General features: G+C 61.2%; 113 protein-coding genes (1 of these 113 cut by a window edge). 63 read left to right on the forward strand and 50 right to left on the reverse strand.

What is annotated here, in order from left to right:
- Window positions 1-152 precede the first annotated feature (152 nt).
- From ACR0NT_RS14040 to ACR0NT_RS14075, 8 genes are all read right to left on the reverse strand, one after another.
- Complete coding sequence (locus ACR0NT_RS14040; RefSeq protein WP_170673001.1) at window positions 153-2,783, reverse strand: nitrate reductase; 2,631 nt, start codon at window positions 2,781-2,783, stop codon at window positions 153-155.
- A complete protein-coding gene (nirD, locus tag ACR0NT_RS14045; protein WP_170447202.1) occupies window positions 2,780-3,112 on the reverse strand; it encodes a nitrite reductase small subunit NirD in 333 nt (110 codons plus the stop codon). The genes ACR0NT_RS14040 and nirD overlap by 4 nt, the downstream gene beginning before the upstream one ends.
- Window positions 3,109-5,541, reverse strand: a complete 2,433-nt coding sequence (nirB, locus tag ACR0NT_RS14050) for a nitrite reductase large subunit NirB (protein WP_170673004.1) — start codon at window positions 5,539-5,541, stop codon at window positions 3,109-3,111. The genes nirD and nirB overlap by 4 nt, the downstream gene beginning before the upstream one ends.
- Window positions 5,542-5,546: 5 nt before the next feature.
- Complete coding sequence (locus ACR0NT_RS14055) at window positions 5,547-7,232, reverse strand: nitrate ABC transporter ATP-binding protein (protein WP_170447198.1); 1,686 nt, start codon at window positions 7,230-7,232, stop codon at window positions 5,547-5,549.
- Between the two features lie 5 nt (window positions 7,233-7,237).
- A complete protein-coding gene (locus ACR0NT_RS14060; protein WP_170447196.1) occupies window positions 7,238-8,323 on the reverse strand; it encodes an ABC transporter permease in 1,086 nt (361 codons plus the stop codon).
- Window positions 8,324-8,411: 88 nt separating this feature from the next.
- Entirely contained in the window at window positions 8,412-9,779 is a 1,368-nt protein-coding gene (locus ACR0NT_RS14065) for a CmpA/NrtA family ABC transporter substrate-binding protein (protein ID WP_170673005.1), read from the reverse strand.
- Between the two features lie 271 nt (window positions 9,780-10,050).
- Window positions 10,051-11,217, reverse strand: coding sequence for an ABC transporter substrate-binding protein (locus ACR0NT_RS14070; protein WP_170673008.1), 1,167 nt, complete (start codon window positions 11,215-11,217; stop codon window positions 10,051-10,053).
- Entirely contained in the window at window positions 11,214-11,798 is a 585-nt protein-coding gene (locus ACR0NT_RS14075) for an ANTAR domain-containing protein (protein ID WP_170673011.1), read from the reverse strand. Before ACR0NT_RS14075 ends, ACR0NT_RS14070 begins: the two co-directional genes overlap by 4 nt.
- 285 nt (window positions 11,799-12,083) lie before the next feature.
- Between ACR0NT_RS14075 and ACR0NT_RS14080 the strand changes: the two genes are divergently transcribed.
- From ACR0NT_RS14080 to ACR0NT_RS14090, 3 genes are all read left to right on the forward strand, one after another.
- The gene (locus tag ACR0NT_RS14080) at window positions 12,084-13,238 is read left to right on the forward strand and encodes a phosphoserine transaminase (RefSeq protein ID WP_170673013.1); all 1,155 of its coding nucleotides are present in this window, start codon (window positions 12,084-12,086) and stop codon (window positions 13,236-13,238) included.
- A 57-nt stretch (window positions 13,239-13,295) separates the two neighbouring features.
- The gene (gene serA, locus ACR0NT_RS14085) at window positions 13,296-14,891 is read left to right on the forward strand and encodes a phosphoglycerate dehydrogenase (protein ID WP_170447188.1); all 1,596 of its coding nucleotides are present in this window, start codon (window positions 13,296-13,298) and stop codon (window positions 14,889-14,891) included.
- A gap of 116 nt (window positions 14,892-15,007) precedes the next feature.
- Window positions 15,008-15,745 (forward strand): metallophosphoesterase family protein, encoded by a 738-nt coding sequence (locus ACR0NT_RS14090; protein WP_170673015.1) that lies wholly within the window; start codon window positions 15,008-15,010, stop codon window positions 15,743-15,745.
- Here ACR0NT_RS14090 and ACR0NT_RS14095 read toward each other — a convergent pair.
- Window positions 15,732-17,249, reverse strand: coding sequence for a malonate--CoA ligase (locus ACR0NT_RS14095; RefSeq protein WP_170673017.1), 1,518 nt, complete (start codon window positions 17,247-17,249; stop codon window positions 15,732-15,734). The genes ACR0NT_RS14090 and ACR0NT_RS14095 overlap by 14 nt on opposite strands.
- Window positions 17,250-17,562: 313 nt before the next feature.
- Between ACR0NT_RS14095 and serB the strand changes: the two genes are divergently transcribed.
- Window positions 17,563-18,444 carry a phosphoserine phosphatase SerB gene (gene serB / locus ACR0NT_RS14100; protein ID WP_170673019.1) on the forward strand — a complete coding sequence of 294 codons (882 nt, stop codon included), beginning with the start codon at window positions 17,563-17,565 and terminating at the stop codon, window positions 18,442-18,444.
- A 42-nt stretch (window positions 18,445-18,486) separates the two neighbouring features.
- Here the strand turns inward: serB and ACR0NT_RS14105 are convergent, their stop codons facing one another.
- Window positions 18,487-19,314 carry a hypothetical protein gene (locus ACR0NT_RS14105; RefSeq protein WP_170673021.1) on the reverse strand — a complete coding sequence of 276 codons (828 nt, stop codon included), beginning with the start codon at window positions 19,312-19,314 and terminating at the stop codon, window positions 18,487-18,489.
- A 190-nt stretch (window positions 19,315-19,504) separates the two neighbouring features.
- On the opposite strand from ACR0NT_RS14105, the gene ACR0NT_RS14110 reads away from it, so the two are divergent.
- Genes ACR0NT_RS14110 through ACR0NT_RS14120 form a run of 3 tightly spaced genes read left to right on the forward strand, consistent with a single transcriptional unit; the run spans window position 19,505 to window position 20,592 of the window.
- Window positions 19,505-19,834 carry a metalloregulator ArsR/SmtB family transcription factor gene (locus ACR0NT_RS14110; protein WP_170673022.1) on the forward strand — a complete coding sequence of 110 codons (330 nt, stop codon included), beginning with the start codon at window positions 19,505-19,507 and terminating at the stop codon, window positions 19,832-19,834.
- On the forward strand, window positions 19,822-20,247 hold the full coding sequence (locus ACR0NT_RS14115) for an SRPBCC family protein (protein ID WP_170673023.1): 426 nt from the start codon (window positions 19,822-19,824) through the stop codon (window positions 20,245-20,247). The genes ACR0NT_RS14110 and ACR0NT_RS14115 overlap by 13 nt, the downstream gene beginning before the upstream one ends.
- A 24-nt stretch (window positions 20,248-20,271) precedes the next feature.
- On the forward strand, window positions 20,272-20,592 hold the full coding sequence (locus ACR0NT_RS14120; RefSeq protein ID WP_170447175.1) for a YciI family protein: 321 nt from the start codon (window positions 20,272-20,274) through the stop codon (window positions 20,590-20,592).
- 3 nt (window positions 20,593-20,595) lie between these two features.
- Here ACR0NT_RS14120 and ACR0NT_RS14125 read toward each other — a convergent pair whose 3' ends face one another.
- The gene (locus ACR0NT_RS14125) at window positions 20,596-21,594 is read right to left on the reverse strand and encodes an asparaginase (protein WP_170447173.1); all 999 of its coding nucleotides are present in this window, start codon (window positions 21,592-21,594) and stop codon (window positions 20,596-20,598) included.
- Window positions 21,595-21,771: 177 nt separating this feature from the next.
- Here ACR0NT_RS14125 and ACR0NT_RS14130 point away from each other — a divergent pair, with 177 nt between their 5' ends.
- The 5 genes from ACR0NT_RS14130 (at window position 21,772) to ACR0NT_RS14150 (ending at window position 25,261) form a co-directional block, all read left to right on the forward strand.
- Window positions 21,772-22,305: an invasion associated locus B family protein gene (locus ACR0NT_RS14130; RefSeq protein WP_170447171.1), complete on the forward strand. Its 534-nt coding sequence runs from the start codon at window positions 21,772-21,774 to the stop codon at window positions 22,303-22,305.
- A 161-nt stretch (window positions 22,306-22,466) separates the two neighbouring features.
- A complete protein-coding gene (locus ACR0NT_RS14135) occupies window positions 22,467-22,634 on the forward strand; it encodes a hypothetical protein (RefSeq protein WP_170447168.1) in 168 nt (55 codons plus the stop codon).
- Window positions 22,635-22,755: 121 nt separating this feature from the next.
- The gene (locus ACR0NT_RS14140; RefSeq protein ID WP_170673024.1) at window positions 22,756-23,133 is read left to right on the forward strand and encodes a lysozyme inhibitor LprI family protein; all 378 of its coding nucleotides are present in this window, start codon (window positions 22,756-22,758) and stop codon (window positions 23,131-23,133) included.
- A gap of 79 nt (window positions 23,134-23,212) precedes the next feature.
- Complete coding sequence (gene rlmN, locus ACR0NT_RS14145; RefSeq protein WP_170673026.1) at window positions 23,213-24,400, forward strand: dual-specificity RNA methyltransferase RlmN; 1,188 nt, start codon at window positions 23,213-23,215, stop codon at window positions 24,398-24,400.
- Window positions 24,401-24,655: 255 nt separating this feature from the next.
- A complete protein-coding gene (locus ACR0NT_RS14150; protein WP_170447162.1) occupies window positions 24,656-25,261 on the forward strand; it encodes a cytochrome P460 family protein in 606 nt (201 codons plus the stop codon).
- 3 nt (window positions 25,262-25,264) lie between these two features.
- Here ACR0NT_RS14150 and ACR0NT_RS14155 read toward each other — a convergent pair whose 3' ends face one another.
- From ACR0NT_RS14155 to ACR0NT_RS14165, 3 genes are all read right to left on the reverse strand, one after another.
- On the reverse strand, window positions 25,265-26,923 hold the full coding sequence (locus ACR0NT_RS14155) for a U32 family peptidase (RefSeq protein ID WP_170447160.1): 1,659 nt from the start codon (window positions 26,921-26,923) through the stop codon (window positions 25,265-25,267).
- A gap of 63 nt (window positions 26,924-26,986) precedes the next feature.
- Window positions 26,987-27,325, reverse strand: a complete 339-nt coding sequence (locus ACR0NT_RS14160) for a chaperone modulator CbpM (protein WP_170447158.1) — start codon at window positions 27,323-27,325, stop codon at window positions 26,987-26,989.
- Window positions 27,322-28,242, reverse strand: coding sequence for a J domain-containing protein (locus ACR0NT_RS14165; protein ID WP_170673029.1), 921 nt, complete (start codon window positions 28,240-28,242; stop codon window positions 27,322-27,324). Before ACR0NT_RS14165 ends, ACR0NT_RS14160 begins: the two co-directional genes overlap by 4 nt.
- A 143-nt stretch (window positions 28,243-28,385) precedes the next feature.
- Between ACR0NT_RS14165 and ACR0NT_RS14170 the strand changes: the two genes are divergently transcribed.
- Complete coding sequence (locus ACR0NT_RS14170; RefSeq protein ID WP_170447154.1) at window positions 28,386-28,769, forward strand: hypothetical protein; 384 nt, start codon at window positions 28,386-28,388, stop codon at window positions 28,767-28,769.
- Here ACR0NT_RS14170 and ACR0NT_RS14175 read toward each other — a convergent pair whose 3' ends face one another.
- Together ACR0NT_RS14175 and ACR0NT_RS14180 are read right to left on the reverse strand one after the other, a co-directional pair.
- A complete protein-coding gene (locus ACR0NT_RS14175) occupies window positions 28,770-29,864 on the reverse strand; it encodes a cystathionine gamma-lyase (protein ID WP_170673032.1) in 1,095 nt (364 codons plus the stop codon).
- A 3-nt stretch (window positions 29,865-29,867) separates the two neighbouring features.
- On the reverse strand, window positions 29,868-30,710 hold the full coding sequence (locus tag ACR0NT_RS14180) for an LOG family protein (protein WP_170447149.1): 843 nt from the start codon (window positions 30,708-30,710) through the stop codon (window positions 29,868-29,870).
- Window positions 30,711-30,789: 79 nt separating this feature from the next.
- Here ACR0NT_RS14180 and ACR0NT_RS14185 point away from each other — a divergent pair, with 79 nt between their 5' ends.
- Window positions 30,790-31,707, forward strand: coding sequence for a threonine/serine dehydratase (locus ACR0NT_RS14185; RefSeq protein ID WP_170447147.1), 918 nt, complete (start codon window positions 30,790-30,792; stop codon window positions 31,705-31,707).
- A gap of 107 nt (window positions 31,708-31,814) precedes the next feature.
- Window positions 31,815-32,642: a 2,3,4,5-tetrahydropyridine-2,6-dicarboxylate N-succinyltransferase gene (dapD, locus tag ACR0NT_RS14190; RefSeq protein ID WP_170447145.1), complete on the forward strand. Its 828-nt coding sequence runs from the start codon at window positions 31,815-31,817 to the stop codon at window positions 32,640-32,642.
- 52 nt (window positions 32,643-32,694) lie between these two features.
- Here dapD and ACR0NT_RS14195 read toward each other — a convergent pair whose 3' ends face one another.
- Window positions 32,695-33,030, reverse strand: coding sequence for a cupin domain-containing protein (locus ACR0NT_RS14195; protein WP_170673035.1), 336 nt, complete (start codon window positions 33,028-33,030; stop codon window positions 32,695-32,697).
- A gap of 94 nt (window positions 33,031-33,124) precedes the next feature.
- Between ACR0NT_RS14195 and ACR0NT_RS14200 the strand changes: the two genes are divergently transcribed.
- On the forward strand, window positions 33,125-33,481 hold the full coding sequence (locus ACR0NT_RS14200) for a hypothetical protein (RefSeq protein WP_480443267.1): 357 nt from the start codon (window positions 33,125-33,127) through the stop codon (window positions 33,479-33,481).
- Window positions 33,482-33,576: 95 nt separating this feature from the next.
- Here ACR0NT_RS14200 and ACR0NT_RS14205 read toward each other — a convergent pair whose 3' ends face one another.
- The gene (locus ACR0NT_RS14205; RefSeq protein WP_170673037.1) at window positions 33,577-34,635 is read right to left on the reverse strand and encodes a transporter substrate-binding domain-containing protein; all 1,059 of its coding nucleotides are present in this window, start codon (window positions 34,633-34,635) and stop codon (window positions 33,577-33,579) included.
- 199 nt (window positions 34,636-34,834) lie between these two features.
- Here ACR0NT_RS14205 and dapE point away from each other — a divergent pair, with 199 nt between their 5' ends.
- The 3 genes from dapE to rnr are packed head-to-tail and all read left to right on the forward strand — an operon-like array spanning window position 34,835 to window position 38,859.
- Window positions 34,835-35,974 carry a succinyl-diaminopimelate desuccinylase gene (gene dapE, locus ACR0NT_RS14210; RefSeq protein ID WP_170447137.1) on the forward strand — a complete coding sequence of 380 codons (1,140 nt, stop codon included), beginning with the start codon at window positions 34,835-34,837 and terminating at the stop codon, window positions 35,972-35,974.
- Between the two features lie 3 nt (window positions 35,975-35,977).
- A complete protein-coding gene (locus ACR0NT_RS14215) occupies window positions 35,978-36,553 on the forward strand; it encodes a TIGR04282 family arsenosugar biosynthesis glycosyltransferase (protein WP_170673040.1) in 576 nt (191 codons plus the stop codon).
- 47 nt (window positions 36,554-36,600) lie between these two features.
- Window positions 36,601-38,859 (forward strand): ribonuclease R, encoded by a 2,259-nt coding sequence (gene rnr, locus ACR0NT_RS14220; protein WP_170673043.1) that lies wholly within the window; start codon window positions 36,601-36,603, stop codon window positions 38,857-38,859.
- On the opposite strand, the gene ACR0NT_RS14225 is transcribed toward rnr, so the two are convergent.
- Window positions 38,850-39,236, reverse strand: coding sequence for a DUF1801 domain-containing protein (locus ACR0NT_RS14225; protein WP_170673046.1), 387 nt, complete (start codon window positions 39,234-39,236; stop codon window positions 38,850-38,852). The two genes, rnr and ACR0NT_RS14225, sit on opposite strands and share 10 nt — an antisense overlap.
- A gap of 111 nt (window positions 39,237-39,347) precedes the next feature.
- Here ACR0NT_RS14225 and ACR0NT_RS14230 point away from each other — a divergent pair, with 111 nt between their 5' ends.
- Window positions 39,348-40,646 carry a lytic murein transglycosylase gene (locus ACR0NT_RS14230; protein ID WP_170673049.1) on the forward strand — a complete coding sequence of 433 codons (1,299 nt, stop codon included), beginning with the start codon at window positions 39,348-39,350 and terminating at the stop codon, window positions 40,644-40,646.
- Window positions 40,647-40,703: 57 nt separating this feature from the next.
- Here the strand turns inward: ACR0NT_RS14230 and ACR0NT_RS14235 are convergent, their stop codons facing one another.
- The 3 genes from ACR0NT_RS14235 to ACR0NT_RS14245 form a co-directional block, all read right to left on the reverse strand.
- Window positions 40,704-41,276 (reverse strand): hypothetical protein, encoded by a 573-nt coding sequence (locus tag ACR0NT_RS14235; protein ID WP_170673052.1) that lies wholly within the window; start codon window positions 41,274-41,276, stop codon window positions 40,704-40,706.
- Between the two features lie 177 nt (window positions 41,277-41,453).
- A complete protein-coding gene (locus ACR0NT_RS14240) occupies window positions 41,454-42,851 on the reverse strand; it encodes an aspartate aminotransferase family protein (protein WP_170673055.1) in 1,398 nt (465 codons plus the stop codon).
- Window positions 42,852-42,926: 75 nt separating this feature from the next.
- Window positions 42,927-43,610 carry a GntR family transcriptional regulator gene (locus tag ACR0NT_RS14245; protein ID WP_170673057.1) on the reverse strand — a complete coding sequence of 228 codons (684 nt, stop codon included), beginning with the start codon at window positions 43,608-43,610 and terminating at the stop codon, window positions 42,927-42,929.
- 140 nt (window positions 43,611-43,750) lie between these two features.
- On the opposite strand from ACR0NT_RS14245, the gene ACR0NT_RS14250 reads away from it, so the two are divergent.
- From ACR0NT_RS14250 to ACR0NT_RS14270, 5 genes are all read left to right on the forward strand, one after another.
- Window positions 43,751-44,836, forward strand: a complete 1,086-nt coding sequence (locus tag ACR0NT_RS14250) for a polyamine ABC transporter substrate-binding protein (RefSeq protein WP_170673060.1) — start codon at window positions 43,751-43,753, stop codon at window positions 44,834-44,836.
- A gap of 68 nt (window positions 44,837-44,904) precedes the next feature.
- On the forward strand, window positions 44,905-46,032 hold the full coding sequence (locus ACR0NT_RS14255) for an ABC transporter ATP-binding protein (RefSeq protein WP_170673063.1): 1,128 nt from the start codon (window positions 44,905-44,907) through the stop codon (window positions 46,030-46,032).
- On the forward strand, window positions 46,032-46,922 hold the full coding sequence (locus ACR0NT_RS14260; RefSeq protein ID WP_170447223.1) for an ABC transporter permease subunit: 891 nt from the start codon (window positions 46,032-46,034) through the stop codon (window positions 46,920-46,922). Before ACR0NT_RS14255 ends, ACR0NT_RS14260 begins: the two co-directional genes overlap by 1 nt.
- Window positions 46,919-47,737, forward strand: a complete 819-nt coding sequence (locus ACR0NT_RS14265; protein WP_170673066.1) for an ABC transporter permease — start codon at window positions 46,919-46,921, stop codon at window positions 47,735-47,737. Before ACR0NT_RS14260 ends, ACR0NT_RS14265 begins: the two co-directional genes overlap by 4 nt.
- Entirely contained in the window at window positions 47,734-49,035 is a 1,302-nt protein-coding gene (locus ACR0NT_RS14270; protein ID WP_170673068.1) for an NAD(P)/FAD-dependent oxidoreductase, read from the forward strand. The genes ACR0NT_RS14265 and ACR0NT_RS14270 overlap by 4 nt, the downstream gene beginning before the upstream one ends.
- Before the next feature lie 3 nt (window positions 49,036-49,038).
- Here ACR0NT_RS14270 and ACR0NT_RS14275 read toward each other — a convergent pair whose 3' ends face one another.
- The 3 genes from ACR0NT_RS14275 to ACR0NT_RS14285 are packed head-to-tail and all read right to left on the reverse strand — an operon-like array spanning window position 49,039 to window position 51,859.
- The gene (locus tag ACR0NT_RS14275; protein ID WP_480443271.1) at window positions 49,039-49,905 is read right to left on the reverse strand and encodes a phosphotransferase family protein; all 867 of its coding nucleotides are present in this window, start codon (window positions 49,903-49,905) and stop codon (window positions 49,039-49,041) included.
- Window positions 49,906-49,958: 53 nt separating this feature from the next.
- Window positions 49,959-50,624, reverse strand: a complete 666-nt coding sequence (locus ACR0NT_RS14280; RefSeq protein ID WP_170673071.1) for a flagellar hook capping FlgD N-terminal domain-containing protein — start codon at window positions 50,622-50,624, stop codon at window positions 49,959-49,961.
- A 2-nt stretch (window positions 50,625-50,626) separates the two neighbouring features.
- Window positions 50,627-51,859: a flagellar hook-length control protein FliK gene (locus ACR0NT_RS14285; RefSeq protein ID WP_170673073.1), complete on the reverse strand. Its 1,233-nt coding sequence runs from the start codon at window positions 51,857-51,859 to the stop codon at window positions 50,627-50,629.
- Between the two features lie 111 nt (window positions 51,860-51,970).
- Between ACR0NT_RS14285 and ACR0NT_RS14290 the strand changes: the two genes are divergently transcribed.
- From ACR0NT_RS14290 to ACR0NT_RS14315, 6 genes are all read left to right on the forward strand, one after another.
- Window positions 51,971-52,252 carry a rod-binding protein gene (locus ACR0NT_RS14290; RefSeq protein WP_170673076.1) on the forward strand — a complete coding sequence of 94 codons (282 nt, stop codon included), beginning with the start codon at window positions 51,971-51,973 and terminating at the stop codon, window positions 52,250-52,252.
- On the forward strand, window positions 52,236-52,595 hold the full coding sequence (locus ACR0NT_RS14295) for a flagellar export chaperone FlgN (RefSeq protein ID WP_170673078.1): 360 nt from the start codon (window positions 52,236-52,238) through the stop codon (window positions 52,593-52,595). The genes ACR0NT_RS14290 and ACR0NT_RS14295 overlap by 17 nt, the downstream gene beginning before the upstream one ends.
- A 210-nt stretch (window positions 52,596-52,805) precedes the next feature.
- Window positions 52,806-54,017, forward strand: a complete 1,212-nt coding sequence (locus ACR0NT_RS14300; protein WP_170447107.1) for a flagellin N-terminal helical domain-containing protein — start codon at window positions 52,806-52,808, stop codon at window positions 54,015-54,017.
- 77 nt (window positions 54,018-54,094) lie between these two features.
- On the forward strand, window positions 54,095-54,469 hold the full coding sequence (gene flaF / locus ACR0NT_RS14305) for a flagellar biosynthesis regulator FlaF (RefSeq protein ID WP_170447105.1): 375 nt from the start codon (window positions 54,095-54,097) through the stop codon (window positions 54,467-54,469).
- A complete protein-coding gene (flbT, locus tag ACR0NT_RS14310; RefSeq protein WP_170447103.1) occupies window positions 54,469-54,870 on the forward strand; it encodes a flagellar biosynthesis repressor FlbT in 402 nt (133 codons plus the stop codon). Before flaF ends, flbT begins: the two co-directional genes overlap by 1 nt.
- Window positions 54,867-55,658 (forward strand): DUF1217 domain-containing protein, encoded by a 792-nt coding sequence (locus ACR0NT_RS14315; protein WP_170447101.1) that lies wholly within the window; start codon window positions 54,867-54,869, stop codon window positions 55,656-55,658. Before flbT ends, ACR0NT_RS14315 begins: the two co-directional genes overlap by 4 nt.
- Window positions 55,659-55,701: 43 nt before the next feature.
- Here ACR0NT_RS14315 and ACR0NT_RS14320 read toward each other — a convergent pair whose 3' ends face one another.
- The 3 genes from ACR0NT_RS14320 to ACR0NT_RS14330 all read right to left on the reverse strand — a co-directional run bounded on the left by ACR0NT_RS14320 (window position 55,702) and on the right by ACR0NT_RS14330 (window position 58,340).
- The gene (locus ACR0NT_RS14320; RefSeq protein ID WP_170447100.1) at window positions 55,702-57,273 is read right to left on the reverse strand and encodes a DUF427 domain-containing protein; all 1,572 of its coding nucleotides are present in this window, start codon (window positions 57,271-57,273) and stop codon (window positions 55,702-55,704) included.
- A gap of 106 nt (window positions 57,274-57,379) precedes the next feature.
- Window positions 57,380-58,081 carry a helix-turn-helix domain-containing protein gene (locus ACR0NT_RS14325; RefSeq protein ID WP_170447098.1) on the reverse strand — a complete coding sequence of 234 codons (702 nt, stop codon included), beginning with the start codon at window positions 58,079-58,081 and terminating at the stop codon, window positions 57,380-57,382.
- Window positions 58,053-58,340 (reverse strand): hypothetical protein, encoded by a 288-nt coding sequence (locus tag ACR0NT_RS14330; RefSeq protein WP_170673081.1) that lies wholly within the window; start codon window positions 58,338-58,340, stop codon window positions 58,053-58,055. The genes ACR0NT_RS14325 and ACR0NT_RS14330 overlap by 29 nt, the downstream gene beginning before the upstream one ends.
- A 176-nt stretch (window positions 58,341-58,516) precedes the next feature.
- Between ACR0NT_RS14330 and ACR0NT_RS14335 the strand changes: the two genes are divergently transcribed.
- The 4 genes from ACR0NT_RS14335 (at window position 58,517) to ACR0NT_RS14350 (ending at window position 62,474) form a co-directional block, all read left to right on the forward strand.
- The gene (locus tag ACR0NT_RS14335) at window positions 58,517-59,005 is read left to right on the forward strand and encodes a hypothetical protein (protein WP_170673084.1); all 489 of its coding nucleotides are present in this window, start codon (window positions 58,517-58,519) and stop codon (window positions 59,003-59,005) included.
- Between the two features lie 110 nt (window positions 59,006-59,115).
- Window positions 59,116-59,733, forward strand: coding sequence for a ribonuclease HII (locus ACR0NT_RS14340; RefSeq protein WP_170673087.1), 618 nt, complete (start codon window positions 59,116-59,118; stop codon window positions 59,731-59,733).
- Between the two features lie 107 nt (window positions 59,734-59,840).
- Window positions 59,841-60,941, forward strand: coding sequence for a site-specific DNA-methyltransferase (locus ACR0NT_RS14345; RefSeq protein WP_170447090.1), 1,101 nt, complete (start codon window positions 59,841-59,843; stop codon window positions 60,939-60,941).
- 144 nt (window positions 60,942-61,085) lie between these two features.
- On the forward strand, window positions 61,086-62,474 hold the full coding sequence (locus ACR0NT_RS14350) for an adenylate/guanylate cyclase domain-containing protein (RefSeq protein ID WP_170673090.1): 1,389 nt from the start codon (window positions 61,086-61,088) through the stop codon (window positions 62,472-62,474).
- Window positions 62,475-62,552: 78 nt separating this feature from the next.
- Here the strand turns inward: ACR0NT_RS14350 and ACR0NT_RS14355 are convergent, their stop codons facing one another.
- Both ACR0NT_RS14355 and mutY read right to left on the reverse strand, forming a co-directional pair.
- Entirely contained in the window at window positions 62,553-63,689 is a 1,137-nt protein-coding gene (locus tag ACR0NT_RS14355; protein ID WP_170673093.1) for an alkane 1-monooxygenase, read from the reverse strand.
- A gap of 59 nt (window positions 63,690-63,748) precedes the next feature.
- A complete protein-coding gene (mutY, locus tag ACR0NT_RS14360; protein WP_480443272.1) occupies window positions 63,749-64,804 on the reverse strand; it encodes an A/G-specific adenine glycosylase in 1,056 nt (351 codons plus the stop codon).
- A gap of 81 nt (window positions 64,805-64,885) precedes the next feature.
- On the opposite strand from mutY, the gene ACR0NT_RS14365 reads away from it, so the two are divergent.
- Both ACR0NT_RS14365 and ACR0NT_RS14370 read left to right on the forward strand, forming a co-directional pair.
- Window positions 64,886-65,392 carry a DciA family protein gene (locus ACR0NT_RS14365; RefSeq protein ID WP_170673096.1) on the forward strand — a complete coding sequence of 169 codons (507 nt, stop codon included), beginning with the start codon at window positions 64,886-64,888 and terminating at the stop codon, window positions 65,390-65,392.
- A gap of 14 nt (window positions 65,393-65,406) precedes the next feature.
- Window positions 65,407-66,069, forward strand: coding sequence for a DsbA family protein (locus tag ACR0NT_RS14370; RefSeq protein ID WP_170673099.1), 663 nt, complete (start codon window positions 65,407-65,409; stop codon window positions 66,067-66,069).
- Between the two features lie 39 nt (window positions 66,070-66,108).
- Here the strand turns inward: ACR0NT_RS14370 and lpxK are convergent, their stop codons facing one another.
- The 4 genes from lpxK to ACR0NT_RS14390 are packed head-to-tail and all read right to left on the reverse strand — an operon-like array spanning window position 66,109 to window position 70,459.
- Entirely contained in the window at window positions 66,109-67,107 is a 999-nt protein-coding gene (gene lpxK, locus ACR0NT_RS14375; protein WP_170673327.1) for a tetraacyldisaccharide 4'-kinase, read from the reverse strand.
- Window positions 67,094-68,329: a glycosyltransferase N-terminal domain-containing protein gene (locus ACR0NT_RS14380; RefSeq protein ID WP_170673102.1), complete on the reverse strand. Its 1,236-nt coding sequence runs from the start codon at window positions 68,327-68,329 to the stop codon at window positions 67,094-67,096. The genes lpxK and ACR0NT_RS14380 overlap by 14 nt, the downstream gene beginning before the upstream one ends.
- Window positions 68,326-69,126, reverse strand: a complete 801-nt coding sequence (locus ACR0NT_RS14385; RefSeq protein ID WP_170447077.1) for a 3'(2'),5'-bisphosphate nucleotidase CysQ — start codon at window positions 69,124-69,126, stop codon at window positions 68,326-68,328. Before ACR0NT_RS14385 ends, ACR0NT_RS14380 begins: the two co-directional genes overlap by 4 nt.
- Entirely contained in the window at window positions 69,113-70,459 is a 1,347-nt protein-coding gene (locus ACR0NT_RS14390; RefSeq protein ID WP_170673105.1) for a TldD/PmbA family protein, read from the reverse strand. Before ACR0NT_RS14390 ends, ACR0NT_RS14385 begins: the two co-directional genes overlap by 14 nt.
- Window positions 70,460-70,672: 213 nt before the next feature.
- Between ACR0NT_RS14390 and ACR0NT_RS14395 the strand changes: the two genes are divergently transcribed.
- Window positions 70,673-71,353 (forward strand): FkbM family methyltransferase, encoded by a 681-nt coding sequence (locus ACR0NT_RS14395; protein ID WP_170673108.1) that lies wholly within the window; start codon window positions 70,673-70,675, stop codon window positions 71,351-71,353.
- A 44-nt stretch (window positions 71,354-71,397) separates the two neighbouring features.
- Here the strand turns inward: ACR0NT_RS14395 and ACR0NT_RS14400 are convergent, their stop codons facing one another.
- Window positions 71,398-72,921 (reverse strand): DUF2125 domain-containing protein, encoded by a 1,524-nt coding sequence (locus ACR0NT_RS14400; protein ID WP_170673111.1) that lies wholly within the window; start codon window positions 72,919-72,921, stop codon window positions 71,398-71,400.
- Between the two features lie 139 nt (window positions 72,922-73,060).
- On the opposite strand from ACR0NT_RS14400, the gene ACR0NT_RS14405 reads away from it, so the two are divergent.
- The 3 genes from ACR0NT_RS14405 to ACR0NT_RS14415 are packed head-to-tail and all read left to right on the forward strand — an operon-like array spanning window position 73,061 to window position 75,143.
- Window positions 73,061-73,804 (forward strand): SDR family oxidoreductase, encoded by a 744-nt coding sequence (locus ACR0NT_RS14405; protein ID WP_170673114.1) that lies wholly within the window; start codon window positions 73,061-73,063, stop codon window positions 73,802-73,804.
- A complete protein-coding gene (locus ACR0NT_RS14410; protein WP_170673117.1) occupies window positions 73,801-74,409 on the forward strand; it encodes an enoyl-CoA hydratase/isomerase family protein in 609 nt (202 codons plus the stop codon). The genes ACR0NT_RS14405 and ACR0NT_RS14410 overlap by 4 nt, the downstream gene beginning before the upstream one ends.
- The gene (locus tag ACR0NT_RS14415) at window positions 74,406-75,143 is read left to right on the forward strand and encodes a VOC family protein (protein WP_170673120.1); all 738 of its coding nucleotides are present in this window, start codon (window positions 74,406-74,408) and stop codon (window positions 75,141-75,143) included. The genes ACR0NT_RS14410 and ACR0NT_RS14415 overlap by 4 nt, the downstream gene beginning before the upstream one ends.
- Here ACR0NT_RS14415 and ACR0NT_RS14420 read toward each other — a convergent pair whose 3' ends face one another.
- Window positions 75,144-75,440: an HNH endonuclease gene (locus ACR0NT_RS14420; RefSeq protein ID WP_170673123.1), complete on the reverse strand. Its 297-nt coding sequence runs from the start codon at window positions 75,438-75,440 to the stop codon at window positions 75,144-75,146.
- 48 nt (window positions 75,441-75,488) lie between these two features.
- Between ACR0NT_RS14420 and ACR0NT_RS14425 the strand changes: the two genes are divergently transcribed.
- Window positions 75,489-76,673 carry a TIGR03862 family flavoprotein gene (locus ACR0NT_RS14425; protein WP_170673125.1) on the forward strand — a complete coding sequence of 395 codons (1,185 nt, stop codon included), beginning with the start codon at window positions 75,489-75,491 and terminating at the stop codon, window positions 76,671-76,673.
- Here ACR0NT_RS14425 and holA read toward each other — a convergent pair.
- The 4 genes from holA to ACR0NT_RS14445 form a co-directional block, all read right to left on the reverse strand.
- On the reverse strand, window positions 76,665-77,693 hold the full coding sequence (holA, locus tag ACR0NT_RS14430; RefSeq protein WP_170673128.1) for a DNA polymerase III subunit delta: 1,029 nt from the start codon (window positions 77,691-77,693) through the stop codon (window positions 76,665-76,667). The two genes, ACR0NT_RS14425 and holA, sit on opposite strands and share 9 nt — an antisense overlap.
- On the reverse strand, window positions 77,690-78,181 hold the full coding sequence (gene lptE, locus ACR0NT_RS14435; RefSeq protein WP_170673130.1) for an LPS assembly lipoprotein LptE: 492 nt from the start codon (window positions 78,179-78,181) through the stop codon (window positions 77,690-77,692). The genes holA and lptE overlap by 4 nt, the downstream gene beginning before the upstream one ends.
- Window positions 78,168-80,705 carry a leucine--tRNA ligase gene (gene leuS / locus ACR0NT_RS14440; RefSeq protein ID WP_170673132.1) on the reverse strand — a complete coding sequence of 846 codons (2,538 nt, stop codon included), beginning with the start codon at window positions 80,703-80,705 and terminating at the stop codon, window positions 78,168-78,170. Before leuS ends, lptE begins: the two co-directional genes overlap by 14 nt.
- A 72-nt stretch (window positions 80,706-80,777) precedes the next feature.
- Window positions 80,778-81,263, reverse strand: coding sequence for a DUF3576 domain-containing protein (locus ACR0NT_RS14445; protein WP_170447052.1), 486 nt, complete (start codon window positions 81,261-81,263; stop codon window positions 80,778-80,780).
- A 284-nt stretch (window positions 81,264-81,547) separates the two neighbouring features.
- Here ACR0NT_RS14445 and ACR0NT_RS14450 point away from each other — a divergent pair, with 284 nt between their 5' ends.
- Window positions 81,548-82,588, forward strand: a complete 1,041-nt coding sequence (locus ACR0NT_RS14450; RefSeq protein ID WP_170447050.1) for a porin — start codon at window positions 81,548-81,550, stop codon at window positions 82,586-82,588.
- Window positions 82,589-82,691: 103 nt separating this feature from the next.
- Window positions 82,692-83,351: a YggS family pyridoxal phosphate-dependent enzyme gene (locus tag ACR0NT_RS14455; protein ID WP_170673134.1), complete on the forward strand. Its 660-nt coding sequence runs from the start codon at window positions 82,692-82,694 to the stop codon at window positions 83,349-83,351.
- On the opposite strand, the gene ACR0NT_RS14460 is transcribed toward ACR0NT_RS14455, so the two are convergent.
- Window positions 83,335-83,835: a L,D-transpeptidase family protein gene (locus ACR0NT_RS14460; RefSeq protein ID WP_170673137.1), complete on the reverse strand. Its 501-nt coding sequence runs from the start codon at window positions 83,833-83,835 to the stop codon at window positions 83,335-83,337. The two genes, ACR0NT_RS14455 and ACR0NT_RS14460, sit on opposite strands and share 17 nt — an antisense overlap.
- Window positions 83,832-84,926, reverse strand: a complete 1,095-nt coding sequence (gene ribA / locus ACR0NT_RS14465) for a GTP cyclohydrolase II (RefSeq protein WP_170673140.1) — start codon at window positions 84,924-84,926, stop codon at window positions 83,832-83,834. The genes ACR0NT_RS14460 and ribA overlap by 4 nt, the downstream gene beginning before the upstream one ends.
- A 161-nt stretch (window positions 84,927-85,087) precedes the next feature.
- On the opposite strand from ribA, the gene ACR0NT_RS14470 reads away from it, so the two are divergent.
- Entirely contained in the window at window positions 85,088-85,774 is a 687-nt protein-coding gene (locus tag ACR0NT_RS14470; RefSeq protein WP_170447042.1) for a response regulator transcription factor, read from the forward strand.
- A gap of 176 nt (window positions 85,775-85,950) precedes the next feature.
- On the opposite strand, the gene ACR0NT_RS14475 is transcribed toward ACR0NT_RS14470, so the two are convergent.
- Window positions 85,951-86,406 carry a hypothetical protein gene (locus ACR0NT_RS14475; protein WP_170673143.1) on the reverse strand — a complete coding sequence of 152 codons (456 nt, stop codon included), beginning with the start codon at window positions 86,404-86,406 and terminating at the stop codon, window positions 85,951-85,953.
- Window positions 86,407-86,617: 211 nt separating this feature from the next.
- Between ACR0NT_RS14475 and ACR0NT_RS14480 the strand changes: the two genes are divergently transcribed.
- The 4 genes from ACR0NT_RS14480 to ACR0NT_RS14495 all read left to right on the forward strand — a co-directional run bounded on the left by ACR0NT_RS14480 (window position 86,618) and on the right by ACR0NT_RS14495 (window position 89,251).
- The gene (locus ACR0NT_RS14480) at window positions 86,618-87,406 is read left to right on the forward strand and encodes an exodeoxyribonuclease III (protein WP_170447038.1); all 789 of its coding nucleotides are present in this window, start codon (window positions 86,618-86,620) and stop codon (window positions 87,404-87,406) included.
- 76 nt (window positions 87,407-87,482) lie between these two features.
- Window positions 87,483-88,400, forward strand: coding sequence for a thioredoxin family protein (locus tag ACR0NT_RS14485; protein WP_170673146.1), 918 nt, complete (start codon window positions 87,483-87,485; stop codon window positions 88,398-88,400).
- A gap of 27 nt (window positions 88,401-88,427) precedes the next feature.
- Entirely contained in the window at window positions 88,428-89,069 is a 642-nt protein-coding gene (locus ACR0NT_RS14490; RefSeq protein ID WP_170447034.1) for an LON peptidase substrate-binding domain-containing protein, read from the forward strand.
- Window positions 89,066-89,251 carry a Trm112 family protein gene (locus ACR0NT_RS14495; RefSeq protein WP_170673149.1) on the forward strand — a complete coding sequence of 62 codons (186 nt, stop codon included), beginning with the start codon at window positions 89,066-89,068 and terminating at the stop codon, window positions 89,249-89,251. Before ACR0NT_RS14490 ends, ACR0NT_RS14495 begins: the two co-directional genes overlap by 4 nt.
- A gap of 7 nt (window positions 89,252-89,258) precedes the next feature.
- Here ACR0NT_RS14495 and ACR0NT_RS14500 read toward each other — a convergent pair whose 3' ends face one another.
- Together ACR0NT_RS14500 and ACR0NT_RS14505 are read right to left on the reverse strand one after the other, a co-directional pair.
- Window positions 89,259-89,615, reverse strand: a complete 357-nt coding sequence (locus ACR0NT_RS14500; RefSeq protein WP_480443277.1) for a DUF6678 family protein — start codon at window positions 89,613-89,615, stop codon at window positions 89,259-89,261.
- Window positions 89,612-90,874, reverse strand: a complete 1,263-nt coding sequence (locus ACR0NT_RS14505; protein ID WP_480443279.1) for an FAD-dependent monooxygenase — start codon at window positions 90,872-90,874, stop codon at window positions 89,612-89,614. The genes ACR0NT_RS14500 and ACR0NT_RS14505 overlap by 4 nt, the downstream gene beginning before the upstream one ends.
- 52 nt (window positions 90,875-90,926) lie before the next feature.
- Between ACR0NT_RS14505 and ACR0NT_RS14510 the strand changes: the two genes are divergently transcribed.
- The 4 genes from ACR0NT_RS14510 to ACR0NT_RS14525 all read left to right on the forward strand — a co-directional run bounded on the left by ACR0NT_RS14510 (window position 90,927) and on the right by ACR0NT_RS14525 (window position 97,085).
- Window positions 90,927-92,255: an amidase family protein gene (locus ACR0NT_RS14510; protein WP_170673153.1), complete on the forward strand. Its 1,329-nt coding sequence runs from the start codon at window positions 90,927-90,929 to the stop codon at window positions 92,253-92,255.
- Between the two features lie 109 nt (window positions 92,256-92,364).
- A complete protein-coding gene (locus ACR0NT_RS14515; RefSeq protein WP_170673156.1) occupies window positions 92,365-93,546 on the forward strand; it encodes an aminotransferase class I/II-fold pyridoxal phosphate-dependent enzyme in 1,182 nt (393 codons plus the stop codon).
- 14 nt (window positions 93,547-93,560) lie between these two features.
- The gene (locus ACR0NT_RS14520) at window positions 93,561-96,449 is read left to right on the forward strand and encodes a DNA translocase FtsK (protein WP_170673167.1); all 2,889 of its coding nucleotides are present in this window, start codon (window positions 93,561-93,563) and stop codon (window positions 96,447-96,449) included.
- Between the two features lie 39 nt (window positions 96,450-96,488).
- Window positions 96,489-97,085, forward strand: coding sequence for an outer membrane lipoprotein carrier protein LolA (locus tag ACR0NT_RS14525; RefSeq protein WP_170447024.1), 597 nt, complete (start codon window positions 96,489-96,491; stop codon window positions 97,083-97,085).
- Between the two features lie 12 nt (window positions 97,086-97,097).
- Here ACR0NT_RS14525 and ACR0NT_RS14530 read toward each other — a convergent pair whose 3' ends face one another.
- Window positions 97,098-97,679, reverse strand: coding sequence for a transglycosylase SLT domain-containing protein (locus tag ACR0NT_RS14530; protein ID WP_170447022.1), 582 nt, complete (start codon window positions 97,677-97,679; stop codon window positions 97,098-97,100).
- 264 nt (window positions 97,680-97,943) lie between these two features.
- On the opposite strand from ACR0NT_RS14530, the gene hspQ reads away from it, so the two are divergent.
- Window positions 97,944-98,270 carry a heat shock protein HspQ gene (gene hspQ / locus ACR0NT_RS14535; protein ID WP_170328114.1) on the forward strand — a complete coding sequence of 109 codons (327 nt, stop codon included), beginning with the start codon at window positions 97,944-97,946 and terminating at the stop codon, window positions 98,268-98,270.
- Between the two features lie 25 nt (window positions 98,271-98,295).
- Here the strand turns inward: hspQ and ACR0NT_RS14540 are convergent, their stop codons facing one another.
- From ACR0NT_RS14540 to ACR0NT_RS14550, 3 genes are all read right to left on the reverse strand, one after another.
- A complete protein-coding gene (locus ACR0NT_RS14540) occupies window positions 98,296-99,873 on the reverse strand; it encodes a gamma-glutamyltransferase family protein (RefSeq protein WP_170447020.1) in 1,578 nt (525 codons plus the stop codon).
- Window positions 99,874-100,084: 211 nt separating this feature from the next.
- On the reverse strand, window positions 100,085-100,525 hold the full coding sequence (locus ACR0NT_RS14545) for an ATP-binding protein (RefSeq protein ID WP_480443282.1): 441 nt from the start codon (window positions 100,523-100,525) through the stop codon (window positions 100,085-100,087).
- A 32-nt stretch (window positions 100,526-100,557) separates the two neighbouring features.
- A complete protein-coding gene (locus ACR0NT_RS14550) occupies window positions 100,558-100,896 on the reverse strand; it encodes an STAS domain-containing protein (RefSeq protein WP_170447016.1) in 339 nt (112 codons plus the stop codon).
- 102 nt (window positions 100,897-100,998) lie between these two features.
- Here ACR0NT_RS14550 and ACR0NT_RS14555 point away from each other — a divergent pair, with 102 nt between their 5' ends.
- Entirely contained in the window at window positions 100,999-102,171 is a 1,173-nt protein-coding gene (locus ACR0NT_RS14555; RefSeq protein WP_170673171.1) for an acetyl-CoA C-acyltransferase, read from the forward strand.
- Window positions 102,172-102,263: 92 nt separating this feature from the next.
- Window positions 102,264-102,713, forward strand: a complete 450-nt coding sequence (locus tag ACR0NT_RS14560) for a GAF domain-containing protein (protein ID WP_170447012.1) — start codon at window positions 102,264-102,266, stop codon at window positions 102,711-102,713.
- A gap of 16 nt (window positions 102,714-102,729) precedes the next feature.
- Here the strand turns inward: ACR0NT_RS14560 and ACR0NT_RS14565 are convergent, their stop codons facing one another.
- Window positions 102,730-103,005 (reverse strand): DUF1294 domain-containing protein, encoded by a 276-nt coding sequence (locus tag ACR0NT_RS14565; protein WP_170673173.1) that lies wholly within the window; start codon window positions 103,003-103,005, stop codon window positions 102,730-102,732.
- 117 nt (window positions 103,006-103,122) lie between these two features.
- On the opposite strand from ACR0NT_RS14565, the gene ACR0NT_RS14570 reads away from it, so the two are divergent.
- From ACR0NT_RS14570 to ACR0NT_RS14600, 7 genes are all read left to right on the forward strand, one after another.
- A complete protein-coding gene (locus tag ACR0NT_RS14570; protein ID WP_170447008.1) occupies window positions 103,123-103,692 on the forward strand; it encodes an XRE family transcriptional regulator in 570 nt (189 codons plus the stop codon).
- Between the two features lie 77 nt (window positions 103,693-103,769).
- Window positions 103,770-104,150 (forward strand): GFA family protein, encoded by a 381-nt coding sequence (locus ACR0NT_RS14575; RefSeq protein WP_170673175.1) that lies wholly within the window; start codon window positions 103,770-103,772, stop codon window positions 104,148-104,150.
- Window positions 104,151-104,166: 16 nt separating this feature from the next.
- A complete protein-coding gene (locus ACR0NT_RS14580; protein WP_170673177.1) occupies window positions 104,167-106,614 on the forward strand; it encodes a GcvT family protein in 2,448 nt (815 codons plus the stop codon).
- A 17-nt stretch (window positions 106,615-106,631) separates the two neighbouring features.
- Window positions 106,632-107,108 carry a cupin domain-containing protein gene (locus tag ACR0NT_RS14585; RefSeq protein ID WP_170673179.1) on the forward strand — a complete coding sequence of 159 codons (477 nt, stop codon included), beginning with the start codon at window positions 106,632-106,634 and terminating at the stop codon, window positions 107,106-107,108.
- Window positions 107,109-107,120: 12 nt separating this feature from the next.
- Window positions 107,121-108,173: a zinc-binding dehydrogenase gene (locus ACR0NT_RS14590; protein WP_170673181.1), complete on the forward strand. Its 1,053-nt coding sequence runs from the start codon at window positions 107,121-107,123 to the stop codon at window positions 108,171-108,173.
- A gap of 13 nt (window positions 108,174-108,186) precedes the next feature.
- On the forward strand, window positions 108,187-109,080 hold the full coding sequence (locus ACR0NT_RS14595; protein ID WP_170673183.1) for a homocysteine S-methyltransferase family protein: 894 nt from the start codon (window positions 108,187-108,189) through the stop codon (window positions 109,078-109,080).
- A gap of 10 nt (window positions 109,081-109,090) precedes the next feature.
- Window positions 109,091-109,837, forward strand: partial view of a helix-turn-helix domain-containing protein gene (locus tag ACR0NT_RS14600; RefSeq protein ID WP_170446998.1) — the 5' portion only. It continues 219 nt past the right edge of the window; only the first 747 of its 966 coding nucleotides appear in the window; its start codon is at window positions 109,091-109,093; its stop codon lies off the right edge, out of view.

A 109,837-nucleotide genomic window follows, 5' to 3' on the forward strand; every position in this document is an offset into this window, starting at 1 on the left:
CAAATACTGGTCCCCCGTCAACCGCGTCGACAACGCATACGGAGACCGAAACCTCGTCTGCACATGCCCTCCAATGGACGCATACAAAGACGCAGCAGAGTAAGCTCAGTACAAGAACAGACGAAACCCCCGCTCAAAAGGCGGGGGTTTTTCTATTTGGCGGCTTCTTTCTGTTGAGCTGTGGCCAGCAGCGCAGCCAGTTCCGGGCGGCAGGATCCGCAATTGGTTCCGGCTTGCAGCGCTTCACCTATGGCTTCGACCGAGATCAACCCTCGGGTCTCGATTGCTGTCAGGATCGTGTTCACGCCGACATCAAAGCAGGAACACAGAATTGGCCCGGGGTCCGGCATGTCTGCCGGGGCGCGGCCGGACAGCAGGCTCAGATTGGGCGCTTGCGGTAACGTCGCCAGGTAATCGCGCATCACCGCAACTGGTTGGGCTGAGACAAAGAGGGCGGCAACCAGTCGCCCGTTTTGGTGGCAGGCCAGACGGGTCACGCCTCGGGCCGGGTCCTCGACCGCGGTGATTTCAGCGTCGGGCAACCCGAACAGATCGCGGGCTGCGGCGTGCCAGTCTTCAACGGGATTCAGCCCGGCCAGTTCGGCGCGATAGCCGGATTTCGTTGGGCTTTGGGCCCAGTAGTCGCAGCTTGGGTTCATCTCACGGTCAGAAACCGCGAACCCGTACCATGCAGCGTTGAACCGGGTGACATTCACAGCCGACGCCTTGCTTTCGGGCTGGCCCGAGACCGGGTCGGTCGCCGCCGCCACCACCGCGTCGATGCGGGCCGAGGGCGCGGTTTCTCCGGTCCAGTGGATCGGGGCAAAGACCTGACCCTGGGTGACATCCCTCGTGATCCGCGCCCGCAGGATGGCTTTGCCGTGTGGACTCGTCACCGCGACCAAATCGGCGGCAGAAATCCTTTGCGACCGGGCGTCGTCCGGGTGTATGTCCAGAAATGGCTCGGGCAGATGGGCTGACAGGCGGGGCGATAGTCCGCTGCGGGTCATCGTGTGCCATTGATCGCGCAGCCGACCGGTGTTCAGCCAGAACGGATAGCGGGGGCCGGTTTTGGCCGCAGGAGCGCGCCATTTGACCGGCAACAGCCGGGCCTTGCCATCAGGGTGAAAGAACTGCCCATCCGCGAAGAACCGCCCACCTTGTCGCGAGGCGGTCACGGGCCAGCGCGTCGGTTCCAGCGCGTCGTAATCTGCGGCGTTCAGATCGGCGAGGCCCGAGATGTCGAAATCCTTGCCCAACCGCGCCGCCACGCCGGACAGCGCCGCATGTTCGCGGAAAATCTCGCCGGGGCTTTGGTAGTCAAAGGCCGAGGCCCAGCCCATCCGCCGCCCAACCTCGCACAGGATATCCCAGTCGGCGCGGGCTTGTCCGGGGGCGGGCAGGGCTGAACGCTGGCGGCTGATGGTGCGGTCGGAATTGGTGACGGTGCCGTCTTTCTCGGCCCAGGCCGAGGCGGGCAGCAGCACATCGGCCAGCCGCGCGGTATCGGTGCGGGCGGTGATGTCCGAGACCACGGTGAACGGGCAGGCGGCGATGGCGTCGCGCACGGCATCTGCCTCGGGCATCGAGACCGCCGGGTTGGTGTGGATCACCCACAGCGCCTTGATCCGCCCGTCGCCCACGGCGCGGAACATATCAACCGCTTTCAGACCGGGGGTTTCGGGCATCCTCGGCGCCGACCAGAAATCGCGCACGGCGGCGCGGTGGTCGGCGTTTTCGATATCCAGATGAGAGGCGAGCATATTGGCCAGCCCACCGACCTCGCGCCCGCCCATGGCGTTGGGCTGACCCGTGACCGACAGAGGCCCGCAGCCCGGTTTGCCGATGCGTCCGGTGGCCAGATGGCAGTTGAGGATCGCGTTGACCTTGTCACTGCCCGAGGTCGATTGGTTCACGCCCTGGCTGAAGATGGTCACCACCTTCTGCGTGCCAGTCCACAACTGGCAGAACCGGTCGATATCCTCCGGGTCCAGCCCGGTGACCGAGACATCCTCGGCCAGTGCCCTGTCCAGTGCTTCGGGAATGCCGGTGGTGTGGGTCAGGAAATCCACATCCACCAGCCCGCGCGCGTCAATCTGGGCTAACAGGTGGTTGAACAGTGCCACGTCGCTGCCCGCTGCCAGAGGCAGATGCAGGTCTGCGCTGTCGCAGGAGGCGGTGCGGCGCGGATCGATCACCACGATCTTGGTGCCGCGCGCCTGCCGTGCCGCAATCAGGCGCTGATACAGAACCGGATGGCACCAGGCCAGATTGGACCCGACCAGAACCACCAGATCGGCCTCGTCCAGATCCTCATAAGTTCCCGGCACAGTGTCCGTACCAAAAGCACGTTTGTGTCCCGCCACAGTCGAGGCCATACACAGCCGCGAATTCGTGTCGATATTGGCTGAACCGACGAAGCCTTTCATCAGCTTGTTGGCGACATAATAATCCTCGGTCAGCAACTGGCCCGAGACATAAAAGGCCACCGAGTCCGGCCCGTGTTCGGCGATGGTCTCACGAAACCGGTCGGCGACCAGTTGCAGCGCATCATCCCAACCGGTTTCGACGCCCGAGACGCGCGGGGCCAGCAGGCGGTGCGACAGACCGATGGTTTCGGCCAGCGCGGAACCCTTTGAACAGAGCCGCCCGAGGTTGGCCGGGTGGTCCGGGTCGCCGGTGACCGTCAGGCCTCCGGCGCCATCCGGCTGCAGCAGAACACCGCAGCCGACCCCGCAATAGGGGCAGGTCGAGCGCGTGGCGCAGGCACTCAGATCCTTCACGCGGCGCTCCTTTGCCCCAGCGAGGTACTGTCGAGCAGGATGCGGTCGCCGTCCAACTGCACCGGGTAGGTGGCGATCTGCCCCTCGTCCGCGCCCTGCGCCTGACCCGAATTCAGGTCGAACACCCAATTGTGCAGCGGGCAAGTGACGGATTGACCGTGCACGATGCCTTCGGACAGCGGCCCGCCCTTGTGGGGGCAGCGGTCCGAGGCAGCAAAGACCTCATCCCTCGCCGTGCGGAACAGGGCGATGCAGCCGACTGGCGTTTTCACAACCCGCGCGCCGCGCAGGGGAATGTCGTCGATATGCCCGATGTCGATCCAGCTCATTCTGCGGCCTCCAGTGTCAGATCGGCCAGTGGCGCAAAGCGCGGGGCCTCTTTGGCCTGCTCGGCCCATGGGTCTTTGCGATAGATGGATTGGCTGAGTTCAAAGCGTTCAACCAGCGCGCGACGGTTGTCGAGGTCGTCGACTACGGTTTCCTTGATCCAGTCGAGGCCAACCTTCGCCATCCATTTATACAGACGGTCCAGATACTTGCCGCCCTCGCGATAGGCCTGGGTGACGGCCATGACGACCTCAATCGCTTCGTCCTCGGTCGGCACCTGCACCAGCAGCTCGGTTTCCTTCACGTCCATGCCCGCCGCGCCGCCGATGCTGATCTGGAACCCTGAGTCCACACAGACCACACCGATATCCTTGCAGGTCGCCTCGGCGCAGTTGCGCGGGCAGCCCGAGACTGCCAGCTTCAGCTTGTGCGGCGTCCACGAGCCCCACAGGATTTTCTCAAGCTTCACACCCAGCCCGGTGCTGTCCTGCGTGCCGAACCGGCAGTGATCGGTGCCGACACAGGTTTTCACCGTGCGCAGACCCTTGGAATAGGCGTGGCCCGAGACCAGTCCGGCCTTGTTCAGATCAGACCAGATATAGGGCAGGTCGGGCCCCTTCACGCCCAGCAGGTCGATGCGCTGGCCGCCGGTGACCTTGACCGTGGGCACGCCGTATTTCTCGGCCGCATCGGCAATGGCGCGCAGTTCGGCAGGGTTGGTGATGCCGCCCCACATGCGGGGTACGACGCTGAACGTGCCGTCCTTTTGGATGTTGGCGTGCTTGCGTTCGTTGACGAAACGGCTTTGCGGGTCGTCCTGATATTCCACCGGCCAATCGGCCAGCAAGTAGTAGTTCACTGCAGGGCGGCAGACATGGCAGCCGTTGAGGGTTTTCCAGCCCAGCTCCTGCCAGACGGCCTCCTGACTTTTCAGCTCTTGCGATTTGATCAGGCGGCGGACGTCTTCGTGGGTCAGGTCACAGCAGCCGCAGATGGGCTGCGCGGCGGGCATCTGGAAATCGTCGCCCAGCGTGACCTGAAGCAACTGTTCCACCAGCCCGGTGCAGGTTCCGCAGGACGCGCTGGCCTTGGTGGTCGCGCGGATGGCGCCCAGATCGGTTGCACCACCATCGATGGCGGTGGTGATGTCGGATTTGCAAACGCCGTTGCAGCCACAGATTTCCGCCTCAGGCGGCAATGCTGCAACGGCTGAGAGAGGGTCCGCAGAATCGCCCCCCTGATAGGCCGGGCCGAAGATCAGCGTTTCGCGCATCTCGGATACGTCCTCGCCATCGCGGATCAGACCGAAGAACCAGTTGCTGTCACCGGTGTCGCCATACATCACCGCACCAACCAGCTTGTCACCTTCCAGCACCAGTCGTTTGTAGACGCCGCGCGCCGGATCGCGGAAGACGATGTCTTCGCGGGTCTCACACTCGGCAAAGTCACCGGCGCTGAACAGGTCGCAGCCGGTGACCTTCAGCTTGGTGGACAGCGAGCGTTGCTTGAACGCGGCGTCCTCGCCCAGCAGGGTCTGCGCCAGCACTTTGGCTTGGTCGTAAAGCGGCGCGACAAGGCCGAAGACCGCGCCCTGATGTTCGACACATTCGCCAACGGCAAAGATATCGGCGTCCGAGGTGATCATCTGATCGTCCACATGGATGCCTCGGCCCACGGCCAGACCGGTTTCTTGCGCCAGAGCGGTGTTGGGGCGGATGCCCACGGCCATCACCAGCAGGTCACAGGGTATTTCCGTGCCGTCCTCCAGCAGCAGCGCCCGGGCCTTGCCGTTCTTGCCAACGATCTCGGTCGATTTGGCGTTCAGCAGAATGGTGATGCCTTTTTCTTCCAGCGATTTCTTCAGCAGGTAACCTGCGGCGGGGTCCAGCTGACGCTCCATCAGGTGGCCCATGATATGCACCACGGTCACGTCGGCTCCGCGCGCGGCCACGCCTGCGGCGGCCTCGAGCCCCAGCAAGCCGCCGCCGATCACGACGACCTTGTTGCCCGCGCCCATGCCCATCATCTGCTCGGTATCTTCCAGATCGCGATAGGCGATCACACCGTCCAGATCATGCCCCGGCATCGGGATCATGAAGGGGTTCGAACCGGTGCCGAAGATCAGCTTGTCGTACGGAACATGACCGTTCTCGCCTTCGACCACTTTCAACTCGCGGTCGATTTTGACCACTTTCTCACCGAACCGACAGGTGATCCCACGCTCGGCATACCAGGCGTCGTCATGGGTGACGATTTCTTCATAGGTCTGATCGCCTGCCAGTACCGGGCTGAGCATGATGCGATTGTAGTTCCCGCGCGGCTCGGCGTTGAACAAGGTGATGTCGAATGCATCGGGGGCAGCGTCGGTCAGGTGTTCCAGCACCCGGCCCGAGGCCATGCCGGCTCCGATGACTACCAATTTCTGTTTCATGTCATTCACTCCGCGGCAATGGCTTTGGGGGAAGGGGTTTTCGGCTTGGGCTTTGCGCCGTGCTCGTATTCCTCGAGGAAATCCAACACCTCTTGCCGGTATTCGTAGTAATCGGGATGGGCCAGCAGCGCCTTGCGGGTGCGCGGGCGCGGCAGGTCGACATTGGTGATCTTGCCGATGGTGGCCTGCGGGCCGTTGGTCATCATCACCACGCGGTCGGCCAGCAGGATCGCCTCGTCGACGTCATGAGTGACGCAGATGGTGGTGACCTTGGTGCGCGACCAGACTTCCATAAGCACTTCCTGCAGCTCCCACCGCGTCAGGCTGTCGAGCATCCCGAAGGGTTCATCCAGCAGCAGTAGTTTCGGAGACAGGGCAAAGGCACGGGCGATGCCCACACGCTGACGCATCCCGTTCGACAGCTCGGCGGCGGATTTGTCCATCGCATCGGCCAGACCGACCCGCTCCAGATAGTATTCGACCACATCCTGCCGTTCAGCCTGGCTGGCGCGCGGATAGACGCGGTCGACACCGACCGAGACATTTTCCTTGGCGGTCAGCCACGGAAACAGCGAGGGCGATTGGAACACCACGGCGCGTTCGGGGTCGGCGCCTTCGACATGGCGGCCATCCAGCTTGATCGCGCCTTTCGAGATTTCGTTCAGACCGGCGGCCATGGTCAGCACCGTGGACTTGCCGCAGCCCGAGTGGCCGATCAGCGAGATGAACTCACCCCGGTTGAGCTTGAGGTTGAAGTCCTCGACCACGGTCAGCGGGCCCTTTGGCGTGGGGTAGACCTTGTGCAATTGGCTGAAATCCAGATAGCGTTCGTCGATCAGGCCGGTCTGCGCCTCTTTCACCGCCGCAGGCACACCGTGGATCGGGGTCACGTCCGGCAGGGTCTTGGTGCCTTCGACCTTGGCCTCGATGCCCACATCCATCAGGTATTTGGTGACCTCGCCGCGCAGGGCCTTGAACGCTTCGTCATGGTTCATGGCCGAGCGGTCGCGGGGGCGGGGGATCGAAACTTTGAATTCGGTCCCTAAGCTGCCATCGGGGTTCAGCGGAATGATGCGGTCGGCCAGCAGGATCGCCTCATCCACGTCATTGGTGATCAGGACACAGGTCTTGCGGTTCTCTTCCCAGATCTTTTCGATCTCTTCCGCCAGATTGCCGCGGGTCAGTGCATCCAGCGCCGACAGGGGTTCGTCCAGCAGCAGAACCTCGGGGTCCATCGCCAGCGCGCGGGCCACGTTCACGCGTTGCCGCATCCCGCCCGACAGTTCGGCGGGGCGGCGGGCGGCGGCGTGGCTGAGACCGACCATGCGGATATAGTGGGCGACCTTTTCCTCTTTTTCGGCCTTTGGCATCTTGGGGAAAACCGCATCCACGGCCAGCCGCACATTGCCCGTCACCGTCAGCCACGGCATCAGCGAGTAGTTCTGGAAGATCACCCCCCGTTCCGGCGCGGGGCCGGTGATCGGGGCGTCGCGAAAAGAGACGCTGCCCTTGGTCGGGAACTCGATCCCCGCCATCAGGTTGATCAGCGTGGTCTTGCCGGTGCCGGAAAAGCCCAGCAGAACCACGAACTCGCCTTCTTCAACCGAGAGGTCGATGTCTTTCAGCACATCCGTCGCAGCGGTACCGGTGCCGAAGGATTTGCTGACATTGTTGAATTCCATCACAGCCATGTCGGTCACCGGTTGTTCGAGAAGGTGAACAGCGACTGCAGCGCATACATCACGCGATCCAGCAGGAAGCCGATGATGCCGATGGTGAAGACAGCCACCATAATCTTGGCGAGTGAGCTGGAGGAACCGTTCTGGAACTCATCCCAGACAAACTTGCCCAGACCGGGGTTCTGCGCCAGCATCTCGGCCGCGATCAGAACCATCCAGCCGACACCAAGCGATAGGCGCAGACCGGTGAAGATCAGCGGCAGGGCCGAGGGCAGCACCAGCTTGGTGATCTTGGTGTAGGTGTTCATTTTCAGAACTTTGGAGACGTTCACCAGATCCTTGTCGATCGAGGCCACACCCAGCGAGGTGTTGATCAGCGTCGGCCACAGCGAACACAGCGTCACGGTGATGGCCGAGATCAGGAACGACTTGGCGAACCAGCCGTCATTGGTGACGTAAACGGCTGAGACGATCATCGTCACAATCGGCAGCCAGGCCAGCGGTGAAACCGGTTTGAAAATCTGGATCAGCGGGTTCAGCGCTGCATTTGCGGTGGGCGACAGGCCTGCCGCGATGCCCAGCGGAACGGCCACGATTGTGGCGATCAGAAAGCCGAAGAACACCGTTTTGATCGAGGTCCAGATCTGGTTGTAATAGCTCGGCGCGCCGGTATAGGCGACCTCTTTGACCTTTTCGGGCTGGCCTGCGTCGATGAACTTCTGGTTCCGCTTTTCGACCATCGCCTCGAACTTGGCCTTCTTTGCGGCCTTGGCTTGTGCGTCCTGATGCAGGCTGACGGCTTCGGACCAGACCTGAGCCGGTCCGGGGACAGCGCCCAGCGAGGTCTGCACCTTGGGCGCCAGCGTGCCCCACAGCAGCAGAAAGGCGCAGATCGCCAGCAGCGGCACGGCCAGCAGACGCCAGATTTCACCCATCTGGGCATGGGGGTTGTCGCCCGCGGCGGCGCGCAGAACAGGGGTGATCCAGGACAGGCCCAGAACCTGAAACCATTTGTCGGCGGCGTTGATCCGGGTGAACAGGCGGGCGCGACGCGCCTCGCGTTCAGCATCCGTGGATAGCGTATCGTGGTCGATGGCGGTCATTGCGGTCTCCTGGCCCGGATCGGTGTCCGGGCGGGGTGGAATTCTGTTGATGTGGAAGACCCCGGCCAAACAGGCCGGGGCGCAGGCCTTAGCCCTGAACTTCGGTGCCGACGACGACCTGCTCGCCTTTCAGGCCAATCGGCAGGCTTTGCAGGTAGGCGTTGGGCTGGCGGGCGTCATAGGGAATGCCGTCGATGATATCCTCGGCAGGCGTCGGGGCTTTGTAACCGTCGCTGTCCCAGGGGAAGTCGGCCTCATTCGCCAGACCTTCGTCCACCAGCATGCGGGCGGCGTCCAGATAGATATCGGGGCGATAGACCGACTTGGCGACCTCGTCATACCACGCATCCGTTTGCGGCTCGGCGATCTGACCCCAGCGGCGCATCTGAGTCAGGTACCAGATGGCGTCGGAATAGAAGGGGTAGGTCGCGTTGTAGCGGAAGAACACGTTGAAATCGGGCACCTCGCGCTTGTCGCCCTTTTCATATTCGAACGTGCCCGTCATCGAGTTCGCGATCACGTCGTAATCGGCCCCCACATATTCCGGCTGGCTCAGCATCTCGACCGCGGCGGGGCGGTTGGCATTGTCATTCTCGTCCAGCCAGATCGCGGCCCGGATTAAGGCCTTGGTGACGGCGCGGGCGGTGTTGGGGTATTCTTCGGCAAACTCGGCGGTGATGCCGAAGACTTTCTCGGGGTTGTTCTTCCACAGCTCATAGTCAGTGATGACTGGCACGCCGATGCCCTTGAACACGGCCTGCTGGTTCCACGGCTCGCCGACGCAGTAGCCGTAGATCGTGCCGGCTTCCAGCGTCGCAGGCATCTGCGGCGGCGGGGTCACCGACAGAAACACATCCGCGCCGATCTGGCCGGTCACGTCTTCGGGGCTGTAGTAACCCGGGTTCAGACCACCAGCGGCCAGCCAGTAGCGCAGCTCGTAATTGTGGGTCGAGACCGGGAAGACCATGCCCATGTTGAACGGCTTGCCTTCGGATTTGTACTTCTCGACCACCGGGGCCAGGGCTTCGGCTGAAATCGGGTGTTGCGGGCGGCCGTCCTCCATCACCGGGATGTTCGGCTTCATCTCTTCCCAGATCGCGTTCGACACGGTGATGCCGTTGCCGTTCAGGTCCATCGAGAAGGGAGTGACGATATGCGCCTCGGTGCCGTAACCGATGGTCGCGGCCAGTGGCTGACCGGCCAGCATATGCGCGCCGTCCAGCTGGCCGTCAATCACGCCGTCCAGCAGAACCTTCCAGTTGGCCTGCGCTTCCAGCGTCACGAACAATCCTTCGTCTAGGAAATAGCCGTTCTCATAAGCCACGGCCAGCGGTGCCATGTCGGTCAGTTTGATAAAGCCGAAGGTCAGTTCGTCTTTTTCCAGGTCCAGCGTCTCGGCCAAAGCCGGGCTGATCAGGGCGGTGGTGGCGACAAGGCCTGCGAGGAGACGCGTCATCTGGGTCTGTCCCTTTCTTGGTCCCGGCATATCCGGGTGTGAAAAACAAAAAGCCGCTGCACGCTCTGACCGGGAGGAGGTGGCCAGAGTGTGAGCGGCTTTGCTCGGTCATTCCCAAACTTTGGGAGGAATTCGAAAGGCACACGCCATTGCGTGCCGATAGAGGCATCGTGAGAAATGGCGCAGGTCTGATCAAGGGGTTTTGCTGCGATGCGGCATAGATTGCTGCATTTGCACCGCACGCCGCAGGCCGATGCCTGTTTTTTAGGCGTCAGAAATCCTGAGGGTCAAAAATGCGCCCGTCCAGAAACGCGTCCCGCTGCAGCGACAGTTGCCCGTTCTGCGAGGCGACGGGTGTGGTGCTGCGAATCGCGCCTTCCAGTTTTTCCGACGCGCCGGGCAGGTCAGCCCCAATCCCGGCCATCTGATCGCGGTAGATATCGCTTCGGAACACGCCGCCCGCCTGCGCCAGTGCCAGATGCGGGTCCAGACCGTACCGCGCGGCCAGACGATGCCCGATCCATTTGGCCTGACTGCGCCAGGGGAAGTTTGCGGCGCCGTCGTGGAATTCGACAAACCCCGACACCTCGCGCTGTTCTGCATGGCCGGTGATGGTGAACCGCCCCGACAGCGCCCGGTCGATCAGTTCCGAAGGCAGGTTCAGGTAAGTATCGCGTGCGAGCATTTCGGCGGCGGCCGTGTGGCTTCCGGGCTGGCCCAGCCAGCGCCCGGCGCGCCAGACGGCCCGCATCAGCTTGCCCAGCAGATGCGGTTCGGTCTCGGCCCATTCGGTGCGCACGGCCAGCACCTTTTCCGGCGCAAAGGCCCAGATCGCCTGACCGGGCAGCAACAACGCCCCCGCCTGCGCCTCCACCGCGACCGAGCCCCAGGGCTCGCCCACGCAGAACGCGTCCACGTCCCCTTCGGCCAGCGCCTGCGCCATCAGGGGCGGTGGAATGGTGCGGACCTCGACCCCTGACAGGTCTGTGGCCTCAAGCCAGCAATGCAGCAGTTCCACATGCAGCGAGAACGGGAAGGGTACGCCAAAGACCAAAGGCCGATCCGCAACCGAGGCCAGCGCAGCGGCGGCTTTGAACGGGTCTTGGAAGTCGAAATCATAGCCTGTTTCGCGCAGGCGGGTTTCCAAAGCACGGCTGACGCCGATGACGTCGCCGTTCACCGACAGAACCGAGACGGCAGAGAGCGGCTGTGTGACGCCGCCCAGACCCAGCGCCATCGCGACGGGCACGGGGGATAACAAATGCGCCGCATCCACCCGGCCAAAGGCCAGCATGTCCCGAACGGATGACCATGAGGGCGCGGCAATCAGCTCCAACTCAACGCCTTCAGCGCGGGCTAAGCCCATCTCATGCGCCACGATCAACGGGGCGGCATCGACCAAAGGCACATAGGCAACAGGAATTTTGACCGCGTTCATGACAACAACCCCGAGGCCGTCACCAGCGCCTCGGCCACGTCGGCGACACGGCGGCCCTGATCCATGGCGGCCTTGCGCAACAGGGCATAGGCCTCTTCTTCCTCGATCCCGTGGGCCTTCATCAGCAGGCCCTTGGCGCGGTCGATCACCTTGCGTTCCTCCAGCGCGCGTTTGGTCTCGGCCAGTTCGCGGCGCATCTGGCGGACGATCTGAAAGCGGGCAATGGCGGCATCCAGCACCGGTTTCAGCCGGTCGGGTTGCATTCCGTCCACCACATAGGCCGACAGCCCGGCCTCGATCGCGGTCGAGGCCAGATCCCCTGCGGCGCCCGACACGAACATCGCAACGGGCCGTTCCAACGGGCCAGAGGCCAGCGTCAGTTCCTCAAGCATGTCGCGGGTGGGATTGTCGATATCGATCAGCACCACATCCGGCACCAGCGCCGCGATCTTGCGCGCCAGGCTCGAGACATTGCCGATCACATGCACATCATAAGACCCGGACGCCTTGAGCGCATCGACGATGGCAATCGCGCGTTCGCGGTCTTCTTCCACCACTACTATGGTCAGCGTGTCTGGCATGGCCTCTTTTCACCGGCGTGTTGCCTGTTCACAAGAGATCGGGCGCGATTCTGTCCGCGTCCCGTCTGCACTGCCTAAAAAACAGTCAAATGCTTCGGGCGCGGCATTGGGGAGTCATCACTTTGCCGCCTATCGGAAACTTGTGACCGCAAGCGGCACAAATGAAGTTGTCGTTTTTTTATTTCAAAGCGTCTTTTTTGCTTGCTGCGTCGCGGCGGGCTTTCTAGGTGTTGAGGTGGGACACCCCTCCCCAACGAGGGGCGTGTATCTGGAAGGGTAATACACATGACTATCGAACAACCGGTCACGCGGCCGGCAAATCCGCGTTTTTCCTCGGGCCCCTGCGCCAAACCCCCCACATTTGATCTGAGCAAACTGGCCGACGCAGCACTTGGCCGGTCGCACCGTGCCGCTGTCGGCAAGGACAAGCTGAAGGCGGCCATCGAAGGCACGCGAGAGGTGCTGGGCATTCCGGCGGACTACAGGATCGGCATCGTTCCCGCCTCGGACACCGGCGCGGTCGAGATGGCGCTGTGGTCGCTGCTGGGCGAACGCAAGGTCGAGATGCTGGCTTGGGAAAGCTTTGGCGCGGGCTGGGTCACCGATGTGGTCAAGCAGTTGAAGATCGATGCCGAGGTGAAGACGGCGGATTACGGGCAGATCGTCGATCTGGCCTCGGTCGATTTCGCCAATGACGTTGTGTTTACGTGGAACGGGACGACCTCGGGCGTACGGGTTCCGAATGGCGACTGGATCGCCGATGACCGTCAGGGTCTGACGATCTGCGATGCGACAAGCGCCGCCTTTGCGATGGACCTGCCTTGGGACAAGCTGGATGTGACCACGTTCAGCTGGCAGAAAGTGTTGGGCGGTGAGGCGGCGCACGGGATGCTGATCCTTTCCCCTCGCGCGGTGGAACGGCTGGAAAGCTACACCCCCGCATGGCCGCTGCCGAAGATTTTCCGCCTGACCAAAGGCGGCAAGCTGATCGAAGGTATCTTTACCGGGGCCACGATCAACACGCCCTCGATGCTGGCGGTCGAAGATTACCTGTTCGCGCTGGACTGGGCGCGCTCGGTCGGTGGGCTGCAAGGGCTGATCGCCCGTACCGACGCCAATGCCGGTGCTGTGCATGCGTTCTGTGACCAGAATGACTGGATCGCCAATCTGGCTGACGATGCGGCGACGCGGTCGAACACCTCGGTTTGCCTGAAATTCACCGATCCGCGTATTCAGGACGGCGCGAGTTTCGCCAAGGCCGTGGCCAAGCGGCTTGAGGCCGAAAACATCGCTCTGGACATCGGGGCCTATCGCGACGCGCCTGCGGGCCTGCGTATCTGGTGCGGCGGTACTGTGGAAACCTCGGATATCGCGGCGATGCTGCCGTGGCTGGCCTGGGCCTTCGAGGCCGAGATCGCGGCACAAACCGAAGCTGCCTGACATTTCACCGGGCCATCCAAGGCCCGGACTCTCCATACAATTCAAGGACCAGAGAATATGGCCCCCAAAGTACTCGTATCTGACAAGCTCAGCGAAACCGCCGTGCAGATCTTCCGGGATCGCGGCATCGATGTGGATTTCATGCCCGACCTGGGCAAGGACAAGGACAAGCTGGCCGAGGTGATCGGCCAATATGACGGCCTTGCCATTCGGTCCGCCACCAAGGTCACCCCAACCCTGCTGGAAAAAGCCGACAATCTGAAAGTCATCGGTCGCGCCGGGATCGGCACAGATAATGTCGACAAGGATGCCGCGTCCAAGAAGGGTGTGATCGTGATGAACACGCCCTTCGGCAACATGATCACCACCGCCGAGCACGCCATTGCGATGATGTTCGCCGTCGCCCGGCAAATCCCCGAGGCCAGCACCTCGACCCATGCGGGCAAGTGGGAAAAGTCCAAGTTCATGGGGATCGAACTGACCAACAAGACCCTCGGCGTGATCGGTGCCGGGAATATCGGCGGCATCGTCTGCGAACGCGCACTGGGCCTGAAAATGAAGGTCATCGCCTATGATCCCTATCTGGGCGAAGAGAAAGCCGCCAAGATGGGTGTCGAAAAGGTCGAGCTGGACGAGCTGTTGTCGCGCGCCGATTTCATCACCCTGCACGTGCCGCTGACCGATCAGACCCGTAACATCCTGAGCCGAGAAAACCTCGCCAAGACCAAGAAGGGCGTTCGTATCGTCAACTGTGCCCGTGGTGGTCTGGTCGATGAGGAAGCACTGTCCGAGGCGCTGCAATCCGGTCATGTGGCCGGAGCGGCCTTTGACGTGTTCAGCGAGGAACCGGCCAAGGAAAACGCCCTGTTCAACCTGCCCAACGTGGTCTGCACGCCCCACCTTGGCGCGGCCACGACCGAAGCGCAGGAGAATGTGGCGTTGCAGGTGGCCGAGCAGATCTCGAATTATCTGCTGACCGGGGCGGTGGAAAACGCGCTGAACATGCCCAGTGTGACGGCAGAAGAGGCCAAGGTCATGGGGCCGTGGATCAAGCTGGCCGGCCATCTGGGCAGCTTCATCGGTCAGATGACGGATGAACCGGTCAAGGCGATCAACATCCTCTATGATGGTGTAGCCGCTGAAATGAACCTCGCCGCGCTGAACTGCGCCGTGGTCGCGGGGATCATGAAAAAGTTCAACCCCGAGGTGAACATGGTCTCGGCCCCGGTTGTCGCGAAAGAGCGGGGGATCAAGATCTCGACCACCAATCAGGACAAGTCCGGTGTCTTTGATGGCTATATCAAGGTCACGGTTGTCACCGACAAGCGCGAACGCTCGATCGCGGGCACCGTGTTCAGCGACGGCAAGCCGCGTTTCATCCAGATCAAAGGCATCAATATCGACGCCGAGGTGGGCGCGCATATGCTTTACACCACGAACGAGGACGTTCCGGGTATCATCGGTGCGCTGGGTCAGACCATGGGTGAGAATGACGTGAACATCGCCAACTTTACCCTTGGCCGGTCCGAGGCGGGCGGTGAGGCCATCGCTCTGCTTTACGTCGACGAGCCGGTCCCGGCCGAAGCCCGCGCCAAGCTGGCGGAAACCGGGCTGTTCACCCAGATCAAGCCGCTGGAGTTCGACGTCGCCTGAGCGGTGTTGAAATTCTGAGACAATCCGTACCCGCGCCGCCCAAGGCGCGGGTATTTTCTTTCCCGGCGGCCTGAAACGCGTCACAAGCAGGGTATTCGTTTTGCCCGAGGATTTTCATGACCGCCCCCATCTACGCCATCGGCGACATTCATGGTCAGCTTGGCATGCTGGAACACGCGCTGCGCCTGATTGAACAGGATGGCGGGCCGGATGCGCGAATTGTGTTTCTGGGGGATTATGTGGATCGTGGCCCCGACAGCCGTGGTGTGTTGGACCTGCTGATCGAAGGGCAGCGCGCGGATCGAAACTGGATCATGGTCAAGGGCAATCACGACCGGATGATGGCCCGGTTCGTGCAGGATTGTGAGATTGCCGACAATCGCCTGCCGATCACGCTCAGCTGGCTGCACCCGCGTCTGGGCGGGCGGGAAACGCTGGGCTCATACGGGGTCGAGGTCGTCGATGAAGACCGCATCTTTCAGGTCAACGAACGCGCCTGCACCGCGGTGCCGCCTGCGCATATCGACTTCATCAATGCGCTGCCGTTGTATCATCAGGAAGGAGAGCTGCTGTTTGTTCACGCGGGCATTCGCCCCGGCATTCCGCTGGAACAACAGGCCGAGGATGATCTGGTCTGGATCCGTCACGAGTTTCTGCGTGACCCCGGCCCGCATCCGTGGCTGGTGGTGCACGGGCACACGCCGGTGGACCGGGCCGAACACTGCGGCGTACGGATCAATCTGGACGCGGGCGCGGGCTATGGCCGCCCTCTGGCCACGGCTGTATTCGAAGGCCGCGACTGCTGGCTGCTGACCGAGGCCGGGCGCGTGCCGCTGACCCCTAACCCTTGGTGAACAGGTCCTTGTAATCCTCGCGCAGGACGTTTTTCTGCACTTTGCCCATGGTGTTGCGCGGCAGTTCGTCCAGCACGATCAGCTTGCGGGGATGTTTGAACCGCGCCAAAGCGTCTTGCACATTGGTCAGAATGGCCTCGGGGTCCGGGCTCTGTCCCGGCTCGGGCACCAGAATACCCACCGGGGTTTCGCCGAAATCAGGATGCGGCACACCGATCACCGCGCTTTCCAGCACACCGGGTTGGTCGTCCAGCAGCAGTTCGACCTCTTTGGGATAGATGTTGTAACCGCCCGAGATGATCAGGTCCTTGCCGCGGCCAACGATATGGACATAGCCGTCCTTGTCCACACGCCCCAGATCGCCGGTGATAAAGAACCCATCCTCGCGCAACTCAGCAGCGGTTTTCTCGGGCATCTGCCAGTAGCCTTGAAAGACGTTGGGACCGCGCACCTCGATCATGCCGATCTCGCCTTGGGGCAGGGTTTCGCCCGTGTCGGGATCGGTCACCTTCAGGTCCACATCCGGCAGTGGAAAGCCCACCGTGCCCGCGCGACGTTCGCCGTCATAGGGGTTCGAGGTGCTCATGTTGGTTTCGGTCATGCCATAACGTTCAAGGATGCGGTGGCCGGTGCGGGCCTGGAACCGTTCATGCGTCTCGGCCAGCAACGGGGCCGAGCCCGAAATGAACAGCCGCATATGTCGCGTCAGATCGTCGGTGAACCGGTCATCGTCCAGCAAGCGGGTGTAAAAGGTCGGCACCCCCATCATCGAGCTGGCCTGCGGCATCAGGCGCAGCATGTCCTCAAGATCAAATTTCGGCAGAAAGATCATCGACCCGCCCGAGGCCAGCACCACATTGGTCGCCACAAACAGCCCGTGGGTGTGAAAGATCGGCAGCGCGTGCAGCAGCACGTCATCGGCTGTGAACCGCCATTCCTGCACCAGCGTCTCGGCATTGGACAGCAGGTTGGCTTGCGTCAGCATCGCGCCCTTGGATCGCCCGGTGGTGCCCGAGGTATAGAGGAACGCGGCCAGGTCATCCTCGGTGCGGCGAACAGGCTCGAACGCGGGTAGCATACCCAGTGACCGCCGCATTAGGCTGCCGGATCCGTCGGCGTTCAGCGTCTCTAACCTTGCATTTTGGGCGGCGGCGATGGAAGCGAGCCCTTCGGCTTTCGCATCGTCGCAGACGACTAGCTTGGCGCTGCTGTTTTCGATGAAATACTGCAGTTCGGTAGCAGTGTAGCCCGTGTTCAGCGGCAGAAAGATCAAACCGGTCTGTGCACAGGCGGCATAAAGCGCCAGTGCCTCGGGGGATTTTTCGACCTGTACGGCCACCCGCTCGCCGGGCTCCAGCTCATATCCGGTCAGGGCGTTGGCGATCTGCGCGGCCAAATCCAGAAAGGCGGCATGGGTCAGGGTCTGTCCATCGGGCAGATGCAGGAACGGGGTATGCTTGCCCGCGTGAATGCCAAACAGCCGGTCATAAAGCGGGTTGCCCATAGTGCTATTCCTTTGCGCCTGCTCAATTCGGGGCTGAATCTGTCCCGGATTGGTTGGACGGTAAAGCGGAAAACGGGGTCGAGATCAGAATTCCGTGGTCATCCGGTACCCTGCGGTAAAGAGCGCCTGGTAAAGGTCACAAGTTCCCCCTGCGGTCACGAGAACTCGATGGCCAGTATGCCCTCGGCAATCTCGCGCCCGACGGTCTGCGCTTGGCCCGTTGCGGCCCTGCATCCTGCTGTAAACGCAACAAGGTCTCTGGTGAATTGGTCGGCTGTGCGATATGCGCAGAACAGCCTGCAGGAGACTGACCATGTTCGTAGCCACTCTGTTGACCAACCCAAACACGCCTAAGCTTGAGGAAGCTCTGGTCGAGACGCTCTGCAATGCCTGGGGCGGGTCGGAGCCGATCTGGCTGAGCGAGAATGAGGCGGCCGAGTTCAGGTTTCCGGCCTTGTCCGACAATCAAGAGGCGGTCTGGGCTGAACTGCAGCTGTTGGAGGTCGACCTGATCGTGCAACCCCTCGGCAAGCGGCGCAAGCTGATGCTGCTGGCCGATATGGACAGCACCATGATCCAGCAGGAATGCATCGACGAACTGGCCGACGAGGCCGGTGTCGGCGACCGGGTCAAAGAGATCACCGCAAGGGCGATGAACGGCGAGCTGGATTTCGATGGCGCGCTGATTGAACGGGTCGGCCTGATGAAAGGGCTGGACGAGTCGGTGATCGACAAGGTGCTGCAGGAACGTATCACGCTGATGCCGGGTGGAGCGGAGCTGGTTGCAACCATGCGCCTGAACGGTGGCTATACGGCCTTGGTTTCGGGCGGGTTCACGGCATTTGCCTCCAAGGTGGCCGAGCAGCTGGGATTTGACGAAAACCGTGCCAATGCGCTGCTGGTTGAGAACGGCAAACTGACCGGAGATGTTCAGCGCCCGATTCTGGGCAAGCAGGCCAAGGTGGACGCGTTGGAGCAGATCACAAAACGACTGGGCCTGTCTGCTGCCGACGTGCTGGCTGTGGGCGACGGTGCCAACGATCTGGGCATGTTGGGCAAGGCCGGAACCGGGGTGGCGCTACACGCCAAACCTTCGGTCGCGCAGCAATGCGACGTCAGGGTCAACTTCGGAGATCTGACGGCCTTGCTATACCTGCAAGGGTATTCCCGGAACGAGTTTCGCGAGCAAGAGTGACCAGTTCCTGAGAGTGCAGAATCCCTGAGCGGCGCCAGTTCCCTAGCGCCGTCTGGCCGAGTACTTTTCCTGCAATGCGCCCGCATCCCAATACCGCTCAAGCTCTTCTTCACTATAGCCAAGCCTGATTGCCAGATCGAAGACCGCATCCAGCAATTGCTGATCCACTGAATCAATGGTTGTCGGGAGAATCTTCTGCACCTTGTCGACCGGCGTTGACTTCACATCATAATCCGCCATCCCGGCAAAATCGGTCAAAAATGCGGATAGTTTTGGGTCGTCAGGATTATAGAGATCCTCGAACCGGTACAGACCGATGAATCCGTCACGTTCATGCTGTTCCAGGGCGAATTGATTGACTTCCAGCCAATTGAAAAGGTTTTTCTCAAAAGGCGAGAACTTTGCCGCGTTTTGCGCGACTTTCTTGAAATGCACGGTCGGGTCATCCGGGTGTATCACCGCGATTTTCTCTGTCCTTCGCCCACGCGGCACTCCGGGAACAAAGATACCGTGCGTGGCATGTGAAGTAGCGGTTTCAAATGGATTTCGTAGCAAATGCGCAAAGCCGAGTTCGTTTTTGAACCGCATTGCGAAATAGGGCAGCCACGCGTAGCAGGTCCAGCCGACGTCGATATAGGATGTGCCACTGGCCAGCATGTCTTCGATTTCAATCAGCTTGCGTTGAATGGGGACGTGCTTTCCCAATGCGCCGAAAAAACTTTTAGGGCGGCGGTAAACGTGGCGGGAGAAATAGTCGGGACCGAGGGGTTCATGCTCAACAACTGTTTCTGGTAGTGACGCCTGAAGGATGGACGCGATATTCTGCGTCGAGGTGCGGCCGGTGGAGAGAAGAAAACGGACGTTTGCCATCTTGGATCCTATGTTCACTACTGCGGCAAATCTGGCGGTCTGATTGTGGGAAAGCAACCGGTAAAGGTGGATCATCGGGCATCCGTGAAACGGCAATTCACCTGTGCCGGGTTTTCGTGAGGTCTGAAAACTGTGTGGGCAAAGGCGATGGGGTCTTTCCATTATTTAACAAAAATGTTAAACAGCGGTCATGACCACGCTTCTGACCGCATTCTCGGCCCTGTCCGACGCCACCCGATTCTCGATCGTCGAGCAATTGATGCAGGATGGCGAGCTGCCCGCCGGTGACCTGATCGACGGGCGCGGCATGTCCGGTGCCGCGATCTCGCGCCATCTGAAGGTGCTGCGTCAGGCCGGTCTGGTGCAGCAACGGGTGCAGGGCAGCCAGCGGATGTACTCCATCCAGCCCGAAGGGCTGCGGGCGATTGCCGAATGGGCCATCTCGAAACGGCAATTCTGGGAATCCAGCCTCGACCGTTTGAACGATTTGATTGAAAGGGAAAACTCATGGCCGACCTGAAACTGGAACGTGAGTTCCCCACCAGCCCGGATAACCTGTTTGCATGGATCAGTGATGGCGCGAAGCTGTTGCAGTGGTGGGGGCCGGAAGGAATGCATGTGCCCGAACATGATCTGGATTTCTCGCGCCTTGGGCCGTGGTATTCGGTCATGCAGAACGCCGAGGGCCAGCAATACAAGGTCTCGGGGCAGGTCACCCATGTCGATCCGCCCAACTCGGTGGGGTTCACATGGGGCTGGCATGACGATCAGGATCAGCGCGGTGCCGAAAGCCATGTAACGCTGACCGTCGAGGCGGCTGGCGAGGGCGCGCGCCTGATCCTGGATCACCGCGATCTGGGCGATGATGAGATTGCGGCCAACCACAATACCGGCTGGACCTCGTCGCTACGCAAATTGGAAGCTCAGTTTTAAGGATTTCATCAGGGAGGAAGAGAAATGCCTCAGTTTCTGTTTGTCTATCACGGCGGTCACACCCCAACCGACCCCGCCGAAATCGAAGCGACCATGGCCGCCTGGGGCGCGTGGTTCCAGAACATGGGCGACGCGCTGGACATCCCCGGTAACCCGGTGGGCCAGTCCTATACGGTCAGTTCCAGTGGGGTCGTCGACAATGGCGGCGCCAACCCGGCCTCGGGCTTTACCGTCATCAAGGCCGACAGCATCGACGCCGCGACCGAGATGGCCAAGGGGTGCCCCATGGTTGTGAACGGCTCGGGGTCAGTCGAGGTGGCCGAGGTGCATCCGATCGAGATGTGACCCTTAGCCGGGGAACCCCGGCGCAGGGCGGATCACGCCGCATTCTATCCCGCGACGGCTGTATTGGATGGCATTCATGAATTTGCGGGTGGCCGGGTGCTCGGCCTCCAGCACGCCCAGATGCACCAGAATGGCCGCGATGGCGCATTCGCTGGCGCGGGTGGTGCCGTCCTTGATCTTCAGCGCCACACCCATGCGTTTTTCCGGAATGATGGCAACGAATACGGCCTCGGCCCCGGTCTTGATCGCGGCGCGGCCCTCCATGGCGCGCATCAGCTCGGTGCAGGCGCGGTTTTCACCGGCTACCAGTTCCGGGTGCTTGATCATCGCGGCCGTCAACTGCTGCGCCGCATCGCTGGCCCGGTCCGAGCGGTCGGCGGCCGAGGCAAACCACGCCATCGACCGCGCCAGCCCCACCAGCGAAGTGGCGAAATTCGGCGCTGAACAGCCGTCGATGCCATAGGCCGGGCTGGTCTCGCCGGTGGTTTCTTCAAGCGCGGACAGGCAGGCCTGCTGCACGGGATGGTCGATCTCCAGATATTCCGGCCCTGCGCCCATATGCTGCGCCACGGTCAGGAACCCGCAATGTTTGCCCGAGCAATTGTTGTGAATCTGGCAAGGCGTGTCGTCGGCCAGAATCAGCCCGTCGCGCGCCGCCATGTCCTCTGGTTCCTGCGGGCCGCAGCGCAGATCTTGTTCCGTCAGGCCCAGATGGTCCAGCCAGGCCGTCACGCGGTCGGTATGGATATGCGCGCCGCTATGCGAGGCACAGGCCAGCGCCAGATGCTCGGAGTTCAGCCCGTATTTTGCCGCCGCGCCGGAGGTGATCAACGGAAGCCCTTGAATCATCTTGGCCGAAGACCGGGGATAGATCGTCACGTCCGGATCCCCCCAGCTTTGCACGATCTGGCCGCTGTCGTCGCAGATCACCGCGTGGCCCAGATGCAGACTTTCCAGCAAAGGGCCACGCCACAGTTCTGTCATTGATACGGGCTGCGTCATCGGGACCCTCCTTAATATGCGCAAAATTCTGCCAATCGCCCTTTCGCCTGTGGCGAAACCTGCGTTAGTGTGTGTATGTCGACAATCATCGGAATACGCAACTTACAGACGAACCGGCAAGGGGCGCAGGTGTTTCCGATGGGTATGAGGTTTAGGTCGAGCTAGGAGGCTGGACAAATGGGATCGAAACTCGTCCGCGTGATCGCGGGCCTGTGCGTGGCAGGGATGGCCACAACTGCAACCGCTCAACAGGCGTCCAGCACCAATCGCGTGGCCGCCAAGACGGATTGGAGCGTGTTCGTCGAAAAGGATCCCACCGAGTGTTGGAGCGTTGCGACACCCGACGAAACCGTCAACACCCGCGGCGGGCGCGTGGTTTCGGTGCGGCGCAGCGACATCCTGCTGTTCGTTGTGTTCCGCCCCAGCGAAAACGTCGCCGGTCAGGTGTCCTTTACCGGCGGATACCCGTTTGCAGCCGGGTCTTCGGTCAATGTCCGGATCGACGATCAGGAGTTTGAGTTCATCACCGACGGCGAATGGGCTTGGCCCGCGACCCAAGGTCAGGAGCCCAATGTGATCGCGGCCATGAAAAAAGGCACCGAGGCGGTGGTGACTGCGCGATCCGAACGCGGCACGCAGACCAAGGATACGTTCTCGTTGCTGGGGTTCACTGCGGCACTTGAGGATGCCCAGAAACGCTGCGCGAATTGATTGCGATCCGCAGACACGCAAAACCCCGTCATCCGGCGGGGTTTTCTTTTGGGCAAAACACGCCCGCTTGACGCCACGTCTGCCTGGAAAATTGATCCGTATCAAAGAGAGTTACCGGCCTTTCTGAACTAATCAGTTCAGAGACAAGGAAGGAGCTTGCCATGCTGAACAAAACCATTGTCGCCTTCATGATGACCGCCGCCATGTTCCTGAGCGCCTGTGAAAAAGACGCCGACACCTACCCGGTCTCGGGTGAGCAGTGCGGCCCCGAAGATCCGGTGAAAACGCTGGACGCTGCAGATTGCGATATCCTGCCTGCGGGTATTTAATCTGATCCGATGGACACGAACTCGGTCGCACCGGCTTGGTCGGTGCGGTCGATCTGTATTTGGGGCCTTGGCGTATTGCGTGGTATCGTGGCCCGGCAACGCCTAAATCGGGACCGGAAAAATGCGCCACGCCTTGCTTTTATTGTTGTTGCCAACCGCTGCTCTGGCGGACCCGACATTGGAGTGCTCAGACGCAGGATCGCAGGTCGAAATCGGGTCTTGCGTCAGCGCAATGGAGGGCCGGGTCGCTCAGGCGCTGGAGGAAAGCTACGGCTTTGCAATGCAGGCAGCCGCCGAGCTGGACGAGGTCACCGGGCGTGTGGTGGCGCAGCCAGCGCTTGAGGCCGCGCAAACGGCTTGGGAAAGCTATAGGGACGCGCAATGCGAGGCCATTGGTGCCTCATACGGCGGAGGGTCCGGAACCGGTATCGCGATCACGTCGTGCCGGGTTGATCTGGGGCGTGCGCGTGTGGATGAATTGCTGCGCTTTGCCGATTGATCGATACGATTCCTTTTGATCTTTGCGGATGTTCCTATATAGAGGCGCATCCCAAGCCAGAATCCGTTGAGATAGCCACATGTCGCCCAATGCGCCGATCACTCAAGACGTCATGACCATCCCCCGCAAATTGCCCGAGGGGAAGATTAACCTTGTCGGCCTGACCCGCGACCAGCTGCGCGAGGTCCTGATCGAACACGGCACGCCGGAAAAGCAGGCCAAGATGCGCACCGGCCAGATCTGGCAGTGGATCTACCAATGGGGCGTGCGCGACTTTGCTGAGATGACCAATCTGGCCAAAGCCTATCGCGCGCAACTGGCCGAGAGTTTCGTGATCGAAATCCCCGAGGTTGTGACCCGTCAGGTCTCTGAGGACGGCACCCGCAAATATTTGTGCCGCATCGCTGGCGGGCATGAGGTTGAGGTGGTCTATATCCCCGAAGAGGATCGCGGCACGCTGTGCATCTCGTCCCAGGTGGGGTGCACGCTGACCTGTTCCTTCTGTCATACCGGAACGCAGAAACTGGTACGCAACCTGACCGCTGCGGAAATTGTCGGTCAGGTGATGATGGCGCGCGATGATCTTGAGGAATGGCCCGTCCCCGGTGCACCCAAGGATGAAACCCGCCTGCTGTCGAACATCGTTCTGATGGGCATGGGAGAGCCGCTCTATAACTTCGAAAACGTGCGTGACGCGATGAAGATCGCAATGGACCCCGAAGGGATTTCCCTGTCGCGCCGCCGGATCACGCTGTCGACCTCGGGCGTGGTGCCCGAGATTGCACGCACGGCCGAGGAAATCGGTTGTCTGCTGGCGATCTCGTTCCACGCCACCACGGACGAAACCCGCGACGTGCTGGTGCCGATCAACAAGCGCTGGAACATCGAGGAGTTGTTGCAGGCGCTGGCGAGCTATCCCAAAGCCTCGAATTCCGAGCGGATCACCTTTGAATATGTGATGCTGGACGGCGTCAATGACAGTGACGAGGATGCGTATCGCCTGATCGACCACATCAAGCGCCACAACATCCCGGCCAAGATCAACCTGATCCCTTTCAACGAATGGCCGGGCGCGCCCTATAAACGCAGCTCGAACAACCGTATTCGGGCTTTTGCGAACATTATCTATCAGGCGGGCTATGCCTCTCCCATCCGCAAAACCCGCGGCGAGGATATCATGGCGGCCTGTGGGCAGTTGAAATCAGCCACCGAGCGCGCCCGCAAATCGCGCAAGCAGATCGAGGCCGAGGCCGGACTGCAAAACTGACCCGATCGATTGTCTTTCAGCGGGCGACAATAATTTAATGTTTGCCCCGCTGTTTTTTGAATGCAAAATTTGATATATTTCGACCGTCAAGGCGGGATGGGCGCATTTCACTCTTGCGCACAAAGCGGTGAAAGCCGCTCTCCGGTCGTGGCGTGTTTGTTCAGGGCCGCTATCTTATTTCTGGCATGACGAGCGGCGTTCAGGCGAACCTTATTAACCAGGTGGGCCATCCATATGTTATTACGATTAAAACGAATGTATTCGATCTTCCTTGCAGCGTTGGTGATCTCGGGCGTTTCCGCCCCCCCTGCGGCTGCGCAATCGACCGGTGAGGATGCGCATATTGCCATCGAAAATCCGGCGAATCTGTCCAAGGATGAAGCGTTGCAGATCTACAAGTCGCTGCAACGGCGCATGGCGCGCGGTTATGGTGCCGCGCAGCTGGATCTGTTGCTGAACTACCAGAGCTGGCCGCTGTTCAACGATGCGCCCTATATCTCGGCCACCCATGGCCAGCGTTTCGTGAACAGCTATGCCAATCGCATGGCGCATAACTACGGCACATTGCAGGAGGGCGAAAAGCTGCCCAAGGGTTCAGTTCTGGCCAAGGACAGCGTGACTGTCACGGATGAAGGCAATATCCATCCCGGCGCCCTGTTCGTGATGGAGAAACTGGCCGAGGGCGCCAGCCCCGACACGGCCGACTGGCGCTATATCATGGTGCTGCCGGACGGGTCTTTGTTCGGTGACACGATGGGGTTCCGCGCGTCAGCGGTCGGCTATTGCCATGATTGCCACGAGGCGGTGGCGGACCGGGACTACACCTTCTTTGTTCCCGAAGACTACATCGTCGGGAACTGACGGTCAGACAGCTTCGCCGGGCAGTTTCAGCGCCGTGGCTTCGCGGCGGCTGAGCTGTTCGCCCTGCTTGCGTTTCGACAGCACCTCGCGGGCCAGCGCGTATTTCTCGTCCTGCCAGAAGATCAGACAGCCGTTGCAGCCTTTGCCGCAACAGCCCTCGGTGCCGATCCGGTTGGTCTTGAAGCGGCGTTCGTTGCCGTCCTCACCGATCTTTTCCACCAACGCGTCACGACGGCGTTCATAGGCCTTTGGATTGTCACGGCCCGAGGTTTCCAGCCCCTGTACCAGCTTGTCAAAGCGGATGCGGCTCCAGTGCTCGTCGGTCAGGGCGCGTTCCTTGCGCAGGACGGAATAGACCGGGAAGCGGGCACGCAGGTCGTCGATATCTTCGTGATCGAACAGGGTGAAGGGCAGGCGGATGACGGTTTTCGTGCTGCCATGCACCACGTCCAGCCTCGCGCCGTCATGGGCGCGCTCGAAATCATAGACCCGCAGCAGAACCGTGTCGCGCGAGATGGGTGAGACGAAATCCAGCACGTCACCCGGTTCCAGCTTGTTCTTCACCTCGACCAGAAACGCGTCCTCGGTGACCTCGGTGACGATCCCGGCATATTCCCATTGGGCGATGGATGCCGTGTGCTCGTAGTCGTGGGAATAGTTGGTCAGGCGCCCTTCGTGGAAGGCCAGCGTATAGCCGCGGTTTCCGACAGTTTCGAGTTCGCGCATATAGGGCTTCGGGTCCCAGTTCTCGGGGTCCGCGTGATAATCGTCGATGGCCATGCGATAGGCGCGGGCGACGATGGCGGCGTAGTATTCCGACTTGCCGCGCCCTTCGACCTTGAGGCTGTCGACGCCGATCTTCAGGTACTCATCCAGTTTCGGCATGATGCACAGATCGCGCGAGTTCAGGATGTACGAGCCGCGATCATCCTCTTCAATGGGCATCAGGTCACCGGGGCGGCAACCTTCCTCCAGCAGAAACTCGAACAGGTCGGCGTTTTCCTCGGTGATGCGCAGTTCCTGATGGGTACCGTCCTTGAGGCGCAGCTTGAGCCCGTAGTTCCAGCGGCAGGAATTGGCGCAGTTGCCCTGATTGGCACCACGCTCGGCCATGAAATTCGACAGCAGGCAGCGGCCCGAATAGGTCATGCACATGGCGCCGTGGACGAAGGCCTCAAGCTTGATGTCGGGGCATTTCTCGCGGATTTCGACCAGTTCGGGATAGGACACCTCGCGGGCCAGAACCACCAACTCGGCCCCTTGGTCCTGCCAGAACTTCACCGACAGCCAGGAACAGATATTGGCCTGGGTCGAGATGTGCAGCGGCAGCTCGGGCGCGCGCTCACGGACGTATTGGAACACACCGGGGTCGGCGATGATCAACCCGTCAGGTTTCACCTTGCGCACCGTGTCGATATATTCGTCCAGCTTCGGGATGTCCTTGTTGTGCGAAAACAGGTTCAGCGTCAGATAGACGCGCCGCCCGTGCTGGTGGCAGAACTCGACCCCTTCGATCACCTCTTCCAGCGAGAACTCGGATTTCGTGCGCAGCGACATATCCGGCGTACCCAGATACACCGCGTCCGCTCCGTATAGGATGGCGAGTTTCAACTTGCGCAGATTGCCCGCGGGCATAAGCAATTCGGATCTGGACTGGGTCATGGACATACCGGGTTTTGGATCAAGGGGGCCTTTTACGGCAAAGACCCTGAGTCCAAAAGCCCGTTATCTGCGACGGAACCGCGCTGTGCCGATGACCTCGATCAGTTGCTGGCGCACGGGGTCGGGCTGCGCCTCGACCGCGTTCAAAACTTCGCGCAGTTCGGCGCGCAGCCCGTGCATCTGGTCGATCAGAGAGATCATCATCGACAGCGCATCCGGCTCCATCTCGTACTGATCATGCAGTTCGCAGGCCAGTTCTAGACGGGCGACATCGAGGCTGTGATAGATCAGCCCCTCATCGGTTTGCTCCGGGATCACGATCTCGGCGGCCAGATACTCGGTCAGCCGGGCCGAGGTCAGGCGGGTGACGGTTGCGATCAGTTGCTCTTCGGTCAGGCTCATGATGGCATTCCTTTGCGCGGGTCATAGCGGTGGGATTCACGCCATGTCTCCATAAACTGCTTCAACGCGTCGTCGATCTGGTCGGGCATCGTGATGGTCAGTTCGATCAGCTGATCGCCTCGTTCGGTTGAGCCGCGTTTCTTGACCCCCTTGCCACGCAGGCGCAGGGTCTTGCCGCTGCTGGTCCCCGCGGGGACGCTGACATTGACGCCGCCGTCGATGGTCGGGGCGGGCACCTTGCCGCCCAGAATGGCCTCATCAATGGTGATCGGCAGGGTGATGTGGATATCGTCGCCCTGACGGTCGAAGATCGGGTGTTTCGCGACCGAGACCGTGACCAGCGCGTCGCCCGGAGGCCCCTCACCAAAGCCAGGATCACCCTTGCCGCGCAGGCGGATCGTCTGGCCGTCGGTGATGCCTGCGGGGATTTTCACCTCGATCCGGTCGCCATCGGGAAGAGTCAGTTTCTGGCTGGCGCCGAATACTGCGTCCAAGAAACTGATCTGCAGGCTGTAGGCACGGTTGTGCCCCGGCGCGTGGAATTCATGGGTGCGTTGTTGGCCGTACCCGCCACGGCCCCGCATGAACTCGGCGAAAATATCCGACATGTCGTCCGGGTCTGCCTGACGCCCGCGATAGGGGTTTCCGGCGGCTTCGGCATAGTCGCGATAATACTGCTGCTGCGGGCGTTCCTGACCCGAGGCGTCGATCTCGCCCCGGTCGTATTGCCCTCGCTTTTCCGGGTCTTTCAGCAGGTCATAGGCGGCGGCTGCGGCCTTGAACTTGGCTTCGGCCTCGGCGTCGCCGGGTTTCAGATCGGGGTGGCATTCCTTGGCGATGCGCCGATAGGCCTTTTTGATCTGCGCCTCGCTGGCGTCCTTGGCGACACCAAGGGCGGAATAGGGATCGTCGCTCATCTCACCTCTCGCGGGTCGGGCTGAACAGGATGGTTTTATCATGCGTTTTCAAGGGGCCAAAAGGAAGAGGCTTTTGAAACCGTTCGCAAATCCGCGCAGGTCTGTTAACATATGCATGTTTCGCATTTTTAACGGAGACCCCCATGACGCGCAGACTCAAGTCTGTTCTGGCCCTGCTGGCCGGGAATGCCATCGGGTTGCTGCTGGCGGCGCTACTGTTGTCGGAATTTGCGATCCGGCCGATCTCGTTCATCGTGGTGGTGATCGTCTTTACGCTGGTTCAGGTGATTGCCGAACCTTTGATCCTGAAGCTGGGGGAAAAGAAAGCACCCTCGATCAAGGGTGGCATCGCGCTGATCGTGACGTTCGTGGGTTTGCTGGTGACGGACTGGATCACCAACGGCTTGACCATCGGAGGGATTGCCAACCTGCTGGCCGCAACGCTGCTGGTCTGGCTGGGCGCGCTGATCGGCAGCATCGTGTTGCCGATCTTTGTGTTCCCGGAACTGCGCGAACCCAAGAAGTGATTACAGCGCGTTGAGGCTGGCCTCAATCGCCTGCCATAGCTCTTCCACCGGCTCGCACCCGACCGACAGGCGGATGAAGGCGGGGTCGACATCGTCGCCCCACCGCGCGCGACGCTCGGCCGAGCTGTGGACACCGCCGAATGAGGTTGCGGGCCGCAGCATCGGACAGGCATTGATGAAGGTTTCAGCCTTGTCTTCCGACTCCAGCGTGATCGACAACAGGAAGCCGAACCGCGAAGTCTGCGCCTTGGCGAGATCATGCGAAAGGTCGCCGGGCAGGCCGGGATAGCGGATGTGATTCACAGCAGGGTGCTCCGCCAGTCGTTCTGCCAGCACCTGCGCCGAGCTGCACATCCGGTCAAAGCGCACGTCCAGCGTTTCCAGCCCGCGATGCAGCAGCCAGGCCTCATGCGGGCCAGGGATTGCGCCGGAAACCCTCCGCCATTCCTCGACCCGCTCCATGATCTGCGTGTCGCGACTGGCGACATGGCCCATCAGCAGGTCGGAATGCCCGCCCATGGCTTTGGTGTCTGAGGCCACCACCACGTCGATACCCATATCCAGCGGACGCTGGCCCAGTGGCGTTAGGGTCGTGTTGTCGGCAATCGTGATACCCCCCGCGTCACGCACGGCCGAGGCGATGACCGGCAGGTCCAACATGTCCAGCCCGGGGTTCGAGGGGCTTTCGACAAAGACCACATCGAAGCCGTCAAACCCGCCTTCGGTAAACGTGGTTGTCGGGCGTTCTGTAACCGATACACCCAGCCCGGACAGAAACCGGTCAGCCAACACGCGAGTGACGTAATATCCATCCGAGGGGATCAGCAGGTGCGATCCGGCTTTCAGGGTCGCAAACAAAGCTGCTGAGATTGCCCCCATGCCCGACGGGAAGATCAGGCAAGGCGCGTCCTCCAGATGGGCCAGAACGTGTTCCAGATGCTGCCACGTAGGGTTGTCGACCCGGCCATAGGTGGGCAGGCCATCCGGCGCACCGGGCAGGTGGAACATGCTGCTTTGGGTCAGCGGCAGTGCCACCGGGTCGCCCGCGTGCAATGTATTGCCGCGCAGATGCAACATCTCTCCGGTCTTGGGCATCCCTCAGCGCCCCGGAATTTCGTCGCGGGGCGGGGCGGGTTCCCAGTTCTCAATGATATCGACCGCCTCTTGCGCGGTGTCGACAAAGCGGAACAGGTCGAGGTCCTCGTCCGAGATGGTGCCCGCATCGGCCAGCGCCTCCCAGTTGATGACCTTTTCCCAGAATTCACGACCGAACAGCAGGAAGGGGACACGTTCCATCCGGCCGGTCTGGATCAGGGTGAGGGATTCGAACAGCTCGTCCATCGTGCCGAACCCGCCGGGGAAGATGGTGATGGCGCGAGCGCGCATCAGAAAGTGCATCTTGCGGATGGCGAAATAGTGGAAGTTGAAGCTGAGGTCCGGGGTCACAAACTCGTTCGGTGCCTGCTCGTGCGGAAGCACGATGTTCAGACCGATCGAACAGCCGCCCGCATCTTGTGCGCCGCGGTTTCCGGCCTCCATCACGCCAGGGCCACCGCCGGTGACGATCACGTTTTCGCGGCAGCCGGTCTGGTTTGATTTCTCGGTCATCAGCCGGGCGAATTCGCGGGCCTCGTCATAATATTGCGACAGACCGGCCAGCGTCTCAGTCCGCGCGGTGTGCTTCTGCGACGGTTCCGGAATACGCGCCCCGCCGAACATGACGATGGTCGAGGTGATCTCGCGCTCAGTCATGATCATCTCGGGCTTCAGCAATTCCAGTTGCAGGCGCACCGGGCGCAGCTCGTCCCGGCACAGGAAATCGTCATCGGCAAAGGCAAGGCGATACGCGGGTGAGCGTGTCTGCGGCGTGTCCGGCACCTCGCTTGCGGTCGAGCGGTCGGTCTGTGCGTCGCGGAAGGGGCTGAGGCGGTCTTCTCTCATGGGTGATGGTTCCCTGCTTGCGTGTTCCTAAAACAGCTATAGGGTTCGCGGCCAGAGCGCCAGTCACGGAAGAACAACAATGAATTGGAAGAGCGAAATTTCAGCAGCCGCCAACCGGATCACCGGGTATGCGCAGGTGACGCCGGTGATGGAAAGCACGGCTTTGGGGCTGGATTACCCGATCGAAATGAAGCTGGAACACCTGCAGCATACCGGCAGTTTCAAAGCGCGTGGGGCGTTCAACACGTTGCTCAGCATGGGCGTGCCCGAGGCCGGTGTCGTGGCCGCATCCGGCGGCAATCATGGTGCGGCGGCGGCCTTTGCGGCGCGGTCCTTGGGCTATCCGGCGAAAATCTTCGTGCCGGAAATTGCGGGGCCGTCCAAGATTGCCCTGATCGAACAGACCGGTGCGGATCTGAGCGTGGTGCCGGGTGAATATGCCAACGCACTGACCGGGGCGCAGCAGCACGAAGAGGCGACGGGCGCAATGCAGATCCACGCCTATGACGCGCCCGCCACCGTGACCGGGCAGGGCACCTGTTTCGCCGAGTGGGAGGCGCAGGGCCTGCGGGCCGACACCGTTCTGATCGCTGTTGGTGGCGGCGGATTGATCGCCGGGGCGCTGGGCTGGTTTCAAGGCGCGCGCAAGGTTGTGGCCGTCGAACCCGAAACCTCCTGCGCACTGAACGCGGCCTTGCAGGCGGGTGCGCCGGTGGACGTTACAGTTTCGGGCATTGCGGCCAATGCGCTGGGCGCGCGGCGGATCGGGTCGATCTGTTTCGGTCTGGCGCAGGGAATGACTTCGGTTCTGGTGAGGGATGAAGCCATCGCCGGGGCGCAGCAAGCCCTGTGGCAAGCGCATCGGATTCTGGTGGAACCGGCAGGTGCGACGGCGCTGGCGGCGCTGCTTTCGGGGGCCTACCAGCCGGAACCGGATGAGCGGGTGGCGGTGCTGATCTGCGGCGGCAACATCTCTCCGGACCCGCTGGGCGCTTAAAATCGCCGCAAACAGCCGCAAAGCGCGCGTTCTGCGTCGCATTGCAGCCAGTTCTTCGCTTGCGTATAGGCAACACCAACGCAAACAGATTCTGCAGGGAGCCGCAAATGTCCAACGCGCAACTGGAAGCCGCCATCGAAGCCGCCTGGGAGGCGCGCGACACCATCACCCCCGCCACCACCGGCGAGACCCGTGAAGCGATCGAAGATACGCTGAACGCGCTGGACAGCGGCTCGCTGCGTGTGGCCGAAAAGCTGGAAAGCGGTGACTGGCACGTGAACCAGTGGGCCAAGAAAGCGGTTCTGCTGGGCTTTCGCATCAAGGATATGGAAATCCAGCACGGCGGTCCTCAGGCTGGTGGCTGGTGGGACAAGGTGGACAGCAAGTTCGCCGGTTGGGGTGAGAACCAGTGGCAGGCCGCTGGCTTCCGCGCCGTTCCGAGCTGCGTGGTCCGCAAATCGGCTTACATCGCGCCGGGCGTGGTGCTGATGCCGTCTTTCGTGAACCTGGGCGCCTATGTTGACGAAGGCACCATGGTTGATACATGGGCCACCGTCGGCTCCTGCGCTCAAATCGGCAAGAACGTTCACCTGTCGGGTGGCGTCGGTATCGGCGGCGTGCTGGAGCCGATGCAGGCCGGCCCGACCATCATTGAAGACAACTGCTTTATCGGTGCACGCTCCGAAGTGGTCGAGGGCTGTATCGTCCGCGAAGGTTCGGTTTTGGGCATGGGTGTGTTCATCGGCAAATCGACCAAGATCGTCGACCGTGAAACCGGCGAAGTCATGTATGGCGAAGTGCCGCCCTATTCGGTGGTTGTTGCAGGTTCGATGCCGTCCAAGAACAATGTCAGCCTGTACTGCGCCGTGATCGTGAAGCGGGTGGACGAGAAGACCCGCTCGAAAACCGGGATCAACGAGCTGCTGCGCGACTGATCCGAGCGCAGATCAGACAGAGGCCGCGGCATGGCGCTGCGGCCTTTTTTGTTTACCCTTTGACCGGGTAGCGGTCAGGCTCCTCGAACACGTCGATCACCCGCGTTCCGGCCTTGATCTTGCCGCCATGTTCGACGCCGGACGGGATCGAGTAGCTGTCGCCGGGGCGATAGGTTCTGGTCTCATCCCCAATGGTCAGTTCCACCTCACCCTCGATCACCGTGCCCCATTGCGCCTTGTGCGAATGCGCGGGCAGTTCGAAATCCTTGAGGAAGGTGAAGAACGCCACCAGCCCCGCATCCGACCGGATCACCGCTGATTGCGCCACGTCCTCGGGGAAGGGCACGTCAAGGCTGGGAAAGTCGGTGATGAAATCTGGGTACGCCATGGAAAGGTCCTTTGCGGTTTATATCCGGGTACTATGAACGCGCAGGCGACGTCCTGCAATTGCCGACCGCTTGACCGTGGGCGGGCGCGCGGCTATGGCCCCCAACATGGAAAAGCAAAAGAAACCCTCTCGTCAGCAGGTTTACACCCTGCTTGTGCAGATCGGCCGCAAGGATGGCGATGGCCTGCCCGAAGGCGCGACCGGGGCGGCGCTGATGTGTTTCGCCAGCGGTGTGGACGAGGCCGAGGCGGTGCGCGAAACCGTGGCCATCCTGAAACAGGCCGATACCGCGCCGCTGGATGTCACCGGCTATGGCACCCTGGCCGAGCGCGAGGCGCAGGGCCATGATATCGACCCCGATGAACGGGCGCTGATGCAGCGGGCCTTGGATGAAAACGCGGTAATCGTTGCGCAGATGACGCCGTTTTTCGGGGATGAAGAACAGGTCTAAGGCGTTTTGCGTTTGCAAAGCATCGAAATACGCTGCCTCTCCCTTCGGTCGAACGCGCATTTCAATGAGATTGTGTCAGCGAAACCGCTAAACGCCTAGTTCCGCACCCCGAACCACTTGCGGTAGATCTCATCATAGGTGCCGTTTTCGCGCAGCGACAACAGCGCCTGATTGACCTCTTCAACCCGAGGCGACCCGGTCGGGAAAGCAATTCCATAGCTTTCGCGCAGGAAGACACCGCCGGTCATTGTGGCGATCCGGCGCCCTTCGTGCGAGGCATAGTAAGACAGGATCGGCGCGTCAAAGACCGCGGCGTCCAGTTCCTTGTCCTCGAAGGCGGCCAGCATCTCATCAAGGCCGGAATACCCGACGAATTCGATCTCGCGCCGGTTCAGGAAACTGGCGGCGGTGGAATCCGTGATCGTGCCGACCTGCTTGCCGTATAGATCGTTGACCGAGTTCACGCTGCCGCTGATCGCATCCACCGTCATGACCGAAGTGATGCGCGCCGTGAACACCGATACGATGAACAGGGATGAGACCACCAGAATGACCCCCAGCAGGCGGCCGAACGGGGTGCGGGGCATCCGTTCCTCGAACCCGCCATTCACCACCAGGTTCAGCGCCCACCAGAAGGATGGGAACCATGCCTCGTTCAGCTTGCGGTCGAAATAGGGCTGCGAGCGGCGTTCGAACGTCCACATCAACATGCCGCCGCCCAGCAAAAGGGCAAAGGCCAGGCCGATGGCGATGAACAATTCGCGCGACAGCAGCGCATGCAGCAGCGACGGCTGGCGCGTGGCCTCGGACGGAACCATGATCTGCAACCCGGCCTCGAAAATCGGCTGGCTGAAGTCCATCTGCGTTTCACGCGCAGCGGTGATCGAGATGTTGGCGATGGCCAGATCGGCGGACCCGTCCTGCACCGCGCCCAGCATGTCGTTGAATGTCCCGACCCGGTCGACCGAATACTCCCAGTTCAGTGCCTCGGCCAGCGCCTCGAGCAGATCCATGGAAAATCCGGTCTGGGCCCCGTCTTCGACATAGGAAAACGGAGGGCGGGTCACCGTGGTGACATCCAGCGTCTGGGCCCGGCTTTGCTGTCCAAGAACGGCGAAGGTCAGCCAGACCAATGCGAAAAGCGCGCGTATCATCTTCAAATCACCTGTTTCGCGGGGCTCTAACGCAGATTTGAACGGTGCAGCAAGGTGGTCGCAGGGTAAAGACCTGTGTTTTGTTCAGGTGTCAGGGTGATATGCGGGGAAAAAAGCCCTCAGATTTGGGCGGGCAGGGGTTGGCAATTGGCTCAATTCGTTGAATCTGTGCGCGCAAACGAACCAAAGGGGCCTTGCCATGACAGATCCGGTAGAATTGACAGCGGCCCTGACCCGTTGCCCATCGGTCACACCCGAGGAGGGCGGCGCCCTGGTTCTTTTGGAACAACTGCTGTCCGATGCGGGGTTCGACTGTACCCGCGTCGACCGCGGCGGCATCAGCAACCTGTTTGCACGCTGGGGCGAAAAGGGCCACGCGCGCAGCTTTGGGTTCAACGGCCATACTGACGTTGTGCCGGTTGGGGACGAGGCCGCCTGGACCATGCCGCCCTTCGGCGCTGAAATCCGCGATGGCGTGATGTACGGGCGCGGGACCACCGACATGAAATCCGGCGTCGCGGCATTTGCGGCGGCAGCCGTGGATTTCGTGCGTGATACGCCGCCCAACGGCGCCGTGATCTTGACCATCACCGGCGATGAAGAGGCCGACGCGCTGGACGGCACCACGGCGCTGCTGGATTACATGGCCGAAGCCGATGAGAAGATGTCGGCCTGTCTGGTGGGTGAACCGACCTGCCCGAACACCATGGGTGAGATGATGAAGATCGGCCGCCGCGGCTCGATGACCGCGTGGTTCACCGTGACCGGCGTGCAGGGGCATTCCGCCTATCCGCACCGGGCGAAGAACCCGCTGCCCGCGATGGCGCGGCTGATGGACCAGCTGGCCAGTCACGAGTTGGATCGCGGCACGGACCATTTCGACGCCTCGACGCTGGCGGTCGTGAATATCGACACGGGCAACGAAGCGACCAACGTGATCCCGGCGCAATGCAGCGGGGCGGTGAATATCCGGTTCAACGATCTGCACTCGGGCGCAGGCCTCAGCGAATGGCTGCGGACCGAAGCGCAGAACGTAGCTGAAGCCTATGGTGTCGAGGTCGGGGTCAAGATCAAAATCTCGGGCGAAAGTTTCCTGACCCCGCCCGGCCCGCTGTCCGATCTGGTGGCGCAGGCGGTCGAGGCGGAAACCGGTATCCGGCCCGTGATGTCCACGACGGGAGGCACTTCGGATGCGCGGTTCGTGAAAAACCACTGCCCGGTGGTTGAATTCGGCCTGGTCGGCCGCACGATGCATCAGGTGGATGAATGCGTCGAGGTGGCGCATATCGAGCAACTCAAGGCGATCTACACGCGCATCCTGCGGGACTATTTCGCCTGAGTGATGCAGCGCACTCTGGTCATCATGGTCAAGGAGCCCCGCCCGGGGCGGGTGAAAACCCGGCTGGGCCGCGATATCGGCATGGTCGGTGCGGCGTGGTGGTTCCGGCATCAGACCCGGTCGCTGATCCGGCGGCTTCGTGACCCGCGCTGGCAGATCGTGTTGGCGGTCGCGCCCGACCGCGAGGGGCTGACCACCCGCATCTGGCCTGCTGACCTGCCGCGCGCGGCGCAAGGGCGCGGTGATCTGGGTGACCGGATGGCACGGATGCTGCGCGGTATGCCGAAAGGGCCGGTCTGTCTGATCGGTGCGGATATTCCGGGTATCACGCGCGGGCATATCGCACGGGCGTTCAAGGCCTTGGGGCGGGATCAGATGGTGTTCGGTCCCGCGCCGGATGGGGGCTATTGGCTGGTCGGGGCGCAAAGATACAGCGCCCTGCCGCAGGGCCTGTTCCGCAATGTGCGCTGGTCGACCGAACACGCCCTGGCCGACACGTTGGCCTCTGTCCCCGGCACGCGCGTGGCCCTGCTGGATCAGTTGCGCGATGTCGACACGCTGGCCGATCTGAAACCCTGATCCTTTTTAGTCATGACGCGGTCGCATCCCCGTGCTAGGCCGGAATTATGACTCGCATCCCCACCAAGCAAGAGGTCCTCGACTGGATCTCGGCGAACCCCACCCTGACCTCGAAACGCGATATTGCCAAGGCCTTTGGAATCAAGGGCGCGGACCGGATCGACCTGAAGCGCATCCTCAAGGAGCTTGAGGCCGACGGGCATCTGGAAAAGCGCAAGCGCAGCTATGGCGACCCGGATCGCCTGCCGCCGGTCAGCGTGTTGCAGGTGAAGGCGCCGAATGCGGATGGCGACCTGTTTGCGCGCCCGCTGGAGTGGCATGGCGAGGGGGTCGAGCCCATTGTCCTGATCATCGCCCGCGCCAGTGATCCGGCTCTGGGCGAAGGCGACCGCATTCTGGCCCGCCTGACCGTGGTGCATGAAGAGGATCACAATTACGAAGCCCGCCTGATCCGCCGCATCGGGACCAACCCGCGCAAGATCGTCGGTATCTTTCGCAAAGGGGCCGAGGGCGGACGGATCGTGCCCATCGACAAGACCGGCCAGACCGAATGGCTGGTCCATGATGGCGCGGTTCTGGGGGCCAAGGATGGCGAGTTGGTTGAGGCCGAACAGGCCGGGCCCAAGAACCGCATGGGCTTGCCGCGCGCGCGGATCGTGGAACGTCTGGGCGACCCGTCGGCGCCCAAGGCCGTGTCCCTGATCGCCATCCACCAACATGGCATCCCGGACGATTTCCCCGACAAGGTGATTGCCGAGGCCGACAAGGCCAAACCCGCTGGCCTGAAGGGGCGCGAAGACCTACGGGACATGCCGCTGCTGACCATCGACCCTTCGGATGCGCGGGATCATGACGATGCCTGTTACGCGCACGCGGATGACGATCCCAAGAACCCCGGCGGCCATGTGATCTGGGTCGCCATCGCTGATGTGGCCGCTTACGTGCAGCCGGGCACCGCGTTGGATCGCGAGGCGCGCAAGCGCGGCAATTCCAGCTATTTCCCGGACCGCGTGGTACCGATGCTGCCGGATCGTCTGTCAGGCGATTTGTGTTCGCTGCACGAAGGCGTTCCGCGCGCCTGTATCGCTGTTCGGATGCAGATCAACGCGGATGGCAACAAGATCGGCCACCGGTTTGTGCGTGGCCTGATGCGCTCGGCTGCCTCGCTGCATTACGCCGAGGTGCAGGAGGCCATCGACGGCACCCCCAACGACCGCACCGGGCCGCTGCTGGAGCCGGTCCTGAAACCCCTTTATGCCGCCTATGCTGCGCTGAAAAAAGCACGGGCCGTGCGGCAGCCGCTGGAGCTGGACTTGCCCGAGCGCAAGATCATCCTTAGCGACAAGGGTGAGGTCGAAAGCGTGGCCTTCCGCGAACGTCTGGACGCGCACAAACTGATCGAGGAGTTCATGATCCTCGCCAACGTGGCCGCCGCCGAAACTCTGATCGCCAAACGCCGCCCGTTGCTGTTCCGCGTCCACGAAGAACCCGCGCCCGAGAAACTGGAAAGCCTGCGGGAAACCGCACAGGCCGCGGGGCTGAACCTCGCCAAAGGGCAGGTGCTGCAAACCCGCCACCTGAACGCGCTGCTCAACGCCGCCGCCGGGACCGAAGACGCCGAGTTGATCAACCTGACCACCCTGCGGTCGATGGCACAGGCCTATTACAACCCCGAAAATTTCGGCCATTTCGGGCTGGCGCTACGGAATTATGCCCATTTCACCTCACCCATCCGCCGCTATGCCGACCTGATCGTGCACCGCGCGCTGATCTCGACCCATGGCTGGGGCAAGGACGGGTTGACCGAAGACGAAGTCGGGCGGCTGGACGAAACAGCCACCCATATCTCGGACACCGAGCGCCGCTCGATGATGGCCGAACGCGACACGACCGACCGCTACCTGGCGGCCTATCTGAGCGAACGTGTGGGCAATGAGTTTTCGGGCCGGATCAGCGGTATCGCCCGGTTCGGCGCCTTCGTGAAAATGGATGAAACCGGCGCGGACGGGCTGGTGCCTGTGCGATCATTGGGGCGCGAGTTCTTCCACTTCGACCGAGAGGCGGGGACGCTGATGGGCTCGGATTCCGGGCTGATCATCGGCATCGGCCAGCGCGTCACCGTGCGCCTGACCGAGGCCACGCCCGTCACCGGCGGGCTGGAACTGGAATTGCTGTCCATCGACGATCAGGCGCTGCCCCGTGGGCGTGCACCGAAAGGGCGGCCAACGCGGCGCAAGGCGGTCAGCACCAAGCGCAAGAAAGACAAGATCAAACGCAAGGTCGAGCGCAAACGCCGTCAGAGGTGATAGGTCAGCGCTCGCGCAATCAGCCAGCCGTGGCGCGTCGGGTCGATCTGCGCGGGCTCGTTGAATAGCACGGCCCGGTTGCCATCCAGCTGATCGTCACCCGGAAAGGCCGAGGTGAAATCGCCCATCAACCGGCTTTGGCAATGCACGAACAGTGCAAAACACGCGGATTTATGCGCGCCGACCCGGATCGTCGAACCCTTTGGTGCCAGATAGGCGGGCTGACCCCAGCGCAGCGCCTCTTGCAGTGGTTGCGCAGCGGGCAGGGATGCGGCGGTGTCAAAGATCAACTCGCGCAGGATCAGAGCGCCGGCACGGGCGTTCTCGGGCAAGCTATCATAGGCGGCAGCCACTTTGGGATCGGTAAAAGGTGTCATGTCAGCAGCTTATCCGGTTTGACCCGGCAGGTCAGAAGTTTCGGCCTGAGTACTTTGTGAATCCCGCATTTTGCGCTATTCTGGCCCCGAGCAGTAATCAGGAATTTCGGAATGCGTAAATGCACAAGTGGCGTCATTGCCGCTGCATTATGGGCATCCATTGTGCAGGCGGAATCCCTCAATACAGCGGATGGGTTTCAGACCTTTCAGCTGGCCTCGGCCGATCTGACCGTGTCGTTGCGACCGGTTCTGCGGCCCTCAGCGATGGAGTATCGGGTGTCGACCGAAGGAAACGCGCGGTTTCAGGCGTGGCTGGGGGCGTTTCGGGACCGGGCGCTTGAGCAGGGTATTTCCACCGATACGCTGGATCGGGCCCTGGCCGGTCTGACCTATGACAAGAAGATCATCGAACGTGACCGCAATCAGGCCGAGTTTTCGAAACCGATCTGGGAGTATCTGGATTCTGCCGTCTCGGACACGCGCGTCGCCAATGGCCGCGCCGGGCTGGAGCGCTACAACGCGACCCTGACCCGGATCGAGGCGCGGTATGGCGTGGAAAAAGAAGTCGTCACCGCGATCTGGGGCCTTGAGACCGCGTTCGGTACGTTCCGGGGCAGTTATCACACCATCCGCTCGCTGGCGACGCTGGCCTTTGATGCGCGGCGGGCGCCGTTCTTTGAAACCCAGCTGGTCGCTGCGTTGCAAATCATTCAGGCGGGGGATGTCAGCCCCGGTCACATGGTCGGCAGCTGGGCGGGTGCGATGGGTCACACGCAATTCATGCCAACCTCATACCTGGATCATGCGGTGGATTTTGACGGTGACGGGCGGCGGGATATCTGGTCGGACGATCCGACCGATGCGCTGGCCTCGGCCGCTGCGTATCTGGCGCGGCACGGCTGGACCAAAGGCCAGCCCTGGGGCGTTGAAATACGCCTGCCCGAGGGGTTCGAGTATGCCACCGCCAAACGAGACCATACATTGCTGCCGTCGGACTGGGCCAAACGCGGCGTGGTCGGGCGTGACGGCAAACCGGTTCCGGATTACGGGCGCGCCGCCATCCTGCTGCCTGCGGGCGGGCAGGGCGTGGCGCTGATGATCTTCGACAATTTCCGCGTGATCGAGGCATATAACGGCGCCGACGCCTATGTGATCGGCATCGGCCACCTGTCCGACCGTCTGGCCGGACGCACCCCGTTTCACGCCGATTGGCCTCGGGGGGATAGGGTGCTGAGTTTCACCGAGAAAAAGGAATTGCAAACCCGCCTGACCGAAGCCGGTTTTGATACGCAAGGTATCGACGGGCGCACCGGGCCAAACACGACCGACGCGGTGCGGGCCTATCAAATCGCACAGGGTCTGCTACCGGATGGATATGCGAGTCTTGGACTGTTGGAGCGGTTGCGGTGAAGTATTGATGCGCCTGTTGTGACTGACGCTTCTTTGGAGGCTTTGTGACCGCAAGCGCTATTGATGAATACCAAGACGATTGGATACCTTGTCGGCAACCATGCGAGCTTCGGCTGGCTCTAAGCCCATACCAAACCCTGTCGTCCGAAGACCGTAGTCAAACTTTAGTCCGCCAAAGCTGCGGTTGCTGAAGAGGCCATGCATGTTCTGTTGCCCGCCAAACAGCGTTCCGTTGGGCGGATTTTCATTGGCTTGGATGTTGGCGATGTGGCCGGTGTCATAGGACCACGAACGGCGGAAAAATGGGATATGTCGCTGAATTGTTAGGACGCTATCGGAAATTGTTAGCAATTCGTATCCTGCAATGTTCCACAGCACTTGGGACAACGCGAACAATCCGCCGATGGTCCACCCTCCAAGCCATGCCAGCAGAAACAGCGATCCGGCACCTGCTTTTCCGGATAGTAGTGTTCCCAAAACCATAAGTTCTCCGAATGCCCAGCCGCATAGCCAAAACATCAGGAAGGCCGTGACAAAGAAATTGGACTTACTTTTTACTCGGACCTGAAATTGGTCAGGGTTTTCATAGATTTTCGCTCTGCCAGAATTGGGGTTTTCGATCTTTGCCATCAGATGTTTTGTCCAAATTAATTTTACGCAGACATAGCCCGGAGTGGACTAAACTTTAAGGTGTTTTGCTGAGAGAGCTCCTTGTTTTTGAGGGAAATGAGGTAGGGGTCTGCTATAGGCCTATCAAAAAGGCGGCTTGGTTAGAGCCGCCTTCCAGTCAATGCGATTCTATTTTGCTCAGGACGCCGCTTTCATCAGCCCCTGCGCGATGATCTCGGCCTGCGCCTCATCCAGCGATTTGTAAATCCGCACGAACATCTCGTCGATATCCGCAGGGGTCAGGACCAGCGGCGGAGAGATGATCATCCGGTCGCCCACATGACGCATGATCAGGTTGTTGGCAAAACAGCGCTCACGGCAGATATAGCCGACCGTGCCGGGCTCGGAGGCGAATTTGGCGCGGCTGGCCTTGTCCGGGGTCAGCGCGATGGATGCCATCATGCCGACGATCTTGGCCTCACCCACCAGCGGGTGATCGGCCAGCGCCTCCCATTTCTGTTTCAGGTAGGGCGCAGCCACGTTGCGGACGTGATCGACGATCTTTTCTTCTTCGAGGATGCGCAGGTTTTCCAGTGCCACGGCGGCGGCGACCGGGTGGCCGGAATAGGTGTAGCCGTGGTTGAACTCGGTGCCGCCGATAACCCCAGCGATCTCGTCATTGACGATGGACCCGCCAATGGGCGCATAGCCCGAGCTGAGGCCCTTGGCGATGGTCATGATATGCGGCTTGATCCCAACGGTTTCTGATCCGAACCAATTGCCGGTACGGCCAAAGCCGCAGATCACCTCATCCGCGATCAGCAGGATATCGTACTTGTCGCAGATGCGCTGAACTTCGGGCCAGTAGCTGTCGGGGGCCACGATCACGCCGCCTGCGCCCTGCACGGGTTCGGCGATGAAGGCCGCGACGCGGTCTTCGCCCAGCTCCAGAATGGCCTCTTCCAGCTCGCGCGCGCGGGCCAGGCCGAAGTCCTCGGGTGTCATGTCGCCGCCTTCGGCCCACCAGTTCGGCTGGTTGATGTGGTGGACATTCGGGATCGGAATGCCGCCCTGCGCGTGCATTCCGGCCATCCCCCCCAGCGAGGCCGACCCCACGGATGAGCCGTGATAGGCATTGTGGCGGCTAATGATGATGTTCTTGTCGGGTTGGCCTTTTTCAGCCCAATAGGTGCGCACCAGGCGGATATTGGTGTCGTTCGCCTCGGACCCGCTGCCGGCGAAGAACACGTGATTCAGATCGCCCGGCGCCAATTCGGCCAGCTTTTGGGCCAGCGCGATGGCGGGTACATGCGTGGTTTTGAAAAAGGTGTTGTAGTAGGGCAGTTCCCGCATCTGGCGGGCGGCGGCCTCGGCCAGTTCGTCGCGGCCGTAGCCGATATTGACGCACCACAAGCCGGCCATGGCGTCCAGAATCTCTTCGCCCTCGCTGTCGGTCAGGTAGACGCCTTTGGCACGAGTGATGACCCGCACGCCATCTTGCTCAAGCTCGGCATTGGTGGAAAACGGGTGCATGTGGTGGGCGGCATCCAGTGCCTGCAATTCGGCGGTGGGCATGTGATTGGTGATGGTGGACATCCGGAAACCTCCTGAAAGAGCGGTCGGCACTCACAATATGATCAAATTTTTTTCTGTCAATCGAATCGCATGAATCTAGCCCTGGCTCAGGGCGTCGACCATCAGTTCCATACCCTGTTCGATGTCCTTCGCGGTGGCTTTTGCCACCCCTTCGGCATCCTGGGCGCGCAAAGCGGCAAGGATATCCTTGTGCCAATCCGGCAGGCTCTGCGTGCCAAACCGGCCACAAACCACCCGCAGAGACGGCCCGAATCTGAGCCAGAGACGCTCGGTCAGATCACTGAGGATCGGGGCATTCGCATGGGAATAGAGCGTCTCGTGAAAGCTGTGGTTCAGACGCAGATAGCCGCTGACGTCACCATCGGCGATGGTGCGGTCCAGCTGCTGGTCGAGGCGTTCAAGACGGTCGATATCCGCAGTGCTCATATTCGTTACTGCGCGTCTGGAAAGTTCTGATTCCATTGACAATCTGGCAAAAATCATCTGCTCGACATCGCCCGCTGAGAGCAATGGAACGCTGACCCTGCGATTGCCCTGGAACACCAGCGCGCCATCCGAGATCAAGCGTCGAATCGCCTCGCGCACCGGGGTCATTCCGACCCCCAGAGATTCGGTCAGACCCTGTATGGTGACCGGCTGCCCCGGCACCAATTCGCCGAACATGATCTGTGCTTTCAGGGTTTGGTACACCTGCTCATGCGCGGGTCGTTTTTCACCCTCTGCCTTCGTTCCTGATGCCTTATTTTTGATCAAATCCAATTGGTTTGCCCTGTTTCCGATGATGTTAACTTGCCAGGTGCCTGACCTTTTGAAACCATACGCTGGATCGGGGGAAAACGCAAAACTTGATCAAATCCAAAAAAACGGGAAAATACCCGTACACTTGCAGGGAGAAAAAAATGTCAATCAAAACGCTGACGATGACCGCGGTCATCGCATTGGGGACTTCGGCGGCCTTCGCCGAAGAGGTGCGTGTCTACAACTGGTCCGACTATATCGACGAGGACCTTCTGAAGAAATTCGAGGAAGAGACCGGCCTGACGCTGATCTACGACGTGTTCGACAGCAACGAGGTTCTGGAAACCAAGATGCTGGCCGGGGGGTCGGGTTATGACGTCGTGGTTCCGACCGGCAGCTTCATGAGCCGCCAGATCCAGGCAGGTGCGTTCCAGGAACTGGACGCGGCCAAGCTGTCAAATATCGGTAATGCGTGGGATGTCATTGCCGAACGCGTCGCGCAATTCGATCCCGGCAATAAGCATTCGGTCAACTACATGTGGGGCACCACCGGGCTGGGCGTGAATGTCGGCAAGGTCAAGGAAGTTCTGGGCGAAGACGCGCCGCTGGACTCGATGGAGTTGATCTTCAACCCCGAGAACATGGAGAAACTGGCCGCGTGCGGCGTCTATTTCCTGGACGCCCCGGATGAGATGGTACCGGCGGCGCTGGTCTATGCGGGCCTCGACCCGAATTCGCATGAAAAAGACGATATCGCCAAGGCCGAAGAGGTTTTTGCCGCCGTCCGGCCTTACGTGAACAAATTCCACAGCTCGGAATATATCAACGCGCTGGCCAATGGGGATATCTGCGTGGCCGTCGGGTTCTCGGGCGACGTGCTGCAGGCGCGGGACCGTGCGGCCGAGGCCGATAACGGGGTCGAGATCGCCTACAACGCGTTCAAGGAAGGATCGCAGATGTGGTTCGACCAGTTGGCGGTGCCGGTTGATGCGCCGAACCCGGACGGGGCGCATAAGTTCATCAACTTCATGCTGGACGCTCAGAACATGGCCGCCGCATCGAACTATGTTTACTACGCCAACGGCAACAAGGCGTCGCAAGAGTTTCTTGCGGAGGATGTGATCGGTGACCCCGCCGTCTACCCGTCGGCAGAGGCTATGGCGAACACCTATATCAAGGGGCCGTACCCGCAGAAAACGCAGCGCGTCGTGACGCGCATGTGGACCAAGATCAAATCGGGCACCTGATCCGATTTCGCGCAGGGCGGTCGAGACCGCCTTGCGCCTTTTTCCAGCTTTTCGAAACGGGGGCCGCTTTGAACTCTGACGTCTTTGCGCCGTGGGAAGACCCACAGGCGAAACCTTTGATCCAGTTCCAAAATGTCACCAAGCGGTTTGGCGACTTCACGGCCATCGACAACCTGTCTCTGGGTATTTTCGAGCGCGAATTCTTTGCCCTGCTGGGGCCGTCGGGCTGCGGCAAGACCACCATGATGCGGATGCTGGCCGGGTTCGAAAAGCCGACCGAAGGGCATATCATACTGGGTGGTCAGGACATCGACCCGATCCCGCCGAACAAACGGGCGGTGAACATGATGTTCCAGTCCTATGCGCTGTTTCCGCATCTCAGCATCTGGGACAACATCGCCTTTGGCTTGCGCAGGGACAACATGCCCAAACATGACCTTGAGGACCGTGTCGAGGAAATGCTGCGCCTGACCCGGCTGGAGCAATTCGCCCGCCGCAAACCGCACCAGATTTCCGGCGGGCAACGTCAGCGGGTGGCGCTGGCGCGGTCTCTGGCCAAGGCGCCGAAGCTGCTGCTGCTGGACGAACCGCTGGGTGCGCTGGACAAGAAATTGCGGCAGGACACGCAATTTGAACTGATGGATATTCAGGAAAAGACCGGCACAACTTTCGTCATTGTCACCCACGACCAGGAAGAGGCGATGACCGTTGCCAGCCGCGTGGCGGTGATGGATCAGGGCAGGCTGATGCAGGTGGCAACGCCGGATCGTATCTATGAGAACCCGAATTCGGTCTATGTCGCGGATTTCATCGGTGACGTGAACATCATCGAGGGCCGTGCCTCGTCCGGTGGTGAGGATACCTATCAGATCGAATGGGCCGAAGGGCAGTCGCCCTTGACCGCGACCTCGGCCAACGATTTTTCCAACGGACAAGCCTGCCATATTGCGATCCGGCCCGAGAAGGTGACGATCTCGGCAGATCGTCCGGCAGACGCGATCAACGCGGTGCAGGGCAAGGTGCATGACATCGCCTATCTGGGCAATCTCTCCACCTATCACGTCGAATTACCGAACGGCACGATCATCAAGGCGCAGACGGCCAACACCCGCCGCATTTCGCGCCGATCGTTCACATGGGAAGACCCGGTCTGGCTGTCCTGGACAGCAACGGCTGCGGTTCTGCTGGCCAACTGATGCGCCGCGCGTTTCTGATTGCCGTTCCCTATGTCTGGCTGTTGGCGCTGTTTCTGGTGCCGTTTTTCATTGTCTTGAAAATCTCTTTGTCGGACAGTGAACTGGCGATCCCGCCTTACACCCCGACACTGGACCTGTCGCAGGGCTGGGCCGGGATCAAGGATTTCTTCAGCCAGCTGGATTTCGAGAACTTCGTCTGGCTGACCGAGGATGATCTGTACTGGAAAGCCTACCTTTCCAGCGTCAAGATCGCGGTGATTTCGACCTTTTTGACGTTGCTGGTGGGGTATCCCATCGCTTATGGCATGGCCCGCGCGCCTGCGGAATGGCGGCCGACGCTGATGATGCTGGTAATCCTGCCGTTCTGGACCTCGTTCCTGATCCGGGTTTATGCGTGGATGGGCATCCTGTCGAACGAAGGCTACCTGAACCAGTTTTTGCTGTGGACGGGCATCATCTCGACCCCGTTGACCATCCTGAACACGCAATGGGCGGTCTATATCGGCATCGTTTACACCTATCTGCCCTTCATGATCCTGCCGATCTATTCATCGCTGGAGCGGATGGACGGATCGCTGATCGAGGCGGCAGAGGATCTTGGCTGCTCGCGCCTTGAAGCCTTCTGGCTGGTGACCATCCCGCTGTCGCGCCCCGGCATCATCGCGGGTTGCTTCCTTGTGATGATCCCAGTGATCGGTGAGTTCGTGATCCCCTCGTTGCTGGGTGGTTCGGGCACATTGATGATCGGCAAGGTTCTGTGGGAGGAGTTCTTCTCGAACCGCGACTGGCCGGTGGCCAGCGCCGTAGCCGTGGTGCTGTTGCTGATCCTCGTGATCCCGATCGTGCTGTTCCAGCGCAACCAACAGAAACAGGCGGAGGCAGAGCAATGAACAGGATGAGCTGGTTCAACGCCGTGTCCCTGACGCTGGGGTTCGCTTTCCTCTATATCCCGATGATCATCCTGATCATCTTCAGCTTTAACGAAGGCAAGCTGGTCACCGTCTGGGCCGGGTTTTCGACCAAGTGGTATGGCGAAGTTGTCCAGAATCAGGCGTTTCTGGACGCGGCATGGGTAACAGTGCGCGTTGCAGTGTTCTCATCAACGCTGGCGACCATTCTGGGTACCGCTGCGGCTTATGTGCTGGTGCGCGGCGGGCGGTTCTTTGGCCGCACGCTGTTTTCCGGCATGATCTATGCGCCGCTGGTGATGCCCGAGGTGATCACCGGCCTGTCCTTGTTGCTGCTGTTCATCGGCATCGGGTTGGACCGGGGCATCCTGACCATTGTTCTGGCCCATACGACCTTTTCGATGTGTTTCGTTTCCGTGGTCGTCTCCTCGCGCCTCGTGACCTTCGATCAGTCGCTGGAAGAGGCCGCGCTGGACCTGGGCTGTTCTCCGGCGCAGGCGTTCCGGCTGGTGACCTTGCCGATCATCGCGCCCGCGGTGATTTCGGGCTGGCTGCTGGCCTTTACCCTGTCGCTGGATGATCTGGTGATCGCGTCCTTTACCTCGGGGCCGTCGGCTACGACCCTGCCGATCAAGATATTCTCGGCCGTGCGTCTTGGGGTCAGCCCCGAGATCAACGCGCTGTCCACGATCATGATCGGGATTGTGACGGTGGGGGTCATCACCGCCTCGCTGATCACGAAACGCGCGATGATGCGGCAAAAGCAGGATGAAATGGCCGCCGCACGCGCCGAATGAAACGGCTGTTTTCCGACTATGCCTATGGATCCGGTCCCCGGGCCAATTGTTGGTGGGATGAAACGATTGCCAGCCCGGATTGGCCGGTGTTGCACGGCGGTCTGAGCACCGACGTCGCCATCATCGGCGGCGGTTTCACAGGCCTCTCGGCGGCGCTGCATCTGGCTGCGGCCGGCGTGTCGGTCGCTGCGCTCGAAGCCGAGACACCGGGTTGGGGCGCGTCCGGGCGCAATGGAGGGTTTTGTTGTCTGGGCGGGTCAAAGCTGAGCCATGACGCGATGACCCGCCAGTTCGGAGAAGCTGCTGCAAAGAGCTATGCCCAGGCCGAAGAAGACGCCGTTCACCTTGTCGCCGATCTGCTCAAGACCCATCGTATTGATGCCGACGTTCATTCGCAGGGTGAGACCCAGTTGGCCCACACTGCGCGCGCGATGGAGAAATTGCGGCGGCAGGCCGAGGCATCGGGCACGCTTCATGAACCGGGTGATCTGCCGGGGCTTGGCTTTGGTGAGGGGTTCCACGGCGGCTATACCAACCCGGTCGGATTTGCCCTGAATCCCAGAAAATACCTGTTCGAACTGGCGCAGGCGGCCCGGTCCCGCGGCGCGAATCTGTTCCAGCAAAGCGCCGCGCAATCTATCCTTAAAACGCAATCCGGTTTCGAAGTTCAGACCGACTCGGGTCGGATCAGGGCGCAAAACGTGCTGGTCTGCACCAACGGCTATTCCAGCGAGGACATCCCGCCCTGGATGGCGGGCCGCTACATGCCTGCGCAGTCCACGGTACTGGTGACCCGCCCCCTGTCCGAGGCTGAGGTGCAGGCGCAGGGCTGGACCACCGATCAGATGTCTTATGATTCCCGCCATCTGCTGCACTATTTTCGTTTGATGCCCGACCGACGGTTTCTGTTTGGAATGCGCGGAGGGCTGCTGTCCTCTCCAGGGGCCGAGGCTGCCATTCGGCGCAAGGTCATAAGGGATTTCAGGCGGATGTTTCCGGAATGGTCGGGCGTTGAAGTGACCCATATGTGGTCGGGCATGGTCTGCCTGTCGTGGGGTCTTACGCCATATGCCGGTCCTGTGGCGGACCAGCCGGGGATGTTCGCCGGGTTTGCCTATCACGGAAACGGGGTGGCAATGGGCACCTATTGCGGGCGCGCGCTGGCCCGGATGGTTCTGGGGCGGGATGCTGGGTTGCCGGTCCCCGTTGGACATGAGCCGCGGCGGTTTCCGCTTGGACGCTGGCGTCGTGCTTTGATGCCACCCGCTTATGCTGTGATGGCGCTTGCGGATCGGTGACGGTCAGAGCGTTGCCAGCTCCAACTCCAACCCTTCGGCATAGTCGGCCGCGCCATTTTCGATACGCCACAGGCAATAGGCCGCCATTCGCCATGCGTACCATCGGCGCAGTGTCTGATACCGTTCCAGCGTATCCGTGTGGCCATAGGCGGACAAGAACTCACGCTCTTCTTCCCGCGTCAGAGCCGCGCCCCGGTAAAGGTGTTGCATCGCCGGGGACAGGAACAAAGCCAGGTCCTCACAGGGATCACCCTGCGCCGGGCATTGCCAGTCGATAAGGGTCAGGCCGGACGGTGATGTCAGAATGTTCCCGGCAACCGGGTCGCCGTGGATCAGGCAGGTGTTGGTGGTCGGTGGCACTTGCCCGTCGGGCTGTAATTGGTCCAGCCGAAGCCGTGTTGGCGAAAGGCATCCATCAAGAATGTACTGCCCATGCCGCGCCAGGTCCGCGCTGCCATTGCATCCTTTGGGCGCCTGTACAGGCGGGTTGAGCATATGCAGCTTGCGCAGCAGCCTGCCCACCTCAGCCGACCCCTTGCGCCAGGGTGAGCCCGGCGCATGATCATAAAACACCCATCGGCCATACTCATGCTGACCGGCTGCGCGCAGGCGCGGGGCAAATCCGGTGGGTTCCAGGGCGGTCAGGCACTGCGCCTCCAACTCGGCATCGTTGCGAAACAGCGGATTGCGCAGCCCGTCACGATATAGTTTCAGCACCTTGCCGCCGCTTTCCTCCAACACCTTCCAGACCTGATTGGTGCGCCCGCCATACAGGGTCTGAAACCGCGCGCCCCCTGCAATCAGACCCTGATCGCGCAGGTCATCGACAAGATCCAACGGAGGGGTAATCGGGTCAGACAGAGGGGCCACCGGTAAAATGCGAGTCGCAGGTTGCACAGGTTTGGCCCGTCGCGCCCGGCAGATCAAGCTCCGGCGCGAACCGCTGTGACCATTCCTACCGGTACAACCTGACCGCTTTCCAGCGTCAGCAAGACCGAGTCTTCCCCGACCTGTGCTTCAACCACCTGATTGTAGGCTGCGACGGGCTGGGTCGACAGCAGGTCATCCCCGTCATAGCTTTCCAGCGTTGCCGTATAGCTGCCGGCCGGTAACGGGCTGCCGTCACTTGCTGTTCCGGCCCAGACAAAGTCGGTTTGTGCCACAGGGACGGAAATCCTCTCAATCTCGGTGCCGCTGCTGTCACGGATGACCATCACCGCACCGTCGGCCGCCGTCGCAGCCTGCGCAGACAGGGTCACAGGCTCACCGTCAAAGTGAAACGCTGCGGTGGTGCGGACATCCATGCCGATCCAATTGGCCAGCTCTTCCAGTTTGACGCCACCCAGGGACAGCACCAGTTCGGACAGCGCCTCGTTGGTTTGCACCTGCTGTTCGACCATCGAAAACTGCGCCAGTTGTGAGGCGTATTCACTGGAATCCATCGGCTCCAGCGGGTCCTGGTTCTGTGCCTGGGTGGTCATCAGCAACAGGAACGTGTCGAAATCGGATGCCACGGATGCGGCCTGTGAACCGGAGGCCGCCTGCGCCGGCGTGTTGGCCTGAGTCGTCGATTGCGTTGGGGTGATCATGGTCAAAGCCTCATGTCGATTCGCCCATCAGGGGCAATGTTTGGACGTGCCGGGCCAACCTCGGCGACGTGCTCGAGTTGAGGAGAGGAGAACTCGGTACCCTCACCCCCATCAGAGTCCTCATGTTGCGCATCGGCAGATGTGCCCAGATCAAAAGACAGGTCGCCAAGGCCGAAGTTCTGGAACTCAGCCTCAAGAACCGAGAGGTGTCGCCGCATCATGTCCAGCGTCTCGGGGCGTTCTGCGCTGATTGTCAGATGCAGGCCATCGTCCCGACCATTCAGAACGATCGAAACGCGCCCCAGTTCTTCGGGATTCAGCGCAACCTCGATGGCACCGGAATGCGGCCGCACATTGATGGCGGTCGCCATCTGCGATGCGATGGCGCGCGCCGTTTCTGCGCGGGCGGTGGCTGTCATGGCCTGAGCCGCAGGTCCCGATTCGCGCGTGGCTGACGGCGTCGGAGCTTCTCTGGCGGCCTGCATGTCCTCGACTTCGGGAATTGGCTGTGTTTCGGCCTGAACTTGCGCTTTATCGGATGCCAGAAACTGCGCCTGCACAAGTGTCGGTGCGCGATCAGCTATTCCGGGATGGTTCGGCTTCGGTTCAGCCGCGGACGCGGCATGCGTCGCGCCCCGATCCGGGTCGGTAAAGGCCGACAAAACCGGCATCTCTTTCGGGCGCGGGTCCGCTATGATTGACCCCATCGGCAGGCTCTTTGGCTTAAGGGCGTTTTCAGATGGTCGCCTCGGCTGGTCACCCCCTGAAATCAACGCTTGAAAGACCGGCGGAACCAACCGTTGCGCGGAGCTTTCAGCAGTTTGCGGCAGTTCAGCCTGTGGAAGGCCCGGTTGCTTGTGCCCGATCGTTTCGGCGTCAGCCTGATCGATCGAAGCTGTCACGGACGGCTCCTTGGGCGTCGTTTTCAATGCAGGGTCTGGAATCGCCTCGGCAGCAACAGGGCGGATTTCGGCAGGCGGCTGGTCATCCGGTGCAACAACGATGCCTGTCGGCTCGACCTCTTCCGTGATGGCCTCCAGCTCTGACGCCGCATCCGGGTCCTGAATCATAAGGTCAGTCGTTTCAGCATCATCGGATTGCGGCCCGGTGTCCCGGTCCATGACCGTTTGAAAGGACATGCCGCTCTTGGATTCGCGTGCCTCTCGCGCGGTCGCATCGGGTTTCGCGGTGGCGGCGGTTGGTGAGGATATCACCGCTGAAAGAGGGTTGGGCATTTTGCTCCGGCTCCTTTTGTGTACCCGGAAATCTGCCCGCAGGAAGTTACGTTTATTTTAACCGCTTTCGCCTTTGATCGAGAAAGTTCGATGCAAATTTCGGAGAAAGCAATGAAGGTTTCTGCGACCCCTCTCGTGCCCCAACCACTGGCGGTCCCTCAGAAAGTACAGGCCGCCGCTGTCGAGTTGGAGGCGGCGTTTCTGGCTGAAATGCTCAAGGCCTCTGGGTTGGGCAAGGCGCGCCAATCCTTTGGCGGAGGCACGGGGGAGGACCAGTTTTCCTCATTCCTTGTGCAGCATCAGGCGCGCGCCCTGGCCGAATCCGGTGGCGTCGGTCTGTCCGAAATTCTGTTCCAGTCCATGATGGAGAAAACCAATGCCGACCAAAGCTGACACCGACCTGATCAAGTCCTTAGAAGAAGTGCTGGACCTCGAGCGTACCGCGCTTGTCGATGGTGATCTGGACCGGCTCAATCACATGGCGCCGGAAAAGGAAAAGCTGATCGGGGCGATCAATGACCTTCAGGTCTTTGACAGCGCCGAATTGATTCGCCTGCAGGAGAAGGTCGAACGCAATCAGGTATTGCTGAACAGCGCGGCCGAGGGAATTCGCGCCGTGGCCAGCCGCATGGCCGAACTGCGCCGCGTGCGGCAGGAATTCAGCACCTATGGCGCCGACGGTCAGCGCAACGGATACACCGTGCGCCACCATGCAAAGCTTGAAAAACGGGCATAGCGGCGGGTTTGATTCAAATCCGAATTTTCTGGCTTGGACGCTTTAGCACTCCGTTAGGGGATCAGGGGCAAAGGTGGTCGGGCACCTGGAAACAGCAGGTGGCGCGAACAGCCCGACGGCGGATCGCACTGATCAGAAAGACGTCAAAGCCCGCATGTGATGCGGGGTAAGCATGGGCGCAAAGGGCCCGAACGGAAAAGGAAGAAAGCTATGTCCAGCATTCTGACCAACAATGGCGCAATGGTTGCGCTGCAAACTCTGAAATCGGTCAACAAGAACCTGGCACAGACCCAGAACGCGATCTCGACCGGTAAGGACGTTGCAACTGCCAAAGACAACTCGGCCGTCTGGGCGATATCCAAAGTCATGGAATCCGACGTAAAGGGCTTCAACGCGATCAAGGACAGCCTGGCGCTGGGCGAATCGACCGTCGCAGTGGCCCGGAACGCCTCGGAAACCGTGACCGATCTGCTGACCCAGATGAAGGGCAAGATCGTCGCCGCGCAGGAAGACAACGTGGATCGTGGCAAGATCAACGACGATGTGACCGCTCTGCGGGATCAGATCGCTGCGGTGGTGGGTGCAGCTCAGTTCAACGGCCTCAACCTGGTCAATGGCTCGACCGGGTCCGCCTCGATCCTGTCCTCGCTCGACCGGGACAACACGGGCAATGTAACGGCATCGTCCATCTCTGTCGCCGGTCAGGATCTGTCGGTTGGTGGCTATACCGCCAATGACATTTTCTCGGGCAGCTCGGCAGGTGCGTCGGCGAACGGTGATACCGTTGCAATCGCGCTGGATAACGGTGGCGGCAACGAACAGATCGAGATCGCGGAGAACGGCACTGCGTTTGCTGCCGGTGACAGCGTCAGCCTGACTGTTGGTGACGAAACCGTCTCTTATACGGTGACGGCAGACGATGCAGCGGCAACAACCACGGCTGATATCGTCGCGGTTGCGCTCAAGGCCAAGGTTGACGAGCTGGGTGTCGCAGGTCTGACCGTCGACTATGACAGCGGTACGCCCGGTACGCTGAACTTCACCAACGCCGGCGGCAATGACCTGACCGTCAGCGGTCAGTTCGCCAATGCCGGCTCGGGTGGTCTGGGTGCATTGTCTTCGATTGACGTCTCCACCGGCGCCGGTGCAAACGCGGCGTTGGCAACCGTTGAAACGCTGATCGATACCGCAATCGACGCCTCGGCTGCATTCGGTTCGGCACAAGGCCGGATCGAGACCCAGCAAGAGTTCATCTCGAACCTGGCCGACTCGTTCAAATCCGGTATCGGGTCGCTGGTTGATGCCGACATGGAAGAGACCTCGGCCCGTCTGCAGGCCCTGCAGGTGCAGCAGCAGCTGGCCACCCAGTCGCTGTCGATCGCCAACCAGGCGCCGCAGTCGATCCTGTCTCTGTTCCGTTAATCTCCGGAACCTGGCCGGGGCGTGGAAGCGCGCCCCGGCCCTGACCGCCAAAAGACGGATTATTGGAAGGATTTCAAGTGACACCGCACACTCTTGCACAGCGAGCCTATGCGCAGACCGCCGCCCCTACGCGCACACCGCGCGACACCGAATACGAGGCGATTTCAAAGATCACGCACCGGCTCAAGGCTGCCGCCGCCCGGCAAAAAACAGATTTTGGCGGGTTCGTTCAGGCACTGCACGAAAATCGCCGTCTTTGGACCGTATTGGCCAGCGGTGTCACGGATTCGGACAACGCCTTGCCCAACGAGTTGCGGGCACGGATTTTCTATCTGGCCGAGTTCACCGAACAGCACAGCAGCCAGGTTCTGGGCAACAAGGCGACCGTAGAACCTCTGCTTGAGATCAACATGGCGGTTCTGCGTGGCCTGCGGCAAGTGGGGGCGACCTGATGAGCGGGCTGGTTCTGAAACTGGCACCGAAAGAGAGGGTGCTGATCAACGGGGTGGTTGTCGAAAACGGGGATCGCCGCAGCCGGTTTTCGATCATGACGCCAGATGCCAACGTCCTGCGCTTGCGGGACGCCATCCACCCGGATGAGGTGAACACCCCGGTACGGCGGGTCTGCTATGCTGCCCAGCTTGTGCTGTCCGGCGACATGGAGCCGGAACGGGCTCGTCAGCAACTGTTGCGCCGGGTTGAGGAATTGAGCCAGGTCTTCACCGACGCAGACAGCCGAAGGGTGCTGTCCGAGGCCACCGAGGCCTTGCTGGCCGAGCAGTATTACAAGTGTTTGAAGGCCCTGCGCGCGTTGTTGCCGCGTGAAGAACGGTTGATGGCGTATCAGCAATGACGTTCCAGCCTGTCATCCCTACGGGCGGCCTCGTGGGCTGGCGGTTTCTGCAACGCACCTATGACGCGCAGCTCGACAGTTTTTCGTCGTCATCCGTCAACGAGAGGGAGCGGCAGTATTTTCTGGAAAACATCGGCAAGGTGCAAACGGCTGAGGATCTGGTGTCGGATCGCCGCTTGCTGCAGGTCGCGCTGGGCGCTTTCGGTTTGGAAGGTGATATAAACAACCGTTACTTTATCCAGAAAGTGCTGTCTGATGGCACCAGCGCCGATGATGCGCTGTCGAACAGGTTGTCTGACGGCAGGTACCGGGAGTTTTCCGAGGCGTTTGGCCTGGGGCCGGGGGAAATACGCCGGACGGGGCTGGTAACTTTCATGGAAGACATCGCGCGGGACAATGACGTGTCCCGGTTCGAAATCGCGGTGGGCGAGTCCGACGAAACCATGCGTATTGCGCTGTATGCGCAACATGCCCTGATTGATCTGGCCGGGCAAAGCGGCAGTGCGGACACCAAGTGGTTCGATTTGATGAGCCTGCCGCCGCTGCGCAGTATGATGGAAACGGCACTTGGCCTGCCGTCCAGCTTCGCCCAGTTGGACATCGACCGGCAACTTGAGGTGTTCAAAGACAGGCTGTCCGGTGTGACCGGGTCAGATGATCTGTCTCAGTTTACGGATGAGGCGGCGGTGGCGCAGCTAACGGATCGGTATCTTGCCCGCAGCCAGATTGCACAGTTGCAGAGCACGATTTCACCTGCTCAGACCGCGCTGATCCTGCTGGGGGCGTGATGGAAAATACGGGTTGGCGCTCTCCTGATCGCTACACCGGTCGTCAGCCGCTCAAAACCGCATCTGCTGAGGTTCGGAGGGCGAAGGAAGTGACCGGCAGGGACACGTTGTGCAGTTTGACATCCCCCAGCGGCACCGCGTTGGCGCAGGCTGGCTGAATATCGGCCGAGACGACAATACGGTGGCCGACCTTTTTGCCATATTCTCCCAATCGGGCTGCCACGTTTGCGGCTTGTCCGATGACGGTGAAATCCAGCCGTTCGCGTGATCCGACATTGCCATAGGTGACACGCCCATAGGCGACGCCGATCGAACAATCACAATGGATGTCAGACCCGGACTGGCGCAGCTCGCCCAGTTTTTCGACGATCTCGATGGCGGAACGCTGGGCATTCCAGCGCGCTGAATCCGTGTCGTCGCTGGCCGGGAACACCGCCAGTACAGCGTCGCCGATGAACTTTAGAACCTCGCCACCATTGTCATGCACGATGCCGGACACGGTCTCAAAAAACTCGTTCAGCAGGTTGATATAGGCGGCGCGGCCGAGTTGTTCTTCCAAACTGGTGGAATTGCGCAGGTCGCAGAACATGATCGCGGCGTCGATCTCATCGCCGTCCCCGCGCCGGATTTCGCCGCCCAGAACGCGCGCACCGGAGCGTTTGCCCACATAGGTTTCCAACAACACCTGCGCGTTTTCACGCTGCATGAAGACCTCGTAAAACCGGGCAATGACCGAGGAGCATTCGAACACCAGCCCCAGATTTTCGGTGGTGAACCCGTCCGGGTGGTCGCAGGTCAGGGTCAGAACGTTGGTCCGCCCATCCGAGAACGGCAGCGGCATGGCGACGTAATCGGTTGCCCCCTTGGCGCGCAAATCCTCCATAATCGGAAAGCTGTTTTGCGGGTTTTCGTCGTTCAGCCGCTGACGCACCCCGCCCAGCCCGTTCGACACGTGGCGCAGGGGGCTGTTGATATAGGCCGGGTGGTCGTGGATCTCATAGGTGGGCACATTGGTCGAAATCTCGGCCTCGCCCTTTTCCCAGATATAGTGTTTGCCCGCGATCAGCGGATGCAGCGACCAGGCCAGAATGCTGAGCCGCTGGATGGCGATGCCGTGTTCCAGCATCTTTTCAGCCAGGGCTTTGGTAAAGGCTTCGGGGGTCTGGTTCTCGGACGCGCCGCGCATCAGCCAGTCGATCAGAGGGCCGCTGATATTGCCATCCTCGGGGTCGCGCAGGCTGTTCTTGCCCAGATCGATCCGCGTATAGGCGTCGGGCATAAAGCCAATGTGGCCCTGAATGGCAGTGCTTTCGGGCAAGGCGTCTTCATACGCCCAGACGGAATTGGCCAGCCGCTGACCATCCAGAATGACATCGTGATAGGTCGCGGTGCCTTTGAAGGGGCAGAAGGTCTGCAATTCGGTTTCGTCGCCAAGATCGATGCAGACATCATCCCGCGGGATATAGATCGTGGCCGGCAGCCGCGTTTCGTACATGACCTTGGCGTTGGTGCTTGCGGCCAACAGGGTGTCGTCGCGGTAGATCGCAACCCGCCCGGTCAGCTCTTCGACCGAGATGCCGTAACCTTTGGTCTTTGGGGTGGTGTGCACATTCATCATCAGACTCCCTGACGCGAGTCTTTATAGGATGGGGCTTTGACCGTCGCATTCCAAGGGGTGTCACCGGCATTTTACCGCACGTGTCCTGTGCGGCGCGATCGGATCAGACCATCTGAATCACATCCTTTTCGATCGACAGCATATAGCCCTTTTTGGCGATGTTCTTGACCAGCAGTTCGCTGACCATCTGGTTGCCAAGGGCATCGCGCAGCCGTTTGATCCGGGTGGCGCCTGCGGCCTCGTCACAATCGGCGGCGTCCTTGCCGGAAATCATCGCCTCGATCTGCACGCCCGAGAGGACCTCGTCATCCAGACGGGATTCGGCCAGCACCGACAGGGTTTCCATCGCCGCCGGGGTCAGTTTGAAATCCATGTTGTTCAGGTAGACGGTGTTTTCCTCGCGGCTGATCAGCAGAGAGGTCACCTGAATCCCGGTGCGTTCGATCTGGGCCATCCGCCGGTTCAGCATCACTAGCATCACCAGAAAGACCAGCGCGGTCACCAGCATGGCGCTGGCAAAGACCAGCAGCACGAAAATCACCATGCGATAGCTGGACAGCGTGTCGGCAAAGGCCGTGCCGGATTGCGCCAGAATCTCGAGCAGGCGGATTTCCGTCTGCGAGGTCAGGTCGCTTTCAATGAACAGCCGCTCGACCCGCGCGTTGAAGGCATTGGCGTCGGGCAGGGTCCAGAACAGAAAGATCGCCGCCGTAATCAGAATCAACACGATCGCCGCGATGCCCGCGCCGACCAGTCTGACACCGGACCGGCGGGCCTCAGTAACGGAGATAGAATTGTCCGGCATTGGCCTTCCTTTTATCCAACCCTTCCGGTCCGAACACGGACATGACGTTCAGCAGGGTCCAGCCCGCGCCCTTGAGGCGCTGGGCGACTTCACGTTTTGCCTGCCCCTTGTCGCAGGCCGATACCTGCATCACGCCATAGTGCAGGCGCAGCGGATTGTCCTGTTTGGCCTTGTAATCCGCATAGCAATCGGCCGCCGCAGCGGCAGAGCCAAGCGATATCAGGGCCAGCAGGGCCAGAGAAGAGAGGATCTGTTTCATAGGCCGCATCCTGCGCATGGGTTGCCACGATATTCAATAACCCAAGGGGTTTGGCAGGGCTGATATCGGATAACACGGGGCCGTTATTGCTTGTCTGGACAGCAAGCACCCAGTGTCAGGGCATCGAACACACGGCCCGCCTCCGGGCCCCCTGAGACTTCTGAAGGACAAGCACCATGCATAAGAAATTCATCGCCCTGATCGTGGCCTCTGCGGTTGCCATCACCGGAATTTCGGCGTCGCAGGCGCGGGCGGCCGATGTCGAAGATATCCTTGGTGGCTTGGCAGCCATCGCACTGCTGGGCGTCGCGGTGAAGCATTTGAACGACGAAAACAAGAAGAAGACCGTTACGCAAAACTACAATCACATATATAAGGCGCCCCAGGACCACGTGTACACAAAGCCAAAGCACAGGCCGCATCACGTACGCCCACTGCCGGAACGGGTTGCGCGCTATAGCCTGCCGCAACGATGCTTGCGCACCTTCCGTGGGTTCTCGCCCGATCAGCCGCTGTTGGGCAGGAACTGCCTGAGCAAGCATTACAAATACAGCAATAGCCTGCCGGACCAGTGCAAGGTCAGGTTCTGGAATGGCAAAAAGGTCAAGCGGGCGTACCACCTTGGCTGCCTGAGCCAGAAAGGATACCGCGTAAGTTACAAGTAACGGTTTTCGAGCAGGAGCGGCGCCGCAGAAGTGCCGTGCAGGGAGAGGGTGGCGCAAGCTGCCCTCTCTTTTTTCTTGCGGTGGGCGGTGAAACGCGGTTTTCCGGGGGTATGACGAAACCGGATTATGACATTGAGAAAGCCGCCGCAGCGCAAGGATATCTGCGCATCGCGGGCGTGGATGAGGTGGGCCGCGGGCCGCTGGCCGGGCCGGTGGTTGCGGCGGCGGTGGTTCTGAACCCCAAAGACATTCCCCAAGGGTTGAATGATTCCAAGAAGCTGACCGCCAAACGCCGCGCCGCGCTGGAGGCCGCCCTGCGCGACCGGGCCGAGGTCGCGGTGGCCGAGGCCTCGGTGGCCGAGATCGACGAACACAATATCTTGCGCGCCTCGCATCTGGCGATGGAACGCGCGGTGGCGGCACTCGACCCGCCGCCGGATTACCTGCTGATCGACGGAAACATGATTCCGCGCGGGTTGACGATCCCGGCGCAGGCGGTGGTGAAAGGTGATGCGCATTCGGTGTCGATTGCGGCGGCGTCGATCATCGCCAAAAACTGGCGCGATCAACTGATGGTGGATTTGGCGCAACAGCATCCCGGCTACGGCTGGGAGACAAACGCGGGTTATCCGTCGAAACAACATCGCGAAGCCCTGCAAAATCTTGGGGTGACCCCACACCATAGACGTTCGTTCAAGCCGGTACACAATATCTTGTATCAAGAGTAAATCGTAACCTGCTGATTCAAAAAAGAAATTGACGGCGAATCGTCTTTGACTCATCCTTGTCTCAACCAAATGAGCGCAAAAGCGCCGTGGATACTTGAGGCAGTAAAATGACAACAACCACCAAAAAGGGCGCAAAAGCGCTCCCTTTAAACACGATTCTATCCGGGGACTGCATCGAAGTGATGAACAGTCTGCCCGAGGCGTCGGTGGACCTGATCTTTGCGGATCCGCCCTATAATCTGCAGCTGAAAGGCCAGTTGCATCGCCCAGACAACAGCCAGGTAGACGCGGTCGACGATCACTGGGATCAGTTTTCCAGCTTTGGCGCCTATGACCAGTTCACCCGCGAGTGGCTGAAGGCGGCGCATCGTTTGCTCAAGCCGAATGGCGCGATCTGGGTGATCGGCTCGTACCACAACATCTTCCGCGTGGGTTCGGCCCTGCAGGATGCGGGGTACTGGATTTTGAACGACGTTGTCTGGCGCAAGTCGAACCCGATGCCGAATTTCCGCGGCAAACGCTTCACCAACGCGCATGAGACGATGATCTGGGCGTCGAAACGCGAAGGCGCGAAATACACGTTCAATTACGAGGCTTTGAAAGCGCTGAACGAAGGCGTGCAGATGCGCAGCGACTGGGTGCTGCCGATCTGCACCGGGCATGAGCGTCTCAAGGACGAAAACGGCGACAAGGCGCATCCGACACAGAAACCGGAATCGCTGTTGCACCGTGTCCTGATCGGCTCGACCAATCCGGGCGATGTGATCCTCGATCCGTTCTTTGGCACCGGAACCACAGGCGCTGTCGCCAAGATGCTGGGCCGCGAATTCATCGGCATCGAGCGCGAGGAAAACTATCGCAAGGTGGCCGAAAAGCGCATCGCGAAGGTGCGCAAATTCGACCGCGAGGCGCTGGAGGTCAGCGCCAGCAAACGCGCCGAGCCGCGCGTACCCTTCGGTCAGCTGGTTGAACGCGGGATGCTGCGCCCGGGCGAGGAGCTGTATTCGATGAACCAGCGCCACAAGGCCAAGGTTCGCGCCGACGGCACGCTGGTCGGGCAAAACGTCAAAGGCTCGATCCATCAGGTGGGTGCGCATCTGGAAAACGCGCCGTCCTGCAACGGCTGGACCTACTGGTGTTTCAAACGCGACGGCAAGACGGTGCCGATCGACGTTCTGCGTCAGCAGATCCGGGCCGAGATGAACTGATTTCACAAATACCGCCGGTGCCTGTGGCCTGACACAAGGCACTACGCCTTGCCCCGCCGACCTCGGCGGGGTCTTTTGTTTTCCAGGTGTCTGGTGTCAAAACACGCCTCCTGTATCCTTCGGCGCAGTGAAGGAGCCCCAGCGATGTCGGATACCACAGCCAGCCCATCCCGATTTGACCGGTTCTTTGTGACCCGCCCGGATCACTACGATCTTGACAACAAATACACCGAAGCCGCGCTTGAACGTCACAAACGCGAAGGGTTGGAACTTGCCGTCCGTGCCCGCTGGATCGCGATGGGACTGACTGCGGTTCTGCTGATTTTCCTCAACCCGCAATGGGAGGTGATGTGGTACCATTTCATCCTGTTGCTGATCTGCGCTAATGGCTGGTTGATCCGGCGTGCGGGCCGTGTGGGGCAGTCGCGGGCCGAATTGCTGCTGATTTTCGCGGATCTTCTGATCATGACGTTGGGAATGATTGTTCCCAACCCGTTCAGCGACGATGTGCGGCCGCTGGCGATGCAATACCGGTTCGATAATTTTCAGTATTTCTTCATCATTCTTGCGGCCGGAACGCTTGCCTATTCCTGGCGCACCGTGATTGCGATGGGATCATGGACGGCGGCGATGTGGACCGTAGGTTGGATCATCGCCTGGTGGATTGCGACGCCGATGCCCGGTCTCAGCGAGCGTGTGGCTGAGGCGTTGGCAGGCTATCCGGATGTGGCCGAGCTGTTGGACCCCAACAGCTTTCGGCCTCAGTTGCGGGTTCAGCAGATTGTCGTGTTCATGATGGTGGCGGTCACGTTGGGTGTGTCGATGCGGCGGCTCAACCGGTTGCTGATGACGAATGCCGGTCTGGAACGCGAGAGGGCAAACCTGTCGCGGTATTTTTCGCCGAACGTGGTGGACGAGCTGAGCCAGAATGACGAGCCGCTCAAGCAGGTGCGCAAAGAGAACATTGCGGTTCTGTTCATCGATATCGTCGGGTTCACCAAATATGCCGCCGGGCGCGATCCTTACGAGGTGATTGAGGTTCTGCGCGGCTTCCATGCCCGGATGGAGGCAGAGGTGTTTCGGCATCATGGGACGCTGGACAAATATCTGGGTGACGGGCTGATGGCGACCTTTGGAACGCCGGTGCCGACGCCCTTGGATGCCAGCAATGCGGTGGCCTGTGCCCGGGCAATGGTTGCGGTGATCGACCGGTGGAACATCGAGCGCCGCCGGGCTGGAGAGCCCGAAATCCGTGTCGGGATCGGTGTGCACTACGGCGCTGTTGTCTTGGGTGATATCGGGGCCAACCGGCTGGAATTTGCGGTGATCGGGGATGCGGTGAACGTGGCCGCCAAGCTGGAGGCGCTGACCCGGGAGTTTCAGGCGAGGGTCGTCATCAGCGATGCGGTGCGGGGGCAATTGCTGGAGGAAGGCACAAACGCGCCGGAGTCGATGACGGGATTCGAGAAACACGAACACCACACGGTCCGGGGGGTAGAGGCCCCGATGGACGTGTGGGTGATGAAAGGGTAGGTGCTCCCGCCGATCTGCCCTGCATCAAAGATGCAAGGCGGATCGTTGGGCCGGGCAGCGCGCTGGCGCGCGCTGCGGTCACGGCTGAGGTGAGGGGTTCTCTGCGCGGTTGTAGGGCGCCCAGTCGGTGACTTCGGGGTAGTATTGGCGGCGCCAGGCGCGGACGCGGGGGTTCATGACCCGGCGCCAGAGCGGCGGGATCATCGCGGCAACCGTCATCACCGGATACCCATAGGGCAGTTGCGGTGCGGCGTCCTCGGAATGGTGCTGCAGCAGCGGAAATCGCCGGTTGGGTTTGTAATGGTGGTCCGAGTGGCGCTGCAGGTTGATCAGCAGCCAGTTCGAGGCCTTTTGCGAGGCGTTCCACGAGTGGCGCGGCAGGACGTGTTCATATTTCCCCTCGCCCAGATGTTTGCGGGTCAGGCCATAATGTTCGACGTAGTTGACCAGTTCCAGCTGCCAGATGGCCGTGCCCGCCTGGATCAGGAACAGGGCGAGGCCGGCCAGGCCTCCGATTGCAAAGGCAAGGGCAAGCATCGCCGTTTGCAGGGCCCAATAGCGCCAGAAGGGGTTGGAGCGGTCGGTCCAGGGGCGGTCCTTGCGGGCCAGTTTTTCGCGCTCGGCCCGGAAGGCGGAAACAAGGCATTGTTTCAGGACGCGCGGGTAGAAGCGATGGAAGCCTTCGTTATAGCGCGCGGTGACCGGATCGCGCGGGGTGCCGACATAGCGGTGATGAACCAGCAGGTGTTCCGAGCGGAAATGCGAATACAGCACCATCGCCAGAAGGATATCGCCGAGCCAACGCTCGAACCGGCCTCTTTGGTGCATCAGTTCGTGGCTGTAGTTGATCCCGATGGTGCCGGAAATGGTGCCCATGCCGAAGAACAATCCGATCGTGGCTGGTGTCGACAGATGGTCGGTATGGGTGGCGTACCAGATCAGCCCGTAGAGGGTCAGGAATTGCACCGGAACCCAGGCCTTGGTCAGCAGGATATACCAGCGCAGCACGGTGTCTGGCGTGTCAGGGTCGGCGTTGCTCAGCTCCAGCCCGGTCAGACGGTCCAGAATGGCAAAGGCCCACCATGTCGACATCGGGACAAGCAGCACCCACCAGCTGCCAACTGTCGCCGTGGTCCAGATCACCGGGATCAGCAGGAACGAGATCCAGAAGGGCAGTGCCGATTGCCAGCGGGACAAGGACTGGGATGCGGTCATGGGAGGGCTCCGAACGATTGCGCATAGACTAGTCACAGTCCATTGGCGTGCACAACGGACTATCGGTCGCGCCAGAGATCGTGCGCCTTGCGCATCACCGTGGGCAGGTCGCCCGGGCGGAAGGCATGTTTTTCCAGTACAATCAGGCCATCGGGCGCGCTTTCGGCAGGCAGCGGAGCCGTCCAGATGCGCAGGATCAGGTGGAAATGTGTGAACGTGTGTCGCACCTCTCCGGTCAGCATTTGCCAACCCGCCTCGAACGGCGGCGATTCATCCGGCGCGTCCGACCAGTCCGAGCCCGGCCAGCCCAGCATTCCGCCCAGTAGCCCCTTGTCGGGGCGGCGCTCCAGCAGAAGTGCACCGTTGTCGCTTTGGGCGATATAAACATGGCCGTATCGCGTGGGTTTCGGCTTTTTTGGTGTCTTGCGTGGCAGGTCGGGCTGCGTTCCGGCTGCGCGGGCCTGACAGGGGTCGCGCAGGGGGCAGATTCCGCAGGCCGGAGATTTCGGTGTGCAGATCGTGGCGCCCAGATCCATCACCGCCTGCGCATAATCTCCGGGCCGCGTGTCCGGCGTCAGCGCGGCGGCCTTGTCCTTGAGCAAGGGTTTCGAACCGGGCAGGGGGTCGTGAATGTCGTAAAGGCGGGCCATGACCCGTTCGACGTTACCGTCCAGCACCGTCTCGGGTTGGTCGAAGGCGATGGCTGATATGGCGGCGGCGGTATAGGGGCCGATGCCGGGCAGTTTTAGCAGGGCCTCGTAAGTGTCGGGGAAAGTACCGCCATGGTCATCAGCGACAACCCGCGCGCATTTCAGCAGGTTGCGGGCGCGGGCGTAGTAGCCCAGCCCGGCCCATTCACCCATGACCTGATCATCGGGCGCGGCGGCCAGGGCCTGAACCGTCGGCCAGCGCGATGTGAACCGCATGAAATAGTCGCGCACAGCGGCCACGGTTGTCTGTTGCAGCATCACCTCGGACAGCCAGACGCGATAGGGATCCGGCACCACCCCTGCGGCCCGATCCGCAGGCCCGACACGCCAGGGCATTTCACGGGCGTGGCGGTCGTACCAGTCCAGCAGAGCACCGCTCAGGCCTTGTTGAATAGAGTCACGCAAGTTTTATCTATCTCCCTGTCGGGTTTCGCTGGCGCCCGGTGTCACGCCCTTTACAATAGCGGCGCAGGAGTTGGAAACCAGATGCAGCGCAGACGTTCTTCGACCCGCGGGTTCAAACGCACCGCGACATTGCTGAACGGACAGATTCGGCGCGCCGGGGAAAGCCGGGGCTTTGCCGTATCGCGCCTGCTGACCCACTGGGCCGAGATCGTGGGCCAGGACCTGGCTTCGATCGCGCGCCCCGTAAAGGTGGGCTATGGCAGGGAAGGGATCGGCGCGACGCTGACCGTTCTGACCACCGGCCCGCAGGCCCCGATGCTTGAGATGCAAAAGGAACAACTGCGCGGCAAGGTGAACGCGGTTTATGGCTATAACGCCATCAGCCGTGTGCGCATCACCCAGACCGCTCCGACAGGATTTGCCGAGGGGCAGGCCAGTTTCGATCACAAACCGAAACCGGCGAAACCCAAGATTGACCCAGAGATCGAGGCCGAGGCAGGCCGGACCGCACGCGACGTTCACGACGGTGATCTGCGCGCGGCCCTTGAACGTCTGGGCCGCAATGTTTTATCCAAGCAAAAACGCTGAGAAAGGGCTGAGAAATGAGCCGTATCGCAACTGGAATCTGCGCGGCGGTCGCCATCGCCGCAGGCGGCTATTGGCTGTCGCTGTCAAATTCCTCTCCGTCTTATCCGCTGATCGGTAGTGCCGAGGCGCAAGAGGCTGATCTGGACACCTCGACCATTGTCGAGATGGTGCAGGGCGCCGAGGATGCACCGGTCGAGATCATCGAATATGCCTCCTACACCTGCCCGCATTGCGCCACCTTCCATCAGGGCGCCTACAAGCAGATGAAGAAGGATTTCATCGACACCGGCAAGGTCAAGTTCATCTACCGCGAGGTGTATTTCGACCGCTACGGCCTGTGGGCCTCGATGGTGGCGCGCTGTGGCGGCCCCGAAAAGTTCTTTGGCATTTCCGACCTGATCTTTGAAGGCCAGTCCGAATGGGTCAAAGCCGGCGGTCCGGCCGAGATCGTGGAAGAGCTGCGCAAGATCGGCCGTCTGGCCGGTATCGACAACGATCAGCTTGAGGCCTGCTTGCAGGACGGTACCCGCGCCCAGACACTGGTGGCCTGGTATCAGGAGAACGCCGAGCGTGACGGCATTCAGGCAACCCCATCCTTCATCGTGAACGGCAAGAAGGTCGACAACATGTCCTATGCCGATTTCAAGACGCTGATCGAAGCAGAGCTGGGTAGCTAACTGGCTTATGCGACCGGCTCAATCCGGGCCGGTCGCCTTTCACGGCGACGGGGCAATTTGCTTCAGCATCTGCCGGACCTTGTCGGCCTCATCCACGTTCAGACGAACAGGTAGCGTCACGACTTTGCTGCGGAACGCGGCGGGCAGGCGCACGGCATCTTTTTCCGTTGTCACCATCTGCGCGCCCAATAGCCGGGCTTCGTTTTCCAGTCGCGTCATCAGCGCCGGTGTCAGCGGCTGATGATCGTCCAACGCCTCGGCCCGCAGCAGTTTCGCGCCTTGCTGGCGGAGGGTGCGAAAGAATTTTTCAGGGTACCCGATGCCTGCAAAGGCCAGAACGGGCGTGTCAGTCCAATCCATACCGGTCTGCAAGGGTGCGACCTCACCGGTGACATGGGGCACCTTCAGGGCCGCGCTCCAACGATCTGCGAACTGCGCCTGAGACGCCGCATCCCCCAGTGACAGCACCAGATCGGCGCGTTGCAATCCAACATCGACGGGTTCACGCAAGGGGCCAGCGGGCAGGCACAGGCCATTGCCAAAACCGCGCGCCGCATCCACCGCGATGACCGAGAAATCCTTGACGACCGAGGGGTTCTGAAACCCGTCATCCAGTACAATCACCGTGGCCCCGGCCTCGGCGGCGGCACGGGCTCCGGCGGCACGGTCCTTGGCCACCCAGACCTCGGCAAAGGCGGCCAGCAGCAGTGGCTCGTCCCCGACCTGCGCGGCGCTGTGCTTGGCAGGATCAACGCGCACCGGGCCTTCCAGTGACCCGCCATGGCCGCGCGTCACCACATGGGTTGTGTGCCAGGCGTCGCGCAGCTGTTCGATCACCCAGATCACGGTCGGGGTCTTGCCGGTTCCACCCGCGTTCAGGTTGCCGATGCAGATCACCGGTACGCCCGGTTTGACACCGGGGCCCGAGGCCACCCGGCGCGCGGTTGCGGCCGCATAGATACGCCCCAGCGGTGCCAGCAATCTGGCGCGCAGGTCCAGCCCATCAGGGGCGGTGTTCCAGAAATCAGGTGCCCGCATCATCTGTCCCCCGTTGATCCAGACAGTCTTGCACCATGTCGATCAGCTGATCCGTCTGTGGTGCGCCCTCGGATACGATCTGCCACCCCGCCAGCGCCATGTCCGCAGCGCGATCCGGCGACAGCATCTCGACCACGGCGTCGCCCAGTTCGGTTGCGGTTTTGACCCTGCGCGCGGCGTCGGCGCGATCCAGCTGATCGTATATCTGCTGATGGCGATGCACAAACGGCCCGTGGATGATAGACGAACCGAGCGCTGCGGCAACAAGCGGATCGTGTCCACCCGCGCCGCGTTCCAGCGAACTGCCCATGAACGTGACGGGTGAAATCCGGTGCCACAGGCCCAGGTCCTCGGGTTCGGCCGACAGGATGACCTGCGTGGTGTCTTCGACCTGCCCGTCGGTGTCCCAGTTGGCACAACGCAGGTCCATCGACTCAAGGCGCCGGTGCAAGGGCTCGGCCTCGGCCGTGTCCGCGACATGCAGCACCAGCGTCAGCCGGGGCAGGATTCGCAGCGCCTGACGATGGGCGCTGAGGACCGAGATGAACTCTTTGTCCAGCACGCAGGCGGCCAGCCAGACCAGTCGACCCGCCAGGGCATGAGTGGTTTCGATCAACTCGTCTTCGGGCCAGGGCTTCGGGTTCGGGCTGACATGCAGAGGCGGAGATTCACGGACCTTGCTCGATGCAACGCCAAGGCGACGGATCGTGCGGGCGGTCTCGGATGTCTTGGTCAGGATCGATTGGAAACAGTCCAGCGTATAGCGGGTGATATCGGGTAGCCATCGCGCTCCGCGTGCAATCTTGATGTCGATCTGCGCCTCGATCAGGATCAGGGGAATGCCGCGTTCCTCGGCGCGGGTGATCACGTTGGGCATCAGCCCGCCCCCGACCCAGAGGCCGATATCGGGGCGCCAGTGATCCAGAAACGTCCGCGCCGCACCGGTCTGTTCCAGGGGCAGGTTCACCAGCGGGTAATCTCCCTGATCCCAGCGCCGCAGATCGGCCTCGGGCGGGGCCGTCAGCAACACGTTCAGGGACGGGCGGGCCTGTTGCAGCCGGCGGCAGAAATCGGTCACCACGCGTTGACGGTGCTGGGTGCTGATATGCACCCAGATCAGCTCGCCCTCGGGGCGGGGCACGTTGGGCTGACCGACCGTGTTGGGCACGCCCCAGGACAGCACCCGATACGCCGCAAGGCTGAGAGAGCGCGGCTTGCTCATGGGTGGATACCGGTGCTGTCCGGGTCAAGCCGTGCGCGCAGGGCATCGTGCAGCGCCGGACCCGCCGCGATCACGCCGTTCAGGCGCGGATGGGCGTTGTTGAACCGCAAGGGCTGGCCATTACGGTCCGAACAGGTGCCGCCCGCCTCGCGGATGATCAGATCTCCGGCGGCGATATCCCATTCCCAGCTGGGTCTGAGCGTCAGCATCCCGTCAAACCGCCCCTGGCCAACAACGGCCATGCGATAGGCCAGTGAGGGACGGTAGACCCGTTGGAATTCGGGTACCTGACCATGCAACCAATGGCGCGGGTCCAGATTGGGTCTGGCGGCCAAAATCTCGGCGGTTTCCATGTCCGAGGCCCCGGACACCCGGATCGCCGCACCGTTCAGCGTCGCGCCTTCGCCTTTGGCGGCGGCAAAGAGCAGGTCGCGTTGCGGCAGGTAAATCACTGCGGCAGTGACTTCGCCCTCTTTGGCGACGGCAAGCGAATGCGCCCATGTACGGGAGCCTTCGGCAAAGCTGCGGGTGCCGTCAATCGGATCGATGATGAACACGCGGTCGCGGGTCAGCCGGGCGGTGGAATCCTCGGTCTCTTCGCTCAGCCAGCCATAGCCGGGCCGGGCCGAGGGCAAGCGCTGTTCCAGCATGGCGTTGACGGCCAGATCGGCCTCGGTCACCGGGCCTGCCCCATCGGGTTTGTCCCAGCGCTGCGCCGTGGTGCCCGAGTATCGGGTGGCGATTTTTCCGGCCTCTAACGCCGCGTCAATCAGAAGGGGCAGGTCAGTTGCCGGCAAGTGTCATTCCTTCGATCAGCACCGAAGGCACCACCCGCGACAGGTAGGGCCGCGCATCGTTTGCCGGGATGATCCGTTTCAGCATGTCGCGCAGATTGCCCGCGATGGTGCATTCATTGACCGGGTGGGTGATCTCTCCGTTTTCCACCCAGAACCCCGAGGCGCCGCGCGAATAGTCACCCGTGTTGGGGTTGATGGTGGACCCGATCATTGACGTCACCAGCAGCCCTGTACCCATGTCTCGCAGCAGGTCCTCGCGGCTTTGGGTGCCCTGCGTCAGACTCAGGTTCCAGTTGCTGGGCGAAGGCGGCCCGGACACGCCGCGCGCCGCGTTGCCGGTTGATGTCATGTCCAGCTTGCGTGCGCTGGCCAGGTCCAGGGTCCAGCCGGTCAGAACGCCGTTTTCGACAATAGCACGCCGCCGCGTCGCCAGCCCTTCAGCATCGAAAGGACGCGAGCCTGCGATACGCGGGCGGTGCGGGTCTTCGATCAGCGACAGATGCTCGGGCAGCACCTGTTCGCCCAGAGAATCCTTCAGCCACGAGGCACCCCGCGCAATGGCGGCGCCGTTGCTGGCCGCCAGCAGGTGACCGATCAGCGAGGATGAAATGCGCTCGTCAAACAGGACCGGAAAGGTGCCGGTCGCGGGCTTTTGCGCGCCTATCAGGGACACGGCGCGTTCGCCTGCGGTAAGGCCGATCTCGGCAGGGTTGCGCAGGTCGCTTTGGAAGGTGCGGCTGTCACCGTCATAGTCACGCTCCATCCCGGTGCCTTCGCCCGAGATCGCCACGCAAGAGGTCGAGCGGCTGCTGCGGGCATAGCCGCCGGAAAACCCGTTGGTCGCCGCCAGATGCACGCGATGGGTGCCATAACCCGCCGCCGCGTCAGAGACCTTTGACACCCCCTGAACCGCCAGTGCTGCGGCTTCGGCCTCCAGCGCGTCGCGCATCAAGTTTTCGGCCGCCGGTTCCGGGGTCGGGTCGAACAGTTCCAACGCGGGCAAGTCCCAGCTGCTTGCCAGTTGCTCTGCATCGGCCAGACCGGTGAACGGGTCCTCGGGCGCTTCACGCGCCATAGCCACGGCGCGTTCGGCCATCGCGGTCAGGGTCTCAGGCCGGCTGTCCGAGCTGGACACGATGGCCTGCCGCTGGCCCAGGAACACCCGCAGGCCCAAATCGGTGCCTTCCGAGCGTTCGGCATGTTCCAGCGCGCCGCCCCGTACCTCGACCGAGACCGAAGAGCCGTCGATCACGATGGTATCCGCCGCATCCGCCCCGGCTGTGCGGGCCGCATCCAGCAGGGATTGGCTGATCTCTTCAGGTGTTCGGGTCATGCGGCCTCCGGTCTTTATGCATTGGACCTAGCCTTGGACCGTCCGACCCGCAAGACCTGCGACTGTTTTGTCTTTGTCGCACACACGCTGCAGAGGTAAAATAATTCCCGATTTCCAATCAATCCTGCTGCGGTGGCGACAGCCTTGATCTAAAAGGTCCTGCAAGGCGATAACGTTAAAGCTGATTAACGGGGCACACGGGCAGGATACTTCATGAGTGACTTTCACGAACTGCGGGGCGTCAAGCTTCCGGATGATCCGAGTATCATCACGCCACAGGTCAAACGGGCCATTCTGGCGGGGCGCTATGAAAAGGACGAAGTCGAAGGCCTTCCCAAGTTTATTGAACAAGACGATCGCGTGGTCGAACTCGGTGCCGGGATTGGTTTTATCTCATCTTTTCTTGCCACACAGCTGGGTGTTCGATCCGTGATGTGTGTGGAGGCGAACCCAAGCCTGTGCGAGTTCATAGCGCGGGCCCATGCAGCAAACGGGATTTCAAACGTCGACGTGCTGAATGCGGTTGCCCTGAGCGATTCCCAGAGCCCGGGCACCTCTACCTTCTACGTTCGAGAGCCCTTCTGGTCTTCGTCCCTGGATCCCAAGCCGGATTATGTCAAAGAGGTCAGTGTGCCCGAGCGGTACCTGTCGGAAATACTGGACGAGTTTGATGCCAACGTTCTGATCGTCGATATCGAAGGTGGCGAGAAAAACCTGTTCGACGGGGCCAATCTGGCGCGGGTTCAGAAAGTCTACCTTGAAGTCCACACGCGCAAAATCGGCCTTCGCGGGATAAAAGCCTGTTTCGATCATTTGTCGGCGCTGGGATTTGCCTATGATCAACGTGTCAGCAGGGGCGGGTCTGTTCTGTTCCGCCGCATTGGCCGCCGATAGGTCTGTTTGTCGGGAAGGCAGTCAAACCGCCTTCCCGATCGATTTTATTTGATGCGCTGACCATTGGCCAGAATCTGGCCGTCTTCGGTGAATTCGATTTTCGAATTCAGCGTGTCGGGCTCATCCCCCGGAACCGCCATCAGGCCCATCATCATCCGGGCACCCATCGCGTCGCTTTCCTGAAGCAGGCCCATGCCGATCAGTTTGTCGATCAGCGCATTGGCCCCCACCAGTTGCAGGTTCGCCACGCCCGAAGGTGCAGGCATTCCGTCAAACTCTTCGGTATTTGAATTGTCGAAGGTAAAGTCCGCGTCACCGGTCAGTTTCGCACCAACCAGCGATACCAGCAATTCGTTGATCTTCAGCGAGTTCAGCTCACCCGGCGCGTCACCGGATTCCTCCATCGCCTCGATCGAGGCCGGATCGAAGAAGTTGGTCAGGATCTTGGCCGTGCCGGTGGTGTCTAGTGCAATGGTGGCGGGGTCGCGCGGCAGCGCTCCGGCCGGGTCGAAAATGCTCCACAACACGTCCGACATGGTGAAGTCCGTCAGGTTCAAGGCGAACCCAAAGGGCTGCTCTTCCTCGGATTGCTTCAGTGGGAACTCGAAGCTCACACCGGTCTTGGCCATCGCGATTTCAATCGGGAACGGCAGGTCGGCCGTGGTCACCGCCAGTTTTGCGTTGTTCTGTTCGATGTCATAGGCCAGGCGCTGTTCGTCCAGACTGGCGCCGAACCGCCCGCCCTGGGATTCGCTGCCCATCGAGAACGCCTGACCTTCGCTGGTCCCGTCAATGGCGGTGTTGCCCGAGCCATAGGTGAACAGGCCCGAGAACGAGGTGTCGCCCTGGAAAAAGCTTGCCGGGTCCGAGCCATCGAAATCAGACGGGATCACGCTGAGGCCTTCAAAGGTCAGTGTGTCCATCGATCCGACGATCTTGCCGTCATCCGATCCTTCGGGGTCATTGAACACCAGGTCATAGGTCAGGCCATCGGCGGTGAATTTCTGATCGACCTTGCGGTTTTCGCCGATTTTCATCTGCGAACTGCCTGCAAGGTTGCTCAGTTCGAAATCCATATCCAGAAGGTCTTCGGGCGCGGATTCCCCGTCAACTGTCAGGCCGCCCAGTTTCACGCCCAGGGTGGGTGCGGAATAGTCATAGGTCATGTCGTCCGGATCGCCCGAAACAAGCATTTCCAGCCCGGTGTGATAATATTCGATGTCGACGGCAAACGCCTCGCCCTCTTCTTCACCCGTTACGGTCATGGGGAAGTTTTCGGGCAGGCCGATGCTGACCGTACCGTCGCCGTTTTCGGTCAGGGTCATTTGCGGCACGGTGACCTGGAATGCACCGTCGCTGTCCGGCACCGTCATGGCCACGTTCATATCCGAGATGGTGGTCACATTGCCCGATACGGACTGTTCGGCCGAAACCGCGTACCCCATCTGGGTCAGATAGGCCTGCCAGTCATCCCAGACCTGCTGTGCGGTGACATCGGCAAGCGCCCCTTGGGTGACAACGGCATAAGCCAGGACTGCGCCGCAGCTGCGGCGAACGAAAACGGACATTTGAGAACCCTTCTTGATCAATTTTGCGGGCATCGTCGTGTCTGTGGCGCCGGGCGTCAAGGGGCAAGGGCTGGACCCGTTCCCCGTTGGCGCGGTACAGATTCACACAATCTCAAAACTACGGAGCTACAGAGGTCACATGCAGGGGAAAACCGTACTGATAACAGGGGCCAGCCGCGGCATCGGGGCCGAAGCAGGGCGCGTATTTGCCGCAGCCGGTGCCAATGTCGCTTTGGTCGCACGCAATCGTGATCAGATCGGGGCGCTGGCCGATGCGCTGGGCGAAAACGCCATCGCGCTGCAATGCGATGTCAGCGATTTCGCACAAGTCGAACAGGCGGTTGCCGATTGCGTCGACCGGTTCGGCGGGCTGGACGTTCTGATCGGAAATGCAGGCGTCATTGATCCGATCTTCCATCTGTCCAGTGCCGATGTCGCGGCGTGGGGCGCGGCCATCGACATCAACCTCAAAGGTGTTTTCTACGGAATGCGCGCGGCCCTGCCCGTCATGCGCGCCGCAGGCGGGGGCACGGTGATCACCGTTTCTTCGGGGGCAGCGACCAACCCGATTGAAGCCTGGAGCCATTATTGCGCCTCAAAAGCGGGGGCCAAGATGCTGACGGAATGCCTGCATCTTGAGGAATCCATTCACGGCATCCGCGCCATGGGCTTGTCACCGGGCACCGTGGCCACGGATATGCAGCGTGCCATCAAGGCCAGCGGCATCAACGCGGTCAGCCAGCTGGACTGGAGCGATCACATCCCCGCTGATTGGCCGGCGCGGGCGCTGCTGTGGATGTGCTCGGCGGATGCGGACGAATTCCTGGGCACAGAAATCTCGCTGCGGCGTGAAGATATCCGGCAAAGGGTTGGGCTGACGTGATCGAGCTGACCAAGGATGACGGGTTGTGGACCGTCACGCTCAACAATCCGCAAAAGGCCAATGCCTTGACCGAAGCGATGCTGACCGAACTGGCCGAGATCGCCGAGGCCGCCACCGAGGCGCGCGCCCTGATCCTGACAGGTGCAGGCAAGGTGTTCAGCGCCGGGGCCGATCTGGACGAGGCGCGCGCCGGGTTGGCGACCTCGGACGTGTGGGAAAGGCTTTCGGGCGCTATCGCCGCTCTGCCATGCCTGACAGTCGCCGCCCTGAATGGAACGCTTGCGGGCGGGGCCAACGGGATGGTGCTGGCCTGTGACCTTCGCATCGCGGTGCCGCAGGCCAAGTTCTTCTACCCGGTCATGAAGCTGGGCTTTCTGCCGCAACCATCGGACCCGGTGCGCATGGCTGCCCTGATCGGCCCGGCGCGGACCAAGATGATTTTGATGGCGGGGCAGAAGATCACAGCGGATGAGGCCTATACCTTTGGGTTGGTCGACCGCGTGGTTGACCCCGACAGGCTGATGCCGACGGCGCATGAACTGGTGGCGGACAGCCTGGCCGCCGACCCCCGGATTGCCGCCGGTATTGCAAGGATGTGTCAATGAGATTGTCTGCTGTGCTGCTACGTGTCGCCGACCCGGACCGGCTGACCGCCTTTTACGCGGATGTTCTGGGCATGTCCGGGCGGGCCCAGGGATCGAACCGCCGTGTTGGTTATGGTGGTCAGGACGCCGATCTGCTGCTGATGCCGGGTGGCGGGGGTTACACCCATGACGGTGGACAGAGGTATTGGAAGATCGGGATCACCGTGCCGGATGTCGATCTTGCCGCCGCGTATCTGCGTCACAAAGGGGTTGAGGTCTCGGACCCGAAACAGTTCCTCGACATCGGCTATATGTGCCATCTGAAAGACCCCGAAGGTTTTGTGATCGAGCTGCTGCAACATGACTTTCAGGGCAACCGCCCCGAAAATGCGGCCGACCCGGCCGACCCGTTCGCCAAGGCCTGTATCGGTCAGATCACCTTGCGCACCGGGGATATCGCGGCCGAGGATGCGTTCTGCCGCGCGCAGGGAATGCGTCTTTTGTCAGTGCAGGAAGTGGATCAGTACGGGTTCGACCTGCATTTCTATGCCTTCACAGACGAGGTGCCACCGAACCCGGACCTCTGGTCGGTCGAAAACCGCGAATGGCTGTGGAAACGCCCCTATACCACGTTGGAATTCCAACATCTTGCGGGCGCGCAATTCGCACCGGCACCGGATTATCGCGGGTTGGAGGTTCAGGGGCTGACGGCATCCCTCCGCGATGCCTTTGGCGACCCGGTGCGCTCCGGCTGATCACCGCCCCCGCCGCTTGCCCGGCACTTTCGAGCGAAAACCGGGCGGGCGTTTGCGGATCCAGTTCAGGAATTTCTCCAGCCTAGGATGGGTGCGCAGCGCCTCAACCGTATTGAAGCTGCGCGCCAGTTCGGCCTCGGACAGGGCGGCGTGCACCTCTTTGTGGCAGATGATGTGCAGCAAAACCGTGGGACCGCCCTTGCCCCCTTTGAGTTTTGGGATCAGATGGTGCAGGCTGCCGCCCCCATCCGGGATGGGGCGGTCACAAAGCGGGCAGATCGGTTCGTCGGTCGACATGGCAGGAACTAATTTGCGCCGGATGGCGCAGAAGGCAAGAGGACGGCAATGGCGCAGGCAGTGGTAATCGGGGCCGGACCCGCAGGCCTGATGGCGGCAGAGGAACTGGCTGCTGCGGGTCATGACGTGCTGGTGGCCGAGGCCAAGCCTTCTGTTGCGCGCAAGTTCCTGATGGCCGGAAAATCGGGTCTGAACCTGACCAAGGACGAACCGCTCGAGACTCTGATGCACGCCTATGGTGACGCCTCGGACTGGCTGCGCCCGATGCTTGCCGGGTTCGATGCCGCCGCTGTGCAGGACTGGGCGCGCGAACTGGGGCAGCAGGTGTTCACCGGCTCGACGGGGCGGGTGTTTCCCACGGCGATTAAAGCCTCGCCTTTGTTGCGCGCGTGGCTGAGGCGGCTGGAATCAGCTGGCGTTCAAATTAAAACCCGCTGGCGTTGGTTGGGATGGGACGGCGATGCGCTGTTGTTCGAAACCGTGGACGGCCAGAAAAGCACCACACCGGATGTCACCGTGCTTGCACTGGGCGGGGCCAGCTGGGCGCGGCTGGGATCGGATGGCCAGTGGGCGCAAATCTTGCAGGACAAAGGTGGGGAGATTGCACCGTTCGCCCCTGCGAACTCGGCCCTGTCCGTCAATTGGAGCCCTCATATGCAGCCGCATTTTGGTGCGGCGTTGAAATCGGTGCGCTGGAGGGCCGGAGAACTGGACAGTCGCGGCGAGGCCACGATATCGGCGACCGGGCTTGAGGGCGGCGGGCTGTACTCTCTGACCCCGGCCCTGCGCGAGGGAGCCGATTTCTTTGTTGATCTGGTCCCTGATCTGGACGCGGCTTCTCTGCAGCAGCGGTTGGCCGCAAAGAGTTCAAAGACCACGCTGTCGCAATGGATGAAAAAGTCATTGAAACTGCCGCCGCAAAAGATCGCGCTATTCCACGAGATGATAAAGCGTTGTGCGCTTCCCAAGTCGCATGAGGCAACAGCAATCAAACACCTTCCTATCGTTGGTGCAGGGCTTCGCTCGATGGACGAAGCGATTTCAACGGCTGGCGGTGTCAGACAATCCGCAGTGGATGACGGGCTGATGCTGACCGCGCTGCCTGGTGTGTTCTGCGCCGGTGAGATGTTGGATTGGGAAGCCCCGACCGGGGGGTATCTGCTGACCGCCTGCATGGCGACGGGGAAATGGGCCGGGCAATCTGCGGCAGAGTGGGTGAACCGTTCAGCGTGACCGGGCCAGCATCGCCAGACGGATCATGGCGCGTTCGACCAGAGCCATCGCAGGGGCGGTTTGCCCCGCCGATCGCAACGACAGGTCGGTATCGGTGAGGACGGTCAGCGCCGTCTGCAGTTTCGGCGCACCCCAGCCCTGCGCCTGCCGCAATATCCGGTCGCGACGTTTGCCATACACCGGTGGGCGCAGCTTACCGATGCCCTGCGCCGCGCCACCCGGGTCGGACGCGCAAGCGTACAAAGTGCGGAAGTGCCGGGTTGCGCCGATGCACAGGCTGACCGCGTTGGTGCCCTGCGATTGCAGACGCCGGATCAGCGGGCCGATCTCGCCCGCGCGGCCCTCAGCAACCACGTTCAGAACATCGTCCAGCGCCGCCTCGGTCGAGCGGGGGGCGCAGGCCTCGATATCCTCAATGGTCAGTTCCGAACTGTCGCCACGTTTGTAGAGCGACAGTTTTTCAATGGATTGCGTAAAATCTCCGGGGCTGATTCCAGTGGCCAGCTCTGCAAGGGCCGACATCGAATCGCGGGGGATGGTCTGCAAACCGGCCTCGGTCAGGATCCGCTCGATCTCAGCGCGCGAAGGCGGGTCGTCGTAGATGCCGACCGCATAGGCCGCCGGATGCGCCTCGAACGCCTTGCGGATTTTCGAGCTGGGTTTCAGCTGCCCGGCAGTGACGATGATCTGAGCATCGCCCGGAGCCCAATCCTCGAACGCGGCGAGGATCGCGGGGGCGGCGACATCGGTGGTGTCTTCGACGAACACGGCGCGCGGGCCGGGGAAGAAGCCAACTGCCTTGACCGCGTCCAGCAACAGGGCCGGGTCACCGCGCAAATCTGCGCCCGGCATGCGGGTCAGGCGCATTTCCTCTTCGGCGCTGGGACCCAGAAGTGCGGCCAGAACCTGCTGCCGCTTCAGCGCCACGCGCATTGCATCCGCGCCATAAATCAGCAGCCCGGCCTTGCCGGCATCTGGCCGGGCGAAATACCCTTCAGCCTCGCGCGGGCTGAGCTTCATGTGCCAAGGCCCGGCGCGGCGTACAGCTCGGCTATGATCTGATCTGAAAGAATCACCATCAGCCGTTCTCTGGCGTCGCGTTCGTCGGCCAGTGTGGATACGGTCGAACCGGCCGCCGAATAGCCGACGAAATTGCTGACCGTGCCGGAGGCAATGACCTGACCGGTCGCATTCGACCGCAGGGCGTAATTCGCGCTGCCTTCGATAGTGTATCGGTTGGTCTCGTTCGTTGTGGTGATCGCAGCGGACCGGAATGCGGTCGAAACCCTCACATCCAGGTTGTATTCGCCGCCCGACGTTGCGCTGCGCCCCAGACGCTGTTCCAGATTCTGAACCAGCATATAGCTGTCGACCGAATTCGGAGCCGACACGGCGACCCTGCCATTCAAGGCCGCGCCCGAACCGCCGGGCGCGTAGACCGGTTCAAATCCGCAGGCGGCAAAGGCGAACGGCATCAACAACAGGGTTCTGCGATCAAACAACGACATTCACGATCCGGCCCGGGACAACGATTACTTTCTTCGGCGCATTGCCATCCAGCGCCTTTTGCACAGCTTCGGTGCTGAGCGCGATTTTTTCAACCTCGTCCTTGGCCAAATCCTTGGCCACGCTGATTTCCGCGCGGCGCTTGCCGTTGATCTGGATCGGCAGGGTGACAGTGTCATCGACCAGCATTGCCTCGTCGGCGACGGGCCACGGGGCGGTGGCGACCAGACCTTCGCCGCCCTGATGTGCCCAGATATCCTCGGCCAAGTGCGGTGTCATGGGTGACATCAGCTGTGCCAGCGTTTTGATCGCCTGCTTTTGAGCCGCTGCACCAGCCTTGGATTTTGCCAGCGTGTTCGTGAAGGCATAGAGCTTTGCAATCGCTGCGTTGAAACCAAAGCTCTCGACGCCGAGTGTCACGTCGTGGATGGTTTTGTGCATCTCGCGCAGCAGCTCTTGATCCCCTTCGCCTTTCGCGTCGGGCTCCATGGCGCCAATCTTGTCGCAGAGGTTCCAGACGCGGTTCAGGTGCTTATACGCGGCCTCGGCTCCGGCTGCGGTCCATTCCACATCCCTTTCCGGCGGCGAATCGGACAGAACAAACCAGCGCGCGGTATCTGCACCAAAGGCCGAGATGATGCTGACCGGGTCGACCACGTTTTTCTTGGATTTCGACATCTTGGCCGAGGGGATGATCTCGACCTCGGTACCGTCGGCCAGTTTGCCTTCGGTCACATCCTCGGGCAGGTGATAAACCGGGCGGCCATTGGCGTCGCGGGTCTGGTAGATCTCATGTGTCACCATACCTTGGGTGAACAGTGCATCGAACGGCTCGATCGCTTTTTTTGGCAGGTGGCCGGTGATCTGCATCGCCCGAGCGAAGAAGCGGGAATAAAGCAGGTGGAGAATCGCGTGCTCGATCCCGCCGATATACTGGTCGACATTCATCCAGTATTCGGCCTCGGCCAGATCGGTCGGAGTTTCGGCGCGCGGGGCGGTGAAGCGGGCGAAATACCACGACGAATCGACGAATGTGTCCATCGTGTCGGTTTCGCGCTTGGCGGGCGCACCGCAGGACGGGCAGGCGCAGTCGCGCCAGGTCGGGTGGCGGTCCAACGGATTGCCCGGTTTGTCGAAGGTCACATCATCAGGCAGGCGGACCGGCAGATTCTCTTTCTTCTCGGGCACCACGCCGCAGGCGTCGCAATGCACAACGGGAATCGGGCAGCCCCAATAGCGTTGACGGCTCAGGCCCCAGTCGCGCAGGCGGTATTTGGTGACGCCTTCGCCCCAACCGGCTTTCTCGGCGAAATCGACGGTGGCGTTGATCGCCTCGTCACCCGTCGCCTCGGTCAGGCCCGCGAAATGGTCCACCCAGCGGACTTTCTCGGTTTTCGGCGGCACAAAGGCGATCTTGTCGACCGGAGTGTCATTATCCAGCGCAAAGAACGTATCGACCACGGGCAGGCCGTATTTGCGGCAGAAATCAAGGTCGCGCTGATCATGGGCCGGGCAGGCAAAGATCGCGCCGGTGCCGTAATCCATCAGGATGAAGTTGGCGATCCAGACCGGCAATTCCCAGCTCGGGTCTAGTGGATGTTTGACGCGGATGCCGGTGTCATAGCCCAATTTTTCGGCGGTTTCGATGGCCTCTTCCGTCGTGCCGCCCTTGCGGCATTCAGCCACGAATTCAGCCACTTCGGGGTTCTCGGCCTCCAACGCCTTGGCAATTGGATGATCCGGCGAGATACCGACGAAGGATGCACCCAGCAGCGTATCGGGGCGAGTCGTATAGACGGTGATCGGGTCGCCACCGTCGGTGCGTTCAAAGCCGAATTGCAGGCCGCGCGACTTGCCGATCCAGTTTTCCTGCATCAGGCGCACCTTGGCGGGCCAGTTCTCCAGCGTGTCCAGCGCCTCGAGCAGTTCTTCGGAATAGTCCGAGATCTTGAAGAACCATTGTGTCAGTTCGCGGCGTTCCACCAGCGCGCCCGAACGCCATCCGCGGCCGTTTTCCACCTGTTCGTTGGCCAGAACGGTCATGTCGACCGGGTCCCAGTTCACCACGGCGTTCTTGCGGTAGACCAGTCCGGCTTCGAGCATATCCAGGAACAAAGCCTGCTGCTGGCCGTAATATTCCGGGTCGCAGGTGGCGAATTCGCGCGACCAGTCGATGGACAGGCCCAAGGGCTTCATCTGCCCGCGCATGTCGGCGATATTGCCATAGGTCCAGTCTTTTGGATGGCCGCCAATGGCCATCGCGGCGTTTTCCGCAGGCATCCCGAACGCGTCCCAGCCCATCGGATGCAGCACGTTGTGCCCGGTCGCCAGCTTGTGGCGCGCGATCACGTCGCCCATCGTATAGTTGCGCACATGCCCCATATGGATTCGGCCCGAGGGGTAGGGGAACATCTCAAGCACGTAATACTTGGGCTTGTCCGCCGTGCGGTCGGCGGTGAAGATTCCGGCCTTGTCCCAGGCCTCTTGCCATTTTGCTTCGATTTCGTTGGCCGAATAGCGAGACATCGTGCGGTCCTTCGTGAATGAAAACGCCGGGCATGAACCCGGCGTGGTAATATTGTGATTTTCTGCGGGTGGCTAGAGCTTGTTGTCCGCAATGCGCAACTGCCGTGCGCGGGACAGGATCGCATCTTCGATCGCGCGCGCCGTTGCCGCGCTGACCGGTGCGCCGCCGCTGGTTTGCAGCGACACTGACAAAGAGCGTGCCGCCAAGGCGGGGTCGCTGATATGTACGGTCGCGCGGTATTGGCGCCCGCCACCCGGAGGCGTGCCGTAACCCGTTACGATCACACCGGTAAACGGATCGACCTCCTGCACAGGCAGGAAATTCAGTACATCCAGCGAGGCCGCCCACAGATAGCGATTCACATTTGTGACCTGCTCGGCGTTTCTGTTGTCGAACAAATCCCAGATTGTCGAACGTTCCGGATCGTTGAGCTCTTGTTCATCAGAGTTACCGCCCGTGGCGACAACATTCGGATTAGGCGCCGCCCCCCGATTCTCTCCGCACGCCGACACGGCGGCAGTCATTATGATCAAACCGAAAATCGTCTGCAGGCGCATTGTCGACTGGTCCTGTTCACTTTGGTCTACATTGTCAGATGTTACTCCTAGACAAGGACCCGTTCTGCAACAACCCTATTATTGTCGCATAAGCGCGGGTTCCGTGCTGGTCCGGCCCGCAAAACAGACTGTGGCATCCTTGCACCAATTTTATGTCAATGCGCTCCATTCATTTATGCCAAGCTTGCGCGTCGGGGGCAAAAAGAGCGAAACGGTTCCCGTGCTGAGACATGTGCTGAGGCATATGTCGAGTAGATAAACTTTTTGAAACCGAGGGAAACAAGATGAAAAAAGTTCTCTTCGCATCGACCGCTCTGATCGCAACCGCAGGTGTTGCAGCGGCCGAAATTAACTTCAGCGGTTATGGCCGCTTTGGTATTGGCTACCTGGAAGACCGTACCGGTTCCGTCACCAACTTCGTGACCACGACCGGCGGCGGCATCACCACAGGTACCGGTACTGCAGCCACTGCAACCGTTGACACCGACGACGCAATCCTGGTCTCGCGCTTCCGTCTGAACATCGACGGCTCCGCAGAAACCGACGGTGGCGTTCAGTTCTCGGCTCGTGTTCGTCTGCAGGCAGACGAAAACTCCGCAACTGGCGAAGCAAACAACGCCCGTCTGAACGGCGCACGCTTCTCGGTTATCTTCGGTGGTCTGCGTGTTGACGCCGGCAACGTTGCTGGTTCGTTCGACAACCTGGCAAACTACTACGGTAACGAAGTTGGTCTGGAACTGTTCGCAGGTCAGTACTCGGGCGTTGACTACAGCTTCCTGAGCTATGTTTCGGGCGACAACCCGGGCGCAAACGCTGTGTTCTTCCAGTACGCTGTTGGCGACTTCGCCTTTGGCGCATCGTATGACCAGCAGACCGCAGCTCTGAACGGTGCGGCCGTTGACGCCGACCGTTGGGACGTGAGCGCGACCTACACCTTCAACAACATCACCGCAGCTGTTGCCTACGGTCAAACCGACCTGGGTGACTTCGGTCTGGAAGATCCGAGCCTGGCAGTTCTGACCCTGGGCGCAGAATTCGGCGACTTCTCGGGTACTCTGTTCCTTGCAGACGATAACACCGAAATCGACGCCACCGATGGTACCGCATGGGGTCTGTCGGCCGCCTACAACCTGGGCGCCGCAACCACCCTGCTGTTCACCTACGGTGACGGTAACGCCGACGCTGACACGCAAGAAGTTGCTGTTGGTGCGATCTACGACCTGGGCGGCGGTGCATCGCTGCGCGGTGGTATCGGTGTCAACGACTGCGACATCTGCAGCGACAGCCGCATCCAGGCTGACTTCGGTGCACAGTTCAACTTCTAAGTTGATCTGAAACCGCAAGGTTTTAGGGCAGGTCTTCGGGCCTGCCCTTTTCTTTTGTGCCGACATGGTGTTTTTCTGCGCTCAAAGCAGATTGAGGAACCCAATGTCGCTGCAAGATATCACTGCCCGTATCGCCAAAGCTGAAACCGCCGCAGGGCGGGCTGCGGGGTCTGTCAAACTGATCGCGGTGTCCAAGGTGCAGCCGGATGAGCGTGTGCAGGCCGTTCTGGATCAGGGGCATCGGTGTTTCGGTGAAAACCGGGTGCAAGAGGCCGCTGGCAAATGGCCGGACTTTACTGCGCAATTCCCGGATGTCGATCTGCATCTGATCGGCCCGCTGCAAACCAACAAGGCCCGGCAGGCGATGGAGCTGTTCAGCACCATCCACTCGGTCGATCGGCCCAAGCTGGCCAAGACACTGGCCCGTTTGGCGCAGGAGGTCGGCTCCTGCCCGGACCTGTTCATTCAGGTCAATACCGGGGAAGAGAAGCAAAAGGCAGGTATCCTGCCTGCCGATGCCGACGCCTTCATCGCCGAATGCCGGGAACTGGACCTGCCGGTTCGGGGGTTGATGTGCATCCCTCCGGTTGACGAGGAACCTGCGCTGCATTTTGCCCTGCTGGCCAAGATTGCCGGGCGCAATGGTCTTCGGGGTCTGTCGATGGGTATGAGCAATGATTTCGAAAAGGCCATCGCGCTGGGGGCAACCCATGTACGCGTCGGCTCTGCCATTTTTGGCGAACGGGTCAGACCTCAGGAATAATCAGCCGCGTACCCAGCGACACCTTACTGGCAATCCAGTGCAGGTGGTCGCGGCGAAAGGCGACGCAGCCTTCGGTCGGATAGCCGGGGCGCCGCCACTGGTGGATAAAGATCGCCGATCCGTGGCCGGGCACGGCGTTGGGCCAGTTCCAGTCAATGACAAGCACCAGATCATACAGGGGATCGGCGCGGCGCAGCTTTTCATGGCTGAAGGCGTGGGGCGCAGTGACCAGATTGTTGTAGTGGTCGTCCCGGACGTCATCCGACCACAGATCGCGCGGACCGATGGGAATCGCCCATTCGCACGGTTTCGCAATCCGGTCCGGTCGATAAAACATGCCGACGATATGATGCATGCCTGTCGGCGTGGCGCCATCGCCTTCGCGCTTGGTGTTGCTCAGCCCGCCTTTGCCGATGGAGCAGGGAAAGATCCTCCCGCCAAACCGCACGCCACGCGGGGTCAGCACCAGATCGGCAGGTGTCACAGCAGGTGCCCCGATTTAGCCGCCTTGGTGGCCAGATATCCGCGGTTATGGGCGGTTTCGCCGACCTTCAGGGGTACACGTTCGGTCACGGCGATACCGGTTTTCTCCATCATCGCTATTTTCGCCGGATTATTGGTGAGCAACCGAACCGAGCTGAACCCCAGCGATTTCAGAATGTCCGATCCCAGCCGGAAATCACGCTCATCATCCTCAAAGCCCAGCCGGTGATTGGCCTCGACCGTGTCAAAGCCCTGATCCTGCAGGAAATAGGCACGCATCTTGTTGGCCAGGCCGATCCCGCGCCCCTCTTGGTTGAGGTACAGCAGCACGCCGGCCCCTTCCGAGCCCATCTGCGCCAGCGCGCCCCGCAGCTGAGGGCCGCAGTCGCATTTCAGACTGCCCATCAGGTCACCGGTGAAGCAGGCCGAATGCAGCCGCGCCAGAACCGGCTTGTCGCGATCAGGACGGCCGATTTCGACGGCGTAATGCTCTTCGCCGCCATCCTCGGGACGGAACACGTGCAGCCGTCCGGCCTCGGATACCTCCATCGGCAGCCGGGCTGCAACGACGGCATGCAATTCGCTGCGGTCGGCCAGATGCGGCGCGGCGCGGGTGTGGTCAATGCAGGTCAGGCCGTGTTGGGCCGCGAAACCGCGCCCGTCTTCGATTGGCATGACCACGGCTGCAGGCAGCAACCGCGCCGATTTGGTCAGGGCGATGGCGATGCGGTGCAGGTTGGCGTGACCCTGCCGCTCGGTCATCAGGGGGCCTTTCATCGGCGCATTCAGATCGTCAGACGGGTCGGCCACGGCCTGAACCCAGGCAATATCCGCGTCGGCCGGAATGATCACCCGGGCCAGATCACCGTCATAGGCCCGCGCCTTCAGCGTTTCGGCTCGGCGTACGGTGACGGCGACCACCGGCTCGCCGCCAAGGCTGCGCAGATCCGCAAGCCGCTGGGCGCTCAGCGTTTCGGTGGCAATCGCCAGCACGCTGAAGCCGCTGTCATCGGTCAGGGCAACCGGAACCCCCATGCGCAGGTCCGCGCGGGCCCGCGCCAGCAATTCTGAAATATCCGGGATCAGACTCATCTATGTTACCCTGTAACGTTCTGGCCTTCCTGTAGCCTGATAGAACGGAAATGTGAAACATTTCCTCCGCCTCGGACACGAGGGCGTGAGACTATTGCAGTAAACCTTGTTGATTGCATCTTCTGCGCGCAAGTGGTGGAAAAGGCTTAGGAGGACCGGACATGGCTCAGCTCAAGAAAATCCTGCTGGTGGATGACGACGAAGACCTGCGCGAGGCGCTCAGCGAGCAACTTGTGATGACCGAGGATTTCGACGTGTTCGAAGCCCATGACGGTGCATCCGCGATGGAGCGCGCGCGCGAGGCGATTTACGATCTGGTCATTCTGGACGTCGGCCTGCCGGATACCGACGGTCGCGAGCTGTGCCGCCTGATGCGCAAACAGGGTGTCAAAAGCCCGATTCTAATGCTGACAGGTCATGACAGCGACGCGGATACCATTCTGGGTCTGGATGCGGGGGCTAATGACTATGTCTCAAAGCCGTTCAAATTTCCGGTTCTGCTGGCCCGCATTCGTGCCCAGCTGCGTCAGCACGAACAGTCCGAGGACGCAGTGTTCGTTCTGGGGCCGTACACGTTCAAGCCTGCGATGAAGATGCTGATCACCGAAGAGGATCGCAAAATCCGGCTGACCGAGAAAGAAACCAATATTCTCAAGTTCCTGTACCGCTCGACCGATGGCGTCGTTGCCCGCGACGTGCTGCTGCACGAGGTCTGGGGCTATAACGCTGGTGTCACCACCCACACGCTGGAAACGCACATCTACCGCCTGCGCCAGAAGATCGAGCCCGATCCGTCCAATGCCCGCCTTTTGGTCACAGAATCGGGTGGATATCGACTGGTTTCTTAACTCGTTGTGGATTGACGTAGATCAAAGTGATACTCTGGATGTGTAATTAGATATCTCCCAACCCGAGCATGTCCGGGTTATGACATGCACCTCCCTGTTGGACTGCCGGGCCTTTGGCCCGGCCTTTTTTTATAATTGGTTGAAGCGAAGGTAAATCTACCGCCTCGGGGAATAGGTTAACTGGTTCCATCTTTCTCCAGGACAGTGCCGTAGGTCATACCACTGCGGAGACTGCGGAAATCAGCGTAGATCTTGCCATCTTCAAAGGTGGCATCAATCAGTCCGTTCACTTTGCGGTCTTCACCAGTGCGGCTTTCGACCATGGCAATCGTGCCCGAACCATCGCGGCTGATTGTTCCCGTCACCTGACCTTCGTTCCAACGGTCCGAGCCGATGCGGCTCCATTTGCTGGTGCCCCAGAATGCATTGTCCTGTTGTTCTTTGATCTCCAGAACCCATTCGGACTGGTTGAAACGCGGTGCCCCGTCGCTGTGTTCGTTGGGCAGGGCGGCTATTGTGTGAATGCCGCTCCAGACTCCGCGCAGGTCGGGTGCGTTATCGGCGGCCGCAAGGGTGGCAAAAGCAAAGGTGCTGGCCAGAGCGGCTGCGCCAAGTGTCTTAAATCTGGTCATGATCTCCTCCGTTTTCTTTCCACAGATGTTGGGGGTGGAAGCTGCGATTTCCATGTGGGCGTTGATAAATAAAGGTGAATTCATCTACGCTTCATATAGGGGAAATCGCGGTCACGGCGTGGGCTTCAAAACACAATTGCCACTGTCATTTCCCATGGTGCCGGGCGAAACGTCACGCTAATCTGCGCCAACCGCGACAGAGGAATCCCCCATGCCCTTTACCCTTGCCACCTGGAACATCAACTCGGTCCGCCTGCGCGAGCCCATCGTGCTGAAATTGCTGCAGGAAGAGGCTCCGGATGTTCTGTGTCTGCAGGAGTGTAAGTCTCCTGTCGAAAAGATCCCGACCGAAGGGTTCGCCGAGCTGGGCTATACCCACATGGTTGCGCGCGGGCAGAAAGGCTATAACGGCGTCGCCATCCTGTCGCGCCTGCCGATGGAGGAGGTGGGCGATAAGGATTTCGCAGGTCTCGGCCATGCACGCCACATCGCCGGCCGGTTGGAAAACGGCGTCACCATCCACAACTTTTACGTCCCTGCAGGCGGTGACGTTCCGGATCGCGAGGTGAATGAGAAGTTCGGCCAAAAGCTGGATTACCTCACCGATATGCGCGACTGGTTCCACGCGGAAAAGCCGGAAAAATCCATTCTGGTAGGCGATCTGAACATCGCCCCGCGCGAGGATGATGTGTGGTCGCACAAACAACTGCTCAAGGTCGTTTCACATACGCCGATCGAGGTGGAGCAACTGGCCGAAACGCAGGATGCAGGCGGTTGGGTGGATATCACCCGGCAGGATATCCCCGAAGGGCAGCTCTATAGCTGGTGGTCCTACCGGGCGCGCGATTGGGATGCGGCCGACAAGGGGCGGCGGCTGGATCATGTCTGGGCCACGCCCGATATCTCGAACGCCGGTCATTCCAGCCGCATCCTGCGCGACGCGCGCGGATGGGAAAAACCCAGTGACCACGCACCCGTTTTTGCCAGTTTCGATCTGTAAAGCGGCAACTCTGCCCTTGGTTTCCGCAGCCAGCGGTTGCATATAGGGCGCAAGTTCGAACCGGAGAGTGAATGCCATGGACCTTCTGAACGCCGCAGGTGCCCCCGAGACCACCGATCTGATCAAGGACGGAACCGAGGCCACGTTCATGGCCGACGTGGTCGAAGCCTCGCAGGAGATCCCGGTCATCGTGGATTTCTGGGCGCCCTGGTGTGGCCCGTGCAAGACATTGGGCCCGCTGCTGGAAGAGGCCGTGACCGCCGCCAAGGGCGCGGTGAAGATAGTCAAGATCAACGTGGACGAGGCGCAGATGATCGCCGGTCAGTTGCGCGTCCAGTCGATCCCGACCGTCTATGCCTTTTTCAAAGGTCAGCCGGTGGACGGATTTCAGGGCGCGTTGCCGGGTTCCGAGATCAAGGCCTTTATTGACCGCGTGATCGAGGCCGCAGGTGGCGAAAGCCCCGGTGGGCAACTGGACGACGCCGTTCAGGCCGCCGAAGAGATGCTGGCCGAAGGCGCGGCCAGTGACGCAGCCCAGACTTTCGCGGCCATTCTGGGTGAAGACCCCAACCATGCCGGTGCATATGGCGGGCTGGTTCGCGCCCACATCGCTGCCGGTGATCTGGAACAGGCCGAGGCTATTCTGAACGGCGCACCGGCTGAGATATCCTCGTCGCCCGAATTGGAAGCCGCCCATGCGCAGCTGGAATTGGCCAAACAGGCCGCCGATGCCGGCCCCGTGGCCGAGCTGACCGCAGCGGTCGAGGCCGAGCCGGGCAACCATCAGGCGCGGTTTGATCTGGCGCAGGCGTTGCACGCCAATGGCGATGTGGAAGAGGCCGTCGCACAGCTGCTGGAACTGTTCCGCCGCGACCGCGAATGGAATGATGGTGCCGCCAAGACGCAGCTGTTCACCATCTTCGATGCGCTCAAGCCCAACGATCCGATTGTTCTGAACGGCCGCCGCAAGCTCAGCTCGATGATATTTGCCTAATCCCGGATCAGAGCTACACTCGGGTACATGATGCATCCCGCTGATCTGCCGGAAACGGTATCCGTTTTTCCTTTGCCGGGGGCGCTGCTGCTGCCTCGTTCGCGCCTTCCGCTGCATATATTCGAGCCGCGCTATCTTCAAATGCTGGACGATGCCCTGAAAACGCAGGAACGCTTGATTGGCATGGTTCAGCCAAACCCCTGTCAGAGCGATGAGGACAAACTGCACCAGATCGGTTGCGCCGGGCGGGTGACGCAGTTTTCCGAAACCGAAGATGGCCGCTATCTGATCACGCTGACCGGTATTTCGAGGTTCCGCGTCACGTCCGAGCTGGACGCCTTCACCCCCTATCGGCGCTGCGCCGTGTCATGGGGTGGGTTTGACCGCGATCTGGGCAAGGCCGAGCTGGACGGCGGGTTCGACCGGTCCCGGTTTCTGGATCTGCTGGAGCGTTTCTTCGCCTCGCGTCAGCTGTCGACGGACTGGGACACGCTGAAAGACGCCGATGATGAGTTACTGGTCAATTCACTGTCGATGCTGCTGGATTTTGACCCTGAAGAGAAGCAGGCATTGCTGGAGGCGCCTTGCCTGCGTACCCGGCGCGAGACTTTGGTGACATTGATAGAATTCGCCATGCGCGGCGGAACGAACGAGGAAAAACTGCAATGACCGACCCTGAACATCCCTTTGACCGGCACATGCTTGAGGCGCTGATCTGCCCGCAAACCCATACCACGCTGCACTATGACGCTGAGAAACAGGAGCTGGTGTCCAAGGCGGCAGGTCTGGCCTTCCCGATCCGCAACGGCATCCCGGTGATGCTGGTGGATGAGGCGCGCGAGCTAGACTGATTTCGGCTCAGCGTCGATATCCGATTATGGTGCAGATTCCGCCTTTCTTCTCGATCTGGAACTGACCAAGGTCGCGCGCAATAGATTCAATATCTGCACGAAAACTCACCCACTCGATCGATCGTAGTTCGACCGGTCCAAACTCGATGGTGTCCATGTATGGCCTGGGGCATTCTAGGCTCGGAGGAAACCGCAAGTTCTTAACTTCCTCCACATCAATGAATTTGACAGTCATATGAGGTGGTGCAGTTCCTGAAGCGTCAAGCGCTTTAAACAACTTTCGCCATTTGGTATCCGACATCAGAGACGCCGAAAAATGCTGTCGAGCAAAGCGGCCTGCTTGATGCGATGAATGTGTCGTCAAATCGGGCGGCCCTGTAGCAGTTTCGGCAGGTCTCCGGTCAGCCCGGCGGCCTCGCGCACAAAGCCGCGGCGTAGTCCGGGCAGAGAGCCGACGATCCCCATCCCGATATCACGCCCCATGCGCAGCAGCGAATTGTCGTTGGAAAACAGCTTGTTGAACACATCCGTCGCCATCGCCAGCGCGGCAGTGTCAAAGCGGCGCCATTCCTGATAGCGCTCCAGCACCAGAACCGAGCCGATGTCTTCGCCACGCCGTCCGGCCAGCGTCAGCACCTCGGCCAGAGCGCCCACGTCACGCAGGCCTGCGTTCAGGCCTTGACCGGCGATGGGGTGCATGCCGTGGGCGGCGTCTCCGACCAGGGCCATGCGGTCGCCGATAAAGGAATTGGCGATGGTCAGGTTCAGCGGATAGGTGAACCGGTCTCCGGCCAAGCGGATGTCGCCCAGAAAATCACCGAACCGGGGGCGCAGAACCTGCAGATACTCGGCCTCGGGCAGGGCGTTGATGCGTTGTGCGGCCTCGGTGCGTTCGCTCCAGACGATGGAGCTGCGGTTGCCGGTCAGCGGCAGGATCGCCAGCGGGCCGGGCGGCATGAAGAACTGATGTGCGACGCCGTGATGCGGCAGGTCGTGTTCGATGGCGCAGACCAGCGCAGTCTGGCCGTAGTCCCAGCCGGTGCGCTTGATGCCCGCGCGCGCTGCGGTGCCGCTGCGGCGCCCGTCGCAGCCGACCAGCAGGCCACCGGTGACGGTGCTGTTATCGTCCAGCGTCAGGGTCACGCGGGTTGCGTCAGCCTCTTGCGCGATGACCGTCCGGCCGCTGATCTGGGTGACGCCCTTTTCCTTGGCCATCGCGTCCAGAAAGGCGCGGCGCAGGTGGCGGTCCTCGACCATATAGCCCATCGGACCTTCTTCGATCTCGGCGTGGTCGAAATGCATGAAGAACGGCGACGGCCCCGCGCCCGCATGGCCGTCGGTGACCTTGATCTCCAACATCGGCTGGGCGTGTTCGGCGACCCGCTCCCATACCCCGATCGCGTCCAGCAGGCGTTGTGACGCCAGCGCCAGAGCATAGGCGCGCCCGTCAAAGGCCGCGTTCTTGCGCACCGTTTCGGCCAAGGCGTCGATCACGGTGACGGAATGCCCCGTCTGCGCCAGAGCCAGGGCCAGGGCTGGGCCGTTCAGCCCGCCGCCAACGATCAGGATATCGGTCTTCTGTTCCATGCCCCGCAATATGCGCGGCCATTCGGGATTGTCCATGTGCGGTCCTGTCGCTACCGTCCGATAACGCGATTTTCCAAAGGGGGCAGGGATGCAGGACTGGCTGACCATGACGGCGTGTGATCTGGGCAGGGGTATCGGCATGGGCCGGATTGATCCGGTGGAACTGACCGAGACCTATCTGTCCGCTATCGATGCCCACCCCCACCGCGACCGGATCTACGCCCGCGTGACCCACGACCGCGCCCGCGCCGAGGCCAGGGCGGCGCAGGAACGTGCGAAGCTGGGCCTGCGCCTGTCGCTGTTGGATGGCGTGCCGATCAGTTGGAAAGACTTGTTTGACAGCGCCGGAACCGCGACCGAGGCCGGATCGGCTCTGTTGCAAGGCCGCGTGCCTGAGGCCGACGCAGTTGTGCTGCGCAACGCCACCGCGCTGGGGGCCGTCTGCCTGGGTAAAACCCATATGAGCGAACTGGCCTTTTCCGGGCTGGGCCTGAACCCGATCACCGGAACCCCGCCCTGCATCGATGACGAAGCGGCTGTCTCCGGCGGCTCATCCTCGGGGGCTGCGGCATCGGTGGCCTGGGGCCTGGCGGCCGGCGGAATTGGCTCGGACACCGGTGGATCGGTGCGTATCCCGGCGGCCTGGAACAACCTGGTCGGGCTGAAAACCACTGCCGGTCGGGTCAGTCTGGAAGGGGTCGTGCCCTTGTGCCTGCGCTTTGACACCGCTGGTCCGCTGGCGCGTTCGGTCGAGGACGCGGCGCATCTGCTGGCTTTGCTGGAAGGGAACACACCGGCCGATCTGCGCGGTGCCAGCCTGAAAGGCCGACGCTTTGCCGATCTGCAGAACGTGGCAAAAGACGATCTGCGGGACGCTCCGCGCAAGGCCTTCGACGATGCGCTGGACCGTCTGCGGGATGCGGGAGCTGAAATCGTGCCCCTTGAAGTACCCGAACTGAACGAGGCGATGGGCCTGTCCGGTATCCTCTATACAACCGAGGCGTACGGGTTGTGGCGTGACGTGATCGAGGCCAACCCGGACGCGATGTACCCGGAAATTCTGGAACGCTTCCGCGCGGGCAAGAACGCCTCTGGTCCCGACTATGTCGCCGCCTGGTCCAAGCTGAAGGCCAGCCGCGCCGCGTGGGACGCGGCTACCTCCGGGTTTGACGCGGTTCTGGCCCCAACTGCCCCCATTCTGCCGCCGAACCTGGACCGTCTGATGGCCGACCACGACTATTATGTCACCGAGAACCTGCTGGCCCTGCGCAACACGCGGATCGGCAACCTGATGGGGCTGGCGGCGCTGACATTGCCCACGTCAACGCCGGGCTGCGGGCTGATGATGATGGGCTATCCGGGGTCCGAAGAGGCCCTGCTGAGGCTGGGATCAGCCGCCGAGGCCGCTTTGGCCTGAATGCCACAATCCCCTGATTCGGCGCCTCTTTGTCTGGACGAAGCGGGGCGCGGCCTGTAATCTGCCAAAAAAACGGGGCGAAAATGATCCCGGTATTGAGGCAACAGTTATGAATTTCCCCGAGCGGTTTTCGAACCTACCGGAATACGCATTCCCGCGTCTGCGCACCCTGTTGGACCATCACCAACCGGGCGGAGAGGTGATTCACATGACCATCGGTGCGCCGATGCATGATTTTCCGGCTTGGGTGACCGATGTGATCACCGAAAATGCCGCCGGGTTTCAGGGGTACCCGCCGAATGAAGGTTCGCCCGAGCTGCGCGGCGCGATCACCGATTGGATCGCGCGCCGCTATGGTGTGCAGATGGATCCGGACACCAACGTGATGGCCCTGAACGGCACGCGCGAGGGTTTGTATAACGCCGCCATGGCGCTGTGCCCCGAGGAAAAACACGGTCAGAAACCGGTCATCCTGTGCCCGAACCCGTTCTATCAGGTCTACATGGTCGCTTCGATCTCGGTCCGGGCTGAGCCGGTATTTGTACCCGCCACGGCCGCCACCGGCCATCTGCCAGACTATGCAGGCTTGCCCGAGGATATCCTGAACCGCACCGTCGCGGCCTATATCTGTTCGCCCGCCAACCCGCAGGGGGCGGTTGCCTCGCACGACTATTGGGTCGAACTGATCCAACTGGCCGAGAAATACGATTTTCGTATTTTCGCCGACGAATGCTATTCCGAGATCTACCGCGATGAGGCCCCCATAGGCGCCCTGACCGTGGCGCAGGAACTGGGTGCTGATCCTGAGCGGGTCACTCTGTTCAACTCGCTGTCGAAACGGTCCAATCTGGCTGGCCTGCGATCCGGTCTGATTGCCGGTGGCCCCGAGACGATTAAGCGGGTCAAACAGTTGCGCAGCTATGCAGGCGCACCGCTGCCGTTGCCTTTGCAGGCCGCTGCGGCCCGGGTTTGGGCCGACGAAGAACATGTGGCCGAGAACCGCGCGCTCTATCAGGAAAAATACGCGATTGCCGATGAGGTCTTCGCTGGCATTCAGGGCTATATGCCGCCCGAGGCCGGGTTTTTCCTGTGGCTGCCGGTCGAAAACGGCGAAGAAACTGCATTGAAAGTCTGGAAGCAAACCGGTGTTCGGGTGCTGCCGGGCGCATATCTTTCTCAAGGTGATCCGGGGCAAAACCCGGGCGAGCAATTTATCCGGGTCGCTCTGGTGGCCCCAAAAACAGAGTTGCGGCCGGGGCTGATCAAGCTCCGCGACTGCATCTATTCGTGAGGTACGAGGGCAAAATGGCATCATATAACGCGCGCAACCGCGATCCATTGCTGGACAGCACGACGCAAGCCGCCATCGAGCGGCGCAGCAAGGAGTTGATCGGGATCGCCCTGATCCTGCTGGGGCTGGCCGCCGCAGCAATGATCTGGTCCTACACGCCGGATGATCCGAACTGGATGGTGTCGACCGATGCGCCGGTGCAGAACTGGATGGGGCGGATCGGTGCCTCGATCGCGGCGCCGCTGTTTATGATTGTCGGTTGGGGCAGCTGGAGCATCGCATTGGTGCTGATCGGCTGGGGCGTGCGTTTTGCCGGGCATTTCGGCGAAGAACGCGCGGTTGGTCGTCTGATCTTTGCCCCGATTTGGATTGCTATTGTCTCAGTCTACGCGGCAACGCTGGTGCCGGGTGAGGCTTGGCGCGCGACCCACAGCTTTGGTTTGGGTGGGTTGTTTGGTGACACCGTGATGGGTGCGCTACTGACGCTGCTGCCGATCTCCTCGCATTTCATGGTCAAAGTGATGTCACTGGCGATGGCCGCCGGAATGCTGACGCTGGGTGTCTTTGTTTTGGGGTTCACCAAAGCCGATGTGCGCAAGGGTTTCCGTGCCTTCCTGTTGGGTCTGGTGATGTCCTACGACATGCTGATGAACCTGCTGGGCCGTGGTGCCGCTGCCACCGCGCAGGCCGCGCGCGACCGTCGCACGCAGTGGGAGGAACGCAAAACCGCCCGTGCCGACGCCGTTTTCGATGATGAAATCGCCTTTGAAGACCCGGTCTTCGAAGAACCGGAGCTTGATGAGCCCGAGCCGGTAAAAACTGGTCTGCTGGCACGGATGCCCAGCCTGATCCGTCGTCCTGATCCGATGCCCGAACCCGAACTGGTCGATCCCGAACCCGTTGCAGGTTTTGACGAAATGCCGGGCGAGGATCGCATCCGGTCCAAAATCTCTGCCGCTGTGCGCAACCGCAAGGTCGCTGCGGGTGAGATGGCGCCTGAACATGATCCGAACCTGCCGCTGACCAAGGGGCGGGGCCGTGGTCCGGACCCGCTGATCCTGAACGCCAGAGGTGGGGAAGACCTGCCGCCCGAACCGCCGATGACGTCGGCTGGCCTACCACCGGAACCAATGCTGACGGCAGAGCCCGCGCCGGGCTGGCAGCAGGACCCGCTGCATGAGGATTTCGCGCCCGAGCCGGATTTCGAAGATGAGGCCGTGTTCGAGGACGCTCCCGAACCCGAGCCGCAGCCGCGTCCGGCGATGAAAATCCCGGTGGCCGAGCCGCGCAAACCGGTGGTCGCCCAACCCGTGCGCCGCACCCCGCCGCCCTCGCGCCGGGCCCAGGCCGAGGCACAGCCTGCGCTGTCCTTTGAGGACAAACATGCGGATTTCGAGTTGCCTCCGCTGGGTCTGCTGTCGAATCCGGCCAGCATCCAGCGCCACCACCTCAGCGATGAGGCGCTGGAGGAAAACGCGCGGATGCTGGAAAACGTGCTGGATGACTATGGAGTCAAGGGCGAGATCGTCAGTGTCCGCCCCGGCCCGGTTGTCACCATGTATGAACTGGAGCCCGCTCCGGGCCTGAAGGCCAGCCGTGTGATCGGTCTGGCGGACGATATCGCACGCTCGATGTCCGCCTTGTCGGCGCGGGTTTCGACCCTGCCGGGCCGATCGGTGATCGGGATTGAACTGCCGAACGAAAACCGCGAAATGGTGGTGCTGCGTGAAATCCTTGCAAGCCGCGATTTTGGCGATGGCAACCACGCGTTGCCTTTGGCGCTGGGCAAGGATATCGGCGGTGAATCTGTTGTGGCGAATCTGGCGAAGATGCCCCACCTGCTGATCGCGGGGACAACCGGGTCCGGTAAATCGGTGGCGATCAACACGATGATCCTGTCGCTGCTGTATAAGCTGACACCGGACGAATGCCGGCTGATCATGATCGACCCCAAGATGCTGGAATTGTCTGTCTATGACGGCATCCCGCACCTGCTGTCGCCCGTTGTGACCGACCCGAAAAAGGCGGTCGTGGCGCTGAAATGGGTCGTGGGTGAGATGGAGGATCGCTACCGCAAGATGTCCAAGATGGGCGTGCGCAACATCGCCGGCTACAATGGCCGAGTGAAGGACGCGCAGGCCAAGGGCGAGATGTTCAGCCGCACGGTCCAGACCGGCTTTGACGACGAAACCGGCGAACCGATGTTCGAGACCGAGGAATTCGCACCAGAGGCGATGCCCTATATCGTCGTCATTGTCGACGAGATGGCCGACCTGATGATGGTCGCGGGCAAGGAAATCGAAGCCTGCATCCAGCGTCTGGCGCAGATGGCGCGGGCCTCGGGTATTCACCTGATCATGGCCACGCAGCGCCCCTCGGTCGATGTGATCACCGGTACGATCAAGGCGAACTTCCCGACCCGTATTTCGTTCCAGGTGACGTCGAAAGTCGATAGCCGCACCATTCTGGGTGAGATGGGCGCCGAGCAATTGCTGGGGCAGGGCGACATGCTCTACATGGCAGGTGGCGCCAAGATCACCCGCTGTCACGGCCCGTTTGTCTCGGATGAAGAAGTTGAGGAAATCGTCAACCACCTGAAGCAGTTTGGCCCGCCTGATTATATGAGCGGCGTAGTCGATGGCCCGGCTGAAGAAAAGGCCGACAATATCGATGCCGTTCTGGGTCTGAACACCGGTGGCAACACCAACGGAGAAGATGCTCTGTACGATCAGGCGGTGGCGATTGTGATCAAGGATCGCAAATGCTCGACCTCCTATATCCAGCGGAAACTCGCCATCGGCTATAACAAAGCCGCCCGGCTGGTTGAGCAGATGGAGGACGAAGGCGTTGTTTCGGCGGCAAATCACGTCGGTAAGCGGGAAATCCTCGTCCCCGAGCAGTAGGATATTTAATAACAAGGGCAGAGCGCATATCTGTGTCACATGAAACAGATTGCTTTTGCCCTTGCCCTGACCCTGGCCGCACCTGCCGCCTGGGCGGCCGATAAACTGCCGCTGTCGCAGATTTCCAACTATCTGAACGATCTGAAAGCCGTTCAGACAACATTCACTCAGGTCAACGACGATGGCTCGCTGAGCACCGGAAAACTGTGGATGCAGCGGCCGGGCAAGATGCGGTTCGAATATGATCCGCCAAGCAGCGCCGTAGTGCTGGCCAACGCGGGCGCGGTGCAGATCTTTGACCCGAAATCGAACCAGCCGCCCGAGCAATACCCGTTGAAACGCACACCGCTGTCGCTGGTGTTGGCGCGCAATGTGAATCTGGGGCAGGCGAATATGGTTGTGGCGCATGATTTCGACGGCACCGCGACGGTCGTGACCGCGCAGGACCCCAAAAACCCCGAGTCCGGCCGGATCGAGCTGATGTTCACCGACAACCCGGTCGAACTGCGCAAATGGGTGATTCACGACAATGCGGGCACCCAGACAACCGTGTTGCTGGGCCAGCTGGACACGGATGCCAACCTGAGCCGGGATTTGTTCACGAAATCGAACAGAAGCGGGTCAAGCAATCGCTGACCCGCCAACCTGTCAGTAGCGGCAACCGGACAGTTGCGCCTGATACAGCTTGGCGCGCGCGTCCACGTCATTGGCGACGTTCAGCAGCCACGTCTTGCCATAGTGGCTGCCGCGGGCGTAACCGGTGTGCCCCTCGTGATAGGCGAGGTACTGGTTGCGCGTGTCGCTGGGGTGAATGCCGTTCCGTTCGTAGCTTTTGTTCATGTACCAGCCGATGAAATCCGACGCGTCGCGGATGCGGTCCCGCTTGGCGCGGCGTTTGCCGGTTTCTTTCTGGTATTGCTCCCAAGTTCCGTCCAACGCCTGGCTGAAGCCGTAGGCGCTGCTTTGGCGGCCCATCGGTATCACACCCAGAACGTATTGGTGCGGCGTGCGGGCATCGTGCTTGTACCGGCTTTCCTGATAGATCGTCGCCATTTGCACGTGGACCGGGACGCCCCATTTCCGTTCGGTGCTTTTGAAGGCCTTTATGTATTCGGGCCGTTCGCGCGCAATGCTGCACGCGTCATTCAGTTTGCTGGGCGGTTGCTTGGAACCACCCCCACAGGATGCCAGAAGCAGCACCCCGAAGAGTACGAAAAGAATTCTGCTCATGTGCCTCGTGCCTTTTTCTTTCATTCTAGCGCAGATTGAGCGTTTAGGAAATCACATTCGTTGCGGAACAATAGCTCGAATTGGAGGTAAAGCGCCTGCGGACAGGGGAATTGAGATCATGAATCACTTTGGCCAAAGTGACGATACGGGCTGCGAATCCCGGCACTGTCGGCCAGAGGTTCACAGACTGTTTCCCTAAATTTCGGATCAATGATTGGCTTTTCGGCCCGGAAACAGGTAGTAAGACCATTGGGGGCAGAAACAATGCTGAAGACACATGCAAAGTATCGCCTGGGTCAGGTGGTTCGTCATAAAAAACATCCCTTCCGAGGGGTGATTTTTGACGTGGATGCAGAGTTTTCGAATACCGAAGAGTGGTATCAGGCCATCCCCGAAGACAGCCGCCCGATCAAGGATCAGCCGTTTTACCACCTGTTGGCGGAAAACGACCAGTCCTTCTATGTTGCTTATGTTTCAGAACAAAATCTGGTTGCGGATCAGTCGGGCGAGCCGGTCGAGCACCCGGATATCCCCGACATGTTCGGGCCGTTCGAAAACGGATCCTACCCGCTGCATTTCCACCTGAACTGAGCTTCTCTAGCCGCGCGTTCACTGGTCAATACCCGAGGGCGCAACCGTCCTTTCGCGGATCACTTGCGCCTTTCAGAACGCCATTTTCACAGATTCGGATGGCCTGTGCTCCGCCCATGGGCGTTTCTGGGATCTCAACAGTGTGGCCAATTTCACACAATTGTTGAGCCGTCTTGGGCGAAATTCCGCGTTCAAGCTTCAATATGCCGTTGTCTGCAAAAGCACGTGGAGCGTCAATGCTGGCCTGCATGCCCAGCCCGTGGTCGGTCAGGTTTGACACGAACCGGGCATGGCCGGTGGGCTGATAGGCGCCGCCCATCACGCCGAACGGCATCAGAACCCGGCCATTCTGTTTCAGGATGCCGGGGATGATGGTGTGCATGGGACGTTTGCCACCGCTCAACTCATTGGGGTGGCCTGCCTGGAGGGTAAAGCCAGCCCCCCGGTTCTGTAGCAGAATGCCGTATTTTTCTGACGCGATCCCCGAGCCGAAGCTGTGAAAGATGGAATAGATCAGCGAGACCGCCATCCTGTCCCGGTCCACCACGGTGACATAGACGGTGTCCCTGTGAATGGCCTCGGTCAGGGGGGCCGCAGCAGGCATCGCGCGCTTGGGGTCGATCAACGCCGCCAGCCTGTCGGCCACGTCCTGATCCAGAAACCGATCCGCATGTGTTGTATGATCGGGATCAGCGATGAACCGGTTGCGGGCGTCATAGGCCAGCTTTGAGGCCTCGGCCTCGATATGCAGACGTTCGGCCCCGAACGGATCCATCCTGGCAAGGTCGAAATTCTTGAGGATGTTCAGCAGCAAAATGGCTGTCGCGCCCTGACCGTTGGGCGGATGCTCGACCAGTTCCAGCCCGTTATATGGGCCGCTGACGGGTCGCGTTTTGGTGCAGGCGGTGGCCAGAAAATCCTCGGCCGTGTGGGTGCCGCCCCGGTGGAACAGCGTTGCGATCATGTCCTCGGCGATGTCGCCGGAGTAAAACGCGTCCCGCCCGTCCCGGGCAATCCGGCGCAGAACCTCGGCCTGACCGGGGGATCGGAAAAGCTGCCCGACCTCAGGCGCCTTGTCGTTGATCAGGTAATGCGTCCGCGCCGCGCCTTGCAGGGTGGCTGCCCCGGTCGCCCAGTCCAACGCAACCCGCGGCGCGACCGGTACGCCGGCCTCGGCATAGTGGATGGCGGGCTGTAGGATGGTGTCCAGCCCCAGCCTGCCCTCGGTTTCCGCCAGATGGCAGAACGCATCGACCGCGCCAGGGATAGTTACCGCGTCCGCCGTATCCAGCGGCACGGCTGGCAACCCTTGTGCCCGCAGTTTCTCGGCATTGGCGGCGGCAGGCGCGCGGCCCGAACCGTTCAGGGCGCGGATTTCGTCCTCTCCGGCCCGGTTGTAAAGGACAAAGCAATCGCCGCCCAACCCGGTCATCTGAGGTTCGCAAATGCCCAGCAGGACCGCACCGGCAATGGCCGCATCCATCGCATTGCCGCCGCGCGCAAGAATGTCCACGGCCACTTTCGCGGCCAGAGGGTGCGACGTCGCGCACATCCCTTCGGTCACCAGAACTTCGGACCGACCCGGAGTGTGAAAATCCCGCATGATGCTTTTCCCGATTTGAACGCGCCGAAGGTATCGCGCGGTCAGAAGTTGTCCAGTCACATGAAGGAGAAGGTCCTCGGCGCCGTTCACTGGGTGGGGGCTGTGACACTTGGCGCCGAGGGAAGCTATCTGAGCTACAGGTATCTTTTTGTCGGTCGTTTGCGGCGCCACAATGGTTCGATCTGGGCCTTATTGTGACGTTTTCTGGCCGTCAGGCAGGATCGGGAAAGTCAAACCGCAGCGACAGCCGGTTGCAGCCGTCAGAGCGTTCATAGCGGATGTCGCTGGTCAATTCGTGGATCAGGAACCAGCCAAACCCGCCTTCGGGCAGGTCTTCGATCGTTGATCCCAACGGTGCGGGTACGCCGTCCGGCACCCGAAACCCGGGCAAGGGGTTGCCGGTGTCCGAGATCAGGATATCCAGCCAGTTCCGGTGCAGGCGGCACCGCACCTTGACCTTGGCCGGTGTCACATCGGCATAGGCGTGTTCCACCACATTGTTGATCGCTTCGGCCAAAGCAATCTTCACGTCCCCCGCCTTGTGCTGCGGCAGCCCCTGTGTCGCCAGGCATCTGCTGAGCCGCGCAATACCGGCGCTGGCCTCAGACTCGGTCGCTGCAAAGCTCAGATCCAAACATTTGCCGTTACACATGGGCATTGGGCCTATTCAGGTGGTCAGGAGGGTCAGCCGGCCGTGGCCGACAGGGCATCATCCAGCGTCGGGTACAATTTGAACACCGTGTCCATGCGGGTCAGCCGGAACACCTTTTCGACAAAGGGATGCAGACCGGCCAGGTCCAGCCTGCGGTCGTTACCAAGCTGCTTCATCGAGGCGACGATGGCGCCCAGCCCGCTTGAATCGATGAATTCAACGCTGCTCAGGTCCAGCACCACACGTCTGGCGCCGCCTTCGGCCTCGTTGCGCATGTCTTCCTTGAACTGGATAGCCATGGCTGCATCAATCCGGTCTGAATGTACTTTGATAATCTGGGTTTCGTCGGTCGTTGTGCTGGTCAGGGCCATGCGCGACGGTCCTCTAATCTGAAAATCGCTGGTAGAAATACGCTAGACGGCAAATCTTACCATTCGGTATCCATCCAATGGAAAAAGAGGAGGATCATGCCGATGAAACAGGTCGTTATCGCCGGGGCCGCGCGCACGCCCATGGGAGGGTTTCAGGGAATGTTCGACGGTGTGGCCGCCGCCGAGCTGGGCGGAACCGCCATCCGGGCCGCGCTGCAGGGCGCGGGTGCTGATACCGTGGATGAGGTGCTGATGGGCTGCGTTTTACCTGCAGGTCAGGGTCAGGCCCCGGCGCGGCAAGCCGGATTTGCGGCTGGTCTTGGCGAAGAAGTGCCCGCGACGACCCTGAACAAGATGTGCGGATCGGGGATGAAGGCGGCGATGATGGCGTATGATCAGATCGCCCTGGGTCATGCAGATACGATGATCGCGGGCGGGATGGAGAGTATGACCAACGCCCCTTATCTGCTGCCCAAGATGCGCGGTGGTGCGCGAATCGGACACGGTCAGGTGGTCGACCACATGTTTCTCGACGGGCTCGAGGACGCCTACGACAAAGGCCGCCTGATGGGCACCTTCGCCGAGGACTGCGCCGAAGCCTATCAGTTCACCCGCGAGGCACAGGACGAATACGCGCTGAGATCGTTGTCCAACGCCTTGTCTGCCCAGGAAAACGGTGCGTTCGAGGGTGAGATCACGCCAGTGACCACCCGCACCCGCAAGGGCGAGGTCACCTTTGCCGAAGACGAACAGCCGCAATCCGCGCGACCCGACAAAATTCCGACTCTGAAACCCGCATTCCGCAAGGACGGTACGGTGACGGCGGCCAACTCCTCATCGATTTCTGACGGGGCCGCTGCGCTGGTCCTGGCCTCGGCCGACGCTGCTGAGGCTCAGGGCCTGACGATACGCGCCCGGATCGTCGGTCACGCCAGCCATGCGCAGGCACCCGGCCTGTTCACGACCGCCCCGGTCCCGGCGGCGCAAAAGCTGCTCTCGGCCATCGGCTGGTCCAAAGACGACGTGGACCTGTGGGAAGTGAACGAGGCATTTGCCGTTGTCCCCATGGCCTTCATGCATGAGATGGGCCTGCCGCGGGACAAGGTGAACGTGAATGGCGGCGCCTGCGCTTTGGGCCACCCGATCGGCGCGTCGGGCGCGCGCATCATGGTCACCTTGTTGAATGCGTTGGAAAAGCGAAACCTCAAACGCGGCATTGCGGCCATCTGCATCGGCGGCGGCGAAGGCACGGCCATCGCCATCGAACGGGTTTGACGCTTCATCTTTTTCCAAATACTCCGGGGGTGAATTGAGCCATCGGCTCAAGAGGGGGCAGCGCCCCCACCCAGCACGGAAAAAGACTGACCATGACCGTTGACTACGACACGCTTGCCAAGACCGTTTCCGCCCTGACCGAAGGCGAAACCGATCAGGTCGCCCTGATGGCCACAATGGCCTGCGAGGTGCACCACGCCGACGACCGCTTCGACTGGACCGGGTTTTACCGGGTGACCGAGCCTGGCCTGCTGAAGATCGGCCCCTATCAGGGCGGGCACGGCTGTCTTGTCATCCCGTTCGAGCGCGGTGTTTGTGGCGCTGCGGCCCGCACCGGCGAGGTGCAACTGGTGCCCGATGTGGATGCGTTTCCGGGTCACATCGCCTGTGCCTCATCCACCCGGTCTGAACTGGTGCTGCCGGTGCGGAATGCCGCGGGTGACGTGATCGCGGTGTTTGATATCGACAGCGATCAGCCGGATGCGTTCACCCAAGAAGATGCAGAGCGGTTGGCCCGCATCCTCGTGCAGGTTTTCGCCTAAGCGGGCAGCGCGGACATCAGGCCGCGTGCCAAAGCTGCCATGTCGCAAAGCAAGTCGCTGCCTGCAGGCAGACGATAGCGAACAGCCACGTGGAAAACCCGCGTTTGCGGGTCTTGTGGTTGAATATCCACCGCCCCATCACTGCGCCAGGGCTACCGCCCAGGGCTGCCAGCCATAATAATCTACGCTCGGGGATGCGTCCTTTACGACGTCGTGCGCGCAGTTTGTCCCAGCCAAAAGCCAGCAGGCTCAGGATGTTAATTGCCCACAGGTAAAGCACAGCGATCCACATATTTGGGGGATATCCACGCCGGGCTGCAGTATCAAATGAAAAAAGACTTGGAATTTTCACAGATTCGGGTCATCGTGAAAAATAGGGAGAAAATTTCACGACAATCAGGAGCGATCGGTGAACACACAGGCCCCCCAAAGCGCGACGCTTGGCGCGGATATCCGCGCCCTGCGCAAGGCGCGCGGTCTGACGCTGACCGAAATTGCCGAACGTCTGAACCGCTCTGTCGGGTGGCTCAGCCAGGTTGAGCGGGACATGTCGGACCCGTCGATTTCGGACCTGCGTCAGATTGCCGAATGTCTGGGTGTGCCGATGTCGATGCTGTTCGCGCATTCCTCGGTGCCGGTGGCCGAGCAGGGTTACGTCGTGCGCGCCGGATCGCGCCGCCCGATGGGCTCGGGCGAGGAAGGGCTGATCGAAGAGCTGCTCTCGCCCGATCTGACCGATGACTTCGAAATGGTGCATTCCACGTTCGAGCCGCATTCAAAGATGCAGACGCCGGCAGACCGCCCAACGCAAGAGGTCGGCTATATGGTGTCAGGTCGTTTGGACCTGGTGATCGGGGGGCGCGCGTTTTCGGTTGGTCCGGGGGACAGCTTCCGCATCAAAAACGAACCCTATCAATGGTCCAACCCGTATGATGAGCCTGCGGTGGCCGTCTGGGTCATCGCGCCACCTGTGTACTGACATGACGGATTCCGCATTCAACATTTGCGGGGTTGGCAAAGCGCTCAGCCATGCGCCAGCAGCAAGGAGATAATCAAATGCATACCGGTTCCTGCCTCTGCGGCGCTGTTTCGTTTGCCATCGACGGTGACCTGTCGCTGCCATCGGCCTGCCATTGCGGCCAGTGTCGCAAACAGTCGGGACATGTCTGGGCCTCGACCACGACCCATCAGGACAATCTCAGCTTTGCCGCCAGCGATGCGCTGCGCTGGTTCCGGGCCTCGGACATCGCGCGGCGCGGCTTTTGCAGTGCCTGCGGGTCTTTCCTGTTCTGGCAGCACAATGACGAGGACACGATTTCCATTTCCATGGGCGCCCTGAGCGAACCCACCGGACTGCACCTCGCCCGGCACATCTTTGTGGCCGACAAGGGCGATTACTACGACATCACAGACGATCTGCCCCAGCGGGCACAGTAAAAGAGGATCAATGCACATGAGCGATTTTCCAACCAAGGCCCGTGTGGTCATCATCGGCGGTGGCGTCGTTGGCTGTTCGTCCCTGTATCATCTGGCCAAGAAGGGCTGGACCGACTGCGTGCTGCTGGAAAAGAACGAACTGACCGCAGGTTCGACGTGGCATGCGGCGGGCAACGTGCCGACGTTTTCGACCTCGTGGGCGATCATGAACATGCAGCGCTATTCGACCGAGCTGTATGCGCGTCTGGCCGACGAAGTTGACTATCCGATGAACTACCACGTGTCGGGGTCGATCCGTCTGGCGCACAGCAAGGAACGGATGCAGGAATTCGAGCGCGCCATGTCGATGGGCCTGTATCAGGGCATCCCGATGGAGATGTGGACCCCGGAACAGGCGAAAGAGCGTTACCCGTTCCTCGAAACCCATGACCTGGAAGGCGTGCTGTACGACCCGACCGATGGTGACATCGACCCGGCGCAGCTGACTCAGGCCTTTGCCAAGGGCGCGCGCGACCTGGGCCAGAAGATCATCCGGTTCTGCCCGGCCACCGACGTCACCCAGCACGATGACGGCACCTGGACCGTGCACACCGAAAAAGGCGACATCGCCTGTGACTATGTTGTGAATGCCGCCGGTTACTATGCCCAGCGTGTGGGTGAGATGTTCAAGGCGTACGGCGGCCGCACCGTGCCCGCGATGGTCATGAGTCACCAGTACCTGCTGACCGACGAAGTGCCCGAGGTCGAGGCGTGGTCGAAGGAAAACGGCGGCAAGCTGCCGCTGCTGCGCGACGTGGATATCTCGTACTACCTGCGTCAGGAAAAGAACGGATTCAACCTCGGCCCCTATGAGCCCAACTGTAAGGGCGAATGGATGACCGAAGACGATCCGATGCCCGAGGATTTCTCGTTCCAGCTGTGGAATGACGATCTGGATCGGATCGAAGACATCGTCACCGACGCGATGGAGCGGGTTCCGCTGATGGCAACCTCGGGTGTGGGCCGCGTCATCAATGGTCCGATCCCCTATGCGCCCGATGGTCTGCCGCTGATTGGCCCGATGCCGGGAGTGACAAATGCGTTCGAAGCCCACAGCTTTACCTTCGGCATCGCGCAGGGCGGTGGTGCAGGCAAGGTGCTGGCCGAATGGATCGTCGATGGTCACACCGAATGGGATATGTGGGCCGTCGATCCGCGCCGCTACACCGACTATACCGATCAGGACTACTGCAACCAGAAAGGCATGGAGGTTTACGGCAACGAATACGCCATGCACTTCCCGCATCACGAATGGCCTGCGGCGCGGGACAAGAAGCTGTCTCCGGTCCATGCCAAGGTTAAGGAACTGGGCGGCGTGATGGGGGCCTATAACGGTTGGGAGCGCGCCAACTGGTTTGCCAAGCCGGGCGACGATACCTCTGAGGGCGCCACCCACACCTGGGGCCGGTTCGGGCCGTGGGAACAGCGCATCAAGGAAGAGTGCGAAGCCGTCCGCGACAATTGCGGCGTGCTCGACCTGCCGGGTTTCTCGCGTTTCATGGTCAAGGGTGAAGGCGCGGCCGAGGCGCTGCGCGGCCTGATCACCGGTGGTCTGCCCAAGGTTGGCCGCATCAACCTCGTCTATATCTCGGACGACCGGGGCCGCATCCTGACCGAGATGTCCTGCGTCCGTCTGGGCGAGGATGAGTTCATGATGATCACCGCCGCCACCGCACAGTGGCATGACCGTGACATCCTGACAAAGGTCATGCCTGCCAGCGTCTCGGTCGAGGACGTCACCACCACCCGCGACACGCTGATCGTGACCGGCCCGAAATCGCGTGAGATCCTGTCGGGTCTGACCGATGCGGACCTGACCGCCGGGTGGCTGACCCATCAGGCGGCCACCGTTGCCGGTAAATCGGCCTTCCTGATCCGTGTCTCCTTCGCCGGTGAGCTGGGCTGGGAAGTCCACGCCCTGAACGAGGACATGCTCGCGATCTACGAGGCGATCCTTGATGCCGGTGCAACGCCGTTCGGGATGTATGCGTTGAACGCGCTGCGGATCGAAAAGGGCTACCGCACCTGGAAGGGCGATCTGTCCAGCGACTACTCGCTGCTGGAAGGGGGTCTGGAACGCTTCGTCAAGCTGGACAAGCCGCAGGACTTCCCCGGCAAGGCCGCGATCCAGAACGAAAAGCAGCAAGGGGTGAAGAAATCCTTTGTCACGCTGACCGTTGAGGCTGGTGATTGCGACGCGCCCTACATGTCTTGCATCTCGCAGAACGGTGAGATTGTGGGTGAAACCACTTCGGGCGCCTGGGGCTATCGCGTCGGCAAATCTATCGCGCTGGGCATGGTCAAGGCCGAAGCTGCCAACCCGGGCACCGAGCTTGAGGTGGAAATCTACGGTCAGAAATACCGCGCTGTGGTACAAGAGGACCAACCGCTCTGGGATCCGGCGAACGAGCGGCTGCGCGTGTAACCCCGGACGGAGGTGCCATGAGCAAGCGATACTCCAAACTGGGGCCCGGTGAGGGCCCCAACTATGACTGGGAAAATGACCATACCTTCGTCAAGGTGTCCGGTCAGGACTCAGGTGGTGCCTATACGCTCATGGAAGACAATCTGAAGGCCAGCTTCGCGCTTGGCCTTCATCGCCACGACAGCCACGCTGAAACTTTCTACTTTCTGGACGGTGAGGTGGATTTCTGTGTCGATGGCGACTGGCACCGGTGCACGGCGGGTACAACGATGCATGTCCCTGCGGGCGTGCCACATGCGTGCCGCGTGGCCGGAGGTGAACCGGCGCGGATGCTGATGATCTTTCAGCCTTCGGGGTTCGATGGCTTCCTTGCCGAGCTTGCGACAATGAACGAGACCGATTTTGCGGATGAGGCTAAGATGGCCGCGCTGAATGCCCGTTACGACATCATTCCGATGGGGCCGGTTCCGCCACATCCGGACGATCAGACCTGAAGGCGGCAGCAGATGACACTCCCCCAAACCATGTCCGGTGTGTACCTGACCCAACACGGCGGGCCAGAGGCGTTGCAATGGCGTGAGGACATCCCGGTTCCCCAACCCGGGCCGGGGCAAGTACTGGTTCGGGTTCTGGCCGCTGGGGTGAACAACACCGATATCAACACGCGGGTCGGCTGGTATTCCTCTGACGTGACAGGCGCGACCGACGCCGTCGATCAGGATGTCGAGGCCGGAGGCTGGGGCGGTGCACTGCACTTCCCGCGCATTCAGGGCGGTGATCTGTGCGGCGTTGTTGAACTGGCCGGGCCTGAGACGGGTTTCCAGCCCGGTCAGCGCGTCACTTGCCCGATTAACCTGCCGCGTCCACGTCCGGGCCATCCGACCGGGTTCATTGCGTTGGGGTCCGAAATGGACGGCGCCTTTGCGCAATATTGCCTGGTCGATGCGGATGACCTTTATGACGTGACCGCCTCGCCGCTGTCGGATGTGGAAATCGCCGCCATCCCCTGCGCTTTTGGCACCGCCGAGAACCTGCTGACCCGTGCAGGTGTGACAGCGGGGCAAAAGGTGTTGATCACCGGAGCGTCCGGTGGTGTCGGTCTGGCCACCGTGCAACTGGCGGCGCTGCGGGGGGCGAATGTTTGGGGCGTGACCAGCCCGGCAAAGGCAGAGGTGGTCAAAGGGCAAGGCGCGATCGAAACCTTTGCTCGCGATGCGGCGCTGCCTGCGGATATGTTCGATGTTGTGATTGATGTGGTGGGCGGCCCGGCATGGCCCGGCCTGATACTGGCCTTGAAGCCGGGTGGCCACTATGCCGTGTCGGGCGCGATTGCAGGACCGCTCGTTCAGGCCGACCTGCGCGACATCTATCTGCGTGACATCACCATCCACGGCTGCACCCATCAGGCCTTTGACGTGTTCGGACGATTGGTCGAGATGATCAATGCCGGTCGGATCAGGCCCTTGATCTCAAAGACTTATCCGCTAAAGGACATTGCGGCGGCGCAGATGGATTTTCAATCCAAGGCATTCCCGGGCAAACTTGTTCTGATTCCGTGAAAGGGCTGGGGAAATGGCAAACATCACTCTTCTGGATGGCTCAATCGGGCAGGAACTGGTCAAGCGCAGCGGTGACCGGCCAACGCCTTTGTGGTCGACCCGGGTGATGATCGACCGCCCCGAATTGGTCGGAGACGTCCATGCCGAATACTTCCGCCGCGGCGCGTCGGTCGCCACCACGAATACCTATGCCGTGCATCGGTCCCGGCTGGTGCGGGAAGGGATCGAGGCGCAGCTTGCTGACCTGATCAACGCTGCGGTTACGCAGGCCCAACGGGGGCGCGGTTCAAACGGAGGGCGTATTGCCGGGGCGTTGGGGCCGCTTTTGGCCTCGTACCGGCCCGACCTGAAACCCGACGTGGATGAAGCGGCCGAGAAATTCGCTGAATTGGCGCGGATGATGGCGGAGCGTGTGGACTTTTTCCTGATCGAAACCGTGTCTTCGGTTCAGGAGGCCGAAGGCGCCCTGCGGGGTACAGCGGAAGGCGGCAAGCCCGTCTGGCTGGCGCTGACGGTGATGGATGACGACGGCACGCGCCTGCGCTCGGGCGAGCCGCTGTCCGAAATCGCTCCTGTGGTAGATCGTTTCGCGCCCGAGGCCGTGCTGATCAACTGCTCGCGCCCCGAGGCTATTCCCAACGCCTTGGACATCATAGCCGAATTCGGCCGGCCCTATGGGGCCTATGCGAACGGGTTCACCGGCATCACCCAGAAGTTTCTGGAAGACGCGCCCACCGTAGATGCGCTGGAACAGCGTCAGGATTTGGGACCCGAGGCCTATGCCGATCACGCGATGGCATGGGTTGCGCAAGGCGCGACCATTTTGGGCGGCTGCTGCGAGGTTGGTCCGGATCACATCGAAACCCTGGCCAACCGGTTGCGCGCCGCCGGTCACCAGATCATCTGAGGTACACAGGATGCGGAACCCGGCGGACAATTCGGCCCAGCTGCATTTCGATATCCTGGTTGCGCCCGGATATGTGCTGTTGGAACTGGCTTCGCTGGTCGAGGTGCTGCGGCTGGCCAATCGTGTGTGTCCGTCGCCTCCGTTCAGCTATTCTTATCGGTCGCTGAAAGGCGGCCCGATTGCCAGCAGAAGCGATGCGGTAGTGCAAACCGAATCTGTGCCAACCCAACCCAAGGCGGATTACCTGTTCGTAATCGGTAATTCCGACCCCGATCACCCGGATCTGTCCCTGGGGCGCGTGGTGTCGGATTACACATTCCGCGGGGCCAAGGTGTTCCTGCTGGCCGAAGCCGCCAGCCGCTATATCGATGAACAAGGCACCGACGATATGGCAACACATTGGGAAAACGCTTCGTTCCTCCGAGAGCGCAGGGCGCGGTTCGAGGCCAAGCTGTCAATTGCAACGGAACAGGGCGCGGTGGTGACCTGCGCGGGGATGGAGGCGACGACGGATGTGGCGTTGGCAGTGATCGGGCGCCATATCTCGGGCCCGGCCAAGATGACGGTGGCCGACATCATGCTGCATGAAAACATCCGCGACTTTTCCTCGATGCAGCCGTTTTCCGGGGCCAAGCTGACAGCTACGGGCGATGCCAAGCTGGATCAGTGCATCAAGCTGATGCAGGCCAATATCGAAGATCCTTTGCCGATCCATCAGATCGTCGAATCGCTGCACCTGTCGAACCGCTCGTTGGAG

Source organism: Ruegeria sp. AB10 (assembly GCF_056542745.1).

What these genes read in the sequence shown, in the direction of transcription:
- nirD (WP_170447202.1), bottom strand. Translation starts at nt 3,112, where the DNA reads ATGAGCTGGATCGACATCGGGCATATCGACGACATTCCCCTGCGCGGC.
- nirB (WP_170673004.1), bottom strand. Translation starts at nt 5,541, where the DNA reads ATGAAACAGAAATTGGTAGTCATCGGAGCCGGCATGGCCTCGGGCCGG.
- ACR0NT_RS14055 (WP_170447198.1), bottom strand. Translation starts at nt 7,232, where the DNA reads ATGGCTGTGATGGAATTCAACAATGTCAGCAAATCCTTCGGCACCGGT.
- ACR0NT_RS14060 (WP_170447196.1), bottom strand. Translation starts at nt 8,323, where the DNA reads ATGACCGCCATCGACCACGATACGCTATCCACGGATGCTGAACGCGAG.
- ACR0NT_RS14065 (WP_170673005.1), bottom strand. Translation starts at nt 9,779, where the DNA reads ATGACGCGTCTCCTCGCAGGCCTTGTCGCCACCACCGCCCTGATCAGC.
- ACR0NT_RS14070 (WP_170673008.1), bottom strand. Translation starts at nt 11,217, where the DNA reads ATGAACGCGGTCAAAATTCCTGTTGCCTATGTGCCTTTGGTCGATGCC.
- ACR0NT_RS14075 (WP_170673011.1), bottom strand. Translation starts at nt 11,798, where the DNA reads ATGCCAGACACGCTGACCATAGTAGTGGTGGAAGAAGACCGCGAACGC.
- ACR0NT_RS14080 (WP_170673013.1), top strand. Translation starts at nt 12,084, where the DNA reads ATGACTATCGAACAACCGGTCACGCGGCCGGCAAATCCGCGTTTTTCC.
- serA (WP_170447188.1), top strand. Translation starts at nt 13,296, where the DNA reads ATGGCCCCCAAAGTACTCGTATCTGACAAGCTCAGCGAAACCGCCGTG.
- ACR0NT_RS14090 (WP_170673015.1), top strand. Translation starts at nt 15,008, where the DNA reads ATGACCGCCCCCATCTACGCCATCGGCGACATTCATGGTCAGCTTGGC.
- ACR0NT_RS14095 (WP_170673017.1), bottom strand. Translation starts at nt 17,249, where the DNA reads ATGGGCAACCCGCTTTATGACCGGCTGTTTGGCATTCACGCGGGCAAG.
- serB (WP_170673019.1), top strand. Translation starts at nt 17,563, where the DNA reads ATGTTCGTAGCCACTCTGTTGACCAACCCAAACACGCCTAAGCTTGAG.
- ACR0NT_RS14105 (WP_170673021.1), bottom strand. Translation starts at nt 19,314, where the DNA reads ATGGCAAACGTCCGTTTTCTTCTCTCCACCGGCCGCACCTCGACGCAG.
- ACR0NT_RS14110 (WP_170673022.1), top strand. Translation starts at nt 19,505, where the DNA reads ATGACCACGCTTCTGACCGCATTCTCGGCCCTGTCCGACGCCACCCGA.
- ACR0NT_RS14115 (WP_170673023.1), top strand. Translation starts at nt 19,822, where the DNA reads ATGGCCGACCTGAAACTGGAACGTGAGTTCCCCACCAGCCCGGATAAC.
- ACR0NT_RS14120 (WP_170447175.1), top strand. Translation starts at nt 20,272, where the DNA reads ATGCCTCAGTTTCTGTTTGTCTATCACGGCGGTCACACCCCAACCGAC.
- ACR0NT_RS14125 (WP_170447173.1), bottom strand. Translation starts at nt 21,594, where the DNA reads ATGACGCAGCCCGTATCAATGACAGAACTGTGGCGTGGCCCTTTGCTG.
- ACR0NT_RS14130 (WP_170447171.1), top strand. Translation starts at nt 21,772, where the DNA reads ATGGGATCGAAACTCGTCCGCGTGATCGCGGGCCTGTGCGTGGCAGGG.
- ACR0NT_RS14135 (WP_170447168.1), top strand. Translation starts at nt 22,467, where the DNA reads ATGCTGAACAAAACCATTGTCGCCTTCATGATGACCGCCGCCATGTTC.
- ACR0NT_RS14140 (WP_170673024.1), top strand. Translation starts at nt 22,756, where the DNA reads ATGCGCCACGCCTTGCTTTTATTGTTGTTGCCAACCGCTGCTCTGGCG.
- rlmN (WP_170673026.1), top strand. Translation starts at nt 23,213, where the DNA reads ATGTCGCCCAATGCGCCGATCACTCAAGACGTCATGACCATCCCCCGC.
- ACR0NT_RS14150 (WP_170447162.1), top strand. Translation starts at nt 24,656, where the DNA reads ATGTATTCGATCTTCCTTGCAGCGTTGGTGATCTCGGGCGTTTCCGCC.
- ACR0NT_RS14155 (WP_170447160.1), bottom strand. Translation starts at nt 26,923, where the DNA reads ATGACCCAGTCCAGATCCGAATTGCTTATGCCCGCGGGCAATCTGCGC.
- ACR0NT_RS14160 (WP_170447158.1), bottom strand. Translation starts at nt 27,325, where the DNA reads ATGAGCCTGACCGAAGAGCAACTGATCGCAACCGTCACCCGCCTGACC.
- ACR0NT_RS14165 (WP_170673029.1), bottom strand. Translation starts at nt 28,242, where the DNA reads ATGAGCGACGATCCCTATTCCGCCCTTGGTGTCGCCAAGGACGCCAGC.
- ACR0NT_RS14170 (WP_170447154.1), top strand. Translation starts at nt 28,386, where the DNA reads ATGACGCGCAGACTCAAGTCTGTTCTGGCCCTGCTGGCCGGGAATGCC.
- ACR0NT_RS14175 (WP_170673032.1), bottom strand. Translation starts at nt 29,864, where the DNA reads ATGCCCAAGACCGGAGAGATGTTGCATCTGCGCGGCAATACATTGCAC.
- ACR0NT_RS14180 (WP_170447149.1), bottom strand. Translation starts at nt 30,710, where the DNA reads ATGAGAGAAGACCGCCTCAGCCCCTTCCGCGACGCACAGACCGACCGC.
- ACR0NT_RS14185 (WP_170447147.1), top strand. Translation starts at nt 30,790, where the DNA reads ATGAATTGGAAGAGCGAAATTTCAGCAGCCGCCAACCGGATCACCGGG.
- dapD (WP_170447145.1), top strand. Translation starts at nt 31,815, where the DNA reads ATGTCCAACGCGCAACTGGAAGCCGCCATCGAAGCCGCCTGGGAGGCG.
- ACR0NT_RS14195 (WP_170673035.1), bottom strand. Translation starts at nt 33,030, where the DNA reads ATGGCGTACCCAGATTTCATCACCGACTTTCCCAGCCTTGACGTGCCC.
- ACR0NT_RS14200 (WP_480443267.1), top strand. Translation starts at nt 33,125, where the DNA reads ATGGCCCCCAACATGGAAAAGCAAAAGAAACCCTCTCGTCAGCAGGTT.
- ACR0NT_RS14205 (WP_170673037.1), bottom strand. Translation starts at nt 34,635, where the DNA reads ATGATACGCGCGCTTTTCGCATTGGTCTGGCTGACCTTCGCCGTTCTT.
- dapE (WP_170447137.1), top strand. Translation starts at nt 34,835, where the DNA reads ATGACAGATCCGGTAGAATTGACAGCGGCCCTGACCCGTTGCCCATCG.
- ACR0NT_RS14215 (WP_170673040.1), top strand. Translation starts at nt 35,978, where the DNA reads ATGCAGCGCACTCTGGTCATCATGGTCAAGGAGCCCCGCCCGGGGCGG.
- rnr (WP_170673043.1), top strand. Translation starts at nt 36,601, where the DNA reads ATGACTCGCATCCCCACCAAGCAAGAGGTCCTCGACTGGATCTCGGCG.
- ACR0NT_RS14225 (WP_170673046.1), bottom strand. Translation starts at nt 39,236, where the DNA reads ATGACACCTTTTACCGATCCCAAAGTGGCTGCCGCCTATGATAGCTTG.
- ACR0NT_RS14230 (WP_170673049.1), top strand. Translation starts at nt 39,348, where the DNA reads ATGCGTAAATGCACAAGTGGCGTCATTGCCGCTGCATTATGGGCATCC.
- ACR0NT_RS14235 (WP_170673052.1), bottom strand. Translation starts at nt 41,276, where the DNA reads ATGGCAAAGATCGAAAACCCCAATTCTGGCAGAGCGAAAATCTATGAA.
- ACR0NT_RS14240 (WP_170673055.1), bottom strand. Translation starts at nt 42,851, where the DNA reads ATGTCCACCATCACCAATCACATGCCCACCGCCGAATTGCAGGCACTG.
- ACR0NT_RS14250 (WP_170673060.1), top strand. Translation starts at nt 43,751, where the DNA reads ATGTCAATCAAAACGCTGACGATGACCGCGGTCATCGCATTGGGGACT.
- ACR0NT_RS14260 (WP_170447223.1), top strand. Translation starts at nt 46,032, where the DNA reads ATGCGCCGCGCGTTTCTGATTGCCGTTCCCTATGTCTGGCTGTTGGCG.
- ACR0NT_RS14265 (WP_170673066.1), top strand. Translation starts at nt 46,919, where the DNA reads ATGAACAGGATGAGCTGGTTCAACGCCGTGTCCCTGACGCTGGGGTTC.
- ACR0NT_RS14270 (WP_170673068.1), top strand. Translation starts at nt 47,734, where the DNA reads ATGAAACGGCTGTTTTCCGACTATGCCTATGGATCCGGTCCCCGGGCC.
- ACR0NT_RS14280 (WP_170673071.1), bottom strand. Translation starts at nt 50,624, where the DNA reads ATGATCACCCCAACGCAATCGACGACTCAGGCCAACACGCCGGCGCAG.
- ACR0NT_RS14285 (WP_170673073.1), bottom strand. Translation starts at nt 51,859, where the DNA reads ATGCCCAACCCTCTTTCAGCGGTGATATCCTCACCAACCGCCGCCACC.
- ACR0NT_RS14290 (WP_170673076.1), top strand. Translation starts at nt 51,971, where the DNA reads ATGAAGGTTTCTGCGACCCCTCTCGTGCCCCAACCACTGGCGGTCCCT.
- ACR0NT_RS14295 (WP_170673078.1), top strand. Translation starts at nt 52,236, where the DNA reads ATGCCGACCAAAGCTGACACCGACCTGATCAAGTCCTTAGAAGAAGTG.
- ACR0NT_RS14300 (WP_170447107.1), top strand. Translation starts at nt 52,806, where the DNA reads ATGTCCAGCATTCTGACCAACAATGGCGCAATGGTTGCGCTGCAAACT.
- flbT (WP_170447103.1), top strand. Translation starts at nt 54,469, where the DNA reads ATGAGCGGGCTGGTTCTGAAACTGGCACCGAAAGAGAGGGTGCTGATC.
- ACR0NT_RS14315 (WP_170447101.1), top strand. Translation starts at nt 54,867, where the DNA reads ATGACGTTCCAGCCTGTCATCCCTACGGGCGGCCTCGTGGGCTGGCGG.
- ACR0NT_RS14320 (WP_170447100.1), bottom strand. Translation starts at nt 57,273, where the DNA reads ATGAATGTGCACACCACCCCAAAGACCAAAGGTTACGGCATCTCGGTC.
- ACR0NT_RS14325 (WP_170447098.1), bottom strand. Translation starts at nt 58,081, where the DNA reads ATGCCGGACAATTCTATCTCCGTTACTGAGGCCCGCCGGTCCGGTGTC.
- ACR0NT_RS14330 (WP_170673081.1), bottom strand. Translation starts at nt 58,340, where the DNA reads ATGAAACAGATCCTCTCTTCTCTGGCCCTGCTGGCCCTGATATCGCTT.
- ACR0NT_RS14335 (WP_170673084.1), top strand. Translation starts at nt 58,517, where the DNA reads ATGCATAAGAAATTCATCGCCCTGATCGTGGCCTCTGCGGTTGCCATC.
- ACR0NT_RS14340 (WP_170673087.1), top strand. Translation starts at nt 59,116, where the DNA reads ATGACGAAACCGGATTATGACATTGAGAAAGCCGCCGCAGCGCAAGGA.
- ACR0NT_RS14345 (WP_170447090.1), top strand. Translation starts at nt 59,841, where the DNA reads ATGACAACAACCACCAAAAAGGGCGCAAAAGCGCTCCCTTTAAACACG.
- ACR0NT_RS14350 (WP_170673090.1), top strand. Translation starts at nt 61,086, where the DNA reads ATGTCGGATACCACAGCCAGCCCATCCCGATTTGACCGGTTCTTTGTG.
- ACR0NT_RS14355 (WP_170673093.1), bottom strand. Translation starts at nt 63,689, where the DNA reads ATGACCGCATCCCAGTCCTTGTCCCGCTGGCAATCGGCACTGCCCTTC.
- ACR0NT_RS14365 (WP_170673096.1), top strand. Translation starts at nt 64,886, where the DNA reads ATGCAGCGCAGACGTTCTTCGACCCGCGGGTTCAAACGCACCGCGACA.
- ACR0NT_RS14370 (WP_170673099.1), top strand. Translation starts at nt 65,407, where the DNA reads ATGAGCCGTATCGCAACTGGAATCTGCGCGGCGGTCGCCATCGCCGCA.
- lpxK (WP_170673327.1), bottom strand. Translation starts at nt 67,107, where the DNA reads ATGCGGGCACCTGATTTCTGGAACACCGCCCCTGATGGGCTGGACCTG.
- ACR0NT_RS14380 (WP_170673102.1), bottom strand. Translation starts at nt 68,329, where the DNA reads ATGAGCAAGCCGCGCTCTCTCAGCCTTGCGGCGTATCGGGTGCTGTCC.
- ACR0NT_RS14390 (WP_170673105.1), bottom strand. Translation starts at nt 70,459, where the DNA reads ATGACCCGAACACCTGAAGAGATCAGCCAATCCCTGCTGGATGCGGCC.
- ACR0NT_RS14395 (WP_170673108.1), top strand. Translation starts at nt 70,673, where the DNA reads ATGAGTGACTTTCACGAACTGCGGGGCGTCAAGCTTCCGGATGATCCG.
- ACR0NT_RS14400 (WP_170673111.1), bottom strand. Translation starts at nt 72,921, where the DNA reads ATGTCCGTTTTCGTTCGCCGCAGCTGCGGCGCAGTCCTGGCTTATGCC.
- ACR0NT_RS14405 (WP_170673114.1), top strand. Translation starts at nt 73,061, where the DNA reads ATGCAGGGGAAAACCGTACTGATAACAGGGGCCAGCCGCGGCATCGGG.
- ACR0NT_RS14415 (WP_170673120.1), top strand. Translation starts at nt 74,406, where the DNA reads ATGAGATTGTCTGCTGTGCTGCTACGTGTCGCCGACCCGGACCGGCTG.
- ACR0NT_RS14420 (WP_170673123.1), bottom strand. Translation starts at nt 75,440, where the DNA reads ATGTCGACCGACGAACCGATCTGCCCGCTTTGTGACCGCCCCATCCCG.
- ACR0NT_RS14425 (WP_170673125.1), top strand. Translation starts at nt 75,489, where the DNA reads ATGGCGCAGGCAGTGGTAATCGGGGCCGGACCCGCAGGCCTGATGGCG.
- holA (WP_170673128.1), bottom strand. Translation starts at nt 77,693, where the DNA reads ATGAAGCTCAGCCCGCGCGAGGCTGAAGGGTATTTCGCCCGGCCAGAT.
- lptE (WP_170673130.1), bottom strand. Translation starts at nt 78,181, where the DNA reads ATGTCGTTGTTTGATCGCAGAACCCTGTTGTTGATGCCGTTCGCCTTT.
- leuS (WP_170673132.1), bottom strand. Translation starts at nt 80,705, where the DNA reads ATGTCTCGCTATTCGGCCAACGAAATCGAAGCAAAATGGCAAGAGGCC.
- ACR0NT_RS14445 (WP_170447052.1), bottom strand. Translation starts at nt 81,263, where the DNA reads ATGCGCCTGCAGACGATTTTCGGTTTGATCATAATGACTGCCGCCGTG.
- ACR0NT_RS14450 (WP_170447050.1), top strand. Translation starts at nt 81,548, where the DNA reads ATGAAAAAAGTTCTCTTCGCATCGACCGCTCTGATCGCAACCGCAGGT.
- ACR0NT_RS14455 (WP_170673134.1), top strand. Translation starts at nt 82,692, where the DNA reads ATGTCGCTGCAAGATATCACTGCCCGTATCGCCAAAGCTGAAACCGCC.
- ribA (WP_170673140.1), bottom strand. Translation starts at nt 84,926, where the DNA reads ATGAGTCTGATCCCGGATATTTCAGAATTGCTGGCGCGGGCCCGCGCG.
- ACR0NT_RS14470 (WP_170447042.1), top strand. Translation starts at nt 85,088, where the DNA reads ATGGCTCAGCTCAAGAAAATCCTGCTGGTGGATGACGACGAAGACCTG.
- ACR0NT_RS14475 (WP_170673143.1), bottom strand. Translation starts at nt 86,406, where the DNA reads ATGACCAGATTTAAGACACTTGGCGCAGCCGCTCTGGCCAGCACCTTT.
- ACR0NT_RS14480 (WP_170447038.1), top strand. Translation starts at nt 86,618, where the DNA reads ATGCCCTTTACCCTTGCCACCTGGAACATCAACTCGGTCCGCCTGCGC.
- ACR0NT_RS14485 (WP_170673146.1), top strand. Translation starts at nt 87,483, where the DNA reads ATGGACCTTCTGAACGCCGCAGGTGCCCCCGAGACCACCGATCTGATC.
- ACR0NT_RS14490 (WP_170447034.1), top strand. Translation starts at nt 88,428, where the DNA reads ATGATGCATCCCGCTGATCTGCCGGAAACGGTATCCGTTTTTCCTTTG.
- ACR0NT_RS14495 (WP_170673149.1), top strand. Translation starts at nt 89,066, where the DNA reads ATGACCGACCCTGAACATCCCTTTGACCGGCACATGCTTGAGGCGCTG.
- ACR0NT_RS14505 (WP_480443279.1), bottom strand. Translation starts at nt 90,874, where the DNA reads ATGGACAATCCCGAATGGCCGCGCATATTGCGGGGCATGGAACAGAAG.
- ACR0NT_RS14510 (WP_170673153.1), top strand. Translation starts at nt 90,927, where the DNA reads ATGCAGGACTGGCTGACCATGACGGCGTGTGATCTGGGCAGGGGTATC.
- ACR0NT_RS14515 (WP_170673156.1), top strand. Translation starts at nt 92,365, where the DNA reads ATGAATTTCCCCGAGCGGTTTTCGAACCTACCGGAATACGCATTCCCG.
- ACR0NT_RS14520 (WP_170673167.1), top strand. Translation starts at nt 93,561, where the DNA reads ATGGCATCATATAACGCGCGCAACCGCGATCCATTGCTGGACAGCACG.
- ACR0NT_RS14525 (WP_170447024.1), top strand. Translation starts at nt 96,489, where the DNA reads ATGAAACAGATTGCTTTTGCCCTTGCCCTGACCCTGGCCGCACCTGCC.
- ACR0NT_RS14530 (WP_170447022.1), bottom strand. Translation starts at nt 97,679, where the DNA reads ATGAGCAGAATTCTTTTCGTACTCTTCGGGGTGCTGCTTCTGGCATCC.
- hspQ (WP_170328114.1), top strand. Translation starts at nt 97,944, where the DNA reads ATGCTGAAGACACATGCAAAGTATCGCCTGGGTCAGGTGGTTCGTCAT.
- ACR0NT_RS14540 (WP_170447020.1), bottom strand. Translation starts at nt 99,873, where the DNA reads ATGCGGGATTTTCACACTCCGGGTCGGTCCGAAGTTCTGGTGACCGAA.
- ACR0NT_RS14545 (WP_480443282.1), bottom strand. Translation starts at nt 100,525, where the DNA reads ATGTGTAACGGCAAATGTTTGGATCTGAGCTTTGCAGCGACCGAGTCT.
- ACR0NT_RS14550 (WP_170447016.1), bottom strand. Translation starts at nt 100,896, where the DNA reads ATGGCCCTGACCAGCACAACGACCGACGAAACCCAGATTATCAAAGTA.
- ACR0NT_RS14555 (WP_170673171.1), top strand. Translation starts at nt 100,999, where the DNA reads ATGAAACAGGTCGTTATCGCCGGGGCCGCGCGCACGCCCATGGGAGGG.
- ACR0NT_RS14560 (WP_170447012.1), top strand. Translation starts at nt 102,264, where the DNA reads ATGACCGTTGACTACGACACGCTTGCCAAGACCGTTTCCGCCCTGACC.
- ACR0NT_RS14565 (WP_170673173.1), bottom strand. Translation starts at nt 103,005, where the DNA reads ATGTGGATCGCTGTGCTTTACCTGTGGGCAATTAACATCCTGAGCCTG.
- ACR0NT_RS14575 (WP_170673175.1), top strand. Translation starts at nt 103,770, where the DNA reads ATGCATACCGGTTCCTGCCTCTGCGGCGCTGTTTCGTTTGCCATCGAC.
- ACR0NT_RS14580 (WP_170673177.1), top strand. Translation starts at nt 104,167, where the DNA reads ATGAGCGATTTTCCAACCAAGGCCCGTGTGGTCATCATCGGCGGTGGC.
- ACR0NT_RS14585 (WP_170673179.1), top strand. Translation starts at nt 106,632, where the DNA reads ATGAGCAAGCGATACTCCAAACTGGGGCCCGGTGAGGGCCCCAACTAT.
- ACR0NT_RS14590 (WP_170673181.1), top strand. Translation starts at nt 107,121, where the DNA reads ATGACACTCCCCCAAACCATGTCCGGTGTGTACCTGACCCAACACGGC.
- ACR0NT_RS14595 (WP_170673183.1), top strand. Translation starts at nt 108,187, where the DNA reads ATGGCAAACATCACTCTTCTGGATGGCTCAATCGGGCAGGAACTGGTC.